Source organism: Streptococcus pseudopneumoniae, assembly GCF_001072925.1.
GTDB classification, from domain to species: Bacteria; Bacillota; Bacilli; order Lactobacillales; family Streptococcaceae; genus Streptococcus; species Streptococcus pseudopneumoniae_Q.
In genome coordinates, this window is the sequence record NZ_JVHE01000099.1 from 57672 (window position 1) to 166396 (window position 108725).

At 40.5% G+C, this 108725-nt stretch carries 107 protein-coding genes, 1 other RNA gene, 3 pseudogenes and 1 riboswitch (1 of these 112 only partly in view); of the genes and pseudogenes, 90 read left to right on the plus strand and 21 right to left on the minus strand.

Features of this window, described 5'->3' with window-relative positions; genetic code table 11:
• Together pbp1a and recU are read right to left on the minus strand one after the other, a co-directional pair.
• Window positions 1-1995 carry the 5' portion of a penicillin-binding protein PBP1A gene (gene pbp1a / locus ADH81_RS06445; protein ID WP_049527386.1) on the minus strand. The gene continues 171 nt to the left of window position 1, outside the view, so the window shows 1995 of its 2166 coding nt (coding positions 1-1995); the start codon lies at window positions 1993-1995; the stop codon falls past the left edge of the window.
• The gene (recU, locus tag ADH81_RS06450; RefSeq protein WP_049503036.1) at window positions 1992-2588 is read right to left on the minus strand and encodes a Holliday junction resolvase RecU; all 597 of its coding nucleotides are present in this window, start codon (window positions 2586-2588) and stop codon (window positions 1992-1994) included. Before recU ends, pbp1a begins: the two co-directional genes overlap by 4 nt.
• Before the next feature lie 67 nt (window positions 2589-2655).
• On the opposite strand from recU, the gene ADH81_RS06455 reads away from it, so the two are divergent.
• The 16 genes from ADH81_RS06455 (at window position 2656) to tig (ending at window position 17797) form a co-directional block, all read left to right on the plus strand.
• Window positions 2656-3183, plus strand: coding sequence for a DUF1273 domain-containing protein (locus ADH81_RS06455; protein ID WP_045763609.1), 528 nt, complete (start codon window positions 2656-2658; stop codon window positions 3181-3183).
• A gap of 69 nt (window positions 3184-3252) precedes the next feature.
• Window positions 3253-3582: a cell division regulator GpsB gene (gene gpsB, locus ADH81_RS06460; RefSeq protein ID WP_000146538.1), complete on the plus strand. Its 330-nt coding sequence runs from the start codon at window positions 3253-3255 to the stop codon at window positions 3580-3582.
• 18 nt (window positions 3583-3600) lie between these two features.
• Window positions 3601-3981: RNase P RNA component class B (rnpB, locus tag ADH81_RS10515), an RNA gene on the plus strand.
• A gap of 82 nt (window positions 3982-4063) precedes the next feature.
• Complete coding sequence (locus tag ADH81_RS06465; protein ID WP_049527389.1) at window positions 4064-5221, plus strand: THUMP domain-containing class I SAM-dependent RNA methyltransferase; 1158 nt, start codon at window positions 4064-4066, stop codon at window positions 5219-5221.
• A gap of 12 nt (window positions 5222-5233) precedes the next feature.
• Window positions 5234-6697 (plus strand): cell division site-positioning protein MapZ, encoded by a 1464-nt coding sequence (gene mapZ, locus ADH81_RS06470; RefSeq protein WP_049527392.1) that lies wholly within the window; start codon window positions 5234-5236, stop codon window positions 6695-6697.
• A 76-nt stretch (window positions 6698-6773) separates the two neighbouring features.
• A complete protein-coding gene (gndA, locus tag ADH81_RS06475; protein WP_003017375.1) occupies window positions 6774-8198 on the plus strand; it encodes an NADP-dependent phosphogluconate dehydrogenase in 1425 nt (474 codons plus the stop codon).
• A gap of 11 nt (window positions 8199-8209) precedes the next feature.
• Window positions 8210-8899 carry a response regulator transcription factor gene (locus tag ADH81_RS06480; RefSeq protein ID WP_045614362.1) on the plus strand — a complete coding sequence of 230 codons (690 nt, stop codon included), beginning with the start codon at window positions 8210-8212 and terminating at the stop codon, window positions 8897-8899.
• A gap of 94 nt (window positions 8900-8993) precedes the next feature.
• A complete protein-coding gene (locus tag ADH81_RS06485; RefSeq protein WP_049527600.1) occupies window positions 8994-9935 on the plus strand; it encodes an N-acetylmuramoyl-L-alanine amidase family protein in 942 nt (313 codons plus the stop codon).
• A 123-nt stretch (window positions 9936-10058) separates the two neighbouring features.
• Complete coding sequence (gene mvk / locus ADH81_RS06490) at window positions 10059-10937, plus strand: mevalonate kinase (protein ID WP_049527401.1); 879 nt, start codon at window positions 10059-10061, stop codon at window positions 10935-10937.
• Window positions 10919-11872, plus strand: a complete 954-nt coding sequence (gene mvaD / locus ADH81_RS06495) for a diphosphomevalonate decarboxylase (protein ID WP_049527403.1) — start codon at window positions 10919-10921, stop codon at window positions 11870-11872. The genes mvk and mvaD overlap by 19 nt, the downstream gene beginning before the upstream one ends.
• The gene (locus tag ADH81_RS06500; protein ID WP_049527407.1) at window positions 11859-12872 is read left to right on the plus strand and encodes a phosphomevalonate kinase; all 1014 of its coding nucleotides are present in this window, start codon (window positions 11859-11861) and stop codon (window positions 12870-12872) included. Before mvaD ends, ADH81_RS06500 begins: the two co-directional genes overlap by 14 nt.
• On the plus strand, window positions 12850-13851 hold the full coding sequence (gene fni, locus ADH81_RS06505) for a type 2 isopentenyl-diphosphate Delta-isomerase (protein ID WP_049527409.1): 1002 nt from the start codon (window positions 12850-12852) through the stop codon (window positions 13849-13851). The genes ADH81_RS06500 and fni overlap by 23 nt, the downstream gene beginning before the upstream one ends.
• A 94-nt stretch (window positions 13852-13945) precedes the next feature.
• Window positions 13946-14644: a cell wall-active antibiotics response protein LiaF gene (gene liaF, locus ADH81_RS06510; RefSeq protein ID WP_049527411.1), complete on the plus strand. Its 699-nt coding sequence runs from the start codon at window positions 13946-13948 to the stop codon at window positions 14642-14644.
• Window positions 14641-15639 (plus strand): sensor histidine kinase, encoded by a 999-nt coding sequence (locus tag ADH81_RS06515; protein WP_049527412.1) that lies wholly within the window; start codon window positions 14641-14643, stop codon window positions 15637-15639. Before liaF ends, ADH81_RS06515 begins: the two co-directional genes overlap by 4 nt.
• 11 nt (window positions 15640-15650) lie before the next feature.
• Window positions 15651-16283, plus strand: a complete 633-nt coding sequence (locus ADH81_RS06520) for a response regulator transcription factor (RefSeq protein WP_049527414.1) — start codon at window positions 15651-15653, stop codon at window positions 16281-16283.
• 230 nt (window positions 16284-16513) lie between these two features.
• Window positions 16514-17797 carry a trigger factor gene (gene tig / locus ADH81_RS06525; protein WP_049527416.1) on the plus strand — a complete coding sequence of 428 codons (1284 nt, stop codon included), beginning with the start codon at window positions 16514-16516 and terminating at the stop codon, window positions 17795-17797.
• Window positions 17798-17843: 46 nt separating this feature from the next.
• Here tig and ADH81_RS06530 read toward each other — a convergent pair whose 3' ends face one another.
• The 3 genes from ADH81_RS06530 to rnhC all read right to left on the minus strand — a co-directional run bounded on the left by ADH81_RS06530 (window position 17844) and on the right by rnhC (window position 21810).
• Entirely contained in the window at window positions 17844-20210 is a 2367-nt protein-coding gene (locus ADH81_RS06530; RefSeq protein ID WP_049527419.1) for an ATP-dependent RecD-like DNA helicase, read from the minus strand.
• 100 nt (window positions 20211-20310) lie between these two features.
• A complete protein-coding gene (gene lepB, locus ADH81_RS06535; RefSeq protein ID WP_049527421.1) occupies window positions 20311-20925 on the minus strand; it encodes a signal peptidase I in 615 nt (204 codons plus the stop codon).
• Between the two features lie 3 nt (window positions 20926-20928).
• Window positions 20929-21810 carry a ribonuclease HIII gene (gene rnhC, locus ADH81_RS06540; RefSeq protein ID WP_049527423.1) on the minus strand — a complete coding sequence of 294 codons (882 nt, stop codon included), beginning with the start codon at window positions 21808-21810 and terminating at the stop codon, window positions 20929-20931.
• Between the two features lie 86 nt (window positions 21811-21896).
• Between rnhC and zapA the strand changes: the two genes are divergently transcribed.
• The 8 genes from zapA to ADH81_RS06585 all read left to right on the plus strand — a co-directional run bounded on the left by zapA (window position 21897) and on the right by ADH81_RS06585 (window position 31526).
• Window positions 21897-22199, plus strand: a complete 303-nt coding sequence (gene zapA, locus ADH81_RS06545) for a cell division protein ZapA (RefSeq protein ID WP_049527425.1) — start codon at window positions 21897-21899, stop codon at window positions 22197-22199.
• On the plus strand, window positions 22196-22744 hold the full coding sequence (locus tag ADH81_RS06550) for a CvpA family protein (protein WP_049527426.1): 549 nt from the start codon (window positions 22196-22198) through the stop codon (window positions 22742-22744). The genes zapA and ADH81_RS06550 overlap by 4 nt, the downstream gene beginning before the upstream one ends.
• Window positions 22745-23007: 263 nt before the next feature.
• Window positions 23008-25344, plus strand: a complete 2337-nt coding sequence (locus ADH81_RS06560; protein ID WP_049527430.1) for an endonuclease MutS2 — start codon at window positions 23008-23010, stop codon at window positions 25342-25344.
• A gap of 146 nt (window positions 25345-25490) precedes the next feature.
• Window positions 25491-25579, plus strand: a riboswitch (glycine riboswitch).
• A gap of 90 nt (window positions 25580-25669) precedes the next feature.
• Complete coding sequence (locus tag ADH81_RS06565) at window positions 25670-26992, plus strand: alanine/glycine:cation symporter family protein (RefSeq protein WP_049527432.1); 1323 nt, start codon at window positions 25670-25672, stop codon at window positions 26990-26992.
• 499 nt (window positions 26993-27491) lie between these two features.
• Window positions 27492-28670, plus strand: coding sequence for a ryptide export MFS transporter (locus tag ADH81_RS06570; protein ID WP_049527434.1), 1179 nt, complete (start codon window positions 27492-27494; stop codon window positions 28668-28670).
• Window positions 28671-28894: 224 nt separating this feature from the next.
• Window positions 28895-29443, plus strand: coding sequence for a carboxymuconolactone decarboxylase family protein (locus tag ADH81_RS06575; protein WP_045763587.1), 549 nt, complete (start codon window positions 28895-28897; stop codon window positions 29441-29443).
• 14 nt (window positions 29444-29457) lie between these two features.
• The gene (locus tag ADH81_RS06580) at window positions 29458-30522 is read left to right on the plus strand and encodes an acyl-CoA dehydrogenase family protein (RefSeq protein WP_049527436.1); all 1065 of its coding nucleotides are present in this window, start codon (window positions 29458-29460) and stop codon (window positions 30520-30522) included.
• Between the two features lie 107 nt (window positions 30523-30629).
• The gene (locus tag ADH81_RS06585; protein WP_049527439.1) at window positions 30630-31526 is read left to right on the plus strand and encodes a TDT family transporter; all 897 of its coding nucleotides are present in this window, start codon (window positions 30630-30632) and stop codon (window positions 31524-31526) included.
• An 84-nt stretch (window positions 31527-31610) separates the two neighbouring features.
• Here ADH81_RS06585 and ADH81_RS06590 read toward each other — a convergent pair whose 3' ends face one another.
• The 6 genes from ADH81_RS06590 to ADH81_RS06615 are packed head-to-tail and all read right to left on the minus strand — an operon-like array spanning window position 31611 to window position 34181.
• Window positions 31611-32150 (minus strand): DUF3278 domain-containing protein, encoded by a 540-nt coding sequence (locus ADH81_RS06590; RefSeq protein WP_049527441.1) that lies wholly within the window; start codon window positions 32148-32150, stop codon window positions 31611-31613.
• A gap of 12 nt (window positions 32151-32162) precedes the next feature.
• Window positions 32163-32504, minus strand: a complete 342-nt coding sequence (locus ADH81_RS06595) for a hypothetical protein (protein ID WP_049527442.1) — start codon at window positions 32502-32504, stop codon at window positions 32163-32165.
• A 10-nt stretch (window positions 32505-32514) separates the two neighbouring features.
• Window positions 32515-33057: a DUF3278 domain-containing protein gene (locus tag ADH81_RS06600; RefSeq protein ID WP_049527444.1), complete on the minus strand. Its 543-nt coding sequence runs from the start codon at window positions 33055-33057 to the stop codon at window positions 32515-32517.
• A 26-nt stretch (window positions 33058-33083) separates the two neighbouring features.
• Window positions 33084-33419, minus strand: a complete 336-nt coding sequence (locus ADH81_RS06605; protein WP_049527447.1) for a hypothetical protein — start codon at window positions 33417-33419, stop codon at window positions 33084-33086.
• A gap of 10 nt (window positions 33420-33429) precedes the next feature.
• Window positions 33430-33972 carry a DUF3278 domain-containing protein gene (locus ADH81_RS10785; protein WP_080979289.1) on the minus strand — a complete coding sequence of 181 codons (543 nt, stop codon included), beginning with the start codon at window positions 33970-33972 and terminating at the stop codon, window positions 33430-33432.
• A 14-nt stretch (window positions 33973-33986) separates the two neighbouring features.
• The gene (locus ADH81_RS06615) at window positions 33987-34181 is read right to left on the minus strand and encodes a helix-turn-helix transcriptional regulator (RefSeq protein ID WP_006152985.1); all 195 of its coding nucleotides are present in this window, start codon (window positions 34179-34181) and stop codon (window positions 33987-33989) included.
• A 217-nt stretch (window positions 34182-34398) separates the two neighbouring features.
• Between ADH81_RS06615 and ADH81_RS06620 the strand changes: the two genes are divergently transcribed.
• Entirely contained in the window at window positions 34399-35232 is an 834-nt protein-coding gene (locus ADH81_RS06620; protein ID WP_049527449.1) for a metallophosphoesterase family protein, read from the plus strand.
• Window positions 35233-35296: 64 nt separating this feature from the next.
• Here the strand turns inward: ADH81_RS06620 and ADH81_RS06625 are convergent, their stop codons facing one another.
• Entirely contained in the window at window positions 35297-36106 is an 810-nt protein-coding gene (locus tag ADH81_RS06625) for an amino acid ABC transporter substrate-binding protein (RefSeq protein ID WP_049527452.1), read from the minus strand.
• Window positions 36107-36328: 222 nt separating this feature from the next.
• Between ADH81_RS06625 and ADH81_RS06630 the strand changes: the two genes are divergently transcribed.
• From ADH81_RS06630 to brnQ, 6 genes and pseudogenes are all read left to right on the plus strand, one after another.
• Window positions 36329-36934 (plus strand): nitroreductase family protein, encoded by a 606-nt coding sequence (locus ADH81_RS06630; RefSeq protein ID WP_000670142.1) that lies wholly within the window; start codon window positions 36329-36331, stop codon window positions 36932-36934.
• A 9-nt stretch (window positions 36935-36943) separates the two neighbouring features.
• Complete coding sequence (pepV, locus tag ADH81_RS06635; RefSeq protein ID WP_049527454.1) at window positions 36944-38344, plus strand: dipeptidase PepV; 1401 nt, start codon at window positions 36944-36946, stop codon at window positions 38342-38344.
• Window positions 38345-38394: 50 nt separating this feature from the next.
• The gene (locus ADH81_RS06640; protein ID WP_049527456.1) at window positions 38395-38979 is read left to right on the plus strand and encodes a uracil-DNA glycosylase family protein; all 585 of its coding nucleotides are present in this window, start codon (window positions 38395-38397) and stop codon (window positions 38977-38979) included.
• Window positions 38980-38991: 12 nt separating this feature from the next.
• Window positions 38992-39449 (plus strand): annotated as a pseudogene (locus tag ADH81_RS06645) (prolyl-tRNA synthetase associated domain-containing protein).
• 21 nt (window positions 39450-39470) lie between these two features.
• Window positions 39471-39752 carry a rhodanese-like domain-containing protein gene (locus tag ADH81_RS06650; protein WP_049527460.1) on the plus strand — a complete coding sequence of 94 codons (282 nt, stop codon included), beginning with the start codon at window positions 39471-39473 and terminating at the stop codon, window positions 39750-39752.
• A gap of 166 nt (window positions 39753-39918) precedes the next feature.
• Window positions 39919-41244 (plus strand): branched-chain amino acid transport system II carrier protein, encoded by a 1326-nt coding sequence (gene brnQ / locus ADH81_RS06655; protein ID WP_049527463.1) that lies wholly within the window; start codon window positions 39919-39921, stop codon window positions 41242-41244.
• A 46-nt stretch (window positions 41245-41290) separates the two neighbouring features.
• Here the strand turns inward: brnQ and ADH81_RS06660 are convergent, their stop codons facing one another.
• Entirely contained in the window at window positions 41291-41827 is a 537-nt protein-coding gene (locus ADH81_RS06660) for a DUF1307 domain-containing protein (RefSeq protein WP_049502908.1), read from the minus strand.
• A 134-nt stretch (window positions 41828-41961) separates the two neighbouring features.
• On the opposite strand from ADH81_RS06660, the gene ADH81_RS06665 reads away from it, so the two are divergent.
• From ADH81_RS06665 to pheT, 6 genes are all read left to right on the plus strand, one after another.
• Window positions 41962-42999: a M42 family metallopeptidase gene (locus ADH81_RS06665; RefSeq protein ID WP_049527606.1), complete on the plus strand. Its 1038-nt coding sequence runs from the start codon at window positions 41962-41964 to the stop codon at window positions 42997-42999.
• A 1-nt stretch (window position 43000) separates the two neighbouring features.
• Window positions 43001-43462, plus strand: coding sequence for an HIT family protein (locus tag ADH81_RS06670; RefSeq protein WP_049527466.1), 462 nt, complete (start codon window positions 43001-43003; stop codon window positions 43460-43462).
• Between the two features lie 11 nt (window positions 43463-43473).
• Window positions 43474-44190, plus strand: coding sequence for an LD-carboxypeptidase LdcB/DacB (gene ldcB, locus ADH81_RS06675; RefSeq protein WP_049527469.1), 717 nt, complete (start codon window positions 43474-43476; stop codon window positions 44188-44190).
• Window positions 44191-44467: 277 nt separating this feature from the next.
• Window positions 44468-45514 (plus strand): phenylalanine--tRNA ligase subunit alpha, encoded by a 1047-nt coding sequence (gene pheS, locus ADH81_RS06680; protein ID WP_049527472.1) that lies wholly within the window; start codon window positions 44468-44470, stop codon window positions 45512-45514.
• On the plus strand, window positions 45514-46023 hold the full coding sequence (locus tag ADH81_RS06685) for a GNAT family N-acetyltransferase (protein WP_049527474.1): 510 nt from the start codon (window positions 45514-45516) through the stop codon (window positions 46021-46023). Before pheS ends, ADH81_RS06685 begins: the two co-directional genes overlap by 1 nt.
• Before the next feature lie 77 nt (window positions 46024-46100).
• Window positions 46101-48506 carry a phenylalanine--tRNA ligase subunit beta gene (gene pheT / locus ADH81_RS06690; protein ID WP_049527477.1) on the plus strand — a complete coding sequence of 802 codons (2406 nt, stop codon included), beginning with the start codon at window positions 46101-46103 and terminating at the stop codon, window positions 48504-48506.
• 119 nt (window positions 48507-48625) lie between these two features.
• Here the strand turns inward: pheT and ADH81_RS06695 are convergent, their stop codons facing one another.
• Window positions 48626-49531, minus strand: coding sequence for an alpha/beta fold hydrolase (locus ADH81_RS06695; RefSeq protein WP_049527479.1), 906 nt, complete (start codon window positions 49529-49531; stop codon window positions 48626-48628).
• Between the two features lie 327 nt (window positions 49532-49858).
• On the opposite strand from ADH81_RS06695, the gene ADH81_RS06700 reads away from it, so the two are divergent.
• The 11 genes and pseudogenes from ADH81_RS06700 to ADH81_RS06750 all read left to right on the plus strand — a co-directional run bounded on the left by ADH81_RS06700 (window position 49859) and on the right by ADH81_RS06750 (window position 61392).
• The gene (locus tag ADH81_RS06700) at window positions 49859-50752 is read left to right on the plus strand and encodes an ABC transporter ATP-binding protein (RefSeq protein WP_049527608.1); all 894 of its coding nucleotides are present in this window, start codon (window positions 49859-49861) and stop codon (window positions 50750-50752) included.
• Entirely contained in the window at window positions 50749-51948 is a 1200-nt protein-coding gene (locus ADH81_RS06705) for an ABC transporter permease (protein WP_049527481.1), read from the plus strand. The genes ADH81_RS06700 and ADH81_RS06705 overlap by 4 nt, the downstream gene beginning before the upstream one ends.
• A 104-nt stretch (window positions 51949-52052) precedes the next feature.
• Window positions 52053-52196: pseudogene (locus ADH81_RS06710) on the plus strand (aldo/keto reductase family oxidoreductase); the annotation flags it as partial.
• 201 nt (window positions 52197-52397) lie between these two features.
• Window positions 52398-52973: a TetR/AcrR family transcriptional regulator gene (locus ADH81_RS06715; protein ID WP_049527482.1), complete on the plus strand. Its 576-nt coding sequence runs from the start codon at window positions 52398-52400 to the stop codon at window positions 52971-52973.
• A complete protein-coding gene (locus ADH81_RS06720; protein ID WP_049527486.1) occupies window positions 52970-53650 on the plus strand; it encodes an ABC transporter ATP-binding protein in 681 nt (226 codons plus the stop codon). The genes ADH81_RS06715 and ADH81_RS06720 overlap by 4 nt, the downstream gene beginning before the upstream one ends.
• A 3-nt stretch (window positions 53651-53653) precedes the next feature.
• The gene (locus tag ADH81_RS06725; protein WP_049527489.1) at window positions 53654-54799 is read left to right on the plus strand and encodes an FtsX-like permease family protein; all 1146 of its coding nucleotides are present in this window, start codon (window positions 53654-53656) and stop codon (window positions 54797-54799) included.
• A gap of 533 nt (window positions 54800-55332) precedes the next feature.
• Window positions 55333-55908, plus strand: coding sequence for a DNA-directed RNA polymerase subunit delta (gene rpoE / locus ADH81_RS06730; RefSeq protein ID WP_000418422.1), 576 nt, complete (start codon window positions 55333-55335; stop codon window positions 55906-55908).
• 321 nt (window positions 55909-56229) lie between these two features.
• On the plus strand, window positions 56230-57837 hold the full coding sequence (locus tag ADH81_RS06735; protein ID WP_049527492.1) for a CTP synthase: 1608 nt from the start codon (window positions 56230-56232) through the stop codon (window positions 57835-57837).
• A gap of 118 nt (window positions 57838-57955) precedes the next feature.
• Window positions 57956-59095: an N-acetylmuramoyl-L-alanine amidase family protein gene (locus ADH81_RS06740; protein WP_049527494.1), complete on the plus strand. Its 1140-nt coding sequence runs from the start codon at window positions 57956-57958 to the stop codon at window positions 59093-59095.
• Window positions 59096-59198: 103 nt separating this feature from the next.
• Window positions 59199-60152, plus strand: a complete 954-nt coding sequence (locus ADH81_RS06745) for a class I SAM-dependent methyltransferase (RefSeq protein ID WP_049527497.1) — start codon at window positions 59199-59201, stop codon at window positions 60150-60152.
• Between the two features lie 49 nt (window positions 60153-60201).
• A complete protein-coding gene (locus tag ADH81_RS06750) occupies window positions 60202-61392 on the plus strand; it encodes an acetate kinase (RefSeq protein ID WP_049527500.1) in 1191 nt (396 codons plus the stop codon).
• 54 nt (window positions 61393-61446) lie between these two features.
• On the opposite strand, the gene birA is transcribed toward ADH81_RS06750, so the two are convergent.
• The gene (gene birA, locus ADH81_RS06755) at window positions 61447-62382 is read right to left on the minus strand and encodes a bifunctional biotin--[acetyl-CoA-carboxylase] ligase/biotin operon repressor BirA (RefSeq protein ID WP_049527503.1); all 936 of its coding nucleotides are present in this window, start codon (window positions 62380-62382) and stop codon (window positions 61447-61449) included.
• Between the two features lie 210 nt (window positions 62383-62592).
• Between birA and ADH81_RS06760 the strand changes: the two genes are divergently transcribed.
• Window positions 62593-63783: an O-antigen ligase family protein gene (locus ADH81_RS06760; protein WP_049527505.1), complete on the plus strand. Its 1191-nt coding sequence runs from the start codon at window positions 62593-62595 to the stop codon at window positions 63781-63783.
• A gap of 49 nt (window positions 63784-63832) precedes the next feature.
• On the opposite strand, the gene ADH81_RS06765 is transcribed toward ADH81_RS06760, so the two are convergent.
• Window positions 63833-64381 carry an NADPH-dependent FMN reductase gene (locus tag ADH81_RS06765; RefSeq protein WP_049527508.1) on the minus strand — a complete coding sequence of 183 codons (549 nt, stop codon included), beginning with the start codon at window positions 64379-64381 and terminating at the stop codon, window positions 63833-63835.
• A gap of 261 nt (window positions 64382-64642) precedes the next feature.
• Here ADH81_RS06765 and ADH81_RS06770 point away from each other — a divergent pair, with 261 nt between their 5' ends.
• The 5 genes from ADH81_RS06770 to ADH81_RS06790 all read left to right on the plus strand — a co-directional run bounded on the left by ADH81_RS06770 (window position 64643) and on the right by ADH81_RS06790 (window position 69953).
• A complete protein-coding gene (locus ADH81_RS06770; RefSeq protein WP_049527511.1) occupies window positions 64643-65131 on the plus strand; it encodes a DUF5590 domain-containing protein in 489 nt (162 codons plus the stop codon).
• Window positions 65128-66306: a pyridoxal phosphate-dependent aminotransferase gene (locus tag ADH81_RS06775; RefSeq protein WP_049527514.1), complete on the plus strand. Its 1179-nt coding sequence runs from the start codon at window positions 65128-65130 to the stop codon at window positions 66304-66306. The genes ADH81_RS06770 and ADH81_RS06775 overlap by 4 nt, the downstream gene beginning before the upstream one ends.
• 150 nt (window positions 66307-66456) lie before the next feature.
• Window positions 66457-67800 (plus strand): asparagine--tRNA ligase, encoded by a 1344-nt coding sequence (asnS, locus tag ADH81_RS06780; RefSeq protein ID WP_414716810.1) that lies wholly within the window; start codon window positions 66457-66459, stop codon window positions 67798-67800.
• A 118-nt stretch (window positions 67801-67918) separates the two neighbouring features.
• Window positions 67919-69100: an MFS transporter gene (locus tag ADH81_RS06785; protein ID WP_049527518.1), complete on the plus strand. Its 1182-nt coding sequence runs from the start codon at window positions 67919-67921 to the stop codon at window positions 69098-69100.
• An 85-nt stretch (window positions 69101-69185) separates the two neighbouring features.
• The gene (locus ADH81_RS06790) at window positions 69186-69953 is read left to right on the plus strand and encodes an epoxyqueuosine reductase QueH (RefSeq protein ID WP_000567559.1); all 768 of its coding nucleotides are present in this window, start codon (window positions 69186-69188) and stop codon (window positions 69951-69953) included.
• 265 nt (window positions 69954-70218) lie between these two features.
• Here ADH81_RS06790 and ADH81_RS06795 read toward each other — a convergent pair whose 3' ends face one another.
• The 3 genes from ADH81_RS06795 to ADH81_RS06805 all read right to left on the minus strand — a co-directional run bounded on the left by ADH81_RS06795 (window position 70219) and on the right by ADH81_RS06805 (window position 72400).
• Window positions 70219-70752 carry a nucleoside tri-diphosphate phosphatase gene (locus ADH81_RS06795; protein ID WP_000775325.1) on the minus strand — a complete coding sequence of 178 codons (534 nt, stop codon included), beginning with the start codon at window positions 70750-70752 and terminating at the stop codon, window positions 70219-70221.
• Window positions 70753-70840: 88 nt separating this feature from the next.
• Complete coding sequence (gene recX, locus ADH81_RS06800; RefSeq protein WP_049527522.1) at window positions 70841-71617, minus strand: recombination regulator RecX; 777 nt, start codon at window positions 71615-71617, stop codon at window positions 70841-70843.
• 9 nt (window positions 71618-71626) lie between these two features.
• Complete coding sequence (locus ADH81_RS06805) at window positions 71627-72400, minus strand: aminoglycoside 3'-phosphotransferase (RefSeq protein ID WP_049527524.1); 774 nt, start codon at window positions 72398-72400, stop codon at window positions 71627-71629.
• 55 nt (window positions 72401-72455) lie between these two features.
• Between ADH81_RS06805 and rlmD the strand changes: the two genes are divergently transcribed.
• From rlmD to whiA, 13 genes are all read left to right on the plus strand, one after another.
• A complete protein-coding gene (gene rlmD / locus ADH81_RS06810) occupies window positions 72456-73823 on the plus strand; it encodes a 23S rRNA (uracil(1939)-C(5))-methyltransferase RlmD (RefSeq protein WP_049527526.1) in 1368 nt (455 codons plus the stop codon).
• A 117-nt stretch (window positions 73824-73940) separates the two neighbouring features.
• On the plus strand, window positions 73941-74699 hold the full coding sequence (tpiA, locus tag ADH81_RS06815; RefSeq protein ID WP_000087887.1) for a triose-phosphate isomerase: 759 nt from the start codon (window positions 73941-73943) through the stop codon (window positions 74697-74699).
• A gap of 230 nt (window positions 74700-74929) precedes the next feature.
• Window positions 74930-76666: an ABC transporter ATP-binding protein gene (locus tag ADH81_RS06820; protein ID WP_049527529.1), complete on the plus strand. Its 1737-nt coding sequence runs from the start codon at window positions 74930-74932 to the stop codon at window positions 76664-76666.
• Window positions 76667-76676: 10 nt separating this feature from the next.
• Window positions 76677-78458, plus strand: a complete 1782-nt coding sequence (locus ADH81_RS06825; protein WP_049527531.1) for an ABC transporter ATP-binding protein — start codon at window positions 76677-76679, stop codon at window positions 78456-78458.
• A 149-nt stretch (window positions 78459-78607) separates the two neighbouring features.
• Window positions 78608-79126: a Dps family protein gene (locus ADH81_RS06830; RefSeq protein WP_049527534.1), complete on the plus strand. Its 519-nt coding sequence runs from the start codon at window positions 78608-78610 to the stop codon at window positions 79124-79126.
• 127 nt (window positions 79127-79253) lie between these two features.
• A complete protein-coding gene (locus tag ADH81_RS06835) occupies window positions 79254-79760 on the plus strand; it encodes a dihydrofolate reductase (RefSeq protein ID WP_049527536.1) in 507 nt (168 codons plus the stop codon).
• The gene (locus ADH81_RS11330) at window positions 79760-79930 is read left to right on the plus strand and encodes a hypothetical protein (RefSeq protein WP_000442255.1); all 171 of its coding nucleotides are present in this window, start codon (window positions 79760-79762) and stop codon (window positions 79928-79930) included. Before ADH81_RS06835 ends, ADH81_RS11330 begins: the two co-directional genes overlap by 1 nt.
• Window positions 79931-79961: 31 nt before the next feature.
• Window positions 79962-81194: an ATP-dependent Clp protease ATP-binding subunit ClpX gene (gene clpX, locus ADH81_RS06845; RefSeq protein WP_049527538.1), complete on the plus strand. Its 1233-nt coding sequence runs from the start codon at window positions 79962-79964 to the stop codon at window positions 81192-81194.
• A gap of 8 nt (window positions 81195-81202) precedes the next feature.
• Complete coding sequence (yihA, locus tag ADH81_RS06850; RefSeq protein WP_006148034.1) at window positions 81203-81790, plus strand: ribosome biogenesis GTP-binding protein YihA/YsxC; 588 nt, start codon at window positions 81203-81205, stop codon at window positions 81788-81790.
• A 9-nt stretch (window positions 81791-81799) separates the two neighbouring features.
• A complete protein-coding gene (locus ADH81_RS06855; RefSeq protein ID WP_001140424.1) occupies window positions 81800-82180 on the plus strand; it encodes a RidA family protein in 381 nt (126 codons plus the stop codon).
• A 51-nt stretch (window positions 82181-82231) separates the two neighbouring features.
• Window positions 82232-83122, plus strand: coding sequence for an RNase adapter RapZ (gene rapZ / locus ADH81_RS06860; protein ID WP_049527541.1), 891 nt, complete (start codon window positions 82232-82234; stop codon window positions 83120-83122).
• Window positions 83119-84096 carry a YvcK family protein gene (locus ADH81_RS06865; protein ID WP_049527543.1) on the plus strand — a complete coding sequence of 326 codons (978 nt, stop codon included), beginning with the start codon at window positions 83119-83121 and terminating at the stop codon, window positions 84094-84096. The genes rapZ and ADH81_RS06865 overlap by 4 nt, the downstream gene beginning before the upstream one ends.
• On the plus strand, window positions 84093-85004 hold the full coding sequence (gene whiA, locus ADH81_RS06870) for a DNA-binding protein WhiA (RefSeq protein WP_000011302.1): 912 nt from the start codon (window positions 84093-84095) through the stop codon (window positions 85002-85004). The genes ADH81_RS06865 and whiA overlap by 4 nt, the downstream gene beginning before the upstream one ends.
• A 33-nt stretch (window positions 85005-85037) precedes the next feature.
• Here the strand turns inward: whiA and ADH81_RS06875 are convergent, their stop codons facing one another.
• Window positions 85038-86006, minus strand: a complete 969-nt coding sequence (locus ADH81_RS06875) for an NAD(P)/FAD-dependent oxidoreductase (protein ID WP_045763532.1) — start codon at window positions 86004-86006, stop codon at window positions 85038-85040.
• Between the two features lie 134 nt (window positions 86007-86140).
• Between ADH81_RS06875 and cdaA the strand changes: the two genes are divergently transcribed.
• The 12 genes from cdaA (at window position 86141) to ADH81_RS06935 (ending at window position 97499) form a co-directional block, all read left to right on the plus strand.
• Window positions 86141-86998, plus strand: a complete 858-nt coding sequence (gene cdaA, locus ADH81_RS06880) for a diadenylate cyclase CdaA (protein WP_045763531.1) — start codon at window positions 86141-86143, stop codon at window positions 86996-86998.
• Window positions 86985-87776 (plus strand): CdaR family protein, encoded by a 792-nt coding sequence (locus tag ADH81_RS06885; RefSeq protein WP_049527546.1) that lies wholly within the window; start codon window positions 86985-86987, stop codon window positions 87774-87776. Before cdaA ends, ADH81_RS06885 begins: the two co-directional genes overlap by 14 nt.
• 22 nt (window positions 87777-87798) lie before the next feature.
• A complete protein-coding gene (glmM, locus tag ADH81_RS06890) occupies window positions 87799-89148 on the plus strand; it encodes a phosphoglucosamine mutase (RefSeq protein WP_049527548.1) in 1350 nt (449 codons plus the stop codon).
• Window positions 89149-89213: 65 nt separating this feature from the next.
• Window positions 89214-89588: a DUF1149 family protein gene (locus ADH81_RS06895; RefSeq protein ID WP_001050093.1), complete on the plus strand. Its 375-nt coding sequence runs from the start codon at window positions 89214-89216 to the stop codon at window positions 89586-89588.
• A 3-nt stretch (window positions 89589-89591) separates the two neighbouring features.
• Window positions 89592-90440 (plus strand): DegV family protein, encoded by an 849-nt coding sequence (locus ADH81_RS06900; RefSeq protein WP_049527551.1) that lies wholly within the window; start codon window positions 89592-89594, stop codon window positions 90438-90440.
• 169 nt (window positions 90441-90609) lie between these two features.
• Window positions 90610-91377, plus strand: a complete 768-nt coding sequence (gene dapB, locus ADH81_RS06905; protein WP_049527553.1) for a 4-hydroxy-tetrahydrodipicolinate reductase — start codon at window positions 90610-90612, stop codon at window positions 91375-91377.
• Window positions 91374-92573, plus strand: a complete 1200-nt coding sequence (locus tag ADH81_RS06910; protein ID WP_080979291.1) for a CCA tRNA nucleotidyltransferase — start codon at window positions 91374-91376, stop codon at window positions 92571-92573. Before dapB ends, ADH81_RS06910 begins: the two co-directional genes overlap by 4 nt.
• Window positions 92570-94438 (plus strand): ABC-F family ATP-binding cassette domain-containing protein, encoded by a 1869-nt coding sequence (locus ADH81_RS06915; protein WP_049527559.1) that lies wholly within the window; start codon window positions 92570-92572, stop codon window positions 94436-94438. Before ADH81_RS06910 ends, ADH81_RS06915 begins: the two co-directional genes overlap by 4 nt.
• Window positions 94438-95043: a hypothetical protein gene (locus ADH81_RS06920; RefSeq protein ID WP_049527560.1), complete on the plus strand. Its 606-nt coding sequence runs from the start codon at window positions 94438-94440 to the stop codon at window positions 95041-95043. Before ADH81_RS06915 ends, ADH81_RS06920 begins: the two co-directional genes overlap by 1 nt.
• Before the next feature lie 122 nt (window positions 95044-95165).
• Complete coding sequence (locus ADH81_RS06925; protein ID WP_049527563.1) at window positions 95166-95678, plus strand: adenine phosphoribosyltransferase; 513 nt, start codon at window positions 95166-95168, stop codon at window positions 95676-95678.
• 193 nt (window positions 95679-95871) lie between these two features.
• A complete protein-coding gene (gene metA / locus ADH81_RS06930) occupies window positions 95872-96816 on the plus strand; it encodes a homoserine O-acetyltransferase MetA (RefSeq protein WP_049527566.1) in 945 nt (314 codons plus the stop codon).
• Between the two features lie 8 nt (window positions 96817-96824).
• Entirely contained in the window at window positions 96825-97499 is a 675-nt protein-coding gene (locus ADH81_RS06935; RefSeq protein WP_049527567.1) for a DnaD domain-containing protein, read from the plus strand.
• Window positions 97500-97696: 197 nt separating this feature from the next.
• On the opposite strand, the gene ADH81_RS06940 is transcribed toward ADH81_RS06935, so the two are convergent.
• On the minus strand, window positions 97697-99148 hold the full coding sequence (locus ADH81_RS06940) for an alpha-amylase (protein ID WP_049527569.1): 1452 nt from the start codon (window positions 99146-99148) through the stop codon (window positions 97697-97699).
• A gap of 246 nt (window positions 99149-99394) precedes the next feature.
• Between ADH81_RS06940 and ADH81_RS06945 the strand changes: the two genes are divergently transcribed.
• The 11 genes and pseudogenes from ADH81_RS06945 to ADH81_RS06995 all read left to right on the plus strand — a co-directional run.
• Window positions 99395-100558 (plus strand): class I SAM-dependent rRNA methyltransferase, encoded by a 1164-nt coding sequence (locus ADH81_RS06945; RefSeq protein WP_049527572.1) that lies wholly within the window; start codon window positions 99395-99397, stop codon window positions 100556-100558.
• Window positions 100555-101232 (plus strand): type I 3-dehydroquinate dehydratase, encoded by a 678-nt coding sequence (gene aroD / locus ADH81_RS06950; protein WP_049508709.1) that lies wholly within the window; start codon window positions 100555-100557, stop codon window positions 101230-101232. Before ADH81_RS06945 ends, aroD begins: the two co-directional genes overlap by 4 nt.
• Window positions 101222-102079: a shikimate dehydrogenase gene (locus ADH81_RS06955; RefSeq protein WP_049527575.1), complete on the plus strand. Its 858-nt coding sequence runs from the start codon at window positions 101222-101224 to the stop codon at window positions 102077-102079. Before aroD ends, ADH81_RS06955 begins: the two co-directional genes overlap by 11 nt.
• Before the next feature lie 16 nt (window positions 102080-102095).
• Window positions 102096-103163 carry a 3-dehydroquinate synthase gene (gene aroB / locus ADH81_RS06960; RefSeq protein WP_049527576.1) on the plus strand — a complete coding sequence of 356 codons (1068 nt, stop codon included), beginning with the start codon at window positions 102096-102098 and terminating at the stop codon, window positions 103161-103163.
• A gap of 9 nt (window positions 103164-103172) precedes the next feature.
• The gene (aroC, locus tag ADH81_RS06965) at window positions 103173-104339 is read left to right on the plus strand and encodes a chorismate synthase (protein WP_049527579.1); all 1167 of its coding nucleotides are present in this window, start codon (window positions 103173-103175) and stop codon (window positions 104337-104339) included.
• 9 nt (window positions 104340-104348) lie between these two features.
• Window positions 104349-105452, plus strand: a complete 1104-nt coding sequence (locus ADH81_RS06970) for a prephenate dehydrogenase (RefSeq protein WP_049527580.1) — start codon at window positions 104349-104351, stop codon at window positions 105450-105452.
• Between the two features lie 11 nt (window positions 105453-105463).
• Window positions 105464-105802 (plus strand): YlbF/YmcA family competence regulator, encoded by a 339-nt coding sequence (locus ADH81_RS06975; protein ID WP_049527582.1) that lies wholly within the window; start codon window positions 105464-105466, stop codon window positions 105800-105802.
• Between the two features lie 89 nt (window positions 105803-105891).
• Window positions 105892-107175, plus strand: coding sequence for a 3-phosphoshikimate 1-carboxyvinyltransferase (gene aroA, locus ADH81_RS06980; protein WP_049527585.1), 1284 nt, complete (start codon window positions 105892-105894; stop codon window positions 107173-107175).
• Window positions 107168-107644, plus strand: coding sequence for a shikimate kinase (locus ADH81_RS06985; RefSeq protein ID WP_049527590.1), 477 nt, complete (start codon window positions 107168-107170; stop codon window positions 107642-107644). Before aroA ends, ADH81_RS06985 begins: the two co-directional genes overlap by 8 nt.
• Window positions 107641-108489: a prephenate dehydratase gene (gene pheA, locus ADH81_RS06990; RefSeq protein WP_049527592.1), complete on the plus strand. Its 849-nt coding sequence runs from the start codon at window positions 107641-107643 to the stop codon at window positions 108487-108489. Before ADH81_RS06985 ends, pheA begins: the two co-directional genes overlap by 4 nt.
• A pseudogene (locus tag ADH81_RS06995) lies at window positions 108486-108725 on the plus strand (LytR family transcriptional regulator); the annotation flags it as partial. The gene pheA and the pseudogene ADH81_RS06995, both read left to right, overlap by 4 nt.

Below are 108725 nucleotides of genomic sequence, written 5' to 3' on the forward strand. Positions count from 1 at the left end.
TTCTTGAGTTGACTGTGGAATCCAGTTGCTGCTACGTGCCCCATTCTTGAAGATGTAATCACCACTTCTATGAAGTCCTTCTGGCATTGTCCAATCACCAGGGTGATCGTCCTCTGCTAGATACTGCATCATAGAACGATAGATACTAGTGGCAACAGTAAAGCCATCACCAACGATTGGAGTAAGGCGGTTTGAGTAACCAGTCCAGACCGCCATTGAATATTTACGGGTATAACCAACAAACATTTCATCTGGAGCAACAAATTGACTTGTTTTAATGTGGTTTTCAATCTCTTCATCAGTGTAGTTTGATGTACCAGTTTTACCTGCTTGTGGAAGCCATGAAATATAAGCGTCCCGACCTGTACCAGAGTATAATACTGTTTTCATCATTTCTGTCATCATATAGGCGGTTGTTTCTTTCATAGCACGAGTACCTTGATCAGAAAACTCTTTTGAACTACCGTCGCTAAAGACAACTTTATTGATATACATTGGTTTGTGATAGATACCACCGTTAGCAAATGCAGCATAGGCGGCAGCCATTTTTTCACTACTTGCACCGTACTGTTTACCTGATTCAGTCGTATTACTTGAAATTGCGTTTGCATATACCATGGTTGGATAATCAATGCCAAGTCCGTTTAAGAATTTTTTGGCTTTATCAAGTCCAACTCTATCGAGAGTTTCAACTGCTGGTACGTTACGAGATTGTTGGATAGCAGTTTGAAGAGTGATGTTCCCATAATAGCCACGATCCCAGTTGTAGACTGGAGTGCTAGTACCTGGGAAGTTATATGGTACATCCTTAAGCATATAAGCAGTTGAGTCATAGATATCGTACTCAAGTGCAGGTGCATAGTCCGTAATTGGTTTCATAGTTGAACCCCAGTCACGGTTTGTTTCCACTGCTTGGTTAGTACCAAAGGATACATTGCTAGCTTGGTGACGAGACCCGAGTTGGGCAATAACTTTACCATTTGATACATCAATGATAGTAGAGGCTGCTTGGATATCATCATCAGGATAGTTTACGTATTGATCAGTGTTATAGACGTCCCAAAGGTGTTTTTGTACCTCTTGGTCGACGTTTGTATAGACTTCCATACCTGTTGTTAATAGATTATAACCTGTCTCTTGTTCTACTTGGTCAATAACCTCTTTAAGATAGTTATCCATGTACTGTGGATAGCTATTAACAGATTTTAGACTTTGAAGTCCATCTGTGATTGGAGTATTGATGGCTGTTTCATATTGTTCGGCTGTAAGGTATCCTTGCCTTTGCATTTCTGACAAAACAAGGTTTCGTCTTTCAAGGGCAGCTTCAGGATGAGAATAAGGATCGTACTGGTTTGGAGCCTGTGGCATACCTGCTAAGAGTGCTAGCTGAGGAATGGATAAGTCTTTGAGGTCCTTACCATAATAGTTTTCCGCAGCTGTCTGCATACCATAGTTACCATTTGACATGTAAACCTTATTGACGTAATAAGTCAATATTTCTTGTTTAGTTGCAGTTCGCTCTAGTTGGATAGCTAACCAGGCTTCTTGAACTTTACGGGATAGGGTTTGATCAGCTGTCGATGTTGAAAAGTAAGTTAATTTAATTAACTGCTGAGTCAAAGTTGATCCACCTTGAAGACCACTATTGCTTCGAAGGTTACGAAGGAATGCTCCTGCTATACGAATGCTATCAATTCCTCTGTGGTTAAAGAAACGGTGATCCTCGATAGAGACAATCGCATTGACAAGATCAGTAGGAATGTCACTACTTTGAGCATTAACACGACGTTCCGAACCTAAATCTGCGATTAGTTCATTTTTGCTATCATAAATTTTACTTGATGTAGTTGCAACAAGTTTACTCTCGGAAAGTTCAGGAGCTTTGTTTGCATAGTAAAGAAAGACACCACCACCAAGCAGGAAAGCTGCGATAAATAAGCTAATTACACCAATGCCAAGGTATTTAGCGATGCGTAAGATAGTTTGTTTGTTCATATTGTTTTACCACCTAGTAAATGTTGTTTGACTGTATCAAGGTAAGGAATTTGTGGAAAGGCAGACTGCTCAATCACATAACCGAATTCTTTGATATAGTCAAGCGGCATTGACTTTTTACCCATATCCTGATGATAAAAACGGATGAGGTCAAGTGCCGGCAATAAATACGTTTCTTGATAAGAAGAAAAATGAAGAAGGACAAAGCAAATCCCTTTTTGATCAAGGACTTGTTCCATATGCCGAATCTGATGAGGATGGAAGTTCTTCATCGGAATCGCATGTTTTTGCTTGGTTTCCTTGGCTTCGAAATCGATGTAAAACCCTTCATAAACTCCAGAATAATCGGTAGTTGATGCTTGTCTAAAATAAGCTTCAACAATCTTAGCACGACTACGCTGAGGATAGTCTACGCGGACAATCTGAACAGGAGTTGGTTTTTTATGGATAACAGCCAAACCGTGTGTCAGATAATACTCGTTTGTAGCATTTATCATCTTTTCAAAGGTCATCCCACGATTTGCGAAATTTTTAGTTTGTGAGGTGACTTGTTGTTTTTTTTTTGATGAAAGTTTATGAGGATAGTTGACCATAATTCTCCTTATTGGTACAATAACATCACTCTATTATACCATAAAGGTGCACAGAAAGGGTGAAAAAATGCATACAGCCTTGATTTTAGGCTATTCTAGCTTTGATTTAGGATTGTTCAATGAAAAAGATATTCGTTTAAAAATTATTAAAAAAGCCATTCGTAGAGATTTGGAAAAAATGGCAGACGAAGGATTGAAATGGTTGGTATTTACGGGAACTCTGGGATTTGAACACTGGGTTTTAGAGGTGGCCAGAGATATGAAAGATGACTTTGGTTTCCAACTTGCAACTATCTTTGATTTTGAGACTCATGGGGAAAACTGGAATGAGGGAAATCAGGTTAAACTTAGTGAATTTAAACAAGTTGATTTTGTAAAATACGCCTATCCGAACTATGAACACAAGGGTCAATTACGAGACTATCAACTTTTCTTACTTGAAAATACAGATGGTGCCTATCTTTTTTATGATGAAGAAAATGAAACAAAACTGAAGTATTTTTACGAACTGATGAAAAAGAAAGACAACTATATTACAAAAAGATTAACATTTGAGGAATTAAACGAAGTAGCTGAAAATTTTTCCGAAAATTGAGCCTTTGACCTTGCTTTTTGTTTGCCTTTTTTTATATAATAATACTAGCAACTGAGAATGGAGAGAGACATGGCAAGTATTATTTTTACAGCAAAAGATATTTTTGAGCAGGATTTTGGAAGAGAAGTACGTGGATATAGTAAAGCAGAGGTTGATGAGTTCTTGGATGATGTCATCAAGGATTATGAAACTTATGCAGCATTAGTAAAGTCACTCCGTTTAGAAATTGCAGAGTTGAAAGAGGAATTGGCGAAAAAACCTCAAGTAACTCCAGTAGCTTCTGAACCAGCAGAGCTTGGAAGTACAACTTCTATGACAAACTTTGATATTTTGAAACGTTTGAATCGTCTTGAAAAAGAAGTATTTGGCAAACAAATCATGGATAATTCTGATTTCTAAGAATACTTCTGTTGTGCAATTTTTGGATAATCGCGTGAAGAGAGTTTCTTTTCATGAGGAAAGTCCATGCTAGCACAGGCTGTGATGCCTGTAGTGTTTGTGCTAGGCGAAACCATAAGCCTAGGGACGAGAAATCGTTACGGCAGTTGAAATGGCTAAGTCTTAGGATATGTCAGAGTAGACTTGAAAGTGCCACAGTGACGGAGTCTCTCTGGAAACAGAGAGAGTGGAACGCGGTAAACCCCTCAAGCTAGCAACCCAAATTTTGGTCGGGGCATGGAGTGCGCGGAAACGAACGTAGTACTCTGACTGCTAGCAGCTAGAGCTGCTAGTGGTAGACAGATGATTATCGAAGGAAGTGGTCCTAGTCACTTCTGGAACAAAACATGGCTTATAGAAAATTGCATATAGGTTGGGGCTGAGATATATTTCTCAACCTCATTTTTTAAAGTGAATAAAGAAAGGTCTATAAAAGACTGAAATGAAAACAACATTTAATTTAATTGCGACTGCTGCTGCGGGTTTGGAAGCTGTAGTTGGACGTGAAGTGAGAGATTTGGGTTATGATTGTCAAGTTGAAAATGGGCGTGTTCGTTTTCAAGGTGATGTTAAAGCGATTATCCAAACCAACCTGTGGCTAAGAGCTGCGGATAGAATCAAAATTGTTGTGGGAACTTTTCCTGCAAAAACATTTGAAGAACTCTTCCAAGGTGTTTTTGCTCTAGATTGGGAGAACTATCTCCCACTTGGAGCCCGTTTCCCAATTGCCAAGGCTAAGTGTGTCAAGTCAAAATTACACAATGAGCCAAGTGTGCAGGCGATTTCTAAGAAGGCAGTTGTTAAGAAACTACAAAAACACTATGCCCGACCAGAAAGTGTTCCCCTGATGGAGAATGGTCCAGAGTTCAAGATTGAAGTTTCCATTTTGAAAGATATAGCGACTGTTATGATTGATACGACTGGTTCAAGTCTCTTTAAACGTGGTTATCGTACTGAAAAAGGTGGTGCTCCAATCAAGGAGAATATGGCAGCTGCGATTTTGCAACTGTCAAACTGGTACCCTGATAAGCCTTTGATTGATCCAACCTGTGGTTCGGGAACCTTCTGTATTGAGGCGGCTATGATTGCGCGCAAGATGGCACCAGGTTTGCGTCGTTCATTTGCCTTTGAAGAGTGGAACTGGGTTAGTGACCGCTTGATTCAAGAAGTCAGAACTGAGGCAAGTAAGCAGATAGATCGAGAGATTGAACTGGATATTATGGGTTGTGATATCGATGGTCGTATGGTAGAAATTGCCAAGGCCAATGCCCAGGCAGCAGGAGTATCTGGAGATATTCTCTTTAAACAGATGCGCGTACAGGATTTGCGTACGGATAAGATTAATGGAGTTATTATTTCTAACCCACCTTATGGGGAACGTCTATCAGATGATGCAGGAGTAACTAAACTTTATGCTGAAATGGGTGAGGTTTTTGAGCCTCTTAAGACTTGGAGTAAGTTTATTCTGACAAGTGATGAAGCCTTTGAAAGTAAGTATGGTAGTCAGGCGGATAAAAAACGAAAACTCTATAATGGTACTTTGAAAGTTGATTTGTATCAATATTTTGGTCAACGTGTCAAAAGAAATTTGACAGATTAGAAAGGAGCTGCCATGGATCAGAAGGATAAAAAAGAAGAATTGTTAGAACCGGAAAAAATCTCCCAAGAACCTCAGTTTGACTTTGAGGAAGCTAAGGATCTAACAGTTGGACAAGTTATTCGAAAAAATGAAGAAATCGAAGCAGGAGTAACTCCTGATGATACGATTTTGGACAAATACATTAAACAACACCGTGAAGAAATCGAAGCTGATAAATTTACAAACATTCAGGCGAAGAAAGATGAACTTCAGAGTCTAGATGATTTGATCCAAGATGCTAAAGAAACGATTGAAGAAGAGGTGGAACCAGTAGAAGAAATCTCTGAATCAGAAAAGTTTGCTGAAGAAGAGGGAGTAGCAACTGAAGAAGTTCTCCTTTCGCCACTAGAAGAAACTTTAGTTATGGACAAAAATCTTGTAGAGGAAGTATTTGAACCTGAACAGGTAGAAAATGAGGAAACTTCACAAGAAGAAACCCCAATTCTAGCTCGCTCTCTTCAAGAAGAGGATGAGCCACGACGCAAAAAACTGTGGGTCATCTTGTCAGCTATTTTAGCGATTATTGTCTTGATTATTGGAGGTAGCTACTACGTTTATCGTCAAATTACTCGTTCTTCACAAGAAATTCAGTCTCAGTCATCTGATGCAGGTTTGGTAAGTAATCAAGCAATTCTCGATCAATTTAACAGTCTCTATGAAACTTTTTATACTGATGAGAATAAAACTGCCCTAAAAAATGGTCAGTTTAGTCAACTGAATCAACTCAAAGAACTTTTAGATAAACTTGAGGGAGCTAGAGAGCATACTCTTGCTAAATCAAAATACGATAGTCTTGAAACACAAATCAAGGCAGTTCAAGACGTTAATGCTCAATTTGAAACGCCAGCTATTACAGATGGTGTTCTAGATACAAATGCTAAAGTAAAGGCAGATGCTAAATTTACCGAAGTCAAGACTGGGAATACTGAAATTGATAAACTGCTAGATAAGGCTATTAGTCTCGGTAAGAGTCAACTTTCAAGTTCTACAAGCTCTAGCAGTAGTCAATCAAGTTCATCAAGTCAAACAGAGTCAAACTCAGCAACTGAAAGCAATGCTAGCAGCTCTGCTAATGCATCAACTTCAGCGGGTGAAACAGCCTCAGCAAATAATATCCTTAATAGTGGACTAGCAAGCAATGGTGTGAACCTACAAAGAAGTGTCAGTCGAGTACCGTACAATCAAGCTGCTGTTAGTGATAGTAGTAATCCTGCTTGGACTTTTGCAAATGGTGTCCTTGAACGAATTCTTGAGACTTCGCGTGCGCGTGGCTACATTACAGGCAACCAATATATTTTGGAACCTGTGAATATTGTTAATGGTAATGGCTACTATAATCTTTATAAACCAGATGGTACCTATCTCTTTACCCTTAATTGTAAGACAGGTTACTTTGTAGGGAATGGCTCTGGACATGCGGATGATTTAGACTACTAGTCAAATTGTTACAAAATTCTTTCTTTTCACAGATAAACATGATAAAATAAAACATATTAAACAAGAGGAGTGTCACATGACAAAAGCTAACTTTGGTGTTGTTGGTATGGCCGTAATGGGTCGTAACCTTGCCCTTAATATTGAATCTCGTGGTTATACAGTTGCTATTTATAACCGTAGTAAAGAAAAAACTGAAGATGTGATTGCTTGCCACCCTGATAAAAACTTCGTGCCAAGCTATGATATCGAAAGCTTCGTAAACTCAATTGAAAAACCACGTCGTATCATGCTTATGGTACAAGCAGGACCTGGTACAGATGCGACCATTCAAGCCCTTCTTCCACACTTGGATAAAGGTGATATCTTGATCGACGGAGGAAACACTTTCTATAAAGATACTATTCGTCGTAATGAAGAGTTGGCTAACTCAGGTATCAACTTTATCGGTACAGGTGTTTCTGGTGGTGAAAAAGGTGCCCTTGAAGGTCCTTCTATCATGCCTGGGGGACAAAAAGAAGCTTATGACTTGGTAGCAGATGTTCTTGAAGAAATCTCTGCTAAAGCACCAGAAGATGGAAAACCATGTGTAACTTACATCGGTCCTGATGGAGCTGGTCACTATGTAAAAATGGTCCACAATGGCATCGAGTACGGTGATATGCAATTGATCGCAGAAAGCTATGATCTTATGCAACACTTGCTTGGCCTCTCTGCAGAAGACATGGCTGAAATCTTTACTGAGTGGAACAAGGGTGAATTGGACAGCTACTTGATTGAAATCACAGCTGATATCCTTGGACGTAAAGATGATGAAGGTCAAGATGGACCAATCGTAGACTATATCTTGGATGCTGCAGGAAACAAAGGAACTGGTAAATGGACTAGCCAATCAGCTCTTGATCTTGGTGTGCCATTGTCACTCATCACTGAGTCAGTATTTGCACGTTACATTTCTACTTATAAAGAAGAACGTGTACACGCTAGCAAGGTGCTTCCAAAACCAGCTGCTTTCAAATTTGAAGGAGACAAGGCTGAGTTGATTGAAAAAATCCGTCAAGCCCTTTACTTCTCAAAAATCATCTCTTACGCACAAGGTTTTGCGCAATTACGTGTAGCTTCTAAAGAAAACAACTGGAACTTGCCATTTGCGGACATCGCATCTATCTGGCGCGATGGATGTATCATCCGTTCTCGTTTCTTGCAAAAGATCACAGATGCTTACAACCGTGATGCAGATCTTGCAAACCTTCTCTTGGATGAGTACTTCTTGGATGTAACAGCTAAGTACCAACAATCTGTTCGTGACATTGTAGCTCTTGCTGTTCAAGCAGGTGTACCAGTACCAACCTTCTCAGCGGCAATTACATACTTCGATAGCTACCGTTCAGCTGATCTTCCAGCGAACTTGATCCAAGCACAACGTGATTACTTTGGTGCCCACACATACCAACGTAAAGACAAAGAAGGAACATTCCACTACTCTTGGTATGACGAAAAATAAGTAGGTCAGCCATGGGGAAACGGATTTTATTACTTGAGAAAGAAAGAAATCTAGCTCATTTTTTAAGTCTGGAACTCCAAAAAGAGCAATACCGAGTTGATCAGGTAGAAGAGGGTCAAAAAGCCCTCTCCATGGCTCTTCAGACAGACTATGACTTGATTTTACTGAATGCTCATCTAGGGGATATGACAGCCCAGGATTTTGCAGATAAGTTGAGTCGGACCAAGCCAGCTTCGGTTATCATGGTCTTGGACCATCGAGAAGAATTGCAAGACCAAGTTGAAACAATCCAACGTTTTGCTGTTTCATATATCTACAAGCCAGTCATTATTGATGATCTAGTGGCTCGTATTGCAGCAATTTTCCGAGGTCGGGACTTTATCGACCAACACTGTAGTCAGATGAAGGTTCCAACATCCTATCGCAATCTGCGTATGGACGTAGAACATCATACCGTCTATCGTGGTGAGGAAATGATTGCCCTGACTCGTCGTGAATATGATCTCTTAGCTACCCTTATGGGAAGTAAGAAGGTTTTGACTCGTGAACAATTGCTGGAAAGTGTTTGGAAGTATGAAAGTGCGACCGAAACCAATATCGTGGATGTTTATATCCGTTATCTACGTAGTAAACTTGACGTGAAAGGTCAAAAGAGCTACATTAAAACCGTGCGTGGTGTTGGTTATACCATGCAAGAATAGAAAAGCAGTTGCAGTTTTGTAACTGCTTTTTTGAGTCGTTGAAATGTTGACATATGATTTGATTTTTGCTACAATCATTTTGGAGGAAACAAGAATGAAATTTTTGAAAAAAATGATGCAAGTTGGACTAGCAGTCTTTTTCTTAAGTCTGTTAGCAACAAGTACAGTATTTGCGGATGATTCGGATTCTGAAGGCTGGCAATTTGTCCAAGAAAATGGTAGAACCTACTACAAGAAGGGTGATATCAAAGAAAAGGCCTGGAGAGTGATTGATGGGAAGTACTATTATTTTGATCATGTATCAGGAGAGATGGTTGTCGGCTGGCAATATATCCCGTTTCCATCTAAAGGTAGTACAATTGGTCCTTACCCCAATGGTTTAAGATTAGAGTATATGCCAATGCCACAATGGTATTACTTTAACCAAGATGGCGTACTACAAGAATTTGTTGGTAAGCAAGTTTTAGAAGCAAAAACTGCTACAAATACCAACAAACACCATGGTGAACAATATGATAGCTCTACTGAGAAACGAGTCTACTATTTTAAAGACCAAAGAAGTTATCACACCTTAAAAACCGGTTGGGTTCATGATGAGGGGCACTGGTATTATTTACAGAAGGATGGTGGCTTTGATTCTCGCATCAACAGATTGACTGTTGGGGAGCTCGCACGTGGCTGGATAAACGATGATTCCACTTGGTACTATTTAGATCCAACAACTGGCATTATGCAAACTGGGTGGCAGTATCTTGGTAACAAGTGGTATTATCTCCGTTCAACAGGTGCTATGGCAACAGGCTGGTATCTAGATGGTTCAACTTGGTATTATTTAGATGCTCAAAATGGTGATATGAAAACTGGCTGGATTTATGTCGATAATACTTGGTATTACCTCCGTTCAACAGGAGCTATGGTAACCGGTTGGTTCCAAGTTAATGGTAAATGGTACTATGCCTATAGTTCAGGTGCTTTAGCTGTAAATACCACAGTAGGTGGCTACCAGGTCAACTATAATGGTGAGTGGGTACAATAATGAAAACAAGCGATTGTGAAAGGAAACAATCGCTTTTTTTGTGAAAATATAATAAAATAGAAAGGAATAAAGTTCTAAAATTTTATCTAGAAAAAGACGATTTTCGTCTGTTAGTAGGATTAAATGACAAAAGAAGTTGGTGTCGGTCAGGCACATAGTAAAATTATTTTAATAGGAGAGCATGCAGTGGTTTATGGCTACCCAGCCATCTCTTTACCTCTTTTAGAGGTAGAGGTGACTTGTCGGGTGGTTCCAGCAGCGACACCATGGCGTCTTTTTGAAGAGGATACCTTGTCCATGGCAGTTTATGCTTCTCTCGAGTATTTAAATATCCAGGATGCTTGCATTCGTTGTCAAATTGACTCGGCTATTCCGGAAAAGCGAGGGATGGGTTCTTCAGCAGCCATTAGTATTGCGGCCATTCGTGCAGTATTTGATTATTACCAAGCAGAACTTCCACATGATGTGTTAGAAATTTTGGTCAATCGAGCTGAAATGATTGCCCATATGAATCCTAGTGGTTTAGATGCCAAGACCTGTCTTAGTGACCAACCTATCCGCTTTATCAAGAATGTTGGTTTTGAAGAATTAACCATGGATTTATCATCTTATCTGGTCATTGCAGATACAGGAGTCTATGGGCACACTCGTGAAGCCATCCAAGTTGTAGAGAGCAAGGGCAAGGAAGCTCTGCCTTTCTTGCATGCGCTAGGAGAGTTGACCCAAGAAGCAGAAGAAGCGATAAAAACAAAAGATGCCGTGAAGCTGGGAGAAATTCTAACCAAAGCTCATGGAAATCTAAAAGAAATCGGAGTTAGTAGCCCTGAGGCAGATGCCTTGGTTGAAACTGCCCTTGAACATGGTGCTCTAGGTGCCAAGATGAGTGGTGGTGGTCTAGGTGGCTGTATCATTGCCTTGGCTGCTAATGTCAGTCAAGCACAAGAACTCGCAGAAAGATTAGAAGAGAAAGGAGCTGTTCAGACATGGATCGAAAGCCTGTAACAGTACGTTCCTATGCCAATATTGCCATTATCAAATATTGGGGTAAGAAAGCAGAAAAAGAGATGGTTCCTGCGACTAGCAGTATCTCTCTAACGTTAGAAAATATGTATACGGAGACAACACTTTCTCCTTTGCCAGCAGATGCAAGCTCGGATGCTTTCTACATCAATGGTCAGTTGCAAAACGAAGCTGAGCATGTCAAAATGAGTAAAATCATTGATCGCTACCGTCCCGAAGGAGCAGGTTTTGTTCGTATTGACACCCAGAACAATATGCCAACAGCGGCAGGTCTTTCTTCAAGTTCCAGTGGCTTATCTGCCCTGGTCAAAGCCTGCAACGCCTATTTCCAATTAGGATTAGATCGTAAAGAGTTGGCCTTGGAAGCTAAATTTGCATCGGGTTCTTCATCTCGTAGTTTTTATGGCCCCTTAGCAGCTTGGGACAAGGATAGTGGAGAGATTTATCCAGTCGAGACTGACTTGAAACTAGCTATGATTATGTTGGTTTTAGAAGACCAGAAAAAACCAATCTCTAGTCGGGATGGTATGAAACTCTGTGTGGAAACTTCGACAACATTTGAGGACTGGATTCGTCAGTCTGAACAAGACTACAAGGATATGCTGGTCTACCTCAAGGAAAATGACTTTGAGAAAGTTGGAGTATTAACAGAAAAGAACGCTCTCGCAATGCATGCTACGACAAAAACTGCCAATCCATCCTTCTCTTATCTGACAGATGCGAGTTATGAGGCTATGGATTTCGTTCGTCAGCTTAGAGAACAAGGAGAATCTTGTTACTTCACCATGGATGCGGGGCCTAATGTAAAAGTTCTTTGTTTAGAAAAAGACTTGGAACATCTATCAAAACTTTTAGGTCAACGCTATCGCTTAATCGTTTCAAAAACAAAGGATTTGAGCCAAGATGACGATTGTTAAAACTTGTGGGAAGCTCTATTGGGCTGGGGAGTATGCCATTTTAGAACCAGGACAGTTGGCGCTGATAAAGGCTATACCCATCTATATGACGGCTAAGATTACAGCATCTGATACTTATCGACTATACTCAGATATGTTTACCTATGGTGTGGACATGCGACCGGATTCTTCCTATGCCTTGATTCAAGAAACAGTTGCCTTGGTGGAGGAATACCTGACTGCCCAAGGAGTTGAACTACAGCCTTTCTCCCTAGACATTCGCGGGAAAATGGAGCGTGAGGGCAAGAAGTTTGGTCTGGGTTCTAGTGGTAGTGTTGTTGTCTTGGTTATCAGGGCTATGCTTGCTTTTTATGAAAGACCAGCCGATAGAGACCTTTTGTTTAAACTGGCGAGTGCAGTCCTTCTCAAACGTGGAGACAATGGTTCCATGGGGGATATTGCCTGTATCGTTTCAGAAGATTTAGTCCTCTATCAGTCATTTGATCGTGAGAAAGTGACACAATGGCTAGAAAAGGAAGATTTGCAAGATGTATTAAATCGTGATTGGGGCTTTTCTATTTCTAGTGTTGAACCTGCCTTGAAATTTGATTTTCTGGTGGGTTGGACCAAGGAAGTAGCTGTGTCTAGTCATATGGTCAAGCAAATCAAGAATAATATGAACGCTAGCTTCTTGCAGGCTTCAAAAGAAACAGTAGCTAACTTGGTAAAGGCTTTGCAGACAGGTCAAGAAGAAACCATTATTGCCTTGTTAGAACAAGCCAGCCAACTTTTAGAAGGTTTGAGTTCAGATATTTACACCCCTTCTCTCAGACAATTAAAAGATGCAAGCAGAGACTTAATAGCTGTCGCAAAAAGTAGTGGTGCTGGTGGTGGAGACTGTGGGATAGCTCTCAGTTTTGACCAAGATTCGACCACATTACTGAAAAAACGCTGGGCTGATCTAGGAATTGAGCTCTTGTATCAAGAAAGGATAGGACATGACGACAAATCGGAAGGATGAACACATCCGCTATGCCCTTGAACAAAAAAGTTCTTATAATAGTTTTGATGAAGTTGAATTGATTCATTCTTCGCTACCCTTATATGACTTAGATGAGATTGATCTTTCGACAGAATTTGCAGGGCGCAAATGGGATTTTCCTTTTTATATTAACGCCATGACAGGTGGGAGTGACAAGGGCAGAGAAATTAATCAAAAATTGGCCCAGGTGGCAGATGCTTGTGGGATTTTATTTGTGACAGGTTCTTACAGTGCTGCACTTAAGGATCCATCAGATGATTCTTTTTCCGTGAAGTCAAATCATCCTGACCTCCTTCTTGGAACAAATATTGGCTTGGATAAACCTGTAGAACTAGGATTACAAACAGTGAAAGAAATGAATCCTCTTCTCTTGCAAGTTCATGTCAATGTCATGCAGGAATTACTTATGCCAGAAGGTGAGCGTCAATTTAGATTGTGGCAAAGCAATTTGAAAGATTATGCTGAGCAAATCTCAGTTCCCCTTGTTTTAAAAGAAGTCGGCTTTGGCATGGATGTGAAGACTATTGCTAAGGCGTACGAAATGGGGATACGTACGGTTGATTTGTCTGGCCGTGGGGGGACTAGTTTTGCCTATATCGAAAATCGTCGTAGCGGTCAACGGGACTACCTCAATGATTGGGGGCAATCGACCATGCAAACCCTTCTAAATGCCCAAGACTGGAAAGATAAGATGGAGCTTCTGGTAAGCGGAGGTGTTCGCAATCCACTAGACATTATCAAATGCCTGGTCTTTGGAGCAAAAGCAGTTGGGCTATCACGAACCGTGTTAGAGTTGGTTGAAAACTACCCAGTGGATGTCGTTATCGCTATTGTTGAAAGCTGGAAGGAAGACCTACGTTTGATTATGTGTGCCCTTAATTGTGCAAAAATTAAGGATTTGCAAGAGGTCGACTATCTCCTTTACGGAAAATTAAAAGAAGCAAAAGATCAACTATAAGGAGGTCGGGATTTTGGTCCCGGTCTCTTTATCATTCCTCAGACTGATGTGACTTTTTGGTTTTGTGATACAATAAAATAGAGAGGACGGATACATGCGAAAATTTCAAATTTTTCTATTTATTGAAGCTTGTTTATTAACAGGGGCTCTGATTATGATGGTATCAGAGCATTTTTCCCGTTTTCTGCTGATATTGCTCTTGTTTTTACTGCTGATTCGATACTACACTGGAAGACAGGGGAATAACTTCATTTTAGTGGCGGTTAGCATCCTATTTTTCTTTATCATCATGCTCAATCCCTTTGTCATTATGGCTATCTTTGTGGCCTTGATATACAGCCTGTTCTTGCTTTATCCTATGATGAACCAAGAAAAAGAAGATACCAATCTGATTTTTGAAGAAGTAGTGACGGTAAAGAGAGAGAAAAATCGCTGGTTTGGAAATCTCCACCATTTTTCAAGCTACCAGACTTGCCGCTTTGATGATATCAACCTTTTTCGTCTCATGGGGAAGGATACCATTCATCTAGAGCACGTGATTTTGAGCAATCATGATAATGTCATCATCTTGAGAAAGCTAGTCGGCACTACTAGAATTATTGTACCAGTGGATGTAGAAGTCAGTCTTAGTGTTAATTCTCTGTACGGAGATTTAACCTTCTTTGACCAGCCTAAGCGAGCTTTGCGCAATGAACAATTCCATCAAGAAACCAGGGATTATCTCAAAAGTCCAAAGAGTGTTAAGATTCTTTTGACAACCATGGTTGGAGATGTTGAGGTGGTGCGCGGATGAAAAAACAACCTTATATTTTAATAGGTCTCACCTCGTTTCTCTTTGTTGTCTTTCTCTTTCGAAGCATTTTTAAGGTTCTGGATTTAGAGTGGACTTCTCTTTTTCAGGATCTAGAAAAGACAGAAAAAGTCCTTTTTCTAGCCCTGATGTTTACTCTTGCCCTGACATTTTTATTAGTCCTATTCTGGACAATTGTTGACGAAATTTCAAGAAGAAGAATCCAAGCAAATCTTAAACGTCTGCTAGCTGGCAAAGAGATTGAAAGTCTGGGAGATGCTGACTTAGACGCAAGTTTTAGAAACTTGTCAGGAAAGCTTGGTTTGTTGACAGAAGCTATTCAAAAAGCAGACAATCAAGCCTTGGTCAAAGAAGAAGTGATTATTGAAAAGGAGCGCAAGCGAATCGCACGTGACTTGCATGATACGGTCAGCCAAGAAATTTTTGCTGCCCATATGATTTTATCGGGACTCAGTCAACAAGCTTCCAAATTAGACAGAGAGAAGATGCAAACACAACTCCAAAGTGTGACTGCCATTTTAGAGACAGCTCAAAGAGACTTGCGCATTCTTCTTTTGCATCTACGACCAATTGAACTGGAACAGAAAAGTCTGGTCGAGGGGATTCAGATGCTTCTGAAAGAATTGGAAGAAAAAAGTGAACTCAAAGTCAGCTTTAAATATCAGGTAGATGAATTGCCTAAAAAGATTGAAGAACATATTTTCCGGATTGTACAAGAATTGATTAGTAATACACTTCGTCATGCCCAGGCTTCATGTCTAGATGTTTACCTTTATCAAACGGAAACGGAATTACAGTTGAAGGTCGCAGACAATGGGCGTGGTTTTCAGCTAGATGATGTTGATGAATTAAGCTATGGTTTACGCAATATCAAAGAACGAGTGGAAGATATGGCTGGGACTATACAATTATTAACAGCTCCCAAGCAAGGTTTGGCAGTGGATATCCGCATTCCCTTGCTTGATTTGGATAGATAAGAGGAAGTAAGATGAAACTATTATTGGTAGATGACCACCAAATGGTGCGTCTGGGTTTAAAAAGTTATTTTGAATTACAAAATGATGTAGAGGTTGTAGGAGAAGCAACCAATGGTGCGGAAGGAATTTCCATGGCCTTGGAGCTTCGTCCAGATGTGATTGTCATGGATATTGTCATGCCTGAAGTCAATGGGATTGACGCGACACTAGCTATTCTCAAAGAATGGCCAGAGGCTAAAATCTTGATTGTGACATCTTACATAGATAATGAAAAAATCATGCCGGTTTTGAATGCTGGAGCTAGGGGATATATGCTCAAAACTTCTAGCGCGGACGAATTGCTGCACGCTGTTCGTAAGGTGGCGGCTGGAGAGTTGGCTATTGAACAAGAGGTCAGTAAGAAGGTAGAATACAATCGTAATCATATTGAACTTCATGAGGACTTGACTGCGCGTGAACGGGATGTCCTTCAACTAATTGCTAAGGGTTATGAAAATCAGCGGATCGCAGATGAATTGTTTATCTCCCTCAAAACTGTAAAAACTCATGTTTCAAACATCCTTGCTAAGCTTCAGGTTAGCGACCGCACCCAGGCAGCAGTCTATGCCTTTCAGCATCACTTGGTAGGCCATGAGGATTTTTAGATGAGTTTTTTGGAGTGAAATCAAAACTCTCTGTTTCAGAGGTAATTTTTTCTTTGAAATAAGTTTTTAATGTTTTTTCTTGATAAATTGGATACGTTAAGCAAAAAACAGTAATCTAGGATTAACAAGTATCTCAAGCAGTTCTGAAAACTCGGTTCTGACTTGAAAAAAGTTACTAGTATATGATATAATAGACTGTATTTAAAAAAATTTTAAGGAGAAATGACAGAATGTCTGTATCATTTGAAAACAAAGAAACAAACCGTGGTGTCTTGACTTTCACTATCTCTCAAGACCAAATCAAACCAGAATTGGACCGTGTATTTAACTCAGTAAAGAAATCTCTTAACGTTCCTGGTTTCCGTAAGGGTCATCTTCCACGTCCTATCTTCGACCAAAAATTTGGTGAGGAGTCACTTTACCAAGACGTTATGAACACTCTTTTGCCAAACGCTTATGAAGCAGCTGTAAAAGAAGCTGGTCTTGAAGTCGTTGCACAACCAAAAATTGACGTAACTTCAATGGAAAAAGGTCAAGACTGGGTTATCACTGCTGAAGTTGTTACAAAACCTGAAGTAAAATTGGGTGACTACAAAAACCTTGAAGTATCAGTAGATGTAGAAAAAGAAGTAACTGACGCTGACGTTGAAGAGCGTATCGAACGCGAACGCAACAACTTGGCTGAATTGGTGATTAAAGATGGTGCTGCTGAAAACGGCGACACTGTTGTTATCGACTTTGTTGGTTCTATTGACAGTGTTGAATTCGATGGCGGAAAAGGTGAAAACTTCTCACTTGGACTTGGTTCAGGTCAATTCATCCCTGGTTTCGAAGACCAATTGGTAGGTCACTCAGCTGGCGAAACTGTAGACGTTATCGTAACATTCCCAGAAGACTACCAAGCAGAAGACCTTGCAGGTAAAGAAGCTAAATTCGTAACAACTATCCACGAAGTAAAAGCTAAAGAAGTTCCAGCTCTTGACGATGAACTTGCAAAAGACATCGACGAAGAAGTTGAAACACTTGCTGAATTGAAAGAAAAATACCGCAATGAATTGGCTGCTGCTAAAGAAGAAGCATACAAGGATGCAGTAGAAGGTGCAGCAATCGATAAAGCAGTTGAAAATGCTGAAATCGTAGAACTTCCAGAAGAAATGATCCACGAAGAAGTTCACCGCTCAGTAAATGAGTTCCTTGGAAACTTGCAACGTCAAGGTATCAACCCTGACATGTACTTCCAAATCACTGGAACTACTCAAGAAGACCTTCACAAACAATACGAAGCAGAAGCTGAGTCACGCACTAAGACTAACCTTGTTATCGAAGCAGTTGCGAAAGCTGAAGGATTTGACGCTACTGAAGAAGAAATCCAAAAAGAAATCGAGCAATTGGCTGCAGATTACAACATGGAAGTTGCACAAGTACAAAGCTTGCTTTCAGCTGAAATGTTGAAACACGATATCGCAGTGAAAAAAGCTGTTGAATTGATCACAAGCACTGCAACAGTGAAATAATCTTTACAAGATAAAAGCCCACCTGAAAGGTGGGTTTTCTTGTGCTCTATTTTCCGAAAAACTCCTGTAGGTCTTCTTGACTAATCCCAATCATGGCTGGAATATTAGACCAGTTGTCTTCTGTTAGGATGTAGGATTTTTCAGTGTCTGTTGAGGTGGTAGTATCGGTTGCAAGTTGGTTTGTTTGCTCAGCGTTTTCCATCAAGTCAGCGAAACGTTCAATCAGATAGGTCTTACGAGCTGTTCCGATGTGTTGGGTAGCATAGTCAAAGGCTTGTAATTCACCTAGTAGGATCAGTTTGCTTTTGGCCCGAGTGATAGCAGTGTAGATGAGATTACGCTCTAACATTCGCTTGCTTGCACTGGTAATAGGCAGAATAACGACAGGAAACTCGCTACCCTGAGACTTGTGGATACTCATGGCATAGGCTAAGCGAATCTTATACCATTCATTTCGAGGATAAGAGACCTCATTGCCGTCAAAATCAATGACAATTTCATCTTGCTTGGACTCGGTGTATTTTCCTGGAATCAAGTCTGTAATATAGCCTAAGTCTCCGTTAAAGACATTGACTTCTGCATCGTTAACTAGGTGGATAACCTTATCTCCTGTTCGATAGTGACACTGAGTAGCTTCAAAGCTAAGCTGGTCTTTTTGTGGAGGATTGAGGAGGTCTTGCATGAGCTGGTTAATGGCATCAATACCTGCACTTCCACGGTACATAGGGGCTAGGACTTGGATGTCACGAGCAGGAATGCCACTTCTGAGAGCAGCACCTAAAATTTTCTCAATGCTAGCAGGGATATGGTTACTAGCGATTTCAAAGTAGGAGCGGTCTGCTTTTTTCTGGGTAAAGTCAGCTGGCAAGATTCCCTGTCGAATCTGACTAGCAAGCGTGACGATGGTTGATTCTTCGCTTTGCCGATAAATTTTTTCCAAGCGAGTCTGAGGAATCAAGGGAATATGAAGTAGGTCCGCTAGAACCTGTCCAGGGCTGACAGAAGGGAGCTGGTCGCTGTCGCCCACGATGAGGATTTTACTGTTAGAAGAGATGTTGGAGAAGAGTTGATTGGCCAGCCAAGTATCTACCATAGAAAACTCGTCAACGATGATAAAGTCAGCATCCAGATAATCTTCTAGATGACTGGTATCATCGTCGCCTGTCATTCCTAAATGACGGTGTATGGTCGCGCTTGGCAATCCTGTCAATTCATTCATGCGACGAGCCGCGCGACCAGTTGGAGCAGCTAGGAGAATGGGCAGATTGCTCTTTTTCTTGAGGTCAACTCCTTCTAAAAGAGCATAGACAGCGATAATCCCATTGATAACAGTAGTCTTACCTGTACCAGGTCCACCTGTCAGGATAAAGACCTTGTTCTGGATAGCATCGCAGATGGCTTGTTTTTGAATGCTATCATACTCAATTCCCAGTTCTTCCTCAACAGTTGTGATATGCTCTTGGATGGTTTCTAGATCCTGTTTTTTACTCTGACCTTTTTCGAGGATTCTGATGAGATGGCTGCGAATCCCTTCTTCTGCAAAAAAGAGGCTATTATCAAAGATTTTGGTGTCAATCTGCTGGACCTTATCTTCTTCAATCAGATAAGCAAGTTCTTGGGCAACTTGACTCGGATCTAGTTCGACTGGACGGGAGGATTCCAGAAGGTTGAGGGTTTGCTCCAACAAGTCTCTAGCTTCCATATAGGTATCTCCCGTCTCCATGCAACCTTGAAAGAGACTATGGACGAGACCAGCACGGAAGCGCTCGGGAGCTTGGCTCTCAATCCCCAATTCTTGGGCCAGTTGGTCAGCGATGGTAAATCCCAAGCCCTTGATATCCTCAACTAGTTGATAGGGATAGTTCTCAACAATATCTAGCGTTTCTTCCTTGTAAAAGTCTTGGATCTGAAAGGCTAGCTTATTTGGAATGCCGTAATTAGCCAGTTTGGCTAAGACCATCTCTGTTCCGTAATTAAGACGAAGGGTTGAGACGAAGGCTTCACGGTTTTTAGCAGAGAGTCCAGAGATAGACTGGAGTTTGTCTGGATTTTCTAAGATTTTGTCAATAGTGTTATCTCCGTAAATATCCACAATTTTCTGAGCTGTTTTGAGTCCAATTCCCTTAAAATGGCTACTGGAGAAATACTTTACCAAGCCCTTACTAGTCGGCTTAGCTCTCTCATAGCGAGTCATTTGTAGTTGTTCACCATATTTGGAGTGTTGGACGATTTGTCCCCAAAAGGTGTATTCCTCTCCTTCAATGATATCAGCCATGGTACCTGTGACAATGATTTCATAATCATCAAAGTCTTCAGCATTGGTATCCTCAATATCTAGGAGTAAAATACGGAAAAAATTGCTGACATTTTCAAAAATAATGCGTTCAATGGTGCCTGAAAAATAAACTTCCATAAAATTCCTTACAATAGTGTCTGAGAAAATGTATCCCAGATTTAGTCAAAATAGAATGAGAAGAGGCTGAGATAGAAAATTCTCGGCCTCTTCTTAGTTTTTAAAATGTTCCGATACGCTTGAGTGGCCAGAAGCGGAATTTGGCTTCTCCGGTGATATCTTTTGCTTTAAAGGTACCAACATGTCGACTGTCGCTAGATACCAGACGGTCATCACCCAGTAGGAGGTATTCACCCTCTGGTACAGTGAAGGTAAAGCTAGTGTTGTAATTAACATCTAGGGTAAAGGCCTGAGCCTTTTGAGCTAAAGTTCTAAAGTATTCTCCCTTTTTACCATCCCAACCAGTTCCAGTATAAGTGCTTTGGAGTTTATCTTCCTTGAAACGCTTTAGGTATTCTGCTAAATAGGGCTCATCAGTTTCTTGACCGTTAATATAGAGTTTATCATTGTCATAACGAATAGTATCTCCTGGCATACCAATGACCCGTTTAACGATATCCTTGTTCCCATCGTCTTCATGAGCAACCACAATATCAAAACGATTGATTGGGAGATGTTTAACCACAAAGAGGACTTCCCCATCTGCCAGGGTAGGATCCATGGAATGTCCTTCTACACTGACATTCCTCCAGAGAAAGAGACGGCTAAGACCTACTAGTGTAATAAGTAGGAAGATAACTCCCCACTCTTTTAAAAATGATTTTAAATATTTCATAATTTACCTTTCTAGCATTTTTTTTGCTTTTTCAGTATTTTTAAAGTGTAGTTTGGCGCAGAAGTTGAGTCCCTGCATACCATAAGCACGAAGGATTTGGCTAGCTATCTTATCAGAAGCTGTTCCAGCTCCGCTTGGAAGTTGATAACCAAGTTCTCTCCCCAGATTTTCAAGATTTTCTAGAAAGAGATCACGCGCAATGATAGAACTTACTGCGACAGCCAAGTACTTACCTTCAGCTTTTTCCTCTAGGCTGACTGGATTAGAAAAATGATTGGCTTCATTTTTTAAGTACTTCTCATAGTTTTGAGCACTCGTAAAAGCATCGATCACAATCTTTTCTGGCTGGACTCCCTTTTGGAGGAGGAGAAAAATCGCTTGATTGTGCAGAGCTACCTTTACGGAAACGGCATTGTAGCGCTCCCCAATGACTTCATTATACTTACTTGGAGAAAGAAGCAGCGCTTGGTGCTGGATTCTCTCCTTAAGCAGAGGGGCAAGCTGACGAATCTTTTGGTCTGTCAGAGTCTTAGAATCCCCTACACCTAGTTTTCGTAGGAAGTCATGTTGGTCAGGCGTCACAAAGGATGCTACTACAGCCAGACCACCGAAGTAGGAACCATTCCCCACCTCATCTGTTCCAATCAAGGGGAAATTTTGTCCGCTAGTTCCTTGACTGAGCTGATAACCAAAAGAACTGGCATAGTTTTCAGCCATTTCTCCCTGAAGCAAGACTTTTCCAGAAGTGTAGATGGAAACACTAGCTTGGGGAAGCTTCAAAAAGTAGCGAATATAAGGATTTTTACTAGGAGTCAGTGCCTGTTCATATTGCTGAACAAAGGCTTGGATTTCCTTTTCACTCGGGGTTAATGTAATACTTGCCATAGTTCTTATTGTACCATAAAAGCTGTAGAATTGGTAAAAACTGACAAACTTAGTGAAATTTGGTATAATATCGTGAGGTGAATTTTATGGCAAATTTAAATCGATACAAGTTTACATTCGGGAAGAAAACATTGACTCTAACAACTGAGCATGACAACCTCTTTATGGAGGAAATTGCTAAGGTTGCAACAGAAAAATATGAAGCAATCAAAGAACAAATGCCTGGAGCGGATGATGAGACAATCGCTATTTTATTAGCAGTCAATAGCTTGTCAACTCAACTCAGTCGTGAGATTGAATTTGATGATAAGGAGCAAGAATTAGAAGCTCTCCGTCATCAAGTTGTAGCAGCAAAACAAGAACAGAGCAAGACTGAGGATTCCCTATGATTTCCGTCCTTCTCTTATTGGTTCTTGCATGGAGCTTTTATATCGGTTATCGTAGAGGTTTAGTTCTACAGATTTACTATTTTGTAGCAACTGTGATTTCAGCTCTTCTTGCAGGAAATTTTTATCAATCTTTAGGGAAACAATTTGATTTGTTGATCCCATATGCAAGTCCACAGGAAGGACAGGGAACCTTCTTTTTCCCGTCGAATCAACTTTTCCAGCTGGACAAAGTCTTTTATGCAGGGATTGGTTATCTCTTAGCCTTTACGGTGTTTTACTGCTTCGGTCGATTGCTGGGTCTCTTTCTTAATCTTCTACCGACTAAAAAGCTAGCGGGTCAATATTTCCGTATAGGTGCAGGAGTTTTATCAGTGGCTGTGACCTTATTTGTCCTCCAGATGATACTGACTATTCTTGCGACTGTTCCTTTACAAATTGTTCAAAATTCACTTGAAAACAGTTTTGTAGCCAAACATATTATCCAGAGTGTTCCAATCACCACTCATATGATTAAACAACTCTGGGTAACCAAAATAATCGGATAAAAAGGGCGGGAACTATTCCTAGCCTTTTGTTTACAATTTCATACTCTTCGGAAATCTCTTCAAACCACGTCAGCTTCGCCTTGGATTATATATGTGACTGACTTCGTCAGACTTATCTACAACCTCAAAGCAGTGCTTTGAGCAACCTACGGCTAGCTTCCTAGTTTGCTCTCTGATTTTCATTGAGTATCAATAGTTTAGGAGCCTTTTTGAAAAGAGTGAGAATTTGAAAAATTCGTTCGCTCATTACGAAGGAAAAGAAAATGAATAAAAAAATACTAGAAACGTTAGAATTTAATAAGGTCAAGGCTTTATTTGAGCCTCATCTTTTGACCGAGCAAGGATTAGAGCAGTTGAAAGAACTTGCTCCGACTGATAAAGGAGACAAGATTAAGCAAGCTTTTGCAGAGATGAAGGAAATGCAAGAACTCTTTGTCGAGCATCCTCATTTCAGCATTTCTGCAACAAAAGATATTGCAGCGACCTCCAAACGTTTGGAGATGGGTGCTGACCTCAATATCGAGGAATTTCTCCTTCTCAAACGTGTCATCTTTGCCAGTCGTGAATTGCAGAATTTTTATGACAATCTTGAAAATGTACGTTTAGACCACCTGGCAAGTTGGTTTGAGAAACTTCATGACTTCCCACATTTACAGGGAAATCTACAAGCCATCAACGAAGCTGGATTTATTGAGAACTTTGCTAGTGAGGATTTGGCACGAATCCGTCGAAAAATCCATGATAGTGAAAGTCAAGTCCGTGATGTCCTGCAAGACCTTCTCAAACAAAAAGCTCAGATGCTGACAGAAGGTATCATCGCAAGTAGAAATGGTCGCCAAGTTCTTCCAGTTAAGAATACCTATCGTAATAAGATTGCTGGTGTGGTTCATGATATCTCTGCCAGTGGGAACACTGTTTATATCGAACCACGTGAAGTGGTCAAGCTAAGTGAAGAAATCGCAAGTCTTCGTGCAGACGAACGCTATGAGATGATGCGTATCCTCCAAGAACTCTCTGAAAGAGTAAGACCTCATGCAGCTGAAATCGCCAATGATGCTTGGATTATTGGACATTTGGACCTGATTCGTGCTAAGGTTCGCTTTATCCAAGAGACGGAGGCAGTGGTACCTCAAGTGTCTGAGGGACAGGAGATTCAACTGCTTCACGTTCGTCATCCTCTTGTAAAAAATGCAGTCGCAAATGATGTGCACTTCGGCAAAGAATTAACAGCTATCGTCATCACGGGTCCTAATACGGGTGGTAAGACCATTATGCTCAAGACCTTAGGTTTGACCCAGTTGATGGCCCAGTCTGGTCTACCAATTTTAGCTGATAAGGGTAGTCGTGTAGGGATTTTCGAGGAGATTTTCGCAGATATCGGAGACGAGCAGTCCATTGAGCAAAGTCTCTCAACCTTCTCTAGTCATATGACCAATATCGTCGATATTCTGGGTAAGGTCAACCAAAACTCGCTCTTGCTACTTGATGAGCTTGGAGCAGGAACAGATCCCCAAGAAGGTGCAGCCCTTGCCATGTCTATCCTAGAAGACTTACGCCTGCGTCAGGTCAAGACCATGGCAACCACTCACTATCCTGAACTTAAAGCCTATGGTATTGAAACTGCCTATGTTCAAAATGCTAGTATGGAGTTTGATACAGCTAGCCTGCGCCCAACCTATCGTTTTATGCAGGGAGTTCCAGGTCGAAGCAATGCCTTTGAAATTGCCAAACGTCTCGGCTTGTCAGATGTTATCGTAGGTGATGCCAGCAAGCAGATTAATCAAGACAATGATGTCAATCGCATCATTGAGCAATTGGAAGAACAAACACTTGAAAGCCGGAAACGTCTTGAGAATATTCGCCAAGTCGAGCAAGAAAACCTCAAGATGAACCGTGCGCTTAAAAAACTCTATAACGAGCTCAATCGTGAAAAGGAAACAGAACTCAATAAGGCGCGTGAGCAAGCTGCTGAGATTGTTGATTTGGCCCTAGCTGAGAGTGATGATATACTTAAAAATCTTCACAGTAAATCTCAACTAAAACCACATGAGATTATCGAAGCCAAGGCTAAACTCAAAAAATTAGCTCCTGAAAAAGTTGACCTTTCTAAAAATAAGGTTCTCCAAAAAGCTAAGAAGAAACGAGCTCCAAAAGTTGGAGATGATATTATTGTTTTAAGCTATGGTCAACGTGGTACCTTGACCAATCAACTCAAGGATGGCCGTTGGGAAGCTCAAGTCGGCTTGATTAAGATGACGCTTGAAGAGAAAGAATTTGACTTGGTTCAAGCCCAGAAAGAAGCGCCAGTCAAGAAGAAACAAGTTAACGTCGTTAAACGTGCAGCAGGAAAAGGTCCACAAGCTCGACTAGACCTTCGTGGCAAACGCTACGAGGAGGCTATGGAAGCCTTGGATGCCTTTATCGACCAAGCCCTGCTCAACAATATGGCCCAAGTTGACATCATCCATGGTATCGGTACAGGAGTCATCCGTGAAGGGGTGACTAAGTACCTACAAAGAAATAAACAAGTCAAGAGCTTTGGCTATGCACCACAAAATGCAGGCGGATCTGGCGCAACCATTGTAACCTTTAAGGGATAAAGCGAAACGAATGAAAATTATAATAAAATTTTCTGAAAATAATTGACAAGAGCTAAATTTTCTTGTAAAATAAATAAAAATTAAATACAACACCGAATGAAGTTTAATAGAAGTGGAAAATCGTTTGATTTTTCATGACTGTAAATGGACGGAACTCTGGAGAGACCGTAAAGGCACCGAAGGGGCAAGGCAGGCAACTGCTCAAACTCTCAGGTAAAAGGACAGAGCAATGATAGAGCGCTTTTTGGCATTTATCGATGCATTCCAGAGTACATGTTTTTAACATGTGCTCTTTCTTTTGGGGTTGAATAGATAGGAGAAAAGGATGTTAAATTTGCTAAAAGAGCTAGATGCTCTGGTATGGGGCCCACCCCTTTTAATTTTATTGGTTGGTACAGGGATTTACTTGACTCTTCGTTTAGGACTTTTACAAATCCTGCGACTCCCTAAGGCCTTCCAGCTTATTTTTACCAAGGATAAAGGGCATGGGGATGTTTCCAGCTTTGCTGCCTTGTGTACTGCCCTAGCAGCAACTGTTGGTACAGGAAATATTATCGGAGTTGCAACGGCTATCAAGGTTGGTGGACCAGGTGCTCTTTTTTGGATGTGGGTGGCTGCTTTCTTTGGAATGGCAACCAAGTATGCAGAAGGACTACTTGCTATTAAATACCGGACCAAGGATGACCATGGTGCGGTAGCAGGAGGACCGATGCACTATATCCTTCTAGGGATGGGCGAAAAATGGCGCCCTCTTGCAATCTTCTTTGCTATAGCTGGAGTATTGGTTGCACTTTTGGGAATCGGTACTTTTACCCAAGTGAATTCTATTACAGAATCCGTTCAAAATACGGCTAGTATTGATCCGACAATTACTGCACTTGTTTTATCTATTTTTGTAGGGATTGCAGTCTTTGGTGGACTTAAGTCTATTTCTAAGGTGTCAACTACAGTTGTTCCCTTTATGGCTATTGTCTACATCTTGGGAACCTTGACAGTCATTTTCTTTAATATCGATAAAGTACCGGCAACACTTTCACTGGTTCTCACATCAGCTTTTAGTCCCATAGCTGCAGTCGGAGGGTTCGCAGGAGCCAGTATTCGAACGGCTATCCAAAATGGTGTAGCGCGTGGTGTCTTCTCAAATGAATCTGGCTTGGGTTCAGCTCCCATTGCGGCAGCGGCAGCCAAGGCAAATGAACCGGTGGAGCAAGGTTTGATTTCCATGACAGGAACCTTTATTGATACCTTGATCATCTGTACCTTGACTGGTTTGACAATCTTAGTGACTGGGGTTTGGAATGGTAATTTAGATGGTGTTGCTCTAACTCAGTCAGCTTTTTCTACAGTCTTCTCTTTCTTTGGACCTGCTCTTCTAACAATCTTCTTGGTACTCTTTGCCTTTACTACGATTTTGGGATGGAACTATTACGGAGAGCGTTGTTTTGAATTTCTCTTTGGCGTTCGCTTTATCTGGCTTTATCGTGTGGTCTTTGTACTCATGGTCTTGCTGGGAGGATTTATCGAGCTGGATATGGTCTGGGTCATTGCGGATATTGTTAATGCCCTCATGGCTCTGCCAAACTTGATTGCACTCTTAGCCTTATCACCAGTCGTTATCGCTGAGACGAAGAAGTATTTTGATAAATAATGTAAGATTGATATTACCATTTATAGATAAGACTAGCATCTGTTTGTGAGATGCTAGTTTTTTCACTTCTAGGGCTAGTCTTTTATTTTATACTCAATGAAAATCAAAGAGCAAACTAGGAAACTAGCCGTAGGTTGCTCAAAGCACTGCTTTGAGGTTGTGGATAGAACTGACGAAGGCAGTAACAAATATACGGCAAGGCGACGTTGACGCGGTTTGAAGAGATTTTCGAAGAGTATTATGTCATAAGATGAATGAAATTCAATAGTACCTCTTTAATGATATCCTTTATTTGCACTTTTATTTATTGTATAATAGTCAGCATAAATCTGTTTTTATACTCAATGAAAATCAAAGAGCAAACTAGGAAGCTAGCCGCAGGCTGTACTTGAGTACGGCAAGGCGAAGCTGACGTGGTTTGAATTTGATTTTCGAAGAGTATTAGTCTGATATGTCTTGTTTCATCTATGTGCGAAAGAGAAATAAACTGGAGGTGTTTATGTCAAAAGATATTCGAAAATTAGTGGTTTCACAGGGGATAGCGAATCTAGCAGATGTCTTTTTTAGAGTCATTGTGATTGCAAATGTGTTTGTCTTATCTGGTTCGGTCATTTCAACCTCCCTAGTGCCAATTCTGATAGGTCTATCCTCCTTTTTAGCTAGTTTCTTAGTTCCATTAGTAACGAAGAGATTCGCTTTAAATCGTGTTCTTTTCTTGACTCAATTGGGTAAGACGACTCTGCTAGCGATTTTGTTTTTTCTACTCAAGCAATCTGAAATTATTTCCCTCCCTCTTTTATATGCTATTGTTACCTTAATCTCCGTTTTGGATGGCTTTGCAGCGCCTGTTTCCTATGCGATTGTTCCACGATATGCAAGAGATTTAACTAAAGCGAACGCAGCTATTTCTATGAGTGGTGAAAGTGTACAACTAGTTGGTTGGGGCTTAGGAGGTTTCTTATTTGCGAGTCTGGGAATGAATCCTAGCCTGCTCATTGTATTAGTTTTGTTTATACTTTCGACGATTTTGATGTTCGGTTTGCCACTAGTCGAAAAAGAAGAGTTGTCCTCTGAAACAAGTCTTGAGACTCTAACAAAAGGTTGGCGATTGGTGGCTAAAGAATCAAGATTAGGCTTTATTGTCAAAGCCAATCTTTTAGAAATTTTAGCCAATGCTATCTGGGTATCTTCTGTTTTACTTGTGTTTGTGACTGAAATTTTACATCAGTCAGAAAGCTATTGGGGCTACGTCAATACATCCTATTCCTTTGGGATTATCTTGGGAGGTGCTATTGTCTTCCGTTTAGCAGAGAAAGTTGTTACCTATAAATATCAAACTATGACCTTTTCTTTGTTAGCTACAGCACTAGTAACTCTGTTGATAGTGTTATTTCCAAATCCACCTGCTTTTCTATTTCTATCTCTAGTAATTGGTTTTCTATCTCAAATTAAGGAAGTCCCTGAGAGTGTATTATTACAGGAATCGGTTGATGAGAAGGAACTTGTGAATGTTTACTCCGTTATCGAAGTTGTCTCTACATTGGCCTTTTCTGTCTCTGTTTTTCTAATGAGTTCTATCACAGAATATTTTGGAGTATTTACTGGTTTTGGTTTGGCTATTTTCTGCTTGTTAGTAGAGTCCATCTTAGTTTTAAGAAACAAGCATCAGATAAATTAACAGTATGATCACACATCTGGTGTGATTTTTTTGTTTTCATAAAAATTTTTTATAAGTGCAATTTAAAATATATATTATGCAAGGTATAGATTCTGTGTTAGACTTATTGTCAACGAAAAGCTAATGACTCATCAATCAAGGCAAGGATTTGTTCAATAGGCTGATGAGATTTCGTAAGATTTTCGCAGAAACTATTTAATTACAAAACGAAAAGAGGTCCCCTTATGACAACATTTACTATCCACACAGTAGAATCAGCACCAGCAGAAGTGAAAGAAGTTCTTGAAACGGTACAAAAGGACAACAATGGTTATATCCCAAATCTTATCGGTCTTTTGGCCAATGCCCCTACAGCCCTAGAGGCTTATCGCACTGTTGGAGCTATTAACCGTCGCAATAGTCTAACACCTGTAGAACGAGAAGTGGTGCAAATCACTGCAGCTGTAACCAACGGTTGTGCCTTCTGCGTCGCTGGCCATACAGCCTTTTCTATCAAGCAAATCCAGATGAACGATGACCTACTTCAAGCCCTTCGCAATCGTACTCCAATCGAAAGCGATCCTAAGCTGGATACCCTGGCTAAGTTTACCTTGGCAGTTATCAATACCAAAGGGCGCGTTGGAGATGAAGCTCTTGGAGAATTTCTTGAAGCAGGCTATACACAAGAAAATGCCTTGGATGTTGTTCTCGGTGTCAGTCTAGCAAGTCTTTGTAACTATGCCAACAACCTAGCTAACACACCGATTAATCCAGAATTACAACCTTATGCATAAGAGGAGGACAAAGTATGGGATTTTTTTCAGAAGAATTTTTAAGCTGGTTAGACCAGCACGCTGATGAAATTGACAAAAAATCATGTCAAGCTGGAGAAGAGCTGATTGAGAAAATTGCTGCAGAAGGCGCCTTTCGTGTAGGAGTACCAAAAGTTCTTGGAGGGCTAGATGGAAATGATCAAGATGTTATCGATATCCTTGCTGAACTCGCTCAACATTCCTTAACAGCCTCCTTTATCTCATGGGGGCAACGAACTTTAATAGACAATATTCTACATACTGACAATGCTTATTTCAAAGAAGTTTACTTGGAAAAACTCTTATCAGGAGAATATGCAGGTGCTACGGCCTTATCTAATGCGGTCAAGTATCTATCTGACTTAGAGGAACTAAATGTTCGAATCCTTGAAGAAAATGGAAATTATTATCTTAAAGGACGACTTCCTTGGGTAACCAATGCTCGTAAGGATCGCTTCCTCACTATTTTTGTAGCAGGATTTGCAGATGATCCGAGTACAAGTTATGTAGTAGCCGTACCATCGGACGCAGAAAACTTTAGTCGTTCCGAAGATTTGGAATTTGTCTCTCTCCAAGGAGGTAATACAGCAGCCCTGACTTTTAACAAGGTACCTTTAAAGGAAGAGTGGATTCTATCCAAGGATGCTCATCAATTTTTAGCGCAAAATCGTCCAGCCTTTTTAGGCTACCAATTTGGTTTAGCCTTTGGTTTGGCTGAGCGTTCACTCTCAGAAGTCGAAAAAGAATTGGGGAAACGAGGTGTCTTGAAGGAAGAATGGCAGCATCAGGTCGAACAGTTAGATGATATTCGACATTCTCTCTATCAAGGACTATCTGAAGAGTCCTATTTCGTTAGAAATCCGCGTGAGCTATTCCAGTTACGAATTGATATTGTTGATGTTGTTGCTCAAAGTCTCTTGTTAGAACTACAAGCTGGTGGCGGTAGAGGATATTTTAGTAAATCGACATCCGGTTTCATACGTCGTTGGAATGAAGGCGCATTTTTGCCAATTGTTTCTCCTAGTGCAGTGCAATTGCGACATATTCTAGCGACAAACTAAAAATAAAGAAAATAAAAACGAGGTTTATCTTTTTAAACTTCGTTTTTTATCCTTCATTTAAGCGCTTTTATGCTATACTGATAATAACATGACTATTGGAGGTTCACATGAAAAAACTCCCCTTGGCCTTTTCAGGGTGCTTATTGGGATTGGCTGGAGCAGGCAATCTCATCCTGGATATTTTTCCACTTTTATCTCACGTCTTTAGTTTGTCAGGCTTGATTTTATGGTTTTATTTTTTATACAGTCATCTTAGTGATTGGCAAGAGAGCCAGCAAGAACTTAAGAAAGCTCCTCTATTATCGGGAATGGCGACCTTTCCCATGGCAGGGATGATTTTATCAACCTACTTACTGCGAATCTTGCCCACGAGTATGGGTATCATAGCGCAAGCTCTTTGGTGGTTTGCCTTTCTACTGGATGTAGGTTTAATCATCTACTTTACTAAAAATTATGTGCAGACTAAACCAAGAACGAACGCAACGCCAAGTTGGACAGTTCTTTATGTGGGGATAGCAGTAGCAAGCTTGACCTACCCAGTGGTGGGGATAGTCGAGATTGCCTATGGCGCTTGGATTTTTGGCTTTACCTTAACCCTTTTCCTTTATCCTCTGATTTATCAAGATTTGAAAAGTAATCCATTGCCACGGGCTTTACTGGGGCAAGAAGGAATTTATTGTGCTCCCTTTTCTCTACTGTTGGCAGCACTCGTTCGAATCGGAGGTTCAGCTCTTCATGGCTGGATTTTGCTAGTCATGATCCTTGCCTCACAGACTTTCTTTTTCTTTGTCCTCAGTCGTTTACCAAGGATTTTAAAACAGGGATTTCAACCAGCTTTTTCAGCCCTAACCTTCCCAACTATCATCACAGCAACTTCATTGAAAATGGCCCAAGGCATTCTGCAGATTCCAGTCCTTAACCTCCTTGTTTGGCTCGAAACGATCATTTGTTTAACAATCCTTGTCTATGTATTAGTAGAATATATACGGTATTTAAGGAACTAAAAAAGCCCCTAGCACTGAGAAGTGTTAGGGGATGTTCTTTCTGTTAGGTTGATAGCTATTATAACCAACAATCCAAGCAGTTTCTTACTTTTCCTTATGTAGTGATAGGAAGCTGTAGACCATAGTCCCGAAGATTGCTCCAATACTAAGACCAAAGACAAGTAAGGGGACCATTATCTCTGTTTGAATGATTTTTTCCAAGAAAGTTGACAGGGGCATCTGCTGAACGAAGAGTTTATGAAAGAGTAGCAGGGCAAATAAGCCAATCTCGATACTTATAAATACCAACCAACTACGAACTTTTATTTGGTGTTTGCTGTAGGTTTTGTAGATGATTTCTGATTTGTCATCCTTTTCAAGATGAAGCTCTTGGACGGCTCTTTGAGCTTTTATACTCATGAACCAAATGAGTCCAAAATAGATGTAGGGCATAACATTTCGAACAATTTCTATAAAGCGTCCGAACAAAATATAGAATAGGAAGAGAATGAAGGAAGAGTAAAAGATTTGGACCATGGAACGGGCGCAAGCCTTGTAGATAACCTCTTGACGGCATTCATCAAAAGGCCCTTGTATATGAAAGAAATTTCGAAGTAAGCGAGTTGTTAAGTCTTCTTTTTTCATGGTAGGGACCTCTTAATAACCTTGTTTTTGATTAACTTCTTTAAAGAGTTGATAGAGAGTATAGAAGTAGACTAGACTAAAAACGATACAGATGGTTAGAAATAGTAGATATCTCCAATCCATAGAACTCGTTATCAGTTGTGGGAGTGATACGAGGATAAAGCAGAGAGATGCGTTTAAGAGGCGTCTTTTTTTTGATTTAATTTTCTGAAATCTTTGTCCTTTGTTCAAGACAGGAATGGCTAAGAGGAAGATGATCAGAAAAGGACGCGTAATTTGGCCATAAACTAGGAAAACTGTCACAAAGATACTGATCAAAATATGGCTGAGAATTAAAGTTTGTAGTGATTTCATAAGTTTCCTCCTAATCGTCGTCTTGATCTTCTCTAGCTTTTTGAATACGAAGAGTGATGACAATATGCACTGTTAATCCGAAAAAGAAGGCTGCAACGATGGTTGACAAGATACTTCTGGTATTCAGAAGAGCGGTAAGATAGCTCTTGCTATCATCCATTAGGATATTGAGAAGTGGCATTCCAAAGAACATGGCTATTCCATAAACCAGACCAGCTTTAAGGCCAGGATTACGTAACTGTTTCTTTTCCTTCTGGCTCAACATATCAGGATCGATAGCAGCAATACCAGTTTTTTTAGTTTGAGTAGTGACATAGAAAGAACAAACCAAGGAAATCAGAAAAATAATGATTGGATATCCGAAAGCGACCATTTGGGGATATTTATAGGCAAGAACAAAGGGGATGAAATTGCCTAGAGTCATGAGGTAAAAGAGAATCATAAAGACTTTATTTCCGATGTGTTCAGCTTCGCGCCGTTTGTGTTCATCAAGAGGACCTGAAATGCCATAGATACGTTTGATTAGTTTTTCATAGAGGGGTTCTTTTTTCATGGGTGATTTCTCCTAAATGAACGATGTTATTTTGTTTCTTTTACGAATTGATAGAGATAATAAAGATAAGTGATAGAAGAAAGGGTAGCGATAGTGAATAGTAAATAATATTTCCAATCGCTTGAAATAACCGTCAGTTGTGGCAAGGATAGAAAGGATAGAATCATAAAGAATAGTGCTAAGTTGAGTATGCGCGTTTTTTGAAAGTCGATCTTTAGGTAAGTCAATCCTTTGTTGAGTGCTGGAACAAAGACTGGAAGGAGGACTATATCGTATATTGGCAAGTTCCCTGAAACGATGATGAAGATGAGCAGTGAAGCAAACAAAAGATGATAGGTAAGTAAAGTTACTAGTGATTTCATAAGCTTTCTCCTATTCGTCGTCTTGATCTTCCTTGGCTTTTTGAATCCGAAGTGTTACGACAATATGCACTGTTAATCCGAAAAAGAAGGCTGCAACGATGGTCGACAAGATACCTCTGGTATTCAGAAGAGAGGTAAGATAGCTCTTGCTATCATCCATTAGGATATCGAGAAGTGGCATTCCAAACAACATGGCTATTCCATAGCCAAGACCAGCTTTAAGACCAGGATTACGTAACTGTTTCTTTTCTTTCTGGTTCAACACGTCAGGATCAATAGCAGCAATACCAGTTTTTGTAGTTTGACTAGTGACATAGATAGAACAAACCATGGAAATTAGAAAGATAATGATTGGATATCCAAAAGCGACTACTTGGGGATATCTAAAAGCAAGGACAAAGGGAATAAGATTGCCTAAAGTCATGAGGTAAAAGAGAATCATAAAGATTTTATTTCCGATGTGCTCAGCTTCGCGCCGTTTGTGTTCATCAAGGGGACCTGAAATGCCATAGATACGTTTGATCAGTTTTTCATTGAGGGGTTCTTTTTTCATTTTTCTTCTCCTTTTTAAAAATCGTCCTCCCAAAAGAGACTGTTGAGGTCAGTTTGGAGGCTTCGAGCGAGATTGAGACAGAGTTCCAGGGTAGGATTGTACTTGTCGTTTTCAATCATATTAATGGTTTGTCTAGAGACACCGATATCCTTGGCAAGTTCGAGTTGGGACTTTCCCAGTTCCTTGCGGAATTCTTTTACGCGATTCATGCTTCCTCCTTTATAGTTTATGTCACATATATTTGACTATAGTATATTCTTTTAAGAACATAATGTCAACTATTTTTGACATATTTTTAAAAGAATCTTGGTGATAATATTTCTATGTAAAAATCTTCTAGCGATTTTATGCTATAATAAAGAAAAGTAAAAAATATAAGAGTGGATTGAATAAACCGAAAGCTATCCACTAAAGAAAGAGCAGAAAATGAACCATAAGATTGCAATTTTATCAGACATACATGGCAACACGACGGCCTTAGCTGGAGTACTTGAGGACGCTAAAAATTTGGGAGCGACTGAATATTGGCTTTTGGGAGATATTTTTCTTCCTGGGCCGGGAGCAAATGACTTGGTGGCTCTTTTGAAAGGCCTACCCCTTACAGCATCCGTTCGAGGAAACTGGGATGATTGTGTTTTAGAGGCTTTAGATGGGCAATATGGTTTAGAGGATCCTCAAGAAATTCAGCTTCTCAGGATGACTCAGTATTTGATGGAGCGCCTAAACCCAGAGCAAATTGATTGGTTGAGGAATCTACCTATGGTAGCCAAGAAAGAAGTTGAAGGCTTGCGTTTTTCTCTTTCTCATAATTTACCTGAGAAAAATTACGGTGGTGATTTGCTGGTCGAAAATGGTACAGAAAAATTTGACCAGCTACTTGATGAAGCTACAGATGTAGCCGTCTATGGACATGTCCATAAACAGCTTTTGCGTTATGGTAGTCAAGGGCAACAAATCATCAATCCAGGTTCGATTGGTATGCCTTATTTTGACTGGAATGGGCTGAAAAATCACCGAGCTCAGTATGCCTTACTTGAAGTTGAAAATGGTGAATTAGTCAATATCCAATTTCGAAAAGTTGCTTATGATTATGAAGCAGAGCTAGAATCAGCCAAGACCAAAGGTCTTCCTTTTATCGAAATGTATGAAGAATTACGACGTGAGGACAACTATCAAGGACATAATAGGGAATTACTTGCTATCCTAAATGAAAAGCATGGCTATGTGGAGGATGTGAAGAATTATTTTGATTTTTTGTAAGAGTTGCTTTAACGAACGAATACTAAATAAAACGATTGGACTAGCCAATCGTTTTTAATATATCTTATTGTAATTGAGATTGATCTGGTAGGTAAGAACCACCGAGATAGGTTTTGCTGAGTTTTTCAAGGGTTCCATCTTGGTAGAGTTCTTTGAGGACCTTGTCAAATTGGTCTTTAAATTCTTTTTGGTCACTTGAAAAGATGATGTAATTGTTTGGATTGTCATTGCTTTCCAAGCCAACCACGTTCAAGTCTAAACCTCGGTCTTGGATAATCTTTTGCACAGAGATTTTGTCAAAGATTAGGAAATCAAATTCACCATTGGCGAGATCAGTCAGACGTTTAGCGACATCTTCACCAGAGTATTGGATGGTTGCAGGATTGTCGGAGTGGCTTTGATTCCAGTCTGTAACAACCTTGGCAGTTGAAGTTCCTGTGTCATCCTGGGTTGTTTTACCAGCGATGTCTTGTAGAGAAGTAAGAGCCTTGTCTTTTCTGCTTACAAGCACCAAAGGGTTTTTAGCGATAGGTAATGAGTAGAGGTATTTGTCGGCTCTCTCTTTGGTATAGCTCAAGTTGTTGGCAGCAGCTTGGTAACGGCCAGCATCCACTCCAGGGAAGATACTTTCCCAAGCTGTTTTTTGAAATTCAATCTTGTATTGGTTCAGTTTTTCATCGACTGCTTTTAACACCTCAACATCATATCCGGTCAAATTACCATCTTTTTCAAAATCAAAAGGTGGGATGTCTCCAGCAGTTGCTACAACAATGGTTTTAGGACTAGCAGTGGAAGTAGAAGCACTATCCTGTTTAGATTGTCCACAGGCGACCAACAAGGGACTAATAGCAAATAATAAGAATAATTTTTTCATGAGAGTCTTCTTTACTTAATGGTATCTAGCTTACCAGACAATCAATCAGATATCCAATATATATTTTTTATGGAAGTGATAGAGAAATATTATAATTTCCAGTTTTGTAGTAAACAACTCAAGTAAGAAAAAAGATAATTTGTTTCACTAATGAAAAAACTCTGCAAGCTCTTTCAGAATGTGGTAAAATGGAAGCAATAGAAATAGAAAAGGAAATCAATTATGAAATTTCTTGAGTTAAATAAAAAACGTCATGCGACCAAGCATTTTATTGATAAACCTGTCGATCCGAAGGATGTTCGTACAGCTATCGAAATCGCAACCTTGGCACCAAGCGCTCACAACAGTCAGCCTTGGAAATTCGTCGTGGTTCGTGAAAGAAATGCTGAACTAGCAAAATTGGCTTACGGTTCAAACTTTGAGCAAGTAGCATCTGCACCTGTAACCATTGCCTTGTTTACAGATACAGACTTAGCTAAACGTGCTCGCAAGATTGCCCGTACTGGTGGTGCCAACAATTTCTCAGAAGAGCAACTGCAATACTTCTTGAAAAATCTTCCAGCAGAGTTTGCGCGTTACAACGAACAACAAGTCAGTGACTACTTGGCTCTTAATGCAGGATTGGTTGCGATGAACTTGGTCCTTGCTTTGACTGACCAAGGAATCGGATCAAACATTATCCTTGGTTTTGACAAATCAAAAGTCAATGAAGTCTTGGAAATCGAAGAACGCTTCCGTCCAGAGCTCTTGATTACAGTGGGATACACAGATGAGAAGTTGGAACCAAGCTATCGCTTGCCAGTAGATGAAATTATCGAAAAAAGATAGGAAGAAAAAATGACAGTTATTGATTTTACAGCAGAAGTAGAAAAACGTAAAGAAGACCTCTTGGCTGACTTGTTTAGCCTTTTGGAAATCAACTCAGAACGTGATGACAGCAAGGCAGATGCTGAGCATCCATTTGGACCTGGGCCAGTAAAAGCCTTGGAGAAATTCCTTGAAATCGCAGACCGTGATGGCTACCCAACAAAGAATGTCGACAATTATGCAGGACATTTTGAGTTTGGTGAAGGAGAAGAAGTTCTCGGAATCTTTGCTCACATGGACGTAGTGCCAGCTGGTAGCGGTTGGGATACTGACCCTTACACTCCAACTATCAAAGATGGTCGTCTTTATGCGCGTGGTGCTTCTGACGATAAGGGACCAACTACAGCTTGTTACTATGGTTTGAAAATCATCAAAGAATTGGGTCTTCCAACTTCTAAGAAAGTTCGTTTCATCGTGGGAACAGACGAAGAATCAGGTTGGGCAGATATGGACTACTACTTTGAGCATGTAGGACTTGCAAAACCAGACTTTGGTTTCTCTCCAGATGCTGAATTCCCTATCATCAATGGTGAAAAGGGAAATATCACTGAATACCTTCACTTTGCTGGTGAAAATACTGGTGCAGCTCGTTTTCACAGCTTTACAGGTGGATTGCGTGAAAACATGGTTCCTGAATCAGCAACTGCAGTCGTTTCAGGTGACTTAGCTGACTTGCAAGCTAAGCTAGACGCTTTTGTTGCAGAGCACAAACTCAGAGGAGAAATCCAAGAAGAGAACGGTCAGTACAAGGTAACTGTAATTGGTAAATCAGCTCATGGTGCTATGCCTGCTTCAGGTGTCAATGGTGCGACTTACCTTGCCCTCTTCCTCAGTCAATTTGCCTTCGAAGGACCTGCAAAAGACTACCTCGACATTGCTGGTAAGATTCTTTTGAACGACCACGAAGGCAAGAACTTGAAAGTAGCTCATGTGGATGAAAAGATGGGTGCTCTTTCTATGAATGCTGGTGTCTTCTGCTTCGACGAAGCAAGTGCTGACAACACTATTGCCCTTAACTTCCGTTATCCAAAAGGAACAAGCCCAGAGCAAATCAAGTCAGTTCTTGAAACCTTGCCAGTTGCTTCAGTTAGCCTTTCTGAACATGGGCATACTCCTCACTACGTACCAATGGAAGATCCACTCGTTCAAACCTTGTTGAATGTTTATGAAAAACAAACAGGTCTTCAAGGTCACGAACAAGTTATCGGTGGTGGAACATTTGGACGTTTGTTAGAGCGTGGTGTAGCCTACGGTGCTATGTTCCCAGATTCTATCGATACTATGCACCAAGCCAACGAATTTATCGCCTTGGACGATCTTTTCCGTGCAGCAGCTATCTACGCTGAAGCTATTTACGAATTGATCAAATAATGCTATAGAAGTCTGAGATTTAATGCTTAGACTTCTTTTTGGAGGAGAAAATGTCTCAAATCGAAAGAATCAAGCAAGCTATCATAGAGGATTCACAGAATGCCAGCTATACTGAGCAAGGCATCGAGCCACTCTTTGCAGCACCAAAAACAGCTCGTATCAATATCATTGGCCAGGCACCTGGTCTCAAAACCCAAGAAGCAGGGCTATACTGGAAGGATAAAAGTGGGGACCGCTTGCGAGAATGGTTGGGTGTGGATGAAGACACCTTTTATAACTCAGGTTACTTTGCAGTCATGCCCATGGATTTCTACTTTCCAGGTCATGGGAAATCGGGTGACCTGCCACCTCGTCCAGGTTTTGCAGAAAAATGGCATCCAAAACTCTTGAAGGAGTTACCAGATATTCAATTAACACTCTTGATTGGGCAGTATGCCCAAGCCTACTATCTACATGAGAAAGTTAGTGGTAAGGTGACAGACCGTGTGCATCGGTTCAAGGATTATTTGCCTGATTATTTCCCTCTGGTGCATCCTTCACCACGCAATCAAATCTGGATGAAAAAAAATCCTTGGTTTGAGGCAGAAGTGGTTCCAGAATTACAAGCATTGGTACAAAAGATTATTCATCAATAAAGGAGAAAAAGGATGGATGCCTATCAACAAGTAGCTAATAAGTTACAAGAGTTGGGAATTACCTATGATGTGGTGGATCATCCACCTGCATTCTCGACAGAGCAGGCAGATAGCTATATTGAAGGCCTGGAAGGGGTTCGAACCAAGTCTATGTTTTTGACCAACAAAAAGAAAACCCAGTACTATTTGCTCATCATGGATGACAAGAAACCATTGGATATGGATGATTTTAAAGTTCAAGTGGGAGCTAATCGGATCCGCATGGCCTCACAGGAATAGTATCACCTTTTGGTTTGTTAAATAATGAAGAGAAAGACATTCATGTTTATTTTGATAAGGAGATCGTATCAGAGGATGTCATGACCTTCCACCCTAATACAAATGAAAAAACGATTTTTATTAAAACCCAAGACTTGTTTCGATTTTTAGAGTCGATTGGATTTACCTATGAGATAGTAATCTTACCTTAATGCCATTATAAAGGAGAAATGATGAACGAAATTAAATTTAACGATTTTTACCAGCTTTATCAGAAAGAGTCGCTTTCTGTATTGGACGTTAGAGAAGTAGAGGAATTTGAGGCTCTTCATTTAGAAGGTGTTCTTAATTACCCTCTGAGTCAACTGGCAGATACTTATGATCAACTAGATAAAGCCCAGCCTTACTATGTGATTTGTAAATCAGGAATACGTTCCGCACGTGCCTGCCAATTTTTAGCAGAACAAGGCTATAAGGTTGTCAATGTCCAAGGTGGCATGGATGCCTTTGAATAAGAAAAATTTCCTTCGAAACCTTTAAAAAAATAGGAAGGCTTCGAAGGATTTTTTTGCATTAAAATTCGGAAAATTGAAAACATTTCAGAATTGTTTCGTGATAGCCTTTTCTAGCCTTTAATCATGTTATACTAAGAAAGTATTTTATTTTTAATAAGGAGAGTTTATGGCTAAAAAAGGTGCTTTAACAGGATTACTCCTGTTTGGAATATTTTTTGGAGCAGGTAACTTGATTTTCCCTCCAACTCTAGGCGCACAGTCTGGAGAAAACTTCCTTCCTGCCATTGCAGGATTTGTATTTTCAGGTGTTGGGATTGCCGTCCTAACCTTAATCATTGGAACCCTTAATCCAAAGGGCTATATCTATGAAATTTCTAAGAAAATTTCACCATGGTTTGCGACAATTTATCTTGCAGCTTTGTACTTGTCGATTGGTCCATTCTTTGCCATTCCACGTACAGCAACGACATCATTTGAAGTGGGTATTAGTCCGCTATTAGATCAAGCAGATAAAGGTTTAGGTTTGATTGTCTTCACCATTCTATACTTTGTAGCTGCATACCTAATCTCCTTGAATCCTTCAAAAATCTTGGATCGTATCGGTCGAGTCTTGACTCCAGTTTTTGCCATCTTAATTGTTATTCTGGTTATCCTTGGAGCTTTCAAGTATGGTGGGAACGCACCACAAGCAGCTTCAGGAGTTTATCAAGCTTCCGCCTTTGGAGCTGGTTTCTTAGAAGGATACAACACACTTGACGCGCTTGCTTCGGTTGCCTTCAGTGTTATTGCAGTACAAACCTTGAAACAACTTGGTTTTTCAAACAAGAAAGAGTACATTTCAACCATCTGGGTGGTTGGAATCGTTGTAGCACTCGGATTTAGTGCTCTTTACATCGGTCTAGGTTTCTTGGGCAATCATTTCCCAGTAACAGAAGAAGCAATGAAGAGTGGAACTCCGGGAGTTTATATCTTGTCTCAAGCGACTCAAGAAATCTTTGGTTCTACTGCTCAGCTTTTCCTTGCGGCTATGGTAACTGTTACTTGCTTTACAACGACTGTAGGGTTGATTGTATCAACTGCCGAGTTCTTTAACGGACGTTTCCCACAAGTCAGCTACAAGATTTATGCGACAGTCTTTACCTTGATTGGTTTTGCCATTGCAAATCTTGGTTTGAGTGCTATTATTAAGTACTCTGTGCCAGTTCTCGTTATTTTGTACCCAATTACGATTGCCATTGTCATGATTGTGATTGTGAACAAGTTTGTTGCTCTTTCAAAACCAGGAATGCAATTAACGGTTGGTATTGTCACAGCCATTGCTATTGCAAGTGTTTTAGGATCTACTTTTAAAGTTGAGATCCTTGCAAATATCGTGAACGCTCTACCATTTGCGGAGGCTTCTCTGCCATGGTTGGTACCAGCTATTATCGGTATTCTACTTTCTCTTGTTCTTCCAAATAAACAAGAAAGTGAAGCTTTTGAAATGGAATAAAAAAACTTGGCATCGGCCAAGTTTTTTTCTATTTAGTCTTAGTTGCTTAGTTTTTTTCTGTATAACCAAGGTCTGTTAACATTTTCTTAGAGGCTTTAAAACTTACGTTTTTTCCAACGCCTGAGTATTCTTCTGGTAAAGCTTTTCTAAGTTCGTCAATGCTTGCAACTGAAAGATCGATTTCAAGATCTTGAACGACTTTACCATCTTTAACTTCGATTGAGAAGGTTACCCCTTTGAGTCCCTTATAGCCTTTGTAGGTTTCTTCAAGAATACTTTTTACAGCATCTGCAGTATTATTGAGGACTTCAGGGTCAGCTACATTATGAGCAGTTTGTTTGACAACATTATCACCGTCAACCGTATATGTTAAGGTTGATACGACACCAGGCTGAGAATCGTTCACAAAGGTAGCAGTTTTTAATTCTGATTTCTTTTCAGTAGTACTAGATTCAGAAGTTTTTACCTCAGTCGTTTCTGGTGTAGAAGAGCTAGAAGAAGTGGTTGAAGATTGTTTTGAACATCCCAACAAGAATACCAAAGGCAAGGCTAAGAAAAGTGTCGTTTTGAAATATTTGTTCATTTTGTATTCCTTTCATCATAACGCTTTACTTAATTTTACCATAGATTAATTTTAAAATCAAAGTATTTTAAGTTTTTCTTTTTTGCACATACTACGATGGGAAAAGTGATATAATGGTAACAAGAGGTGAAAAAATGAATCAAACTGTAGAATATATCAAAGAACTAACTGCTATTGCGTCACCAACAGGTTTTACGCGTGAAATTACGAATTATTTAGTTGAGACGCTTGAAAAACTAGGCTATCAACCTGTCCGTACTGCTAAAGGTGGGGTTAACGTTACTGTTAAAGGTAAAAATAATGAGCAGCAACGCTATGTAACTGCCCATGTGGATACCTTGGGAGCTATCGTTCGCGCTGTTAAACCAGACGGCCGTCTCAAGATGGACCGTATTGGTGGCTACCCTTGGAATATGATTGAAGGTGAAAACTGCACGGTCCATGTAGCTAGCACAGGTAAAACCGTATCAGGTACGATTTTGATCCACCAAACTTCTTGTCACGTTTACAAAGATGCTGGAACTGCGGAACGTACACAGGACAATATGGAAGTTCGTTTGGATGAAAAAGTGACCAATGAAAAAGAAACACGCGCACTCGGTATCGAGGTTGGTGATTTTATCAGCTTTGACCCACGAACTGTCGTGACTGAGACAGGCTTTATCAAGTCTCGTCATTTGGATGACAAGGTCAGCGCAGCTATTCTCCTTCATCTCCTCAAAGTCTACAAAGAAGAAGGAATTGAACTTCCTGTCACTACGCATTTTGCCTTTTCAGTCTTTGAAGAAGTGGGGCATGGTGCTAACTCAAGCATCCCTAGTCAAGTTGTCGAATATCTAGCTGTGGATATGGGAGCAATGGGAGATGATCAGCAGACAGACGAGTACACAGTATCTATCTGTGTTAAAGATGCTTCTGGTCCTTACCACTATGAATTTCGTCAACACTTGGTAGCTCTCGCAAAAGAGCAAGACATTCCATTCAAACTAGATATCTATCCATTTTATGGTTCAGATGCCTCTGCAGCGATGTCAGCTGGAGCAGAGGTTAAGCACGCTCTTCTAGGAGCAGGTATTGAGTCAAGCCATTCTTATGAGCGTACTCATATTGACTCTGTAGTGGCTACTGAGCGTATGGTGGATGCTTATCTCAAGAGTGAGTTGGTGGACTGAGATGTGCTTGATTTGTGATCGAATTGAACTCATCAAGTCTGGTGACAATCCCTACTTTGTAAAAGAACTGGAAACAGGCTATGTTGTCATCGGAGACCACCAGTATTTTGAGGGCTACACTCTATTCTTAGCCAAGGAACATGTCACAGAATTACATCATCTAGATCCAAGTGTCAGACTTCAATTTTTAGAGGAAATGAGTCTGGTTCAGGAAGCTGTCTCTAAGGCTTTTTCTGCTGAAAAGATGAATGTAGAGTTGCTTGGCAATGGAGATGCCCATGTCCACTGGCATATTTTCCCTAGACGAGAGGGTGATATGAAGGGACACGGTCTTAATGGACGTGGTCCAGTCTGGTGGGTTCCATGGGAAGAAATGATTGCTGAAGAATATCAGGTTAAGGGAAATAAATTAGAAGACTTGATTGCAAGATTATCTGAGACTTTAAACCAGATGATTAAATGAAAGGATAACAGATGAAAAAAAGATACCTTATCTTATCAGGATTATTAGCCTTGACATTGGTAGCTTGTTCACAAGAAAAATCAACAACTACAGAGGCCAAGTCTTCTGCAGAGCAATCAACTGTACAAGAAGGAACCGCGGGAAGTAAGTCTCAGGAAGCTAGCCAAAAGAAGGCAGAAGTAGTAGACAAAGGAGATCACTACAGTATTCAAGGCAAGTACGATGAGATTGTTGTGGCTAATAAGCATTATCCTATGTTAAAAGATTACAATCCTGGAGAAAATCCTACCGCAAAGGCAGAACTGTTAAAACTCATTGCAGCAATGCAGCAAGCAGGATTCCCGATTAGCGACCACTATAGTGGGTTTAGAAGTTATGAAACTCAGGTTAAACTGTATCAGGATTATGTCAACCAAGATGGCAAGGCTGAGGCTGACCGCTATTCTGCAAGACCTGGCTATAGTGAACACCAAACTGGGCTTGCCTTTGACCTAATAGGAACAAATGGAAACTTAGTGACAGAAGAAAAGGCTGCCCAATGGCTATTGGACCATGCTGCAGACTATGGCTTTGTTGTTCGTTATCTAAAAGGTAAGGAAAAGGAGACGGGTTATATGGCTGAGGAATGGCACCTTCGCTATGTTGGCAAAGAAGCCAAAGAAATTGCAGCAAGTGGCCTCAGTTTGGAAGAGTATTACGGCTTTGAAGGTGGAGACTATGTTGATTAGTCGCAAAACATCTTGCAAGATTACTTAAAATTTGATAAAATGAATAATAATTAAATAGGAATCTGCAAGACTAGTATCTCAGGGGAAGTATATCAGGGAGGAGAGCCGTGACTGAAAGCTCTCTATATGAAAGCTGGGTGAATTCACTTGCCTATGGATTCAGAAATAAAGGTCTGACTTGTCAGATGAAAACGGATGGTACCGCGTGTCAACGCTCCGAATGGAGTTTTTGGCATGTGGTTTTCTTTTTATCTTACGAGAGACTGATGGAGGAATTATGTCAACTATTGAAGAACAATTAAAAGCGCTTCGTGAAGAAACGCTAGCTAGCTTGAAGCAGATTACTGCTGAAAATGAAAAAGAGATGCAAGAATTGCGTGTTTCTGTCCTTGGTAAAAAAGGGTCACTAACTGAAATCCTCAAAGGGATGAAGGATGTATCAGCTGAAATGCGCCCTGTTATCGGAAAACACGTAAATGAGGCTCGTGACGTCCTAACAGCTGCCTTTGAAGAAACAGCTAAGCTCTTGGAAGAAAAGAAAGTGGAAGCTCAATTAGCAAGTGAAAGCATCGATGTGACACTTCCAGGTCGTCCAGTTGCGACTGGTCACCGTCACGTTCTTACACAAACTAGTGAAGAAATTGAAGATATTTTCATCGGTATGGGTTACCAAGTTGTGGATGGATTTGAAGTTGAGCAAGACTACTACAACTTTGAACGTATGAACCTTCCAAAAGACCACCCAGCCCGTGATATGCAGGACACTTTCTACATCACAGAAGAAATCTTGCTCCGTACCCACACATCTCCAGTTCAGGCGCGTGCGATGGATGCCCATGACTTCTCTAATGGTCCTTTGAAGATGATCTCACCAGGACGTGTATTCCGTCGTGATACTGACGATGCGACCCACAGTCACCAATTCCATCAAATCGAAGGCTTGGTTGTCGGGAAAAATATCTCTATGGCTGACCTTCAAGGAACGCTTCAGTTGATTGTGCAAAAAATGTTTGGTGAAGAGCGTCAAATCCGTTTGCGTCCATCTTACTTCCCGTTCACAGAGCCATCTGTTGAAGTTGACGTTTCATGCTTCAAGTGTGGAGGTGACGGCTGTAACGTATGTAAGAAAACAGGTTGGATCGAGATTATGGGTGCCGGTATGGTTCACCCACGTGTCCTTGAGATGAGTGGCATCGATGCAACTGTTTACTCTGGTTTTGCCTTTGGTCTTGGTCAAGAGCGTGTAGCTATGCTTCGCTACGGAATCAACGATATCCGTGGTTTCTACCAAGGAGATGTCCGCTTCTCAGAACAGTTTAAATAATGATTAGAAAAGTAGAAAAAGCAGATGTTGGGGTGTTGTCCCAGATTGCCAAACAAACCTTTCGTGAAACATTTGCTCATGATAATACGGAAGAGCAGTTACAGGAATACTTTGAAGAGGCTTATAGTCTGAGAGTTTTGACAGCTGAGTTGGAAAATCCTGAATCAGCGACCTATTTCATCATGCATGAAGAGGAGATAGCTGGTTTTCTCAAAGTCAACTGGGGGAATGCTCAAACCGAGAGAGAATTAGAGAACGCTTTTGAAATTCAACGTCTCTATGTGCTACAAACATACCAAGGATTTGGACTTGGTAAGCAACTATTTGAATTCGCTTTGGAACTTGCCGAAAACAATGGTTTTTCCTGGGCTTGGCTAGGTGTTTGGGAGCATAATACAAAAGCTCAAGCATTTTATAATCGATATGGTTTTGAAAAATTTAGCCAACATAGTTTTATGGTTGGGCAAAAGATAGATACGGATTGGTTACTGAAAAAGAAATTAAGGTAAGAAGATGATTCTTCTATATGAAATGATAGGAAAGGAAAAAAACTAGAGTGGCAACGGTCATTCTGGAAAACTAAATTATGTTAGTATCATACAAATGGTTAAAAGAATTGGTGGACATTGATGTGCCATCACAAGAGTTGGCTGAAAAAATGTCAACCACAGGGATCGAGGTCGAAGGTGTCGAATCACCTGCTGCTGGTCTCTCAAAAATTGTTGTCGGTGAGGTCTTGTCCTGCGAAGATGTGCCAGAAACTCACCTCCATGTTTGTCAGGTTAACGTTGGCGAAGAAGAAGCCCGTCAAATCGTCTGTGGAGCACCAAATGTGCGTGCAGGTATCAAGGTTATGGTGGCTCTTCCAGGTGCTCGCATTGCTGATAACTACAAAATCAAAAAAGGAAAAATCCGTGGCTTAGAGTCACTTGGAATGATCTGCTCACTTGGTGAATTGGGTATTTCTGACTCAGTTGTACCGAAAGAATTTGCAGATGGGATCCAAATCTTGCCTCAAGATGCCGTTCCAGGAGATGAAGTCTTCTCTTACCTCGACTTGGATGATGAAATTATCGAACTTTCCATCACCCCTAACCGTGCGGACGCTCTTTCTATGCGTGGAGTCGCTCATGAAGTGGCAGCCATCTATGACAAGGCAGTCAACTTTAAAGAATTCAGTTTAACAGAAACCAATGAATCTGCAGCAGATGCTCTTTCTGTCAGCATTGAGACAGACAAGGCGCCTTACTATGCCGCTCGTATCTTGGATAATGTGACCATTGCACCAAGTCCACAATGGTTGCAAAATCTTCTCATGAATGAAGGCATCCGTCCGATTAACAATGTAGTTGACGTAACCAACTATATCTTGCTTTACTTTGGTCAGCCTATGCATGCCTTTGACTTGGATACCTTTGAAGGAAGCGAGATCCGTGTGCGTGAGGCTCGTGCTGGTGAGAAATTGGTGACCTTGGACGGTGAAGAACGTGAGTTGGAAACAAATGACTTAGTGATCACTGTCGCAGACAAACCAGTTGCTCTTGCAGGTGTTATGGGTGGTCAGGCTACAGAAATCTCTGAAAAATCTAATCGTGTCGTCCTTGAAGCTGCTGTCTTCAATGGCAAATCTATCCGTAAGACCAGCGGTCGCCTTAACCTTCGTTCTGAATCTTCTTCTCGCTTTGAAAAAGGCATCAACTTGGCAACAGTTAATGAAGCCCTTGATGCGGCAGCCAGCATGATTGCAGAGCTTGCAGGTGCAACGGTACGTAAGGGGATTGTTTCAGCAGGTGAGCTTGACACTTCTGATGTGGAAGTTTCTTCAACTCTTGCTGACGTCAACCGTGTCCTCGGTACAGAGCTTTCATTTGCTGATGTTGAAGATGTCTTCCGTCGCCTTGGCTTCGGTCTTTCTGGAAATGCAGAAGCCTTCACTGTCAGCGTCCCTCGTCGTCGTTGGGATATCACTATCGAAGCGGACCTCTTTGAAGAAATCGCTCGTATCTATGGCTATGATCGCTTGCCAACTAGTCTTCCAAAAGACGATGGGACAGCAGGTGAATTGACTGCGACACAAAAACTTCGTCGTCAAGTTCGTACCATTGCTGAAGGTGCTGGATTGACAGAAATCATCACCTATGCTCTTACAACTCCTGAAAAAGCAGTTGAGTTTACGATTCGACCAAGTCATTTGACAGAATTGATGTGGCCAATGACTGTGGACCGTTCAGTTCTCCGTCAAAATATGGTTTCAGGTATTTTGGATACAGTTGCCTACAACGTAGCACGTAAGAATAAAAACTTGGCTCTTTATGAGATTGGAAAAGTTTTCGAACAAACAGGAAATCCAAAAGAAGAACTTCCAAATGAGATTAACAGCTTTGCCTTTGCCTTGACTGGCTTAGTCGCTGAAAAAGACTTCCAAACAGCAGCAGTTCCTGTTGACTTCTTCTATGCTAAGGGAATTTTGGAAGCTCTCTTTGCTCGCTTGGGTCTTGAAGTGACTTATACAGCAACTTCTGAAATTGCTAGTCTTCACCCAGGACGTACAGCCTTGATCTCACTCGGTGACCAAGTCCTTGGTTTCCTCGGTCAAGTACATCCTGTTACAGCCAAGGCTTACGATATTCCAGAAACTTATGTAGCAGAGCTCAACCTTTCAGCTATTGAAACAGCTCTTCAACCAGCCGCTCCATTTGTGGAAATCACCAAATTCCCAGCGGTGAGCCGTGATATCGCCCTTCTCCTCAAGGCAGAAGTCACTCACCAAGAAGTTGTAGATGCTATCCAGGCTGCAGGCGTGAAACGATTGACAGATATCAAACTCTTTGACGTTTTCTCAGGCGAAAAACTAGGACTTGGTATGAAGTCAATGGCTTATAGCTTGACCTTCCAAAATCCAGAAGATAGCTTGACTGATGAAGAAGTCGCACGCTACATGGAAAAAATTCAAGCATCACTCGAAGAAAAAGTGAATGCAGAAGTGCGTTAACAGTCTAAAATCCATCCTTAGGGATGGATTTTTTAGTAGAAAAAATCATCAAGCTTTAGCCTGATGATTGAATCAAATTGACGGGGAAATAACTCCTTTTTAATACTGTTACAAGAAAATCAGACATCGATGTTTTTTGTCATCCAATCAGCTATGAAGTGATAGGTATCGTTTCGATTATTCTCGTTTAGAATTTCGTGACGAGCCTCTTCAACTAATCGGAGGCTTACTTTCGAATGTGAAGCCTTTAGGAGTTTTACAAATCTCTCTATACCTTTGCCATTTTCACCTAGAGGGTCTTCTTGTCCTGAAATAACGAGAATAGGAAGTTGGGCTGGGATCTCATCAATCACTTGTTTACTCGCTACTTGGTTAGAAAAGTAAAAAATGGCTTTGTACATAGGAATAGTAGGTATGAATTGACAGAATGGATCCTTCAGATAAGCTTGGTTGGATTCTTCATTTTTTGAGAGCCAATCGACAGATGTTTTAGGATTTTTAATAGTTCGATTAAAACTATCAGTTGATAGATAGGTCAGGAGTTTACTACGGTGTTTATCCCCTTTTATAAGTCGGATGCATTCTGTTAGGATGAGAGCGAAACTAGTCAGAAATTGAGGTTGTTGACCAGTCGCCATGATAATTAAGGCATTGATAGGTGGTTTTCGCTTAGCTACATAATAGCGACACATAAGAGAACCCATAGAATGCCCTAGAAGGATGATTGGAAGTTCTGGATAGCTTTCTTGAATAAAAGAGGTCACTCTTTCAATATCATCGATGAGTTCCTCGGGAGATTCAGGAAAGACTCCGAGTTGACTTGGATTTTGAGCAGTATAGCCGTGGCCGAGATGATCATGGCCGATAACAGTAAAGCCTTCGTTATTCATGGCTAGAGCAAATTCTTCATATCGTTCCACGTATTCTACCATTCCATGTACAAGCTGAAGAATGGCTTTTGGTTGTTCAGCTTCCCAAATGATTAAGTTATTGTTGTTTGGTTCGAGTTTAAGTCTTTTTTTCATATCAGATTCCTTGCCTATGATAATCTATAGTCTATCAAAAATATACCATAAAATAGTACAATAAGCTAGGCAGAATGATGAAGATTGGTAGTAACAATTCAGGACTAAAAATGGACATTTGAGGACATAGCCAACGGATTTATCAAGAAATGAGTATAATAAATTTATCACTTAAAAGCTGGAGGACTAAAATGCTTGGTGATGAGCCAATAAAGTCCTTATCCAGTAAATATCCTTCTTGAAATCAAGATTTAAAAATGTACATAAATCATTGTAAATGCTATCAAAAAGGAGTATAATGAGTGCAATAAATTTCGGAGGTGGATGATGCTCGAAGTAAGAAATCTAGAGAAAAGTTTTGGGCCTAAGCAAGTTTTGTTTGGTGTTGACTTTCAAGCACGACCAGGGCGTATTTTGGGACTAGTCGGGAAAAATGGAGCTGGGAAAACAACTATTTTTCACAGTATTTTGAAATTTTTAGACTATCAAGGGGAGATTGAGCTTGATGGTCAAGACATTCGTCAGGAGACCTATGCTCGCATTGGTTATCTCCCTGAAGAACGCAGTCTTATGCCTAAATTGACAGTCCTTGAACAAGTTCGTTACTTGGCGACCCTAAAAGGCATGGACGCTAAGGAAATCAAAGAAAAACTCCCTCAATGGATGGAAAAACTGGAAGTCAAGGGGAAACTGACGGACAAGATCAAAAGTCTCTCAAAAGGAAATCAACAGAAGATTCAGTTGATTATCACTTTGATTCATGAACCAGATTTGATTATCCTAGATGAGCCTTTTAGTGGCTTGGATCCAGTTAATACAGAACTTCTTAAGCGGGTTATCTTGAAAGAAAAAGAACGTGGCGCGACCATTATCTTTTCTGACCATGTCATGACCAATGTCGAAGAACTTTGTGATGATATCCTCATGATTCGAGATGGACGTGTGGTCTTGCATGGACCGGTTCAAGAGGTCCGCAATCAATATGGCAAAACACGACTTTTTGTTTCTAGTGACCGAAGCAAGGAAGAACTGGAGATCCTTCCTCATGTCAAACAGGTTAGCTTGACCAAGCAAGGTAGCTGGAAGTTGATTTTAGATGATGAAAGTGCAGGTAGAGAACTCTTCCCAATCTTGACTCAAGGTCAATATATCGCGACTTTTGATCAACAAGCTCCAACAATCGATGAAATCTTTAAATTAGAATCAGGGGTGGAAGTATGAGAAATATGTGGGTTGTAATCAAAGAAACCTATCTAAGACATGTCAAGTCTTGGAGTTTCTTCTTTATGGTGATTTCGCCTTTCCTTTTTTTAGGTCTATCTGGAGGAATTGGTGTTCTCCAAGGTTCTTCCTTGGCTCAAAATAGTAAGGTAGCAGTAGTTAGTTCTGTTCCTCTTGTTACAGAAGAACTTAAATCGACCAATGGTCTTAACTTTGACTATAATGATGAAGTAAGTGCTCAAGCCGCTATCAAGGATGAGAAAATAAAAGGCTATCTGATTATTGACCAAGAGAATAGTGTCCTCAAGGCAGTCTATCATGGTGAAACTTCACTAGAGAGCGGCATTAAGTTAGCAGTGACCTCTAAGTTGAATGAACTCCAATCCCAACTCAACCGTTCAGAAGCAAATTTGTCTCAGGAACAGGAAAAACGCTTGGCTCAAACAGTTCAATTCACAGAACAGATTGATGAAGCCAAGGAAAATAAAAAGATGGTCCAAACCTTTGCGGCTGCAGGACTAGGTTTCTTCCTCTATATGATTTTGATTACTTATGCTAGTGTCACTGCTCAAGAGGTAGCTAGTGAAAAAGGAACCAAAATCATGGAAGTGGTCTTCTCAAGCATTCGTGCTAGCCATTATTTCTACGCCCGCATGATTGCCTTACTTCTAGTCATTTTGACTCATATTGGTATTTATGTTGTAGGTGGTCTTGGAGCTATTTTCTTCTTTAAGGATATGCCTATCTTGGCAAATTCAGGTATTCTAAATCACTTGGGAGAAGCCTTTTCGATCAATACCTTGTTGTTTGTCTTGGTTAGTCTCTTTATGTATGTGGTCTTGGCTGCCTTCTTAGGTTCTATGGTTTCGCGACCTGAAGATTCTGGTAAGGCCTTATCGCCTTTGATGCTTTTGATTATGGTAGGTTTCATTGGGGTAACTGTATTAGGAACTTCTGGTGATAATTTAATCTTGAAAATCGGTTCTTACATTCCATTCGTCTCAACCTTCTTTATGCCTTTCAGAGCTATCAATGGTTATGCAAATGGACTAGAAGCTTGGATTTCGCTTGCTATAACGGTTATTTTTGCAGTTACTGCAACAGCTTTTATTGGACGTATGTATGCTAGTTTGGTTCTTCAAACGGATGATTTAGGAATTTGGAAAACCTTTAAACGAGCTTTAAGCTATCGTTAAAAGAGATACCTTCAGTAGATGCTGGAGGTGTTTTTGCTTTGCGAAATCATTGCTGTGTGGTCTTCTTTACCTTACAATGAAAGAAGTATGAAAAGGAGGAGGACATGAACTATATTGATGTTGCTGAAAATGAGTGTTTATTAATCATTGTCCTTGGGATGATGCTGATAAGCCAGATGAGTGAAGATGAGGTGGGGGTGGTCTTGTCGATTGGTATCAACACCTTTGACCTAGCGGATATCTATGGCTAGTGTGAGGTCCTGCTGGGTAAAGTTTTCAAGCACCGTTCGAATCTTCGGGACTAGATTTAGTAGACCAGACGTTACTTATATCAGTGGGCTGGTTTTATTGTTCTATGCTTTACAGATTTTTCTTGACAAGTTTTCTTTGTTATGGTATTCTTTTAGGCAACAAGTGTTGCGCAACAAATGTTGCATTAAAGGAGTATTATGCCACCAAAGGTTAAATTTAGTAAAGAGACTATGATTGGGACAGCTTTACATTTGGTTAGAGAAGAGGGAATGTCTAGTTTGACGGCTAGAGCATTAGCAGAGAAACTGGGCGCCACACCAAGAGTCATTTTTGGGCAATTTGCTAATATGTCTGAGTTACAAGCAGAGGTTATTATTGCTGCGGAAATGGTCGTGGTGGAGTATATACGCAAGGCTTTAGAAGATGAGAAGCCTTTTCGATCTGTCGGGGTTGCTTATATCCTTTTTGCCTCAAAAGAGCCCCAACTTTTTCAATTGCTTTTCCAAAATCCTAGCAAAGATCCGATTCGTCGCTTTCAAGATTTTCTTCCCATGAAGGATCATAGTTACCAATTGGTTCTGGATTCGATTGTCGCAGACTATCTTTTGACGTTAGAGGAGGCTAGTCGCCTGTACCAGCATCTATTTATCTACTCGCACGGCATGGCCTCTATGGTTGCTTCTGGTATTTATCAGTTCAGCATGGAAGAAGTGATTGGTTTATTGACAGAAGTTTGTCAATCTCTCATCAAAGAAATGGTAGGAAAGAAATGATTCAACTAGAAAATGTTCACAAAGGCTACGGCCAAACCAAGGTTTTAAAAGGGATTGACTTGCAGATTCAAGACCAGGATAATGTGGTTATCCTCGGCCCTTCTGGATCGGGAAAATCAACTCTCTTAAACGTGTTATCAGGCTTAGAAAAGGTAGATGAGGGGCATATCCTCATTCAAGGGCAAGATTTATCACAACTCGCGGATGCTCAATTGACAGCCTTTAGACGTGAGAAGATTGCCTTTATTTTCCAACAGTATTATTTATTACCTAATCTGACAGTCAGACAGAATGTTAAGATGGGAGCTGACCTGGCAAACAATCATGATTTTTTGCAGATCATCGAGGATTTGGGACTTGGCGATAAGCTGGACAAATATCCGAGTGAATTGTCTGGTGGGGAACAGCAGAGAGTCTCCATTGCTCGGGCCTTGGCCAAAAAGCCAGAGATTCTCTTCTTAGATGAGCCGACGGGAGCTCTGGATGAAGAAACAGGGCGCAAGATTCTCGACTATATCTGGAAATTGAAGGAAAAGCTGGGCTTTACCTTGATTATGGTGACACACAACCAAAATATTGCGGATATGGCCAGAACCATCATTCGTGTCAATAGTGGCAAAATTACCGAAGTTGTGACCAATGATCAGCCACAGACTGCTTATGAGATTGGATGGTAAGCCATGTTTTCAGTAAAAGATATTCGAAAATTAGTTGTCGTCAGTATCATTGGGGCTTGTGCGGTATTTGTGGCCAATCTCTTCTTGAATTTTTACTTGGATATCGAGCAGTTGGAGATTTCTAAAACCAATCCGATGATTCAGACCTACTATGATGCCCAGGTTTCGCTTTCCTGGATGGTGGCAATGGTCAGTGGGGTTGTCTTGTCCTTAACATCGATCCTTCTCATGTGTTTTTATATCAAACAATTTGTCGATGACCACAAGGAACAATTAGGAATTTTAAAGGCTTTGGGTTATAGCAATGTCCAGTTGGCTAAACGATTTTGGGCTTTTGGACTCAGTTTTGGAATTGGGGCACTTCTTGGCTATTTCGCTTCTTTTCTTATGATGGGGCATTTTTATGACTTTCGTAATGAGAAGGGGATCTTGCCAGAAATCACCATTCATTTTCATTGGCAGCTCTTGGTCGCTTTAGTGATACTGCCAACGACTTTCTTTATGGTTCTTGCGATTGGCTATGCTAGAAGACAACTACAAACGCCGGCCCTTCGCCTATTGAAAAAATCCCCAACACCGATTAAGGACAAAAGGAAAAAAAGTGCTCCTAAGAAAGAAAAATCCTTCCTAAAAGAGCTGTCTTCGTCACTGATTTGGGGAAGAAAATCGATCCTGTTTTTTGTAGTCTTTGGTTCTATGTGTTTTGCGGCCATGGTTCAATTGTCCTTTGGCCTAAGGGACTACACAGATGACATCATCCAAACCATGATGATCATGATTGGCTTGATCCTTTCTTTCTCGATTCTCTTTTTGTCATTGGGGATTGTGGTCTCAGAAAGTCGCGAAACCTTGGCTCTTATGAAGGCATTTGGCTACACAGATCGTGAATGCCAAGGGCATATTCTCGCTCCCTATCGTTTTTGGGCTTATCTAGGATTTGTTTTAGGGACGGCTTATCAATACGGTATCATGGAAATCTTGATTGGTATAATCAAAGATACGGTTCCTGAAAAGATTGAGCATAACTTTGATTGGAATGTTTGCTTCTGGACTTTGATCGGTTTTGCTGTGGTTTATGAAAGCCTCTTTTATCTATCCAACAGAAAACTCCAAAAACAAACCATCAAAGAAGTGCTCTTAGCAGAATAGTGTGAAAATGGCTGGTTTTCCCAGCCTTTTTTCTTTGTGGTAAATGATTGACAGAGAGAGGCTTTTCCGCTATTCTAGGGGAATGATAGAATGGAAGTGAGACATTATGAAACGGAACTACTGGCAGGACCTTAAAGGGGTCTTTTACTTAATCTGGCGCAACAAATGATCCTTTATCTAGGTAGGAATCCTCTTGCAGTTTGTGGTTGACATTGGAGCTGCATCTTTGAGTCATAAATAAATCAAAAGACCTGTGAGTGTATCTCCCAGGTCTTTTATACTCTTCGAAAATCTCTTCAAACCACGTCAGCGTCCATCTGCAACCTCAAAACAGTGTTTTGAGCAGCCTGTGGCTAGCTTTCTAGTTTGCTCTTTGATTTTCATTGAGTATTAATTAGCTGAAATATTTCACATTTATTTCTCCTAAACCTTTGACTATTAGGCAAAATTATCGTACAATAAAGAGTACATGATAAAATGAGATCAGAGTTTATCCACTCTGGCGTTAGTAGTAAAAAATGAGGAGAAACGCTTTGGAATTAGAAGTATTTGCTGGGCAAGAAAAAAGTGAACTATCTATGATTGAGGTGGCTCGTGCCATCTTGGAACTCCGTGGTCGTGATCACGAAATGCATTTTAGTGATTTAGTTAATGAAATCCAAAACTATCTCGGTACCTCTAATAGCGATATTCGTGAAGCTTTGCCTTTGTTCTATACAGAGTTGAACTTTGACGGTAGCTTTATCTCACTTGGAGATAACAAATGGGGTCTTCGTTCATGGTATGGAGTTGATGAAATCGATGAGGAAATCATTGCTCTTGAAGAAAGTGATGATGAAGAAGTAGCACCTAAGGCTAAGAAAAAACGTGTCAACGCCTTCATGGATGGTGATGCAGATGCTATTGATTACAGTGCAGATGATCCAGAAGATGAGGATGCATACGAAGAAGATCCAGCTCTTTCTTATGATGATGAAAATCCAGATGATGAGAAGAATGAAGTGGAAGCCTACGATGCTGAAATCAATGAAATCGCCCCAGATGATCTAGATGAAGAAGTCGATCTTAATGAAGAGGACGACGAAGACTCTGAAGAAGAGGAAGAATAAAAATAAAAAGGAGTTGGAGCTGGAATCGGTCTATCAAGTCTCGATTTCCTAGATCCAGCCTCTTTTTACTTTTTAGTTTGAATGAGTTATGCAAAATGGAATGCCAAGTCAACGATTTGTTCTATTTGACAAATGCTTCATTTTGAGGTAATATATTGTTCGGGCACCTCTTTTAGAGGTCGGAGCTCCCTAGTTCTTAGGGAGCTATTTTTGTTTTTTCCAGGAAGCTTTTCTTCTTGGGGTGTAGTTATTGATGAAGGTCTTGTTTTCTCAATCCCCTGTTAGTGAACAAGACCTTGAGCATTTTAGAAAGAGGAATCTATGTCTACGAAATATATTTTTGTCACTGGTGGTGTGGTATCGTCTATTGGGAAAGGGATCGTTGCAGCGAGTCTAGGACGACTGTTGAAAAATCGTGGTTTGAAGGTGACCATTCAAAAATTTGATCCTTATATCAATATCGACCCAGGAACCATGAGTCCTTACCAGCACGGAGAAGTATTTGTAACAGATGATGGGGCTGAGACAGATTTGGACTTGGGTCACTATGAGCGTTTTATTGATATTAACCTTAATAAATACTCAAACGTGACAACTGGTAAAATCTACAGCGAAGTTCTTCGTAAGGAACGCCGTGGAGAGTATCTTGGAGCAACTGTCCAAGTTATTCCTCATATTACAGATGCCTTGAAAGAAAAAATCAAGCGTGCTGCTCTTACAACAGACTCTGATGTCATTATTACAGAGGTTGGTGGAACAGTCGGCGATATCGAGTCCCTTCCATTCTTAGAAGCTCTTCGTCAGATGAAGGCAGATGTGGGTGCAGATAATGTCATGTATATCCATACGACATTGCTTCCTTACCTCAAGGCAGCTGGTGAAATGAAGACAAAACCAACTCAACACTCTGTCAAAGAATTGCGTGGTTTGGGAATCCAGCCTAATATGTTGGTCATCCGTACTGAAAAGCCAGCTGGACAAGGAATTAAAAATAAACTAGCCCAGTTCTGTGATGTGGCACCAGAATCAGTTATCGAGTCCTTGGATGTCGATCATCTTTACCAAATCCCACTTAATCTGCAGGCACAAGGCATGGATCAAATCGTCTGTGACCATTTGAAAATAGATGCACCTGCAGCGGATATGACAGAGTGGTCAGCTATGGTTGACAAGGTCATGAACCTCAAAAAACAAGTCAAGATTGCTCTTGTTGGTAAGTATGTTGAGTTGCAAGATGCCTACATCTCAGTTGTTGAAGCTTTGAAACACTCTGGTTATGCCAATGATGCAGAAGTCAAGATTGATTGGGTCAATGCTAACGATGTGACAGCTGACAATGTGGCAGAACTCCTATCTGACGCTGACGGAATCATCGTGCCGGGTGGTTTTGGTCAACGTGGAACAGAAGGAAAAATTGAAGCGATTCGCTATGCGCGTGAAAATGATGTACCAATGCTAGGAGTCTGCTTGGGTATGCAGTTGACCTGTATCGAGTTTGCCCGTAATGTCTTAGGTCTTGAAGGAGCTAATTCAGCAGAGCTAAATCCTGATACCAAATACCCTATCATCGATATCATGCGTGATCAGATTGATGTTGAGGACATGGGTGGGACCCTTCGTTTGGGACTTTATCCTTCTAAGCTAAAACGTGGTTCTAAGGCAGCGGCAGCTTATCACAACAAAGAGGTGGTGCAACGCCGTCACCGTCACCGTTATGAATTTAACAATGCTTTCCGTGAACAGTTTGAAGGAGCAGGTTTTGTCTTTTCAGGCGTTTCACCAGACAACCGCTTGGTAGAAATTGTGGAAATTCCAGAAAATAAATTCTTTGTGGCTTGTCAGTACCACCCAGAGCTTTCAAGTCGTCCAAACCGCCCAGAAGAACTTTACACTGCTTTTGTAACAGCAGCGGTTGAAAATAGTAAATAGTCATGATTAAACCTTTGAGAGTCATCTCAGAGGTTTTTCCTATATACATTTAGGATATCTCTTGCAAAAAAATAACATAGTGATATAATTAACATGGATAAAAACAGGAGGAAATCTCATGAAAAAAATCACACTATTTAGTTTGTCTTTAGCAGGTTTAGCTTTACTAGCTTTTCCTCATTCAGGAAAGGCGTTCGAGCTACAAGAGGTATGGCGTATTAAGGGGGGTGTTCAATATCAAGATGGCAAAATTCTTCGATTTAACAATGGTCATGACATAGATATCAAAGCTTTGGATTTGCCAACAACTGAGAAAATCGAGTGGAAAGTTACTTTAGATGGTCAAGACCAGACTGTCAATTTCCTAGCTCAAGAAGTGGATAGATCCAATATTGGTGAAGAAGGACGTTATCTGAATTTCTATGTTCCATATGGCTATAGAGGAGATATCAAGGTAGAGGCCAAGAGCGGAAATGAAGTAAAGACCTGGTCCACTAAAGTGGTTGATGATGTATATCATGACGGTGGAAAGAGTGGTTACTTCCGTATTGACGAATCAAATGATCAATACACCTACCTTGATACTAAATGGGACTATCAAACTAAGACCTACACAGCTACCTTACCAGAAACTGTCAATGGTCAAAAAGTCTATGCTTGGGCAGAGGAATATGGTAGTATTAAACTTGTAAAACCAGGTGCTATCAGTCATAAATATGATGATGGAGGAGTCTTCAGAGAACTTTATCCAATTATAAAATCAGAAAGCTGGCTAAATCTAAAAAATAATCACGGTGAAACCTGGTACTATCAAAAACAAGGCCAACTAGTTAAAGATGCTTGGATCAAGGATCAGGGAAGCTGGTATTTTATGGATGATAAAGGGGTTATGTTTAATCAAACATGGCTTCATCAAGGTGGTAGCTGGTATGCCTTTAAATCATCAGGAGCGATGATTTCAGCTGATTGGCTATATGATAACGGCTCTTGGTATTACCTAAAAGACTCAGGTTCAATGGCGACAGGCTGGCTTAAAGATGGTGGTACTTGGTATTATCTAAAAGATTCAGGTTCCATGGCAACAGGCTGGATCAAAGATAAGGGCTCTTGGTATTATCTAAAAGATTCAGGTGCAATGGCAACAGGCTGGATCAAAGATAATGGTAAGTGGTACTATCTGGCTTCATCTGGTAATATGCTTAGCAATACACGCACGCCAGATGGCTATTATGTAGATGCCAGTGGCGCTTGGAAATAAATGTTAAACAGAGAAAGTCTACTGAGGAGGTAGATTTTCTTTTTTTCATTTTCACAATTATGAAAATCTGGAAAAAGGACATTATTTTTGGTAAGATAAGGGTATGGATTTTGAAAAAATTGAACAAGCATATACCTATTTACTAGAAAATGTCCAAATCATTCAAAATGATTTGACGACAAATTTTTACGATGCCTTGATTGAGCAAAATGGGATCTATCTGGATGGTCAGACAAATCTGGAAGATGTCAAGAAAAATAATCAAGCATTAAAACGACTGGCTCTTCGAAAAGAGGAGTGGTTACGAACCTACCAATTCTTGTTAATGAAGGCAGCGCAAACAGAACCTCTCCAAGCAAATCACCAGTTTACACCAGATGCCATTGGTCACTTGATAATTTTTTTGATGGAGCAACTGTGGCCTGCTGAGAATCTAAGTTTATTAGAGTTGGGGTCTGGGATGGGAATTCTGGGTGCTAGCTTCTTAACGTCCATGAACAAAAAGGTAGATTACCTTGGGATTGAACTAGATGACCTCTTAATCGATTTGGCTGCAAGCATGGCAGAAGTTATGGATCTTCAAATGGGCTTTGTCCAAGGAGATGCAGTACGTCCACAAGTATTAAAAGAAAGTGATATTATTGTGAGCGACCTCCCAATTGGCTACTACCCAGACGATCAGATTGCTTCACGTTACCAAGTGGCAGCAAAGGATGAACATACTTACGCTCATCATCTATTAATGGAGCAATCTCTCAAGTATCTGAAGACGGGAGGCTATGCTATTTTCCTTGCTCCAACAGATCTTTTGACGAGTCCTCAGAGTGATCTCTTGAAATCCTGGCTGACTGATCAAGCTCAACTAGTCGCTATCCTAGCTTTACCAGAGGATCTATTCGCTCTAGGAGCCCAGTCTAAGACCATTTTTGTTTTGCAAAAGAAGGTGGGAGAAGGGACAGAGCCCTTTGTTTATCCACTTACTAGCCTTCGGGATCCTGAAATTTTGTTGGAATTTAAGGAAAATTTTCAAAATTGGTGTCAAGAACATGAAATCTAGTATAAATTTTGATATAATAGTTGAAAACGCTTAAAAAAGGGGAAACATTATGACAAAAACCATTGCAATTAACGCTGGAAGCTCTAGCTTGAAATGGCAACTTTACCAAATGCCAGAAGAAAAAGTGCTTGCAAAAGGGTTGATTGAGCGAATTGGATTGAAAGATTCTATTTCTACAGTTAAGTTCGATGGTCGTTCAGAACAACAAGTCCTTGACATTGACAACCATACTTTGGCAGTTAAGATTTTGCTTGATGACTTGATTCGTTTTGATATTATTAAATCTTATGATGAAATTACTGGTGTTGGACACCGTGTCGTTGCAGGTGGAGAGTACTTCAAAGAGTCAACAGTCGTGGAAGGTGATGTAATTGAAAAAGTTGAAGAGTTAGGTCTTCTTGCTCCATTGCACAACCCTGCAAACGCTGCAGGTATTCGTGCATTCAAAGAATTGTTGCCAGATATCACGAGTGTCGTTGTTTTTGATACTTCCTTCCATACAAGTATGCCAGAGAAAGCTTATCGCTACCCTCTACCAACAAAATATTACACAGAAAACAAGGTTCGTAAATATGGAGCTCACGGTACAAGCCACCAGTACGTTGCTCAAGAAGCAGCCAAGTTTTTGGAGCGTCCACTTGAAGAGTTGAAGTTAATCACCTGTCACATCGGTAATGGTGCTTCTATTACAGCTGTTAAGGGTGGGAAATCTGTTGATACCTCAATGGGATTCACTCCACTTGGTGGTGTAATGATGGGAACTCGTACAGGGGATATTGACCCAGCCATCATTCCTTATATAATGCAATATACAGAGGACTTTAACAAGCCTGAGGACATCAGTCGTATTCTCAATCGTGAGTCAGGATTGATGGGTGTTTCTGGTAAGTCTAGTGATATGCGTGATGTAATTGCTGCCATGGAGGCAGGAGATCACGATGCCACTTTGGCTTATGAAATGTATGTTGACCGTATCCAAAAACATATTGGTCAATACCTTGCAGTCCTAAATGGAGCAGATGCTATTATTTTCACAGCGGGTATCGGTGAAAATTCTGTTCATGTACGTAAAGATGTCATTTCAGGGATTTCTTGGTTTGGTTGCGATGTAGATCCAGAGAAAAATGTATTTGGTGCGACTGGAGATATTTCGACAGATGCAGCAAGTGTACGTGTACTGGTAATTCCAACGGACGAGGAATTGGTCATTGCACGTGACGTTGAACGTTTGAAAAAATAATAATCAGAAAATCGACCTTCAATGATAAAGGTCGATTTTTTTGATCTAGTAGAACTACCATTTAGTCAGTGAAACTTCACCACTATTGAGCCAAATTTTTTCACCAGTGGCTAATTCTATCTGTAGTTGTCCTTGGTCAGAGATGTCACAGGCTTTTCCTGAGATAGTTTGGTGATCTTGCTTAAAGGAGACTTCTTTTCCTAAAACGATAGAGTGCTTTTTATAGAGATAGAGGAGTTCATCGGCTTCTGTTTCGTAGAAACATTTCCAGATTTCAGCAATCAATTCATTGCGAGTAATGGGAGTATTTTGAGAAAATAAGCTTCCAGCTTTAGTTTGTAGATTCTTGGGAAATTCAGCGATAGAAAAGTTGATCCCGACCCCAATGATAACATCTGTAACGAGTCCAGTTTCGACAGAGGTAATGGCTTCTGTTAGAATACCAGCAATTTTTTTATGGTTCAGATAAATATCATTGACCCACTTGATATCCACATCAATCAAACTAAGATTCTTGATAGCCTTGTAGATAGCCCCAGCTGTTAGAAGTGTATAGGCGGGAAGTTTCTGGTAAGGGAGATTGGGTTGTAGGTGAAGGGACATGTAAATTCCCCCCTTATCAGGTGAGTAATAAGGACGTTGAAAACGACCGCGTCCCATAGTCTGGCTAGTGGAAAGGTAGAGTTTATCCCCTTTAGCACCAGCTTCCATAGCCTCTTTAGCATCGGTTTGGGTAGATTTTGTTGAGGGTTTAAACTGGACAGTAATGGGACTATCCGCTTCGATTTCCTGTGGCAAGATAAGGTCTCCGTCCAGAAGTTTATACCCACGATTTTTGATACTGTCAATCTCCAGCCCCTCTTGTTGGAGACGTTGGATCGCCTTCCATACGGAAGTTCGAGATAGGTTTAATCTCTCAGCTATTTTTTCTCCGCTTAGATAATCAGTTTCAGTAGCTAGTATTTTATAGACTTCTTGGTAGGATTTCATGCTAGCCCCTTTCTGGAATAATTAGATTTATTGTACCATATTTTTAAAAAAGGGATAGCGATTTTCAAGTAATCTTAGCTAACTATAAAATTTTACCCAGTTTTAGTTAGGAGTATAGAGGCAAAGAGGTTTTCAAATCTCTTGAAAAATGGTAAAATGTTTTAATAACTTATTTATCTGAATGTGATATTCAGAAGGAAAGGATCTGTTGTGAAATCAATAGGTGTCATTGAAAAGTTAAAAAGTTTATCGAAACAAGAAGGACTTCTTTTAGGAGTTATTCTGAGTATTTTTCTCCCTTTTTATCTTTTTGTTATTATTTTTATCTCTTACTTACTTTGGTTAGTATATACCGGGGAGATGAAGGGAATCTTGAAACGTTTGTCTCAACACCCTGTCTTGCTCTTTTTTATTGCTTATAGCACTGCAATTTCTCTTCTAGCACAAAATGTGATGGGAGTAGTTTCTTCGGTGGCCATGTTTCTGTTTGCCATTTTCTTTTACTATTATCAATCTCAATTGACTCCTAAATTTTTTAGGTTGACGATTGAAGGAGTTTTAGCCTCGAGTGTCTTGGCAGCAGTCTTTGCAGCCTTGGAACATTTCCAAATTGTAAAGAAATTTGATTATACCTTCCTCTCACCACGGATGCAGGTTTGGCATCAAAACCGAGCGGAGGTTGCCTTCTTTAACCCTAATTACTATGGAATTATCTGTTGTTTCTGTATCATGATTGGTTTTTATCTGATTAGCACAACTAAGTTAAGGTGGTTACGAATCTTTTCTATGATTGCCATCTTTGCTAATTTATTCGGTTTAAACTTTACGCAGAATCGTACAGCTTTTCCAGCCATCATCTTTGGAGCCATCATTTACCTCTTCACGACCATTAAGAACTGGCGTGCTTTCTGGCTTAGTATAGGAGTTTTTGGGGTTGGTTTAGCCTTTCTATTTTCGAGTGATTTAGGTGTTCGAATGGGAACCTTAGATTCATCTATGGAAGAACGTGTTTCTATCTGGAATGCTGGAATGGCCTTGTTTAAGCAAAATCCATTCTGGGGTGAAGGACCGCTAACCTACATGCACTCTTTCCCTCGTATTGGAGCACCTTATCATGAACATGCCCACAGTATCTATATAGATACGATTTTGAGTTATGGAGTTGTCGGTACCGTTCTCTTGGGGATTGCTTCTGCCACTCCGGTACGAATGTTGATTGATATGAGTCAAGTACCTAGTAAGCGTCCTATTCTTGGACTTTACCTCTCTTTCTTGACAGTAGTAGCTGTGCACGGAATTTTTGATTTGGCTCTCTTTTGGATTCAATCATCTTTTATTTTCCTGTTAGTGATGTGTAGTTTACCACTAAAACATAGTATGATTGATGAATTAGTTGATTAAGAAAAAGATAGTAGAAACTAACATTTTCTACTATCTTTTTTCAATTCAATTATTGAATAGCTTGAACCAAGTCTTCAGCTTGTTGTTTTAGTGAAGTAGCAACACTGTCTTCAAGGACTAGTTTACCATCTACCCAAGCAGAATCATTGATACGAGCTGCAGTGAATTCACCTACAACTTGTGTACGGATGAATGGCAAGAGGTCTTTGTAGATTGCAAAGAGTTGTTCATGACCTGCATTTGCTACTGAAGACACAGTAACGATTTTATCTTGAAGGGCAGATGAACCACGAGTTTCAGATAAGTCAAGAGCACGTGAAAGCCAGTCAAGTAAGTTTTTCACTGTTCCAGGAATTGAGAAGTTGTAGACTGGAGAGAAAATCCAGATAGCATCAGCAGTCAGAACAGCTTCACGAGCTGCTGCTACAGCTGGAAGAGTTGGAACTTCAAGTTCCTGGTTAAAAAGTGGAATTGCTGAGTAGTCAAGGTAGCTAATCTCAGCTTTTCCTGCAAGAGCTTTTTCGGTTTCTACCGCCATTTGGTGGTTGAAAGAACCTTCACGAAGTGAACCAACGATAAATAATACTTTTTTAGACATAGGGAGTATCCTTTATATTTTAATCAGAGCTTTCTCTGTTGTTATAAACAATGTTACAACAAAACAAAATCATTTGCAAGAAATTTGCCCAGAAAATAAAAATCGATGATAGTCAAGATTATTTTTAGGAGTAGAGATTATGAAAAGTCTGTGAAATCAATGATTCAAGCGTCATATATTCCTGTCATAAGAGAAGTTCCGAGACAAATCCTCCTCTTTTACTCACTTGTAATTCACTTGGATAGATGGTAAAATAGACGAGTGAAAATGAGACAGAAAAAAGAAAAAAATTCCTTATTATTTCAGTACGGTATTGGTATGACCCTGCTGGCACTAGTTGTGACTTCTTCCTTTCTCTATTTGGTGTGGCTTAGCATGAAGCCTTATCAGACAGCGAAGGTAGAAGGGGAAAAACTTGCCAAGCAGTATGCGAATCTAGAAACGGTCAGTCAGGTTGATTTCTTCAATGGTTTAGAGAGCTATTATAGTGTCCTTGGCCAAGACAAGAATCAAAAGCCAGTAGCTGTTTTAATTGAGAAAAATAGTCAAAAAATCTATGTGTATCAACTAGAAAGTGGCACTTCACAAGAAAAAGCAGAAGCAGTTGTCAGAGAAAAAGGAGCAACTGATATTGACGCGATTACCTTTGGACGGTATGCTGATAAGCCTGTCTGGGAAATCAAGTCTGGTGGAGACTACTATCTAGTGGATTTTGAATCTGGTGCCCTAATCGAAAAGGAGAAACTATGAAATTATCTAAACGTGTCTTAGAAATGGAAGAAAGTGTCACTCTGGCTAGTGATGCAAGAGCAAAGAAATTAAAGGCTGAAGGAAAAGATGTTCTTTTCTTAACTTTAGGTCAGCCCGATTTTCATACTCCTGAAAATATTCAAGATGCTGCTGTTGCAGCCATTCGAGATGGTCGCGCGTCTTTCTATACGGTAGCTTCAGGTTTGCCTGAATTGAAAGCAGCGGTCGATACCTATTTTGAACGCTATTATGGTTATTCTGTAGCGGCTAATGAAGTCACTTTTGCTACTGGTGCCAAGTTCTCCCTTTATACTTTCTTTATGGCTGTGATTAATCCTGGTGATGAGGTCATTATTCCAACACCTTACTGGGTTAGCTATGGAGACCAGGTTAAGATGGCCGAAGGTGTTCCAGTCTTTGTCCAAGCCAAAGAAGACAATCACTTTAAAGTGACTGTTGAGCAATTAGAAGCAGCTCGTACAGATAAGACCAAGGTCTTGGTTCTTAACTCACCATCTAATCCTACCGGTATGATCTATTCTCGTGAGGAACTCTTGGCCATCGGAAACTGGGCAGTTGAACATGATATTCTCATTCTTGCAGACGATATTTATGGTCGTTTGGTCTATAACGGGAATGAGTTCGTCCCAATGTCAAGTCTGTCAGAAGCTATTCGCAAGCAAACCATTGTTATTAATGGGGTTTCAAAAGCCTATGCCATGACTGGTTGGCGTGTTGGTTATGCAGTAGGTGATCCAGAAATCATTGCTGCCATGAGCAAATTGACAGGTCAAACAACTTCAAATCTGACAGCAGTGTCTCAATACGCAACCATCGAGGCGCTAACTGGACCTCAAGATTCTGTAGAAATCATGCGCCAAGCCTTTGAAGAGCGTTTGAATACCATCTATCCACTCTTGTGTGAAGTTCCAGGTTTTGAAGTGGTAAAACCGCAAGGAGCCTTCTATCTCTTCCCAAATGTTAAAAAAGCCATGGAGATGAAAGGTTTTACCGATGTAACAGCATTTACAACGGCCATCCTTGAAGAGGTGGGGCTAGCCTTGATAACAGGTGCTGGATTTGGAGCACCAGAAAATGTCCGTCTCAGCTATGCGACAGACTTGGAAACTCTTAAAGAAGCCATTCGTCGTTTGCACCAATTTATGGAAAAATAAGAAGCTTAACCTTCGTCTTAATAACGGAGGTTTTTATTTTTAAAAACTTAGGAATTTCTGTCAAACTAGCTAGCTATCAGGCATTATTTGTGGTACAATAATGAGTAATAATGTCTTTGGACAAGTTAAACGAATAAAGGAAGATAAATGATGACAAAACGTGTAACAATTATCGAAGTAAAAGACTACGTTGGTCAAGAAGTGACTATCGGTGCTTGGGTTGCTAACAAGTCAGGAAAAGGGAAAATTGCCTTCTTGCAATTGCGTGACGGAACTGCCTTTTTCCAAGGAGTTGCTTTCAAACCTAACTTTATCGAAAAATTTGGAGAAGAAGTAGGTCTTGAAAAATTTGACACCATCAAACGCCTAAGTCAAGAAACTTCTGTTTTCGTGACAGGGATTGTCAAAGAAGACGAGCGTTCTAAATTTGGTTACGAGTTGGATATTACAGACATCGAAGTTATCGGTGAATCTCAAGATTACCCAATCACTCCAAAAGAACACGGAACAGACTTCTTGATGGACAACCGTCACTTGTGGCTTCGTTCTCGTAAGCAAGTTGCTGTGATGCAAATCCGTAATGCGATTATCTATGCAACTTATGAGTTCTTTGATAAAAATGGCTTCATGAAGTTTGATAGCCCAATTCTTTCAGGAAATGCTGCAGAAGATTCTACAGAACTTTTCGAAACAGACTACTTTGGAACACCAGCCTACTTGAGCCAATCTGGTCAGCTTTATCTGGAAGCAGGTGCTATGGCCCTTGGTCGCGTCTTTGACTTTGGTCCAGTATTCCGTGCTGAAAAATCAAAAACTCGTCGTCACTTGACTGAGTTCTGGATGATGGATGCAGAGTATTCATACTTGACCCACGATGAATCACTTGACTTGCAAGAGGCTTATGTCAAAGCTCTTCTTCAAGGTGTTCTTGACCGTGCACCTCAAGCGTTAGAAACATTGGAACGTGATACAGAGCTTTTGAAACGCTACATTGCAGAGCCATTCAAACGCATCACTTACGATCAAGCGATTGATCTCTTGCAAGAGCATGAAAATGATGAAGACGCTGACTACGAACATCTTGAACATGGAGATGACTTTGGTTCACCACACGAAACTTGGATTTCAAACCACTTTGGTGTACCAACCTTTGTCATGAACTACCCAGCAGCCATTAAGGCCTTCTACATGAAACCAGTTCCTGGAAATCCAGAGCGCGTGCTTTGTGCAGACTTGCTTGCACCAGAAGGTTACGGAGAAATCATTGGTGGTTCAATGCGTGAGGAAAACTACGATGCGCTTGTAGCGAAGATGGAATCACTCGGTATGGATCGTACAGAATATGAATTCTACCTTGACCTTCGTAAATACGGTACAGTTCCACACGGTGGATTTGGTATCGGTATCGAGCGTATGGTAACCTTTGCAGCAGGTACAAAACACATCCGTGAAGCCATTCCATTCCCACGTATGTTGCACCGTATCAAACCTTAATAACTATAAAAACGCCATCTGGCGTTTTTACTTTAAATGAAAGAGGTGGAGAAAATGTAGGCAACTCTAAGTAAGTCTTTTAGAAACAATCATATTACTTATTGAAAGAGAGAAAACAATGTTTAAAAGAACTTACAAATGCAACATTCCACTCCTAGCCGGACTGGAATTTACATCTTATTTTGGGATTACCAGTTTTTGGATTTTATTTTTCATTCAGAATGGCCTTTCCTTACTTCAAATCGGTCTATTAGAAAGTATCTTTCATGGGACAAGTCTCTTATGTGAAATCCCATCTGGTATGTTGGCCGATCGATTTAGCTACAAGACCAATCTCTATTTGGCTCGCTTGGCCAGTATTGTATCCTCTATCTTGATTTTGTTTGGTCAGGGAAATTTTTGGATCTATGCTCTTGCCATGATGGTCAGTGCTTGGTCCTATAATTTTGATTCTGGGACCAGTACCGCTTTCTTATATGATTCTGCGGTAGAAGCAGGTCAAAAGGACCGGTATCTTCAGATTTCTAGCTTTTTGTCTGGTGTGGCAGAAGTGACTCGAACCCTAGGTACAGTTGTGGCAGGCTTCTTTATTCACGGAGCCTTGGCTTGGACTTATCTAATTGCTATTGGATTATCTTTTCTTTCTATAATCTTGATTTATTTTATGAAAGAACCAATGGCTAAGAGAGAAAAAAATGAAGTCTTAACCTTTAAAACGATTGTCCTGCAAGTTCGAAAAGAATGGCAGGAAAAACCAGTAGTCTTTTACTGGATGCTGACTTATCAGCTAGTCGGGACACTCATGTGCATGTTTTACTTTTACTATCAGCAGAAAATAAGTGACTTAGCTGGATGGCAGGTATCGCTGGTCATGCTGATTGGTAGTGGCTTAAATCTTATAGCAGTTTATGTAGCTAGTCAAATTGGTAAAAAATGGAATAGCAATCGAGTTTTTCCGACTCTTGTTGCACTAACGGGTTTGGCCTTACTATTGGTATTTTTTGGAACTCCTTTTGCTTTTCTTCTCGTATATCTTTTAACCGATACACTCTATGCAGTTTATCAACCAATCTATTTTAATGACTTACAAGGCTATTTACCGTCCAGTGTAAGAGCAACTATGCTTAGTATCAATTCTATGCTCTTTAGTTTATCTATGATTGTCATTTTCCCATTGACAGGTTGGTTGATTGATCGTTGGGGCCTTGTAGCTGTCTTTTCAGTTCTAGGTCTTATCTTACTATTAACCTATCCTATCTTAAGAATTGGTCTAAAAAGGATGGGCAAGCTATTAAATTAGGACTTAAAAACTGAATAAAGCACGAAACCCTATTTGCCCAAAGAAAGATCCTGTGGTACAATAGCAAGAAGAAAAGGAGAAGAGCATGATTGATGTAGAAGAAATTCTAAGTAAGATGAATCCCAATCAAAAGATCAACTATGACCGTGTCATGCAAAAGATGGTTCAAGTTTGGGAAAAAAATGAAGAGAGACCAACTATTCTCATGCACGTCTGTTGTGCTCCCTGTAGCACTTACACTCTAGAGTATTTGACCAAGTATGCGGATGTGACTATCTATTTTGCAAATTCAAATATCCATCCCAAAGCTGAGTATCACAAGCGTGCCTATGTGACCAAGAAGTTTGTCAGTGATTTCAATGAGCGAACTGGAAATAAGGTCCAATACCTAGAAGCTCCTTATGAACCCAACGAATACCGTCAGCTGGTCAGAGGTTTGGAAGAAGAACCTGAAGGTGGCGATCGCTGCAAGGTTTGTTTTGACTATCGCTTGGACAAGACAGCGCAAGTGGCTATGGACTTAGGATTTGATTACTTCGGTTCAGCCCTAACCATCAGTCCTCACAAAAATTCACAAACCATCAATAGTATCGGGATTGATGTGCAGAAAATCTACACCACTCATTATCTTCCAAGTGATTTTAAGAAAAATCAAGGCTATAAACGCTCTGTAGAAATGTGTGAAGAGTACGACATTTATCGCCAATGTTATTGTGGCTGTGTCTATGCCGCTCAAGCTCAAAATATTGACTTGGTACAGGTCAAGAAGGATGCAACAGCCTTTATGGTAGATAAGGATATCGAAAAAGACTATTCGCATATCAAGTTCACTGTTACAAAATTAGATATTTAGACGAAAACCTGCCTCAAGGCAGGTTTTTTACTAGGGAAAAGTGATAGCCAGAAATTGATGGACTAATCTATGAATTCCTAGTCCATGACTCGCGAGCCTTCAATAAACTAGTTGAGACTTAAGATTTGTGGATAAACATGAAGTTTAGGTTAAAAGTATTTTTTGGAATTTAGAATGCTGATAAACAGTTCAATTAGTTGCCACTCAAAGGCTCGTTAGAAATCAAAAAACGAGGTCAGGATTTTAATCCTGACCTCTGACAACTTTACCGATTCTTTAGTTCTACGTAGCGTTTGTACCAAATGTTGACATAGGCTTCTGAGAAAGGACCTCGCTCATTGTTAATCCAATCAACAAGAATCTTAACATGCTCTTTCAGAATATAGTCTAGATCAGAAGAATACTTCATTTTTCGCTTGTGTCGTTCATACTCCTCAACGTCCAAGAGGCGTTTCTCACCATCTGTAAAAACTTTAACATCCAAATCATAGTCAATGTATTTTAAAGCTTCTTCATCCAGATAGTAAGGACTAGCCATATTGCAGTAGTAGGAGATACCATTTTCACGAATCATAGCGATAATATTAAACCAATATTTCTTGTGAAAGTAAACAATAGCCGGTTCTCGAGTTACCCAACGACGACCGTCACTTTCGGTAACAAGTGTGTGGTCGTTGACGCCGATAATAGCGTTCTCTGTTGTTTTTAGTACCATGGTGTCCCGCCAAGTGCGGTGGAGACTCCCATCATGCTTATAACTTTGAATTGTAATAAAGTCGCCTTCTTTTGGAAGTTTCATAACTAACCAACTTTCTACAATTTATAAGTTTATCGTTTACTATTGTATCACATTTTTGTTTAAAGTTCTTAGTTTTTTTATGAAAAAATTAAAGATATTCTCTTAGAGCGCTGGCTATATCCGAAAAATCGTAACCTTTTCTAGCTAAAACTTGGGTCAAACGTTGTTTCAGTTCGTATCCTTCATACTTTCGTGAGTATTTTGGGTATTGTTTATCGAGCTCTTTAAAAATCAGCTCTTGGACAGTTTCTTCATCGACCTGGTTATCTAGTTGATCAAAGGCAGACTTGGCTTCTGTATAGGAAAATCCTTTATTGGTTAGGCCTTGGATAATCTTATCCTGTAGAGCACGGGCAGGTAATTTCCCTTGGTATTTTTTCAATAGTTTTTTAGCTGTGCGCTCTGCGACTTCCGTCATATCAAATTCTTGTAAGACGTCTTGGATAACGGTCTTAGCAACCCCTTTTTGAGAAATCTTCTGCATCAGCATATAGCTTCCCTTATCTCCTGAAAGCTGATTGGAATTGATGATAGCTTGTGCATATTGGCGGTCATTGATCCAGTTGTCGTCCTTTAGAGACTGAATGACTTGGGGAATGATTTTCTCATCAATTTCATGTTTGGCAAGATAATCTCTAACTTCTTTTTCAGTACGGGTCTTGAAGGATAAGTGGTAGAGAGCTAGATTTTTACTGTAGGAAAATTGCGCAAAGGATTTAATCTCAGTTAGTTCCTCAGCTGAGATCTCTTTCCCTTTTGTCAACATAAAGCGAACAATGGTATCCTCGGTAATGTAGCAGGTTTGATCGCTATCAAGTTCGAGCAGATAGAGTCTTTTTTTCTTTTCAAGTTTTGTGATTTTCATATTTTCCTCTTACCCAAATGCTTCAAAGGCAGCAACGAGTCGAAGTTTGTTGCTATCAACCAGCTCTATCCCGTAACAGTCGAGAAATAGTTCAGCATATTTGGGATCTTTTAAGTTGTAATTGAGGGACCAAATTGCCCAAAAGAGATCGATATGCCGATCACTGAAATCAGCCAAACCAAGATCAATAAAGCAAGAGAAATGGCTAGCATCTTTGAGAATAAAGTTTGGTAGACAGGCGTCCCCGTGAATAAAGGCATCTGTACTTAAAAGGTGTCCTTGTTCTTGGATGAGTTGGAAGGCCTCTTCGCGACTGCTAATCTGGAATTGGGGTAGGAGCGCCTTGGCATAGAACTCCCCTTTTTCATAGTTTTTAAAGGCTCTGTCTTTATAGGTCTGTAAATGATTTTCTGATGGAAAATTGTGTGGGTTTAAGCTGTGAAGCTTTTTAAGAGCCTCTGCCATTGTTCGGCAGATTTTTTCTGGCTGATCTAAAAAAGCGAAAGCATCATGACCAATAGCCTCTTTAGTCAGGAGGTAGTCTTTATCTTTAGATAGATATTCGATAACTGGAGTTCCCAGTCCTTTGGTTTCAAACCACCTTGCAATGCTAGCTTCTCGCTCTAATCTTCCCTTTTGATCTTTTTTTAAATAGTAACCTGAGTCAAGATAAAGGACCCTTGCGCCTGAATGAGAAGAGCTGTCAGAAAGGCTTGTCCCCTCTATATAAGTTCGTAATTGCTCAGGAAAATCCAATGAGGAAAAAGATATCTTTGTATTCATGTTTTTATTGTAACATATTCTTAACCATTGAGAAACTACGTGGTATAATAGACTTATGAATCTAAAAGTCAAACAAAAAATTCCATTAAAAATCAAGCGCATGGGGATTAACGGGGAAGGAATTGGTTTTTTCCAGAAAACCCTCGTTTTTGTTCCAGGTGCCCTCAAGGGAGAAGATATCTATTGTCAGGTAACTTCTGTTAAGCGTAACTATGTTGAGGCCAAACTGCTTGAGGTCAATAAAAAATCTAAGTTTCGAGTGGTTCCAGACTGTACCATTTATAATGAGTGTGGAGGCTGTCAAATCATGCACCTGCACTATGACAAGCAGCTGGAGTTCAAGACAGATCTCCTTCATCAAGCTCTGAAAAAGTTTGCTCCTGCTGGCTACGAAAACTATGAAATTAGACCAACCATTGGTATGCAGGAGCCTAAGTATTATCGGGCTAAACTGCAATTCCAAACTCGAAAATTTAAGGGCCAAGTCAAGGCGGGATTATATGCTCAAAATTCCCATTATTTGGTTGAGTTAAAAGACTGTCTGGTTCAAGACAAGGAGACGCAGATTATTGCCAATCGCATTGCTGAACTCTTGACCTATCATCAAATTCCGATTACAGATGAACGGAAAATTCTTGGGGTTCGGACCATCATGGTTCGTCGAGCACGGAAAACTGGGCAAGTTCAGATTATCATTGTGACAAATCGTCAATTAAATCTGACTCAATTTGTGAAAGATTTAGTCAAGGATTATTCTGAAGTAGTGACTGTCGCAGTCAATACCAATACTGCCAAAACTTCTGAGATTTATGGAGACAAGACCGAGATTATTTGGGGGCAGGATAGTATACGCGAAGGTGTTCTAGACTATGAATTTTCTCTTTCACCACGAGCTTTTTACCAACTCAATCCTGAACAGACAGAAGTCCTCTACAGTGAAGCCGTTAAGGCCTTGGACGTAAATGAGAATGACCATCTGATTGATGCCTATTGTGGTGTTGGGACCATTGGTTTTGCCTTTGCTAAAAAAGTCAAAAGCTTGAGAGGGATGGATATTATTCCAGAAGCTATTGAGGATGCCAAAGAAAATGCTAAGCGCATGGGTTATACCAATACTCACTATGAAGCAGGAACTGCAGAAGAAATTATTCCTCGTTGGTACAAGGAAGGCTACCGTGCAGATGCCTTGATTGTGGACCCGCCACGTACAGGTTTAGATGATAAGCTCTTGGATACCATTGTCAAGTATGCTCCTGAAAAGATGGTCTATGTTTCCTGCAATGTGTCTACCTTGGCGCGTGATTTAGTCCGTCTAGTAGAGGTCTATGATCTACACTATATCCAGTCTGTTGATATGTTTCCACACACGGCTAGAACAGAAGCAGTGGTCAAATTAACCAGGAGAAAGCCAACTTCTAGATAAAAACGGCAACTGGAAAGTTTTTGAAAAGAAGACTTCTAGTTACAGAGTAAGATTTGCAAGCTATCTTTAAATATGATAAAATAAGTAGAAAATAAAATGAAAAAAGAGGTATGTGAAATGTCACGTAAACCATTTATTGCCGGTAACTGGAAAATGAACAAAAACCCAGAAGAAGCAAAAGCATTTGTTGAAGCTGTAGCATCAAAACTTCCTTCAGCAGACCTTGTTGAAGCAGGTATCGCAGCTCCAGCTCTTGATTTAACAACTGTTCTTGCTGCTGCTAAAGGTTCAAACCTTAAAGTTGCTGCTCAAAACTGCTACTTTGAAAATGCTGGTGCTTTCACTGGTGAAACTAGTCCACAAGTTTTGAAAGAAATCGGTACTGACTACGTTGTTATCGGTCACTCAGAACGTCGTGACTACTTCCACGAAACAGACGAAGATATCAACAAAAAAGCAAAAGCAATCTTTGCAAACGGTATGCTTCCAATCATCTGTTGTGGTGAAAGCCTTGAAACTTACGAAGCTGGTAAAGCAGCAGAATTCGTAGGTGCTCAAGTTTCTGCTGCTCTTGCTGGATTGACTGCAGAACAAGTAGCTTCAACAGTTATCGCATACGAGCCAATCTGGGCTATCGGTACTGGTAAATCAGCTTCACAAGACGATGCACAAAAAATGTGTAAAGTTGTTCGTGACGTTGTAGCTGCTGACTTCGGTCAAGAAGTAGCTGACAAAGTACGTGTTCAATACGGTGGTTCAGTTAAACCTGAAAACGTTGCTGAATACATGGCTTGTCCAGACGTTGACGGAGCTCTTGTTGGTGGTGCATCACTTGACCCAGAAAGCTTCTTGGCATTGCTTGACTTTGTAAAATAAGCCTTAAATATCTGAGACAGACAGTTCCCCCTCTCGAGGTTTTGGCTGCCTGTCTTCTTTTTAGTAAAATGGCGTGCGAAAGCACGCTCTTTTCTGCATTTTATACTCAATGAAAATCAAAGAGCAAACTAGGAAGCGAGCCGCAGGCTGTACTTGAGTACGGCAAGATGAAGCTGACGTGGTTTGAATTTGATTTTTGAAGAGTATTAGAAGAAAAAGAAAGGAGAATCATGCTGTATATTTGGTCTTATCTCAAACGCTATCCCAAGTGGTTAGTGTTAGACTTTCTCGGGGCAATTTTCTTTGTCATTGTCAATCTAGGTTTACCAACAGTTTTAGCCCGCATGATTGACCAGGGAATCAACCAAGGTGATCAGGATAAACTCTATTTTTGGGCCGTAATCATGTTGGTTATTATCGTCTTGGGAACATTTGGACGGGTTGTTCTGGCTTATGCTGCTAGTAAATTGACCACGAATATGGTTAAGGATATGCGGGATGATGTCTATGCTAAGCTGCAAGAGTATTCTCATCACGAATATGAACAAATCGGTGTATCTTCACTAGTTACTCGTATTACCAGTGATGCCTTTGTCCTCATGCAGTTTGCGGAACAAACTCTTAAGTTGGGTGTTATCACTCCCATGATGATGCTGTCGAGTATTCTCATGATTTTCTTGACCAGTCCTTCACTAGCTTGGATTGTCGCTTTTTCCGTTCCTTTTCTAGCTGTAGTAGTCATTTATGTGGCGGTCCAAACGCGTCCCTTATCTGAAAAGCAACAAAAAACACTGGATAAGATTAACCAGTATGTCCGTGAAAATTTGATGGGTTTGCGTGTCATCCGTGCCTTTGCCCGTGAAGACTTCCAAGAAAAACGTTTCGAAGAGAAAAATGCAATCTATGCGGATAATTCGAATCGCTTGTTCAAATTGACTGGTTTGACGGAACCACTATTTGTGCAAATCATTATCGCTATGATTGTGGCTATCGTTTGGTTTGCTTTGGATCCTCTCAAACAGGGAAGTTTGCAGATTGGGGATTTGGTAGCCTTCATAGAGTATAGTTTCCATGCTCTCTTGTCCTTCCTTTTCTTGTCAAACCTCTTTACCATGTATCCACGTACTGCCGTATCTAGCGAGCGTTTGAAGGAAATCATGGACATGCCCATTTCCATTGATTCAAATGAAGATGGAGTTCAAGAAACAGAAACTCATGGATATCTAGAATTTGATAATGTGACCTTTGCCTATCCAGGGGAAACAGAAAACCCTGTTTTGCATAATATTTCCTTTACTGCTAAGCCGGGAGAAACCATTGCATTTATCGGTTCAACTGGGTCAGGTAAGTCTACTCTGGTTCAGTTAATTCCTCGTTTCTACGATGTTACGCTAGGGAAAATCAAGGTCGATGGTGTTGATGTACGGGATTACCGTCTCAAATCACTCCGTCAGAAGATTGGATTTATTCCACAAAAGGCCTTGCTTTTTACTGGAACTATCGCAGAAAATCTCCGCTATGGGAAAGAGGATGCCAGTCATGAGGACTTGCACCAAGCAGCTGATGTAGCCCAAGCCAAAGACTTTATCGAAAGTCGAGAAGAAGGTTTTGCGACGCATCTGGCCGAAGGGGGAAGCAACCTATCGGGTGGTCAGAAACAACGCTTGTCGATTGCCCGCGCAGTCATCAAGGGGCCAGACATCTACATCTTTGATGATTCCTTCTCAGCCTTGGACTATCGTACAGATGCTATTTTGCGCCGTCGTCTCAAGGAAGTGACGCAAGATGCTACGGTATTGATTGTTGCGCAGCGTGTTGGAACTATCATGGATGCTGACCAGATTATCGTCCTTGATAAGGGTGAAATCGTTGGTCGTGGCCGTCATGAAGAATTGATGGAGACCAATGACATTTATCGAGAAATTGCTGAGTCGCAGCTGAAAAATGCGTCTCTAACAGAAGAATAGGAGGTAAAGGATGAAACAACAATCTAGTCTAGCTCGTCTATGGAGCTATTTAAAAGCCTACCGATTCTCTGTTTTCTTTGCAGTCTTCTTGAAGATAGTCAGCGTCATTATGAGTGTTATCGAGCCTTTTGTATTGGGGCTTGCCATTACAGAGTTAACCAGCAATCTTCTTGCTATGGCAAATGGTGTTGCAGGAGCGGGTATCAATACCAGCTATATCGCAGTGATTCTTGTTATTTATCTCTTGCGTGGTCTTCTCTATGAGTTGGGTTCTTACTACTCAAACTACTTTATGACCAATGCGGTGCAGTCCATGATACAGGATTTGCGAAATGAAATGAGTGAAAAAATCAATCGCATTCCTGTGTCCTACTTTGACAAGCACCAGTTTGGAGATTTGCTCGGTCGTTTTACAAGTGACGTTGAAACTGTTTCAAACGCTCTACAACAATCTTTCTTACAGATTGTCAATGCAGTCTTTACCATTCTTTTTGTTATGGGAATGGTGCTCTATCTAAATATTCAGTTGGCTGTCATTGTTATCTTGTCGATTCCGATAACTTATTTTGGGGCTAAAACAATTCTGAATCGTTCGCAGCCATACTTTAAACAGCAGGCAGCCATTCTAGGTCGTATGAATGGATTTGTGCAGGAAAACTTGACAGGTTTCAATGTCCTCAAACTTTTTGGCCGTGAAGAAAACTCTCAAGAGAGATTTGAGAAGATTACGGATGAATTGCAACAGGTCGGATTTAAGGCTAGCTTTATTTCAGGTTTGATGATGCCTGCCTTACACATTGTATCCGACTTAACTTATCTGATAGTCGCTGTCCTAGGAGGATTGCAGGTTATTGCAGGTCGCTTAACCATTGGTAATATGCAGGCTTTCGTTCAGTATGTGTGGCAGGTCAGTCAACCAATTCAAAATATCACTCAATTAGCAGGACAAATGCAAAGTGCCAAGTCTTCACTTGACCGTGTCTTTGAAGTTTTAGATGAACAGGAAGAAGTCCAAGCTGCTGAAGTGAAAGAACTGGCACCATTGACAGGTCAAGTTAGCTTCAAGAACGTCGATTTCCAATATGTGGAAAATAAACCATTGATTCGCAATTTCAACCTAGATGTTAAACCTGGAGAGATGGTAGCTATCGTTGGACCTACTGGAGCAGGTAAAACTACCCTGATCAACCTGCTCATGCGTTTTTATGATGTGACCGCAGGTGCTATTTTAGTGGATAGTCAAGATATTCGTGACCTGTCTCGTCAGGACTACCGTCGTCAGTTTGGGATGGTATTACAAGATGCCTGGCTCTATGAAGGTAGTATCAAGGAAAATCTTCGTTTTGGAAATCTTGATGCAACGGATGAAGAAATTGTTGAAGCTGCTAAGGCTGCCAATGTTGACCACTTTATCCGCACCCTTCCTGGTGGCTATAACATGGAAATGAACCAAGAGTCAAGTAATATTTCTCTTGGGCAAAAACAGTTGTTAACTATCGCGCGTGCACTCTTAGCAGATCCCAAAATTCTAATCCTTGATGAAGCGACATCATCAGTCGATACCCGCTTGGAGCTCTTGATTCAAAAGGCCATGAAGCGTTTGATGAAGGGAAGAACAAGCTTTGTTATCGCCCATAGACTTTCTACTATTCAGGAAGCGGACAAGATTTTGGTGCTGAAAGATGGACAGATTATCGAACAAGGAAATCATGAAAGTCTCTTAGCTGCAAAAGGTTTCTATTATGACCTTTATCAAAGTCAATTTTCTAGTAAAAACAGAGAAAATAGCTAGGATAAATAGCCACTCATTTTCTTAAATTATCAGTCAATTACAACTTTTTTAATATGGGTTAATTTTCTTGCTTTTGTCTACTAGGTGTAGTATACTGAGGTAGTAATCAATAAATATGGTTGCAAAAATAATATTATGAGGTGAGAAAAATGGTAGAATTGAAAAAAGATGCATTAAAAGACGTAGCAACATTATCTAAACCAGCGGCAGAAGCGCTAGTAAATACAAAGGAAGTTTTGAATCAATCAGTAGCAGACTTGTATGTAGCACATATCGCTCTTCATCAAGTACACTGGTACATGCGTGGTCGTGGTTTCCAAGTATGGCATCCTAAGATGGATGAATACATGGATAGCCTAGATGGTTACCTTGATGAAATCAGCGAACGCTTGATTACACTTGGTGGCAAACCATACTCTACTTTGACAGAATTCCTTCAACACAGTGAAATCGAAGAAGGAGCTGGAGAGTTCCGTAACGTAGAAGAAAGTTTGGAACGTGTCCTTGAAATTTATCGTTACCTTATCACTCTTTTCCAAAAAGCATTGGATGTAACAGATGAAGAAGGTGATGATGTAACCAATGATATCTTCGTTGGTGCTAAAGCTGACCTTGAAAAAACAGTCTGGATGCTTGCAGCAGAATTAGGACAAGCACCTGGTTTGTAAGATACTGTATTTTTCTAAAAATCCGTAGAAGTTTTCTACGGATTTTTTCTATTCAGGAGGGCATTCCAAAACAGTCTTTTTTGAAGATTTTTGATAAAATAGAACTATCAATGAAAAGGATGAAAGCATGACAAAGAAAATCGTAGCCATTTGGGCTCAAGATGAAAAGGGTGTAATCGGGAAAGAGGATCGTTTACCTTGGCATTTGCCAGCAGAGTTAAAACATTTTAAAGAAACAACCTTGAATCATGCCATTTTAATGGGTCGTGTAACCTTTGATGGGATGGGTCGACGATTGCTTCCAGGACGTGAAACCTTGATTTTGACGCGTAATCCCGAAGAAACAATCGATGGTGCTCTGGTCTTCCAAAATGTTGAGGATGTTTTAGACTGGTATCATCATCAGGATAAAAATCTATACATCCTTGGTGGCAAGCAAATTTTTCAGCTTTTTGAACCTTTCTTAGATGAGCTTATTGTGACACAAATTCATGCTCAAGTTGAAGGGGATACCTATTTCCCAGAAGATTTTGACTTGACTGCTTTTGAAACTATTACAAGTAAATCTTATAGCAAAGATGAAAAAAATGCCTATGATTTTACCATCGAATATAGAAAGAGAAAGGAAGTCTAATGGAGCGCAGTATTTTTGGATTTTTTACAGCTCTTTTGTGTGCTGTCTGTCTAGTAGCTGGAACACACGCTTTTCGTAAAAAGCGCTTTGGACTTGCTACTCTGCTTTGGCTTAATGCTTTTACAAACTTGGTGAATAGCATTCATGCTTTTTATATGACCTTATTTTAGATAGAAAGAATAGTTAGAACGGAAGGGAATCATGCCTACAAATAGGAAAAATGATATGATGGTTTATTGCTCATTTTGTGGCAAAAGCCAAGAAGAAGTTAAAAAAATAATCGCTGGGAACAATGCCTTTATCTGTAATGAATGTGTAGAGTTAGCCCAGGAAATTATTCGTGAGGAGTTGGCTGAGGAAGTTTTGGCGGACTTGTCTGAGGTACCAAAACCAATCGAACTCCTAAACATTTTGAACCACTATGTGATTGGTCAAGATCGTGCTAAACGTGCTCTGGCAGTGGCTGTTTATAACCACTACAAACGCATCAATTTCCATGACACTCGTGAAGATAGTGAAGATGTTGATTTACAAAAGTCAAACATTCTAATGATTGGCCCAACTGGTTCAGGGAAGACTTTCCTTGCTCAAACTCTTGCTAGAAGTTTGAATGTACCATTTGCTATAGCGGATGCAACAGCTCTTACTGAAGCTGGCTATGTGGGTGAGGACGTTGAAAATATCCTCCTCAAACTTTTGCAGGCAGCTGATTTTAACATTGAACGCGCAGAACGTGGGATTATCTATGTCGATGAGATTGACAAGATTGCTAAGAAGAGTGAGAATGTTTCTATCACACGTGATGTTTCTGGTGAAGGTGTGCAACAAGCCCTTCTCAAGATTATCGAAGGAACTGTAGCTAGCGTACCACCTCAAGGCGGACGCAAACATCCACAACAAGAAATGATTCAAGTAGATACCAAGAATATCCTCTTCATCGTAGGTGGTGCCTTCGATGGAATCGAAGAAATTGTCAAACAGCGTTTGGGTGAAAAAGTCATTGGTTTCGGACAAAACAACAAGGCCATTGACGAAAACAGCTCTTATATGCAAGAAATCATCGCAGAAGATATTCAAAAATTCGGAATTATTCCTGAGTTGATTGGACGCTTGCCCGTTTTTGCAGCTCTGGAGCAGTTGACCGTAGATGATTTGGTCCGTATCTTGAAAGAGCCAAGAAATGCCTTGGTTAAACAATACCAGACCTTGCTTTCATATGACGATGTTGAGCTTGAATTTGACGATGAAGCACTTCAGGAAATTGCCAACAAAGCCATCGAACGTAAAACTGGTGCCCGTGGTCTTCGCTCAATCATCGAAGAAACCATGCTAGACGTCATGTTTGAGGTTCCAAGTCAAGAAAATGTGAAAACTGTTCGTATCACAAAAGAAGCAGTTGACGGAACGGCTAAGCCAATTCTAGAGACAGCCTAGAGGTGACTATGGAAATCAATACACACAATGCTGAGATTTTGCTGAGTGCAGCCAACAAGTCCCACTATCCGCAGGATGAACTTCCTGAGATTGCTCTTGCAGGGCGCTCAAATGTTGGTAAATCAAGTTTTATCAATACCATGCTCAATCGTAAAAATCTAGCTCGTACTTCAGGAAAACCAGGAAAAACACAACTACTCAATTTCTTTAATATTGATGACAAGATGCGTTTTGTGGATGTGCCTGGTTATGGTTACGCCCGTGTTTCCAAAAAGGAACGCGAAAAATGGGGTCGTATGATTGAGGAATATTTAACCACTCGAGAAAATCTTCGGGCGGTTGTCAGTCTCGTTGACCTTCGCCATGATCCGACGGCTGATGATGTACAGATGTACGAATTTCTTAAGTATTATGAGATTCCTGTCATCATTGTAGCGACAAAGGCAGACAAGATTCCGCGTGGAAAATGGAATAAGCACGAATCAGCTATTAAAAAGAAATTAAACTTTGATCCAAGTGATGATTTCATCCTCTTTTCGTCCGTAACAAAAGCAGGAATGGATCAAGCTTGGGATGCTATTTTAGAAAAATTGTGAGGAATACATATGGCAAAAACAATTCATACAGATAAAGCTCCAAAAGCAATCGGACCTTACGTTCAAGGAAAAATCGTTGGCAACCTTTTGTTCGCTAGCGGTCAAGTTCCACTATCTCCTGAAACTGGAGAAATCGTAGGTGAAACGATTCAAGAACAGACAGAACAAGTCTTGAAAAATATTGGAGCTATTTTAGCAGAGGCAGGAACAGACTTTGACCATGTTGTTAAAACAACTTGCTTCTTGAGTGATATGAACGACTTTGTACCTTTTAACGAGGTTTACCAAACAGCCTTTAACAAGGAATTTCCAGCTCGTTCAGCTGTAGAAGTAGCTCGTCTTCCTCGCGATGTAAAAGTCGAAATTGAAGTCATCGCAGAGATTGGATAAGCGAGTTGAAGTTTGGTTCTTCCAAACTTCTTTTGATATAAGGAGACAAAGATGACAAAGAAACAACTTCACCTGGTGATTGTTACAGGGATGAGTGGTGCAGGAAAAACTGTAGCTATTCAATCCTTTGAAGATTTAGGATATTTTACCATTGATAATATGCCACCTGCCCTCTTACCAAAATTTTTACAGTTGGTTGAGACCAAGGATGATGATCATAAGTTGGCCCTAGTGGTTGATATGCGTAGTCGTTCTTTCTTCTCAGAGATTCAGGCTGTCTTAGATGAATTGGAAAACCAAGATGATTTAGACTTTAAAATCCTCTTTTTGGATGCGGCTGATAAGGAATTAGTGGCACGTTATAAGGAAACAAGAAGAAGTCATCCACTAGCAGCAGATGGTCGTATCTTGGATGGAATCAAGTTGGAACGCGAACTCTTGGCGCCGTTGAAAAATATGAGTCAAAACGTGGTAGACACGACAGAGTTAACTCCACGTGAACTTCGAAAGACCATTGCAGAACAGTTTTCAGACCAAGAACAGGCTCAGTCCTTCCGTATTGAGGTTATGTCTTTCGGGTTTAAATATGGCATTCCTATTGATGCTGACTTGGTATTTGATGTTCGTTTCCTCCCAAATCCCTACTATCTACCAGAACTTCGTAATCAGACAGGTGAAGATCAAGCCGTTTATGACTATGTTATGAATCATGAGGAATCTGAAGATTTCTACCGTCATTTGTTGGCTTTGATTGAACCAATCCTACCTGGCTACAAAAAAGAAGGAAAATCTGTTTTAACCATTGCAGTAGGTTGTACAGGCGGGCAACACCGAAGCGTTGCCTTCGCCAAACGATTAGCCACTGATTTGTCTAAAAATTGGCCTGTAAATGAAAGTCATCGTGATAAAGACCGAAGAAAGGAAACGGTAAACCGTTCATGAGAAAACCAAAAATTACGGTGATTGGTGGAGGAACTGGAATCCCTGTTATTTTAAAAAGTTTGCGGGAAAGAGATGTGGACATTGCAGCCATTGTAACTGTTGCTGATGACGGAGGTTCTTCAGGTGAACTGCGTAAAAATATGCAGCAGTTGACACCACCTGGTGATTTACGCAATGTCCTTGTTGCCATGTCAGATATGCCAAAGTTCTATGAGAAGGTTTTTCAATACCGCTTTTCGGAGGATGCAGGTGCCTTTGCTGGACATCCGCTGGGGAATATTCTCATAGCAGGGCTTTCTGAAATGCAGGGTTCAACCTATAATGCCATGCAACTACTGAGTAAATTTTTCCATACGACTGGAAAGATTTATCCATCTAGTGATCACCCCTTGACCTTGCATGCAGTCTTTAAAGATGGTTCAGAAGTAGCTGGGGAAAGTCACATTGCAGACCATCCAGGCATGATTGACCATGTTTATGTCACCAATACCCTGAATGATGAAAAACCGCAGGCTAGCCGTCGAGTTGTCAATACCATTCTTGAGAGTGATATGATTGTCTTAGGACCTGGTTCACTCTTTACCTCCATTTTGCCGAATATTGTCATTGAAGAGATTGGACAAGCCCTTCTTGAAACCAAAGCAGAGGTGGCTTATGTTTGCAATATCATGACCCAACGTGGTGAGACTGAGCATTTTACAGATAGTGATCATGTGGAAGTCTTGCATCGTCATCTTGGTCGCCCCTTTATTGATACCGTACTTGTTAATATCGAAAAGGTTCCAAGAGACTATATGGACACCAACCGTTTCGATGAGTATCTAGTTCAGGTTGAGCATGATTTTGAAGGCTTACGTAAGCAAGTCCCCCGTGTCATTTCATCCAACTTCCTACGTTTGGAAAATGGTGGTGCCTTCCATGATGGGGATTTAATCGTAGATGAGCTCATGCGAATCATACAGGTGAGAAAATGAGTTTCACAGTAGCAGTAAAAGAAGAAATCCTAGGTCAACACCACCTGAGTCGCTATGAGTTATCAGCCATTATTAAGATGTCTGGAAGCGTAGGTTTGTCTAGTTCTGGCTTGACCTTATCCGTTGTTACAGAGAGTGCCAAGCTTGCCCGCCATCTTTATGAATCGTTCTTACACTTTTATGGTATTAAGTCGGAGATTCGTCATCATCAGAGAAGCAATCTTCGTAAAAATCGGGTCTATACTGTGTTTACAGATGAACAAGTCCAAGAACTTTTAGCGGATTTGCGTCTGGCTGATTCTTTCTTTGGTCTGGAGACGGGAATTGATCCAGATATTTTAGGAGATGAAGAAGCAGGTCGTGCCTATCTCTGTGGTGCTTTTTTAGCAAACGGGAGTATTCGAGATCCCGAGTCAGGCAAGTATCAGCTGGAAATTAGTTCAGTTTATCTAGATCATGCCCAAGGGATCGCTTCGCTCTTGCAGCAGTTCTTGTTAGATGCCAAGGTGATTGAACGAAAAAAAGGTGCAGTGACCTATCTCCAGCGAGCAGAAGATATTATGGATTTCCTGATTTTAGTAGGAGCTATGCAGGCACGTGATACTTTTGAAGGTGTCAAGATTCTCCGAGAAACTCGAAATGACCTCAATCGTGCCAATAATGCAGAGACGGCAAATATTGCTCGTACGGTTTCAGCGAGTATGAAAACCATTAACAATATCAGTAAAATCAAAGATAGAATTGGTTTGGATAATCTGCCAGCAGACTTGCAGGAAGTCGCCCGTCTGCGTATCCAGCATCCAGACTATTCTATTCAAAAGTTGGCAGATAGTCTGACAAATCCCTTAACCAAAAGTGGTGTCAATCATCGCTTGAGAAAGATCAACAAAATCGCAGAGGAATTGTAAAAACCACGAATCGCATGATTCGTGGTTCTTTTCTTATAGACTTGTAGAGTGTTTTGGTTGTACTTTCTGTTCTGGGTCAATGTAGTTAATGGCATTGTTGACAGCAGTTGGTGCTTCACCAAGACCTGTTGCAATCAAGTCAATCTTACCTTCGTAGTAGCAGCAGTCACCGATAGCATAAATTCCAGCTTGGCTTGACTCTTGCTTGCTATTGACGATAATCTTGTGGCGGTTCAGTTCTAATCCCCATTTTTTAAGATTACCGACAGAAGATTTAAAGCCATAGTTGACAAAGAGGTGGTCCAATTCAATGGTTTCGGTTTCATCGGATTTGACTTTTGTGATTTCAAGCTTGTCAAGAGTTTGGCCGTCACCAAGAAGTTGACTCGGCACAAATGGTGTTTTGATAGTTACAGAAGACTCTTGCAAGGCCTGTACGCTATGCTCAAGTGCACGGAAGTTATCGCGACGGTGAACAAGTGTAGTTGGAGCAATCTTTTCAAAAGCTAAAGCCCAGTCAACGGCTGAGTCACCACCACCCAGGATGGTTACCTTCTGACCAGCATATTGTTGAATATTAGAAACGTGGTAGTGGATATTGTCATAGCCTTCAACACCTTCTAATTCGAGTGGACGTGGTTTAAAAGCACCACCACCCATAGCAATAATAACGGTTTTAGAAGTATGATTTCCCTTATTGGTTGTAATCTTAAAAACATCATCCTCTTTTTCAATCTCAAGAACAGTTTCATTGAGGTGAACAGGTGTCTCAAACCCTTCAAGTTGTTCCAGAAGGCGGTTAGTCAATTCTTCCCCTGTGAGGTTTGGAAAACCTGGAACATCGAGAATTTGTTTTTCAGGATATAGGATGGCAGGTTGACCACCTAGTTGAGGAAGAGAATCGATGATTTGTACTTTGGCTTGACGAAGGTGAGCATAAAAGGCTGCGAAAAGACCGACAGGTCCACCTCCTACAATGGTAATATCATATAGTTCAGACATGGTTTCTCCTTAATTCATTTCTATCATTTTATTCTATCATATTTTCTACCAATTTAAAATGAAGTAGGGGGAAGAAAATTTTTATATAAAATGATATAATGAAGAGTAGCTTTTTTATGGAGAGGAGGCCTAGAATGAATTTTCAGCAATTATCTAATCTTCAATACTGGTCTAGTTTGTTTTCCAGTCCTTGGAGTATTCTGATAAATGTGATTGATATTCTTATCGTTGCCTATATCTTATACCAATTTACAAAATCAATTGCAGGAACCAAGATTATGATCCTGGTTCGAGGTGTTTTAGTGTTTATCTTAGCTCAGATAGCAGCAAATACCCTAGGCTTGACGACTATTTCTTGGTTGATCAATCAATTGATTACTTACGGTGTTATCGCAGCGGTTGTTATTTTCTCTCCAGAAATTCGGACAGGTTTAGAGCGATTAGGACGTGCGACTGATTTCTTTTCAAGTACACCAATGAGTTCAGAAGAACAGATGATTCAGGCCTTTGTTAAAGCAGTTGAATATATGAGCCCGCGAAAAATTGGAGCACTGGTATCAGTTCAGCGTGTCAGAACCTTGCAGGAATATATATCTACGGGGATTCCTTTAGATGCTAAGATTTCTGCAGAACTCTTAATCAATATCTTCATTCCAAACACACCTTTACATGATGGTGCAGTCATTATAAAAGGTGATCGAATAGCTGTAACATCTGCTTATCTTCCACTTACTGAAGACACTGGTATTTCTAAGGAGTTTGGAACGCGACACCGTGCAGCCATTGGTTTATCTGAGGTTTCTGATGCTCTCACTTTTGTGGTATCAGAGGAAACTGGAGGTATTTCCATTACCTATAATGGTGTCTTTAAGCATGATTTAACGATGGAAGAATTTGAGGAAGAGCTACGTCGTATACTGATTCCGGAAAATTCACAAGAGCCAAGCTTAACAGAGCGTATATTAGGAGGCTGGAAGAATGAAAAAAAATAGTTTATATATCATCTCCTCACTCCTCTTTGCTTGCGTTTTATTTATCTACGCTACCTCTATTAATTATCAAAATAATAATAATGCAAGACCGGCTCGAACAGAAACCTATACTAATACGGTCGTAAATGTACCGATTGACATTCAGTACGATAGTGAGCAGTATTTTATTAGTGGTTTTAGTTCAGAAGTAACGGTATTTTTAACTGGATCCAATCGAGTGACCTTGGCTAGTGAGATGCAAGAAAGCACTCGTAAATTTAAGGTTACTGCAGATTTAACACAGGCGACAGAAGGAACCGTTGAAGTTCCCTTGACCATTGAAAATCTTCCGAGCGGTTTAACAGCCCTAGCAACACCACAGAAAATCACCGTTAAAATTGGGAAGAAAGCAACAAGGGATAATTTACCAGTCACTCCACAGATTGACTCTGGTAAGGTTGATGAACGAATTCTTATCGATAGTGTGACTGTTTCAGATGAACGCGTTTCGGTTACTAGTGATGTTGATACCTTGTCTAAGATTGATAAGATTGTGGCTGTTTTACCAACTAGTGAAAAAATTACAGGAAATTATACAGGTTCAGTTCCTTTACAAGCTATTGATAAGAATGGAACAGTTTTACCAACGGTGATTACACCGTATGAAACAACCATGAAGATAACAACGAAACAAGCTCGATCAGCAAGTAGTTCAAGCTCTTCAACTACTAGCTCATCTTCAACGAAATCTTCTACTGCAGAGTCTGAAACCAAACCAGACTCTTCAAAGAAAGACTAAAAAAATTAGAAAAGGATATAACATGGGTAAATATTTTGGAACGGACGGAGTCCGTGGAGAAGCAAACGTAGAACTTACGCCAGAATTAGCTTTTAAATTGGGACGTTTTGGAGGTTATGTTCTCAGTCAACATACGACTGAAGCACCAAAAGTGTTTGTAGGACGTGACACTCGTATCTCAGGTCAAATGCTAGAAGCAGCTTTGATTGCTGGCCTCCTTTCAGTCGGAATTCACGTTTACAAACTAGGCGTTCTTGCAACACCAGCAGTAGCTTATCTTGTAAAAACAGAAGGTGCGAGCGCAGGTGTCATGATTTCAGCTAGTCACAACCCAGCCCTTGATAATGGAATTAAATTCTTTGGTGGTGACGGCTTTAAACTAGACGATGACAAAGAAGCAGAAATCGAAGCCTTGCTAGATGCCAGTGAAGATACTCTCCCACGTCCAAGTGCAGAGGGCTTGGGTACGGTTGTTGACTACCCGGAAGGTTTACGTAAATATGAATCCTATCTTGTTTCAACTGGAACTCCTCTTGAAGGGATGAAGGTTGCCTTGGACACTGCTAACGGAGCAGCTGCAACCAGTGCTCGTCAAATTTTTGCAGATCTAGGTGCTCAATTAACAGTTATCGGTGAAACACCAGATGGCCTTAACATCAACTTGAACGTTGGTTCAACTCATCCAGAAGCCTTGCAAGAACTTGTAAAAGAAAGCGGGTCAGCCATTGGTTTAGCCTTTGATGGTGATAGCGACCGTTTGATTGCTGTTGATGAAAATGGCGAAATTGTCGATGGTGACAAGATTATGTACATCATTGGGAAATACCTCTCTGAAAAAGGTCAATTGGCTCAAAACACGATTGTGACAACAGTTATGTCCAACCTCGGTTTCCATAAGGCCTTGGATCGTGAAGGAATCAATAAAGCAGTCACTGCTGTTGGAGACCGCTATGTAGTTGAAGAAATGAGAAAATCTGGCTACAATCTCGGTGGTGAGCAATCAGGTCACGTTATCTTGATGGACTATAATACTACTGGTGATGGTCAGCTTTCAGCTGTTCAATTGACGAAAATCATGCAAGAAACAGGTAAGAGTTTGTCTCAATTGGCTTCAGAAGTGACAATTTACCCACAAAAATTGGTCAATATCCGTGTGGAAAATGCCATGAAAGAAAAAGCTATGGAAGTGCCAGCTATCAAAGCTATTATTGAGAAGATGGAAGCAGAAATGGCAGGAAATGGTCGCATCCTCGTTCGTCCGAGCGGAACAGAACCACTCTTGCGAGTGATGGCTGAAGCGCCTACAGCAGAAGAAGTGGACTACTACGTGGATACGATTGCTCAAGTTGTTAAAACTGAGATTGGTATTTAGTAAATCTAGCAGAAAATAAAAAAATATGGTACAATGGCAACTATATTGTACCAATGGAGATGAAAATGAATTTAAAACGTGAACAAGAATTTGTCAGTCAGTATCACTTTGATGCGCGTAACTTTGAATGGGAAAATGAAAATGGAGCACCTGAAACTAAGGTAGATGTAAACTTCCAGTTGCTTCAGCATGATCAAGAAAATCAAGTTACCTCTTTAGTAGTTGTTTTGAGCTTTATGATTGTCTTTGATAGATTTGTCATTAGTGGAACGATTTCTCAAGTCAACCATGTTGAAGGTCGTATTATCGATCAGCCAAGTGATTTCAGCCAAGAAGAGGTTGAGACACTAGCTCGTCCATGTTTGGACATGCTTAATCGTTTGACTTATGAAGTAACAGAAATTGCCCTTGATTTACCGGGAATTAATTTGGAGTTTTAAGAAATGAAATTAGCGGTCATAACAGACTCATCTGCTTTTCTACAAGCGGAAGCCTTGCGGAAAGAAGATTTATTTGTGCTAGACATTCCTGTGAATATCGATGGACAGGAGTATGTTGAAGGTGTAAATCTAACCGCTCAAGAATTTTATGAAAAAATGGCTTCAGCAAGCGAATTGCCAAAAACGAGCCAACCAAGTATTGCCAAGTTGGATGAAATTTTATCATCATTAAAAGCTAAAGGCTATACACATGCCTTAGGTCTTTTCCTATCTTCTGGAATTTCAGGATTTTACCAAAACATCCAGTATATGAAGGATGAATATGAAGGGGTAACCATTGCCTTTCCTGATACCCGTATTACAAGCGCTCCCCTAGGCTATATGGTTGAGAGTGTCTTGAAATGTGCAGAGCAAGGAGATGGCTTTGAGTCTATCTTAGATAAAGTAACTGAACAGATTGAAAATACCTCAGCCTTTATCATGGTGGATGATCTTGACCATCTAGTTAAGGGTGGACGACTCTCTAATGGTGCGGCTATTTTGGGGAATCTCCTTAGTATCAAGCCAATCCTATACTTCAATGACCAAGGTGTGATAGAAGTATATGAAAAGGTTCGTACAGAGAAAAAGGCTACAAAACGCTTAGTTGAAATTGTTAAAGAAGCAACAGATAATGGGAATTACCAGATCACTGTCATTCACGGGAATGCTCCTCAAAAAGCAGCAGATTTGCGCCAGCTTTTAATCGATGGTGGAGTGGCTACAGATGTTTCAATTGCAACCTTCGGTAGTGTTATTGGGACTCACCTGGGAGAAGGAAGTATTGCTCTGGGCTATACACCCATAATCTAGACTATTTTTCATGGACAGCTAAGGTCCTTTGGATCTTGAAAATTTAACACGGACTACCTGCCTCTTGAAAAAAGATGCCTGTCTTGCCTTTCGTGGAAAGTCAGCGCCATTCCCTATTTTTCATGGGCAGCTAACGTCCTTTGTATCTTAAACAGGAGTAGAGATTGAGATGAGTATTCGAGTAATTATTGCTGGTTTTAAGGGAAGAATGGGCCAATCTGCTTGTCAAATGGTTTTGTCTGATCCTGAACTTGAACTGGTAGCGGTTTTAGATCCTTTTGAGTCTGCATCTGACTGGCAGGGAATTCCAGTATTCAATGATAAGAATGACTTGGCAGGTTTTGAGGCAGATGTATGGGTTGACTTTACAACACCAGCTGTTGCCTATGAGAATACACGCTTTGCTCTTGAAAATGGATTTGCTCCAGTAGTTGGAACAACAGGTTTCACTAGTCAAGAGATTGAAGAACTAAAAGAATTTTCTCGTTCCAAAAACTTGGGTGGCTTGATTGCTCCTAACTTTGCTTTGGGTGCTGTTTTGCTCATGCAATTTGCGGTACAAGCTGCAAAATACTTCCCAAATGTAGAGATTATTGAGCTTCACCATGACAAGAAAAAAGATGCTCCGAGCGGAACAGCTATCAAAACAGCGGAATTGATGGCAGAAGTTCGTGAGTCTATCCAACAAGGTGCTAGTGATGAGGAAGAACTCATTTCAGGGGCACGTGGAGCCAACTTTGATGGTATGCGAATCCACTCAGTCCGTTTGCCAGGTTTGGTAGCTCATCAGGAAGTTATATTTGGAAATCAGGGAGAAGGATTGACCCTACGTCATGACTCCTATGATCGTAGCTCCTTCATGACAGGGGTGAATTTGGGAATCAAAGAAGTTGTCAAGCGTCATGAGCTTGTCTATGGATTAGAACACTTATTATGAGATTAACACAAATGCCTTCTGAATTTCAGAAGGCTTTACCAGTATTAGAAAAAATTAAAGAAGCAGGCTTTGAAGCCTATTTTGTTGGAGGTTCTGTTAGGGATGCCCTACTCAATCGTCCCATCCATGATGTGGATATTGCGACTTCATCTTATCCAGAAGAAACCAAGCAGATTTTTCCACGGACAGCTGACATTGGCATTGAGCACGGAACAGTTTTGGTTTTAGACGGAGATGAAGAGTACGAAGTAACCACTTTTAGAACTGAGGATGTCTATGTAGACTACCGTAGACCAAGTTCAGTTTCTTTTGTTCGTTCGTTAGAAGAGGACCTCAAACGCCGTGATTTCACAGTCAATGCCTTTGCCTTGGATGAGATGGGAAAAATTATTGATTTGTTCGATGGTTTGAGAGATCTAGAAAATCAAGTTTTACGAGCAGTTGGTGTAGCTAGTGAGCGTTTCAACGAAGATGCTTTGCGGATTATGCGTGGTTTCCGTTTTCAGGCCAGTCTTGGCTTTGAGCTTGAGCAAGAAACCTTTGAAGCTATGAAAGATCTGACACCACTATTAGAGAAAATTTCTGTGGAACGTACTTTTGTTGAATTTGATAAACTTCTACTAGCTCCTCATTGGCGAGTAGGTCTGTCTTCTATGATTGCAAGTAAAGCTTATGATTATCTTCCGGATATGGCTGGTAGTCAGGAGAACCTCCAATCTTTATTTGGCTTAGATGCTGATTTTACCTTTGAATCTTCTGAACAAGCCTGGGCTGCACTTTTATGGGTTTTAGAAGTGGAAGATGCTCAACAATTTTTGAAACATTGGAAAACTTCGCGTCAATTCGCTAAGCAAGTTCAAGATTTACTTACGATCTTAGAACTTCGTGAAGAAGGTGAACTAAGCAAGCGCGATTGTTACCGTTTTGATCTAGATTTGCTTTTACAGGCTGAAAATCTTCGTCAGGCTCAAGGAAAAGAAGTCAATCCACAGGCTGTCGAAGAGACTTACCACAGCCTAACCATCCATGATAAGAAAGAAATTCAAATCAATGGTGGGATTCTCATCAAGGAATACGGCTATCAACCAGGACCAGAAATGGGAGAAATTTTAGCAGAGATTGAGTATGCTATTGTGGATGGAGATTTGGAAAATAACTTGGAAGCTATTCATGCCTACTTGAGGGAGAAAAAATGAGTGATTTTATTGTTGAAAAACTAAGTAAATCCGTTGGAGACAAAACTGTCTTTAAGGATATTTCCTTTATCATCCATGACTTGGATAGAATCGGTCTTATCGGTGTCAACGGAACTGGGAAAACAACCCTTTTAGATGTGCTTTCAGGAGTTTCTGGTTTTGATGGTGACGTAAGCCCTTTTTCGGCAAAAAATGATTACAAAATTGGCTACTTGACTCAGGACCCAGATTTTGATGATAGCAAGACTGTCTTGGATACTGTTCTATCGAGCGATTTGAAAGAAATCCAGTTGATCCGTGAGTATGAATTGCTCATGCTCAACTACAGTGAGGATAAGCAAGCCCGTTTGGAACGGGTTATGTCGGAGATGGATTCTCTCCAAGCTTGGGAAATTGAGAGTCAGGTCAAGACAGTTCTCAGCAAGTTGGGGATTCAGGATTTATCAATTCCCGTTGGAGCCCTGTCAGGTGGTTTGCGAAGACGGGTTCAGTTGGCCCAAGTACTTTTGGGCAACCATGACCTCTTGTTACTAGATGAACCAACCAACCACTTGGATATTGCGACCATTGAGTGGCTAACCCTCTTCTTGAAAAATTCCAAGAAAACAGTATTATTTATCACCCACGATCGCTATTTCCTAGATGCTCTTTCTACGCGAATCTTTGAGTTGGACAGAGCAGGTTTGACAGAATATCAAGGAAATTACCAAGATTATGTTCGTCTCAAGGCTGAACAGGATGAGCGCGACGCAGCGCTTCTTCACAAAAAGGAACAACTTTACAAACAAGAATTAGCTTGGATGAGACGGCAACCTCAGGCTCGTGCAACCAAGCAACAGGCACGCATCAATCGTTTCCATGACTTGAAGAAGGAAGTTTCAGATAATAGTGTTGAGACAGACTTGAGCATGAATTTTGAAACTAGCCGTATCGGTAAAAAGGTCATCGAGTTCAAGGATGTTTCCTTTGCCTATGACGACAAACAGATTCTGCAACATTTTAACCTTTTGGTTCAAGCCAAAGACCGTATCGGAATCGTTGGTGACAATGGTGTTGGTAAGTCAACTCTTCTCAATCTCATTGCGGGAAGTCTTGAGCCAACGGAAGGAGAGGTTATCATCGGTGAGACGGTTCGCATCGCCTATTTCTCTCAACAAATCGAAGGTCTGGATGAAAGCAAGCGAGTTATCAATTATCTACAAGAAGTGGCAGAAGAGGTTAAAACTAGCAGTGGCTCTACGACATCTATCGCGGAGTTACTAGAACAATTTCTCTTCCCACGCTCAACACACGGTACTTTGATTGAGAAGTTGTCTGGTGGTGAGAAAAAACGACTTTACCTCCTTAAACTACTCCTCGAAAAACCAAATGTTCTCCTCTTGGATGAGCCAACTAATGACCTAGACATTGCGACCTTAACTGTTCTAGAAAATTTCTTACAAGGTTTTGCAGGTCCAGTCTTGACCGTTAGTCACGACCGTTATTTCCTTGATAAGGTGGCGACTAAGATTCTTGCTTTTGAGAATGGCATCATACGTCCGTTCTTTGGCCACTATACCGACTACCTAGATGAAAAAGCCTTCGAAGCAGAAGCAACAAGTCAAGTTCAAAAGGCTGAGAAGGAAAAAGTCGTCAAAGTCCGTGAAGAGAAGAAACGAATGACCTACCAAGAAAAGCAGGAGTGGGCAAGTATTGAAAGTGATATCGAAGCCTTGGAAAATCGTATCTCTGTTATTGAAGAGGAAATGCAGGCCAATGGCTCTGACTTTGGGAAGCTAGCTACTCTTCAAAAAGAGTTAGATGAGAAGAATGAAGTCTTGCTTGAAAAATATGAACGCTATGAATATTTAAGTGAGTTGGCTTAATGGAAGAAAAAATCATCAAATGGAGCAGTAAGAAAATCATCTGGACTATTCTTCTCTGCTTAGTTGAGTTAGCTTTTCTTCTTTGGATCCTATCTTTTATGATGACCTATCCCAAGGAGGCACCTGTGGGATTGGTGGCATTAAGACTCTTTGTCTTATTCTTAATCATCATTGTTGGGTGGATTTTGTATGAACGTTTGCGACTTCTTTTTTCAGATAAAGAGTATTTGAAATGTACGGCGCAAGGTTTTTCCTATAAGCCACATCCTAAAAAAGATTGGCAGTTTTATTCCTGGGGGCAGGTAGAAACGTTTTCTCTTATGAGAATCAAGGGTGGAAGAAGTTCGAGGGATTTTTATACTATTGAAGTTCATTTTTATGACAAGGATTTTATAAAACCCAACTCTCTATGGAATCGTCTACGAAGTAGATTTTCGACTACAAAGCAATCAAATGTTTTGAAAATCCCAATCTACTTGCTGGATGTCGGTTTACCGCGAAGAGTCTTTGAAGCCATGTCCTACTTTGAGCGAGAGTGGCGTATCGAACAAAATCGTCAAGGCAATCAAAAATCTAAAAGCAAAAAGAAGGAAAGATTTCATTAAACGAGCAATAGTTACAGATTTGATTAGAAGCCTTGGACTCAGTTTCCAGGGTTTCTTTCTATTTCTCTTTTCTAAGATTTATGGTATAATAGGGAGTAAAAACTTAAAAAGAAAGAAATGCTATGAACTTAAAAGATTACATTGCAACCATTGAAAACTACCCTAAGGAAGGAATTGTCTTCCGTGATATCAGTCCCTTGATGGCTGATGGTAATGCCTACAGCTATGCTGTTCGTGAAATCGTCCAATACGCTACTGACAAAAAAATCGATATGATTGTTGGACCAGAAGCGCGTGGATTTATCGTTGGATGTCCAGTCGCTTTTGAATTGGGAATCGGTTTTGCGCCTGTTCGTAAACCTGGAAAACTACCACGTGAAGTTGTTTCAGCTGACTATGAAAAAGAATATGGTGTTGATACTTTGACTATGCACGCAGATGCTATCAAACCAGGACAACGTGTTCTGATCGTAGATGACCTCTTGGCAACAGGTGGTACTGTTAAGGCTACAATCGAAATGATTGAAAAATTGGGTGGAGTCGTAGCAGGTTGTGCCTTCTTGATCGAACTTGATGAGCTTAAAGGTCGTGAAGCTATCGGAGATTACGACTACAAGGTGCTTATGCATTATTAATGAAAAACAGTCCCTAGGGCTGTTTTCTCTTCATCTGATATAAAAAAAGGCTATATCTAGTTAGAGAAAAACTATAATTGAAAACTATATCTTCTTACAGTATAATAAAGGGAAGGACTTTCGTCAGCTGATTTTTTCATTTGATGACTGTATGTTCACTTGAGCCTAAACTTGATACAGTAAGGAGATTTCCATGCCGATTCGAATAGATAAAAAATTACCAGCAGTTGAGATTTTACGAACGGAAAATATTTTCGTCATGGATGACCAGCGGGCGGCTCATCAGGATATTCGACCACTGAAAATTCTGATTTTAAACTTGATGCCACAGAAGATGGTTACAGAAACTCAGCTTTTACGACATTTAGCTAATACTCCTTTGCAGTTAGATATTGATTTCTTATATATGGAAAGTCATCAGTCGAAAACAACTCGTTCTGAACATATGGAGACTTTTTATAAGACCTTCTCGGAAGTTCAAGACCAGTATTTTGATGGCTTGATTATCACAGGAGCACCAGTTGAGCATCTCCCTTTTGAAGAAGTGGACTATTGGGAGGAATTTACTCAGGTCATCGATTGGTCAAAGACTCATGTCTTTTCAACCCTGCATATTTGCTGGGGAGCACAGGCTGGCCTCTACTATCGTTACGGCGTAGATAAACACCAGATGGCTCAAAAACTTTCGGGAATTTATCCTCAGGATGTTTTAAAAGAAGGTCATCTTTTGCTGAGAGGTTTTGATGATTTGTATGTGTCTCCCCATTCTCGTCACACAGAAATTTTCAAAGAAGACATTGTAAATAAAACAAATTTAGAGATCTTAGCATCTGGAAAAGAAGTGGGAATCTCTATCCTTGCAAGCCGAGATTTAAGAGAAGTTTATAGCTTTGGGCATTTGGAGTATGATCGTGATACGCTAGCCAAGGAATATTTTAGAGATCTAGATGCTGGTTTAGATCCCCATATACCAGAAAATTATTTCAAGAATGATGACATCCATGAACTTCCTTGTATGCGTTGGAGTTCCTCAGCAGCTCTCTTTTTCAGTAACTGGGTAAATTATGCAGTTTACCAAGAAACGCCTTTTGAGTGGAAGAGTGCAGAAGAAGATGTGTCTCATTTTGGATATTTATAAGAGGAATTATGACATATTTAGATGCTTTCAAATCAGGGAATTTGGTGCTACCAAGTGATCTGCTCTTAAACTACAATCAACTTTTCTCATCAAGCGATGATTTCTTAGTTTGGCAATTCTTTTACCTACAAAATACAACAGCTTTAGGGGAATTGTCCCCAAGCCAGATTGCTGAGAAAATTGGCAAGCAAGTTTTTGAAGTCAATCAAGCGATTTCACGCCTGACAGAAAAAGGCTTACTCCAATATCGTACGATTGAACTCAATGGAGAAATAGAAGTTATTTTTGATGCGACTTTGGCTTTAGAGCGCTTAGACCAACTTTTTGAAAAGCAAGAACCAAACCAAGCGCTACCCGTTAAAAATGATTTGAAAAACTTGGTGGAAACCTTCCAACAAGAACTAGGGCGTCTCTTGAGTCCTTTTGAGATCGAAGATTTAGAAAAGAGTTTGAAAGAAGACGGAACCAGTGCGGACTTGATCAAAGAGGCTCTACGTGAGGCCGTTTTGAATGGAAAACCAAATTGGAAGTATATCCAAGCTATCCTACGAAACTGGCGTCATGAAGGCATTAAGAGTGTAGTTCAGGTAGAGGCGAAGCGTCAGGAGAGAGAAGCGACTAATCCTCAAAATGTTCAAGTTTCTGCAGATTTTCAAAATGCTATGGATCTTTGGAAAGATTAATTTTAAATATTGATAATAGAAAAATGCCTACAGGCTAGAAAGAAAATCTAGCTTGTGGGCATTTTTTGTGTGTTTTATACTCAATGAAAATCAAAGAGCAAACTAGGAAGCGAGCCGCAGGTTGCTCAAAGCACTGCTTTGAGGTTGTAGATGGAGGCTGACGTGGTTTGAAGAGATTTTCGAAGAGTATTAATTGATTAGTTAGCCAGTCCCCAGACGCTAAGAGAGCGTTCTGTAACTGGGAAATCTCCATAACCTTCAGCATTGATGGTTACTTGGTCAGGATGGTTACCAAGCAAATCAACAAAGGTTTGGTCAGCCCATTCTTGACCGACAAACATGGTTTTAGAGTTTGCTTGGGCATTAGAAATCACGATGGCAAGTGGTGATTGATTTTCAGCTCCTGAACGGACCCAACCGATACAATTAGGGTCATCAAAGTAGTCCGTTTGCTCTCCATAAGCCAACTCTTTTCGAATAGCTAGCAAACGGTCAAGAACATCTTTGAAATCTTGCTGAGCATATTGACCAGAAATACCGTAGTAGTCTCCGTAAAATACACATGGAAGCCCTTCTTGACGTAGGAGAATAAGAGCGTAGGCTGCTGGTTTAAACCATTCTTCAACAGTGGATTCAAGAGCTTGGCCACGTTGAGTATCATGGTTATCGACAAAGGTTACAGCTCGGTCTGGATTGAGTTGAACTAGACTATCCTCAAAGATGCTTGTCAAATCATAGTCTTCTCCAGATTTGCTTGCTTCAAAGAGATTTTGGTGAAGGCGAACATCGACAAGATCAAAGCGTTCTTCAATCTTTTCAAGGTAATCCAGATTTGCTTCCTTATCTGGATTCCAGAATTCTCCAAAGACATAGAAATCTTGGCCATATTTTTCTTTGATATCGCGAATGAAGTTGCGCATAAAGAAAGAGTCAATGTGTTTAACTGCATCTAAACGGAAACCAGCTACACCAGTTGTTTCCATAAACCAATCTGCCCAATCGTAGATATTTTTTATCACTTCAGGATGTTTGAAATCTAGATCGGCATACATGAGATAGTCGTAATTGCCATTCTCATTGTCGACTAATTCTTCATGAGCCCAGCCTTTGTTGTCTCCCTGTATCAGATAGATCCCAGATTTACGGCGTTTGGCATCATAGTCAGTTCCAGTAAAGTGGTACCAGTGCCAGTGGAAGTCATTGTAGGTGTTTTGTCGTCCGTCAAAGGTAAAACCAGTCCAGCCATTGATGGTAAAAGGTTCTCCTAGTTCCACAGTTCGATCTTCGGGATCCACTTCTATCACTTGGAAAGATTCTAAATGGTCAGCGGCTGCCTTATGATTTAAGACGATATCAGCCATTGGTTGAATCCCATGAGATTTTAAAGTTTGGATGGCATGAAGATAGTCTTCTTTAAAACCATATTTGGTACGTACAGTACCCTTCTGATTAAATTCTCCAAGGTCAAATAGGTCATAGACGCCATAACCAACATCCTTTTCATTTGTTGCTTTAAAAGCAGGTGGCATCCAAATGTGACTAATACCTAAGTTGGCTAGGTGTTCAGCGTCGTCAGCTAGGCGTGTCCAGTGCTGACCGTCGTGGGGGAGATACCACTCAAAATATTGCATTAGGGTTTGATTTTCCATAGTTGATCCTCTTACTTACAGTGATGAGAATTATTGTAGCATAAAGCTAAAGAATATGCAAACGTTTGCGTTATAATTAAACTCTTTGAATTTTATGTCTATTTTTCAACTGGAAGTGTTGAAATACTATAAAAGAAAAATAATAGGACTAATGGGAGGAAAAATTCTCTCAGATAGGGCAAGATGATGGATGAATCAATAGTTTCTATTTTGTGAATTGTCACAAAATTTGTTATAATAGTATTTATGAATAAAGTATTCGTCAGTAGACGTGTTGAAAAAAAACTAAACCAAGGTCTAGTACTTTTGGAGGAAATTGATTTTCCAGAACTATCTGAAACTGATCAGGAAGTCGAGTTATTTAGTCAAAGCAAGCAGTTTTTGGGCAAGGCTTATTTATCTCGTCAAAATAAGGGGATTGGTTGGTTTGTAACGAACCAGAAGCTTTCTTTTAACCAAAAATTCTTTGAAAGTTTGTTTGAAAAAGCCAAACAAAAACGTTCTTCTTACTATCAAAATGAGTTGACAACTGCCTTCCGTTTGTTTAATCAAGAAGGCGATGGCTTTGGTGGAATGACTTTGGATCTCTATGGAGATTATGTTGTTTTCTCCTGGTATAATTCCTATATCTATGGACTTCGCCAAGAGATCTTAGCAGCCTTTGTTCAGGTTTTCCCTGAAGTCTTAGGTGCCTATGAAAAGATTCGTTTTAAAGGTCTAGACTATGAGTCTGCCCATATCTATGGTCAAGAAGCACCAGAAAATTTTACAGTTCTTGAGAATGGAGTTCTCTATCAAGTCTTTATGAATGACGGTCTTATGACAGGCATCTTCTTGGACCAACATGAAGTGCGTGGTAGCTTGGTTGATGGTTTAGCTATGGGAAAATCCTTGCTTAATATGTTTTCCTACACAGCAGCTTTCTCAGTTGCTGCAGCAATGGGAGGCGCTAGTGAAACAACCTCTGTAGATCTAGCTAAACGTTCCAGAGAACTGTCAGAAGCTCATTTTCATGTCAATGGACTCAGTCTTGACAATCATCGTTTCATTGTTATGGATGTCTTTGAATACTTTAAATACGCTAAACGTAAAGGCTTATCTTATGATGTGATTGTTCTAGATCCACCTAGCTTTGCCCGTAATAAAAAGCAAACTTTCTCTGTAGCTAAGGACTATCACAAGTTGATTTCCCAGAGTTTAGAGATTTTAAATCCGGGAGGTATGATCATTGCTAGCACCAATGCTGCCAATGTTTCCCGTCAAAAATTTATAGAACAAATCGACAAAGGATTTGCAGGAAGTAAGTACCAGGTTCTTAATAAATATGGACTTCCAGCAGACTTTGTCTACAATGAAAAAGATGAAAGTAGTAATTACCTTAAGGTGATTAGCATGAAGGTAACTAAATGAAATTAGTCGTTTCAGTAATGCCAAAGAGTTTAGAAGAGGCGCAAGGAATCGATGCCATGCGGTATATCGATGCTGATATCATTGAGTGGCGTGCCGACTTCCTACCAAAGGAAGCTATTTTACAGGTAGCTCCAGCTATTTTTGAAAAATTTGCAGGTCGCGAACTCCTCTTCACCCTACGTACTCGTGCTGAGGGAGGCGAGATCGATTTGGATTCGGCAGAGTATGTACAAATTATCAAAGATGTAGCTCAACTCTATCAACCTGAATATATCGATTTTGAGTATTTCTCCCATAAGGATGTTTTTGAAGAGATGCTTGATTTTCCAAATCTAGTCTTGAGTTATCATAATTTCCAAGAAACTCCAGAGAATATGATGGAAATCTTATCCGAACTAACCAGCCTAACGCCAAAAGTGGTTAAAGTATCGGTTATGGCTCATACAGAACAAGATGTATTGGACCTTATGAACTTTACGCGTGGCTTTAAAACACTGAACCCAGAACAAGAATATGTGACGATTTCTATGGGGAAAGTGGGTAAGGTTTCTCGTATCACATCAGATGTAACGGGTTCTAGCTGGTCTTTTGCAAGTCTGGACGAAGCCAGTGCTCCAGGACAGATTTCACTTTCTAGCATGAAAAAAATTCGGGAGATACTAAATGAAGATTGATGGCTACACACGTTTAGCAGCTGTAGTCGCCAATCCTATCAAACACTCCATTTCACCCTTCATTCACAACAGAGCTTTTGAGGCAACCAATACCAATGGGGTTTATCTTGCTTGGGAAGTAGAAGCGACTGACTTGGCAGAAACAGTTGCCAACATTCGTCGTTACCAGATGTTTGGAATCAATCTTTCTATGCCCTACAAGGAGCAGGTGATTCCTTATTTGGATCAATTGAGTGAAGAAGCTCGTGTGATTGGTGCTGTCAATACAGTGGTGAATCGAGCTGGAACTTTAATCGGATATAACACAGATGGCAAGGGATTCTTTAAGAGCTTGCCTTCTTTTAAAATATCTGGGAAAAGAATGGTCTTGTTAGGAGCAGGCGGTGCAGCCAAGGCAATTTTGGCGCAGGCAATCTTGGATGGAGTCAGTCAGGTTTCTGTCTTTGTTCGTTCGGGTTCAATAGAAAAAACAAGACCTTACTTAGAAAAATTACAAAATGAAACAGGGTTTAAAGTAGATTTATTTGCTTTAGAAGATGTTCAAGAGCTTCAAGACAACATAACTCAAGCTGACCTCTTGGTCAATGCGACTAGTGTTGGTATGGATGGAGTATCTCTGCCAATCCCAACAAGTGTCCTTTTACCAGAGAAGCTTTTAGTAACTGATGTGATTTATCAACCCTTTGAGACACCATTTTTAAAGTGGGCAAGCAACCAGGGCAATCAAGCTATCAATGGTCTTGGCATGTTGCTTTACCAAGCAGCTGAAGCTTTTCAGTTATGGACAGGTAAGGAAATGCCAACAGATCAAATCTGGGAATTACTAAAACAAAAGTATCAAAAATGAAAAAAGGAGACCTGCTATGAAAATCAGAATAGACCTTCCACATCATCCTTACGATATTCAGATTGAAAAAGGATGCTTATCTCAAGCAGGAAAATGGTTGAGAGACCTTTGGCAACCGCAAAAAGTCGTTATCATTACGGATAACCGTGTGGCTTCACTCTATGCAGAAAAGGTTAAATTGAGCTTAGAGGGTGCTGGTTTTCAAGTGGCAGTTTTTGACTTTTTAGAGGGCGAAGAACGAAAAAATCTGACTACAGTGCAGAAAGTCTATGATTTTTTAGTTAAACAAGGTTTAACTCGAAGTGATGGCATCGTTGCGCTCGGTGGTGGAGTGGTCGGAGACTTAGCTGGATTTGTAGCCTCTACCTATATGCGAGGAATTCATTTCGTTCAAATTCCAACTAGTTTAACTGCCCAGGTTGATTCTTCAATCGGTGGTAAGACAGGAGTGAATACTCCTTTTGCCAAAAATATGGTGGGGACATTTGCTCAACCAGATGGTGTTTTGATTGATCCGCTTGTCCTTGAGACCTTAGGTAAGAGAGAATTGATTGAGGGAATGGGTGAAGTCATCAAGTATGGCTTAATTAAAGATCCAGAACTCTGGGACTTGTTATCTGAAATGGATGGTTCTGTGGAAAGCATATTGGAACATTCCGAGAGTTTGATTGAGCATTCTTGCCAGGTCAAGCGCAAGATGGTAGTTGAGGACGAATTGGACAATGGCATTCGTTTATATCTCAACTTTGGTCATACAATCGGCCATGCTATTGAAGCAACTGCTGGTTATGGACGTGTCATGCATGGTGAGGCAGTAGCGATGGGAATGGTTCAGGTCTCGAAAGTAGCCGAACAAAAAGGACTCATGCCAGTGGGAATCACTCAGTCAATCAGAGAAATGTGTCAGAAATTTGGGCTTCCTGTTGATTATGAAAACTGGGATGTTGATAAGCTGTATCAGGCTTTGACTCATGATAAAAAAGCGCGTGGCAACACTATGAAATTAGTCTTGGTACCAGAACTTGGTTCAGCAATGATTCACCCAGTTTCTCTCGAAGAAATGAAAGATTACTTGGTAAAATAAGGAGAATGTATGAGATATTTAACAGCAGGAGAATCACACGGTCCTCGTCTGACAGCAATTATTGAAGGAATCCCAGCAGGCCTTCCTTTGACTGCCGAGGATATCAATGAGGATCTCAAACGTCGTCAAGGTGGCTACGGCCGTGGTGGTCGCATGAAGATTGAGAGTGATCAGGTTGTCTTTACTTCTGGTGTTCGCCACGGGAAGACGACAGGGGCTCCCATTACCATGGATGTCATTAACAAAGACCACCAAAAATGGCTAGATATCATGTCTGCCGAGGATATTGAAGATAAACTTAAAAGTAAACGAAAAATCACACATCCTCGTCCAGGTCACGCAGACTTGGTTGGGGGCATCAAATACCGCTTTGATGATTTGCGAAATTCCCTGGAACGTTCATCTGCCCGAGAAACGACTATGCGAGTAGCAGTTGGGGCTGTGGCCAAGCGTTTATTGGCTGAGCTTGATATCGAAATTGCTAACCATGTTGTTGTTTTTGGTGGCAAAGAAATTGATGTTCCAGAAAACTTAACAGTCGCAGAGATTAAGAAACTAGCTGCCCAGTCAGAAGTTTCTATCGTTAACCAAGAACGTGAGCAGGAGATCAAGGACTATATTGACCAGATCAAACGTGATGGAGATACCATCGGTGGTGTTGTCGAAACGGTTGTCGGTGGTGTTCCAGTTGGTCTGGGTTCTTATGTTCAATGGGATCGCAAACTAGATGCAAGACTAGCTCAAGCGGTTGTCTCAATCAATGCCTTTAAGGGTGTGGAGTTTGGACTAGGCTTTAAAGCAGGTTATCTCAAGGGTAGCCAAGTCATGGATGAAATTCTCTGGTCACCAGAAGATGGCTACACTCGTCGGACCAATAACCTTGGAGGTTTCGAAGGTGGTATGACCAATGGTCAACCGATTATTGTTCGTGGGGTCATGAAACCAATTCCGACTCTCTATAAGCCATTAATGAGTGTCGATATTGAAACCCATGAGCCTTATAAGGCAACGGTGGAGAGAAGTGATCCAACTGCTCTTCCAGCGGCAGGTGTTGTTATGGAAGCAGCCGTAGCAACGGTCTTAGCCCAAGAAATTCTAGAGAAATTCTCTTCTGATAATCTGGAGGAATTAAAAGAAGCTGTTGCTAAACATCGGGAGTATACAAAGAATTATTAAGGAGTTCTTATGGCTAAAACCATCTATATCGCAGGATTGGGTTTGATTGGTGCTTCCATGGCACTTGGAATCAAGCGGGATCATCCTGATTATGAAATTTTAGGATACAATCGCAGTCAGGCATCTAGAGATATTGCCTTGGAGCGAGGAATGATTGATCGTGCGACGGATGATTTTGCCAGTTTTGCTCCACTTGCAGATGTCATCATTCTTACCTTGCCAATCAAGCAAACCATTGCTTTTTTACAAGAATTGGCAACTTTGGAACTAAAAGAAGGTGTCATTATTTCTGATGCTGGATCGACCAAGTCAGCTATCGTGGCTACAGCTGAGAACTGTTTTGCTGATAAGCCTGTTCGCTTTGTAGGGGCTCATCCTATGGCAGGGAGTCATAAGACAGGAGCGGCTTCTGCCGATGTTAATCTTTTTGAAAATGCCTACTATATCTTCACACCTTCGAGCCTAACGACTCCAGACACGCTTGAAGAAATGAAAGATTTGCTGTCAGGTCTGCACGCTCGTTTCATTGAAATCGATGCTGAAGAGCATGACAGAGTGACTTCTCAGATCAGTCATTTTCCGCATATCTTAGCATCAGGATTGATGGAACAAACTGCTAGTTATGCTGAAGAGCATGAGATGGCTCGACGCTTTGCGGCAGGTGGTTTTCGGGATATGACTCGGATTGCTGAAAGTGAGCCAGGCATGTGGACTTCTATCCTTTTATCCAATCGAGAGACCATTATTGAACGTATCGAAGATTTCAAGCGACGTTTGGACGAGGTTGGACAAGCTATTAGTAAGGGTGACGAAAACCAAATTTGGAACTTTTTCAATCAAGCGCGTGAACAACGCCAAGCTATGGAAATCCATAAACGTGGAGGAGTAGATAGCTCATTTGACCTCTATGTAGACGTTCCCGATGAGGAAGATGTTATCTTGCGCATCTTGGAATTGCTAAGAGGAACTTCCTTGGTCAATATCCATATCAATGAGGAAAACCGTGAAGATATTCACGGTATTCTGCAAATTTCCTTTAAGAATGCTCAGGATTTAAAACGTGCTGAGCAAGTCATTACAGAAAATACAAATTACACAGTCGTTATTAAATAAGGAGGACAATTATGTCAAATATTTATGATAGTGCAAACGAACTTAGTCGTGGACTACGCGAATTGCCTGAATACAAGGCGGTTAAGGAAGCTAGAGATGCTATCCAAGCCGATGCAGAAGCTAGCAAGATTTTTGCGGATTATGTTGCTTTTCAGCATGAAATCCAAGTGATGGCCCAAACTGGTCAAATGCCCGACGCTTCTTTCCAAGAAAAAATGGAAAGCTTTGGTAAGCAGATTCAAGGCAACTCTCTTTTATCAGCTTTCTTTGCCAAACAGCAACAACTTTCTATCTACCTTTCTGATATTGAAAAAATTGTTTTTGAACCAATTTCAGAACTTTTAAAATAATAATTTACCTCATAAAGTCAGGAATTTTTAAGAAATTTCTGACTTTTTATGATAAAATAAGAAAAAGTATTGTCAGTATGAGGTCTAGTATGAAGTTAAAAACAAACATTAACCATTTGAATGGTAGTATTCGAGTACCAGGGGATAAGTCTATCAGTCATCGCTCTATCATTTTTGGAAGCTTGGCTGAAGGTGAGACTAAGGTTTATGATATCTTACGTGGTGAAGATGTTTTGTCAACCATGCAAGTTTTTCGTGACCTCGGTGTTGAGATAGAGGACAAAGACGGTATCGTTACCATTCAAGGTGTTGGGATGGATGGATTGGAAGCCCCTCGGAATGCTCTCGATATGGGGAATTCTGGGACCTCTATTCGTTTGATTTCAGGCGTCCTTGCAGGTGCAGACTTTGAAGTAGAGATGTTTGGAGATGACAGTCTTTCTAAACGCCCTATGGACCGTGTGACCCTTCCTTTGAAAAAAATGGGAGTTAGCATTTCTGGTCAGACAGAGCGAGACTTGCCACCTTTGCACTTAAAAGGAACAAAAAACTTAACACCTATTCATTATGAATTGCCGATTGCCTCTGCTCAAGTTAAATCAGCCTTGATTTTTGCGGCTTTGCAGGCTCAAGGTCAGTCTGTCATCATTGAGAAGGAGTGCACTCGTAATCATACAGAAGATATGCTGCGTCAATTTGGTGGAGACTTGAGTGTTGATGGTAAGAAAATCACAGTCCAAGGGCCACAGAAACTAAGTGGGCAAACTGTTGTCGTACCTGGAGATATTTCTAGTGCAGCCTTTTGGTTAGTCGCAGGTTTGATTGTTCCAAATTCTCGTGTGGTGCTTAAGAATGTTGGTATTAATGAAACACGTACAGGTATCATCGATGTTATCCGTGCTATGGGTGGGAAATTGAACATTACTGATATTGATTCAATTGCCAAGTCTGCAACTTTGACTGTTGAAACTTCAGATTTGAAGGGAACAGAGATTGGCGGAGCCTTGATTCCACGTTTAATTGATGAATTGCCGATTATCGCTCTCCTTGCTACCCAAGCTCAAGGTCAAACGGTCATCAAAGATGCAGAGGAACTCAAGGTTAAAGAAACCGACCGCATTCAAGTTGTTGCTGATGCCTTAAATAGCATGGGAGCAACTATCACCCCTACAGCAGACGGAATGATTATCAAGGGGAAATCTGCCCTCCATGGAGCCAGAGTCAATACCTTTGGTGACCACCGTATCGGCATGATGACAGCCATTGCAGCGCTTTTTGTGGCAGATGGGGAGGTTGAATTGGATCGTGCAGAAGCTATTAATACTAGCTACCCAAGCTTCTTTGATGATTTGGAGACCTTGATTCATGGCTAAGGTTTTACTAGGTTTTATGGGTGCAGGAAAATCTACGATTGCTAGAGGATTAGATTCTGACTTTGTAGACATGGATGCCTTGCTTGAAGAACGCTTGGGGATGCCGATTGCTCGTTTCTTTGAAGAAAAAGGAGAAGCAGCCTTCCGTCAGATAGAAGAAGAAGTTTTGGCTGACCTACTAAAAACGGACCAAGTCGTGTCTACTGGTGGTGGAGTAGTTATTTCTCCTCGTAATCGTGACTTGCTCAAGCAAAATCCAGAGAACATCTATCTTAAAGCAGATTTTGAGACCCTTTACCAACGAATTTCAGCTGATAAGGACAATCAACGCCCACTATTTCTGAACAATAGCAAGGAAAATTTGGCTGTAATTTTTAATGAAAGACAGGCTTGGTATGAGGAAGTGGCTAGTAAGGTTATCGATGTGTCCAAGCTAAGCCCAGAGGAAATTATAGAGGAATTGACATGAAAATTGCCTATCTAGGTCCCAAAGGATCTTTTTCGCACCATGTGGTGCAAACGGCTTTTCCTCATGAGGAACTGGAGCCATTTTCAAATATTACAGACGTTATCAAGGCCTATGAACAGGGATTGGTAGACTATTCAGTAGTGCCGGTTGAAAATTCCATTGAAGGTAGTGTTCATGAGACTCTGGACTATCTTTTCCACCAGGCTCGCATTCAAGCTGTGGCAGAGATCGTTCAGCCAATCCATCAACAGTTGATGGCAGTGCCAGGGCAATCTAAAATTGAGAAAATCTTTTCTCACCCACAAGCATTGGCACAAGGGAAGAAATTTATTGACGAGCATTATCCAGATGCGCAACTAGAAGTCACTGCCAGTACAGCCTACGCTGCGCGCTATGTTTCTGAGCATCCTGATCAACCATTTGCGGCGATTGCCCCAAGAAGTTCTGCAGAGGAATATGGGCTAGAACTGATCGCTCAAGATATTCAAGAAATGGAAGCCAATTTTACTCGTTTTTGGGTTTTGGGACCTAAATTACCACAAATCCCCTTGAGTCCAGGTTCTGAAAAGATGAGTCTAGCTTTGACCTTGCCAGATAATCTTCCAGGTGCATTATACAAAGCACTTTCTACCTTTGCATGGCGCGGGATTGACTTGACTAAAATTGAGAGTCGTCCCCTAAAAACAGCCTTGGGCGAATACTTTTTTATCATTGATGTCGCTTATACTGATAAGGAACTGGTCCATTTTGCTCAAAAAGAACTAGAAACGATTGGAATCCAGTATAAAGTACTAGGTGCTTATCCTATCTATACCATACAGGATAAAGGAAAGGAGAAGGAATGACTAGAGAGAATCCTTTGACACACCATGAAAAACTGAGATATGACTATCTTTTGAAAAATATTCATTATTTGAATGAAAAAGAAAAGAGAGAATTTGACTTTTTACATGCTAAGTTAGAAGGTCAAAAAGGTTCAGCTGAAGTTTTCAATCCAGAAGCCAAAGAACAACTTCTTTCAGATTCTGGTATCGACCTACCAACCTATGCTAATCGTAGCCGTTCTAGTCGCCGTAGTGGC

What these genes read in the sequence shown, in the direction of transcription:
- pheS (WP_049527472.1), top strand. Translation starts at nt 44,468, where the DNA reads ATGTCAACTATTGAAGAACAATTAAAAGCGCTTCGTGAAGAAACGCTA.
- ldcB (WP_049527469.1), top strand. Translation starts at nt 43,474, where the DNA reads ATGAAAAAAAGATACCTTATCTTATCAGGATTATTAGCCTTGACATTG.
- ADH81_RS06915 (WP_049527559.1), top strand. Translation starts at nt 92,570, where the DNA reads ATGAGTGATTTTATTGTTGAAAAACTAAGTAAATCCGTTGGAGACAAA.
- fni (WP_049527409.1), top strand. Translation starts at nt 12,850, where the DNA reads ATGACGACAAATCGGAAGGATGAACACATCCGCTATGCCCTTGAACAA.
- ADH81_RS06700 (WP_049527608.1), top strand. Translation starts at nt 49,859, where the DNA reads ATGCTCGAAGTAAGAAATCTAGAGAAAAGTTTTGGGCCTAAGCAAGTT.
- recU (WP_049503036.1), bottom strand. Translation starts at nt 2,588, where the DNA reads ATGGTCAACTATCCTCATAAACTTTCATCAAAAAAAAAACAACAAGTC.
- ADH81_RS06695 (WP_049527479.1), bottom strand. Translation starts at nt 49,531, where the DNA reads ATGAAAAAAAGACTTAAACTCGAACCAAACAACAATAACTTAATCATT.
- ADH81_RS06560 (WP_049527430.1), top strand. Translation starts at nt 23,008, where the DNA reads ATGAATAAAAAAATACTAGAAACGTTAGAATTTAATAAGGTCAAGGCT.
- ADH81_RS06735 (WP_049527492.1), top strand. Translation starts at nt 56,230, where the DNA reads ATGTCTACGAAATATATTTTTGTCACTGGTGGTGTGGTATCGTCTATT.
- liaF (WP_049527411.1), top strand. Translation starts at nt 13,946, where the DNA reads ATGCGAAAATTTCAAATTTTTCTATTTATTGAAGCTTGTTTATTAACA.
- dapB (WP_049527553.1), top strand. Translation starts at nt 90,610, where the DNA reads ATGAGTATTCGAGTAATTATTGCTGGTTTTAAGGGAAGAATGGGCCAA.
- lepB (WP_049527421.1), bottom strand. Translation starts at nt 20,925, where the DNA reads ATGAAATATTTAAAATCATTTTTAAAAGAGTGGGGAGTTATCTTCCTA.
- ADH81_RS06640 (WP_049527456.1), top strand. Translation starts at nt 38,395, where the DNA reads ATGTCTCAAATCGAAAGAATCAAGCAAGCTATCATAGAGGATTCACAG.
- aroA (WP_049527585.1), top strand. Translation starts at nt 105,892, where the DNA reads ATGAAGTTAAAAACAAACATTAACCATTTGAATGGTAGTATTCGAGTA.
- ADH81_RS06550 (WP_049527426.1), top strand. Translation starts at nt 22,196, where the DNA reads ATGATTTCCGTCCTTCTCTTATTGGTTCTTGCATGGAGCTTTTATATC.
- rnhC (WP_049527423.1), bottom strand. Translation starts at nt 21,810, where the DNA reads ATGGCAAGTATTACATTAACCCCGAGTGAAAAGGAAATCCAAGCCTTT.
- cdaA (WP_045763531.1), top strand. Translation starts at nt 86,141, where the DNA reads ATGAATTTTCAGCAATTATCTAATCTTCAATACTGGTCTAGTTTGTTT.
- ADH81_RS06480 (WP_045614362.1), top strand. Translation starts at nt 8,210, where the DNA reads ATGGGGAAACGGATTTTATTACTTGAGAAAGAAAGAAATCTAGCTCAT.
- ADH81_RS06765 (WP_049527508.1), bottom strand. Translation starts at nt 64,381, where the DNA reads ATGTCTAAAAAAGTATTATTTATCGTTGGTTCACTTCGTGAAGGTTCT.
- aroC (WP_049527579.1), top strand. Translation starts at nt 103,173, where the DNA reads ATGAGATATTTAACAGCAGGAGAATCACACGGTCCTCGTCTGACAGCA.
- ADH81_RS06485 (WP_049527600.1), top strand. Translation starts at nt 8,994, where the DNA reads ATGAAATTTTTGAAAAAAATGATGCAAGTTGGACTAGCAGTCTTTTTC.
- ADH81_RS06750 (WP_049527500.1), top strand. Translation starts at nt 60,202, where the DNA reads ATGACAAAAACCATTGCAATTAACGCTGGAAGCTCTAGCTTGAAATGG.
- whiA (WP_000011302.1), top strand. Translation starts at nt 84,093, where the DNA reads ATGAGTTTCACAGTAGCAGTAAAAGAAGAAATCCTAGGTCAACACCAC.
- ADH81_RS06895 (WP_001050093.1), top strand. Translation starts at nt 89,214, where the DNA reads ATGAATTTAAAACGTGAACAAGAATTTGTCAGTCAGTATCACTTTGAT.
- ADH81_RS06590 (WP_049527441.1), bottom strand. Translation starts at nt 32,150, where the DNA reads ATGAAAAAAGAAGACTTAACAACTCGCTTACTTCGAAATTTCTTTCAT.
- ADH81_RS06795 (WP_000775325.1), bottom strand. Translation starts at nt 70,752, where the DNA reads ATGAAACTTCCAAAAGAAGGCGACTTTATTACAATTCAAAGTTATAAG.
- ADH81_RS06520 (WP_049527414.1), top strand. Translation starts at nt 15,651, where the DNA reads ATGAAACTATTATTGGTAGATGACCACCAAATGGTGCGTCTGGGTTTA.
- ADH81_RS06970 (WP_049527580.1), top strand. Translation starts at nt 104,349, where the DNA reads ATGGCTAAAACCATCTATATCGCAGGATTGGGTTTGATTGGTGCTTCC.
- ADH81_RS06820 (WP_049527529.1), top strand. Translation starts at nt 74,930, where the DNA reads ATGCTGTATATTTGGTCTTATCTCAAACGCTATCCCAAGTGGTTAGTG.
- clpX (WP_049527538.1), top strand. Translation starts at nt 79,962, where the DNA reads ATGCCTACAAATAGGAAAAATGATATGATGGTTTATTGCTCATTTTGT.
- pheT (WP_049527477.1), top strand. Translation starts at nt 46,101, where the DNA reads ATGTTAGTATCATACAAATGGTTAAAAGAATTGGTGGACATTGATGTG.
- ADH81_RS06660 (WP_049502908.1), bottom strand. Translation starts at nt 41,827, where the DNA reads ATGAACAAATATTTCAAAACGACACTTTTCTTAGCCTTGCCTTTGGTA.
- tpiA (WP_000087887.1), top strand. Translation starts at nt 73,941, where the DNA reads ATGTCACGTAAACCATTTATTGCCGGTAACTGGAAAATGAACAAAAAC.
- ADH81_RS06575 (WP_045763587.1), top strand. Translation starts at nt 28,895, where the DNA reads ATGACAACATTTACTATCCACACAGTAGAATCAGCACCAGCAGAAGTG.
- ADH81_RS06500 (WP_049527407.1), top strand. Translation starts at nt 11,859, where the DNA reads ATGACGATTGTTAAAACTTGTGGGAAGCTCTATTGGGCTGGGGAGTAT.
- ADH81_RS06685 (WP_049527474.1), top strand. Translation starts at nt 45,514, where the DNA reads ATGATTAGAAAAGTAGAAAAAGCAGATGTTGGGGTGTTGTCCCAGATT.
- brnQ (WP_049527463.1), top strand. Translation starts at nt 39,919, where the DNA reads ATGGCTAAAAAAGGTGCTTTAACAGGATTACTCCTGTTTGGAATATTT.
- rlmD (WP_049527526.1), top strand. Translation starts at nt 72,456, where the DNA reads ATGAATCTAAAAGTCAAACAAAAAATTCCATTAAAAATCAAGCGCATG.
- ADH81_RS06630 (WP_000670142.1), top strand. Translation starts at nt 36,329, where the DNA reads ATGAAATTTCTTGAGTTAAATAAAAAACGTCATGCGACCAAGCATTTT.
- ADH81_RS06620 (WP_049527449.1), top strand. Translation starts at nt 34,399, where the DNA reads ATGAACCATAAGATTGCAATTTTATCAGACATACATGGCAACACGACG.
- ADH81_RS11330 (WP_000442255.1), top strand. Translation starts at nt 79,760, where the DNA reads ATGGAGCGCAGTATTTTTGGATTTTTTACAGCTCTTTTGTGTGCTGTC.
- ADH81_RS06605 (WP_049527447.1), bottom strand. Translation starts at nt 33,419, where the DNA reads ATGAAATCACTAGTAACTTTACTTACCTATCATCTTTTGTTTGCTTCA.
- ADH81_RS06465 (WP_049527389.1), top strand. Translation starts at nt 4,064, where the DNA reads ATGAAAACAACATTTAATTTAATTGCGACTGCTGCTGCGGGTTTGGAA.
- ADH81_RS06855 (WP_001140424.1), top strand. Translation starts at nt 81,800, where the DNA reads ATGGCAAAAACAATTCATACAGATAAAGCTCCAAAAGCAATCGGACCT.
- ADH81_RS06835 (WP_049527536.1), top strand. Translation starts at nt 79,254, where the DNA reads ATGACAAAGAAAATCGTAGCCATTTGGGCTCAAGATGAAAAGGGTGTA.
- zapA (WP_049527425.1), top strand. Translation starts at nt 21,897, where the DNA reads ATGGCAAATTTAAATCGATACAAGTTTACATTCGGGAAGAAAACATTG.
- gndA (WP_003017375.1), top strand. Translation starts at nt 6,774, where the DNA reads ATGACAAAAGCTAACTTTGGTGTTGTTGGTATGGCCGTAATGGGTCGT.
- ADH81_RS06825 (WP_049527531.1), top strand. Translation starts at nt 76,677, where the DNA reads ATGAAACAACAATCTAGTCTAGCTCGTCTATGGAGCTATTTAAAAGCC.
- ADH81_RS06830 (WP_049527534.1), top strand. Translation starts at nt 78,608, where the DNA reads ATGGTAGAATTGAAAAAAGATGCATTAAAAGACGTAGCAACATTATCT.
- asnS (WP_414716810.1), top strand. Translation starts at nt 66,457, where the DNA reads ATGACAAAACGTGTAACAATTATCGAAGTAAAAGACTACGTTGGTCAA.
- ADH81_RS06790 (WP_000567559.1), top strand. Translation starts at nt 69,186, where the DNA reads ATGATTGATGTAGAAGAAATTCTAAGTAAGATGAATCCCAATCAAAAG.
- ADH81_RS06785 (WP_049527518.1), top strand. Translation starts at nt 67,919, where the DNA reads ATGTTTAAAAGAACTTACAAATGCAACATTCCACTCCTAGCCGGACTG.
- rapZ (WP_049527541.1), top strand. Translation starts at nt 82,232, where the DNA reads ATGACAAAGAAACAACTTCACCTGGTGATTGTTACAGGGATGAGTGGT.
- ADH81_RS06565 (WP_049527432.1), top strand. Translation starts at nt 25,670, where the DNA reads ATGTTAAATTTGCTAAAAGAGCTAGATGCTCTGGTATGGGGCCCACCC.
- ADH81_RS06875 (WP_045763532.1), bottom strand. Translation starts at nt 86,006, where the DNA reads ATGTCTGAACTATATGATATTACCATTGTAGGAGGTGGACCTGTCGGT.
- ADH81_RS06865 (WP_049527543.1), top strand. Translation starts at nt 83,119, where the DNA reads ATGAGAAAACCAAAAATTACGGTGATTGGTGGAGGAACTGGAATCCCT.
- ADH81_RS06910 (WP_080979291.1), top strand. Translation starts at nt 91,374, where the DNA reads ATGAGATTAACACAAATGCCTTCTGAATTTCAGAAGGCTTTACCAGTA.
- ADH81_RS06650 (WP_049527460.1), top strand. Translation starts at nt 39,471, where the DNA reads ATGAACGAAATTAAATTTAACGATTTTTACCAGCTTTATCAGAAAGAG.
- ADH81_RS06625 (WP_049527452.1), bottom strand. Translation starts at nt 36,106, where the DNA reads ATGAAAAAATTATTCTTATTATTTGCTATTAGTCCCTTGTTGGTCGCC.
- ADH81_RS06515 (WP_049527412.1), top strand. Translation starts at nt 14,641, where the DNA reads ATGAAAAAACAACCTTATATTTTAATAGGTCTCACCTCGTTTCTCTTT.
- pepV (WP_049527454.1), top strand. Translation starts at nt 36,944, where the DNA reads ATGACAGTTATTGATTTTACAGCAGAAGTAGAAAAACGTAAAGAAGAC.
- ADH81_RS06615 (WP_006152985.1), bottom strand. Translation starts at nt 34,181, where the DNA reads ATGAATCGCGTAAAAGAATTCCGCAAGGAACTGGGAAAGTCCCAACTC.
- ADH81_RS10785 (WP_080979289.1), bottom strand. Translation starts at nt 33,972, where the DNA reads ATGAAAAAAGAACCCCTCAATGAAAAACTGATCAAACGTATCTATGGC.
- ADH81_RS06715 (WP_049527482.1), top strand. Translation starts at nt 52,398, where the DNA reads ATGCCACCAAAGGTTAAATTTAGTAAAGAGACTATGATTGGGACAGCT.
- ADH81_RS06600 (WP_049527444.1), bottom strand. Translation starts at nt 33,057, where the DNA reads ATGAAAAAAGAACCCCTCTATGAAAAACTAATCAAACGTATCTATGGC.
- mvaD (WP_049527403.1), top strand. Translation starts at nt 10,919, where the DNA reads ATGGATCGAAAGCCTGTAACAGTACGTTCCTATGCCAATATTGCCATT.
- glmM (WP_049527548.1), top strand. Translation starts at nt 87,799, where the DNA reads ATGGGTAAATATTTTGGAACGGACGGAGTCCGTGGAGAAGCAAACGTA.
- ADH81_RS06720 (WP_049527486.1), top strand. Translation starts at nt 52,970, where the DNA reads ATGATTCAACTAGAAAATGTTCACAAAGGCTACGGCCAAACCAAGGTT.
- ADH81_RS06665 (WP_049527606.1), top strand. Translation starts at nt 41,962, where the DNA reads ATGAATCAAACTGTAGAATATATCAAAGAACTAACTGCTATTGCGTCA.
- ADH81_RS06940 (WP_049527569.1), bottom strand. Translation starts at nt 99,148, where the DNA reads ATGGAAAATCAAACCCTAATGCAATATTTTGAGTGGTATCTCCCCCAC.
- aroD (WP_049508709.1), top strand. Translation starts at nt 100,555, where the DNA reads ATGAAATTAGTCGTTTCAGTAATGCCAAAGAGTTTAGAAGAGGCGCAA.
- ADH81_RS06935 (WP_049527567.1), top strand. Translation starts at nt 96,825, where the DNA reads ATGACATATTTAGATGCTTTCAAATCAGGGAATTTGGTGCTACCAAGT.
- ADH81_RS06885 (WP_049527546.1), top strand. Translation starts at nt 86,985, where the DNA reads ATGAAAAAAAATAGTTTATATATCATCTCCTCACTCCTCTTTGCTTGC.
- gpsB (WP_000146538.1), top strand. Translation starts at nt 3,253, where the DNA reads ATGGCAAGTATTATTTTTACAGCAAAAGATATTTTTGAGCAGGATTTT.
- tig (WP_049527416.1), top strand. Translation starts at nt 16,514, where the DNA reads ATGTCTGTATCATTTGAAAACAAAGAAACAAACCGTGGTGTCTTGACT.
- ADH81_RS06920 (WP_049527560.1), top strand. Translation starts at nt 94,438, where the DNA reads ATGGAAGAAAAAATCATCAAATGGAGCAGTAAGAAAATCATCTGGACT.
- ADH81_RS06670 (WP_049527466.1), top strand. Translation starts at nt 43,001, where the DNA reads ATGTGCTTGATTTGTGATCGAATTGAACTCATCAAGTCTGGTGACAAT.
- ADH81_RS06530 (WP_049527419.1), bottom strand. Translation starts at nt 20,210, where the DNA reads ATGGAAGTTTATTTTTCAGGCACCATTGAACGCATTATTTTTGAAAAT.
- ADH81_RS06955 (WP_049527575.1), top strand. Translation starts at nt 101,222, where the DNA reads ATGAAGATTGATGGCTACACACGTTTAGCAGCTGTAGTCGCCAATCCT.
- metA (WP_049527566.1), top strand. Translation starts at nt 95,872, where the DNA reads ATGCCGATTCGAATAGATAAAAAATTACCAGCAGTTGAGATTTTACGA.
- ADH81_RS06775 (WP_049527514.1), top strand. Translation starts at nt 65,128, where the DNA reads ATGAAATTATCTAAACGTGTCTTAGAAATGGAAGAAAGTGTCACTCTG.
- mvk (WP_049527401.1), top strand. Translation starts at nt 10,059, where the DNA reads ATGACAAAAGAAGTTGGTGTCGGTCAGGCACATAGTAAAATTATTTTA.
- ADH81_RS06900 (WP_049527551.1), top strand. Translation starts at nt 89,592, where the DNA reads ATGAAATTAGCGGTCATAACAGACTCATCTGCTTTTCTACAAGCGGAA.
- ADH81_RS06580 (WP_049527436.1), top strand. Translation starts at nt 29,458, where the DNA reads ATGGGATTTTTTTCAGAAGAATTTTTAAGCTGGTTAGACCAGCACGCT.
- aroB (WP_049527576.1), top strand. Translation starts at nt 102,096, where the DNA reads ATGAAAATCAGAATAGACCTTCCACATCATCCTTACGATATTCAGATT.
- ADH81_RS06925 (WP_049527563.1), top strand. Translation starts at nt 95,166, where the DNA reads ATGAACTTAAAAGATTACATTGCAACCATTGAAAACTACCCTAAGGAA.
- ADH81_RS06745 (WP_049527497.1), top strand. Translation starts at nt 59,199, where the DNA reads ATGGATTTTGAAAAAATTGAACAAGCATATACCTATTTACTAGAAAAT.
- ADH81_RS06975 (WP_049527582.1), top strand. Translation starts at nt 105,464, where the DNA reads ATGTCAAATATTTATGATAGTGCAAACGAACTTAGTCGTGGACTACGC.
- ADH81_RS06945 (WP_049527572.1), top strand. Translation starts at nt 99,395, where the DNA reads ATGAATAAAGTATTCGTCAGTAGACGTGTTGAAAAAAAACTAAACCAA.
- ADH81_RS06985 (WP_049527590.1), top strand. Translation starts at nt 107,168, where the DNA reads ATGGCTAAGGTTTTACTAGGTTTTATGGGTGCAGGAAAATCTACGATT.
- recX (WP_049527522.1), bottom strand. Translation starts at nt 71,617, where the DNA reads ATGAAAATCACAAAACTTGAAAAGAAAAAAAGACTCTATCTGCTCGAA.
- ADH81_RS06705 (WP_049527481.1), top strand. Translation starts at nt 50,749, where the DNA reads ATGAGAAATATGTGGGTTGTAATCAAAGAAACCTATCTAAGACATGTC.
- ADH81_RS06455 (WP_045763609.1), top strand. Translation starts at nt 2,656, where the DNA reads ATGCATACAGCCTTGATTTTAGGCTATTCTAGCTTTGATTTAGGATTG.
- ADH81_RS06740 (WP_049527494.1), top strand. Translation starts at nt 57,956, where the DNA reads ATGAAAAAAATCACACTATTTAGTTTGTCTTTAGCAGGTTTAGCTTTA.
- pheA (WP_049527592.1), top strand. Translation starts at nt 107,641, where the DNA reads ATGAAAATTGCCTATCTAGGTCCCAAAGGATCTTTTTCGCACCATGTG.
- mapZ (WP_049527392.1), top strand. Translation starts at nt 5,234, where the DNA reads ATGGATCAGAAGGATAAAAAAGAAGAATTGTTAGAACCGGAAAAAATC.
- ADH81_RS06805 (WP_049527524.1), bottom strand. Translation starts at nt 72,400, where the DNA reads ATGAATACAAAGATATCTTTTTCCTCATTGGATTTTCCTGAGCAATTA.
- ADH81_RS06585 (WP_049527439.1), top strand. Translation starts at nt 30,630, where the DNA reads ATGAAAAAACTCCCCTTGGCCTTTTCAGGGTGCTTATTGGGATTGGCT.
- yihA (WP_006148034.1), top strand. Translation starts at nt 81,203, where the DNA reads ATGGAAATCAATACACACAATGCTGAGATTTTGCTGAGTGCAGCCAAC.
- birA (WP_049527503.1), bottom strand. Translation starts at nt 62,382, where the DNA reads ATGAAATCCTACCAAGAAGTCTATAAAATACTAGCTACTGAAACTGAT.
- ADH81_RS06570 (WP_049527434.1), top strand. Translation starts at nt 27,492, where the DNA reads ATGTCAAAAGATATTCGAAAATTAGTGGTTTCACAGGGGATAGCGAAT.
- ADH81_RS06725 (WP_049527489.1), top strand. Translation starts at nt 53,654, where the DNA reads ATGTTTTCAGTAAAAGATATTCGAAAATTAGTTGTCGTCAGTATCATT.
- ADH81_RS06595 (WP_049527442.1), bottom strand. Translation starts at nt 32,504, where the DNA reads ATGAAATCACTACAAACTTTAATTCTCAGCCATATTTTGATCAGTATC.